Annotated in this window: 103 protein-coding genes and 2 tRNA genes (2 of these 105 cut by a window edge); 70 read left to right on the top strand and 35 right to left on the bottom strand. The window is 67.4% G+C overall.

All coding sequences use genetic code 11. The annotated features are described in order from the left end of the window. The 8 genes from tig to G335_RS0104915 form a co-directional block, all read left to right on the top strand. On the top strand, positions 1-733 hold the 3' portion of the coding sequence (tig, locus tag G335_RS0104950) for a trigger factor (protein ID WP_018168456.1). Its footprint begins 575 nt before the window's first position; only the last 733 of its 1308 coding nucleotides appear in the window; its start codon lies off the left edge, out of view; its stop codon occupies positions 731-733. Further along, a complete protein-coding gene (clpP, locus tag G335_RS0104945; RefSeq protein WP_018143951.1) occupies positions 730-1371 on the top strand; it encodes an ATP-dependent Clp endopeptidase proteolytic subunit ClpP in 642 nt (213 codons plus the stop codon). Before tig ends, clpP begins: the two co-directional genes overlap by 4 nt. A 142-nt stretch (positions 1372-1513) precedes the next feature. Next, positions 1514-2794: an ATP-dependent Clp protease ATP-binding subunit ClpX gene (clpX, locus tag G335_RS0104940; RefSeq protein ID WP_018168457.1), complete on the top strand. Its 1281-nt coding sequence runs from the start codon at positions 1514-1516 to the stop codon at positions 2792-2794. 82 nt (positions 2795-2876) lie between these two features. Then, positions 2877-5342 carry an endopeptidase La gene (lon, locus tag G335_RS0104935; protein WP_018168458.1) on the top strand — a complete coding sequence of 822 codons (2466 nt, stop codon included), beginning with the start codon at positions 2877-2879 and terminating at the stop codon, positions 5340-5342. Between the two features lie 260 nt (positions 5343-5602). Further along, positions 5603-5875, top strand: a complete 273-nt coding sequence (locus G335_RS0104930; protein WP_018143948.1) for an HU family DNA-binding protein — start codon at positions 5603-5605, stop codon at positions 5873-5875. An 11-nt stretch (positions 5876-5886) separates the two neighbouring features. Further along, positions 5887-5962 (top strand) — tRNA-Val (locus tag G335_RS0104925). 36 nt (positions 5963-5998) lie between these two features. Beyond that, positions 5999-6075, top strand: a tRNA-Asp gene (locus G335_RS0104920). A gap of 474 nt (positions 6076-6549) precedes the next feature. Further along, the gene (locus tag G335_RS0104915; protein WP_018176066.1) at positions 6550-8439 is read left to right on the top strand and encodes a SurA N-terminal domain-containing protein; all 1890 of its coding nucleotides are present in this window, start codon (positions 6550-6552) and stop codon (positions 8437-8439) included. Positions 8440-8559: 120 nt separating this feature from the next. On the opposite strand, the gene G335_RS0104910 is transcribed toward G335_RS0104915, so the two are convergent. After that, positions 8560-9360: an enoyl-ACP reductase gene (locus G335_RS0104910; protein ID WP_018143946.1), complete on the bottom strand. Its 801-nt coding sequence runs from the start codon at positions 9358-9360 to the stop codon at positions 8560-8562. Positions 9361-9613: 253 nt separating this feature from the next. Between G335_RS0104910 and G335_RS0104905 the strand changes: the two genes are divergently transcribed. Genes G335_RS0104905 through G335_RS0104890 form a run of 4 tightly spaced genes read left to right on the top strand, consistent with a single transcriptional unit; the run spans position 9614 to position 15780 of the window. Beyond that, positions 9614-11473, top strand: a complete 1860-nt coding sequence (locus G335_RS0104905; protein ID WP_018176065.1) for a peptide-binding protein — start codon at positions 9614-9616, stop codon at positions 11471-11473. Positions 11474-11520: 47 nt separating this feature from the next. Beyond that, entirely contained in the window at positions 11521-12900 is a 1380-nt protein-coding gene (locus G335_RS0104900) for an ABC transporter permease (RefSeq protein WP_018143944.1), read from the top strand. Next, the gene (locus G335_RS0104895; RefSeq protein WP_018176064.1) at positions 12893-14161 is read left to right on the top strand and encodes an ABC transporter permease; all 1269 of its coding nucleotides are present in this window, start codon (positions 12893-12895) and stop codon (positions 14159-14161) included. Before G335_RS0104900 ends, G335_RS0104895 begins: the two co-directional genes overlap by 8 nt. 2 nt (positions 14162-14163) lie before the next feature. After that, on the top strand, positions 14164-15780 hold the full coding sequence (locus G335_RS0104890) for an ABC transporter ATP-binding protein (RefSeq protein WP_018168462.1): 1617 nt from the start codon (positions 14164-14166) through the stop codon (positions 15778-15780). Positions 15781-15930: 150 nt separating this feature from the next. Here G335_RS0104890 and mutM read toward each other — a convergent pair whose 3' ends face one another. From mutM to G335_RS0104875, 3 genes are read right to left on the bottom strand one after another with little or no spacing between them, the layout of a single operon-like run. Then, entirely contained in the window at positions 15931-16746 is an 816-nt protein-coding gene (mutM, locus tag G335_RS0104885) for a bifunctional DNA-formamidopyrimidine glycosylase/DNA-(apurinic or apyrimidinic site) lyase (protein WP_018176063.1), read from the bottom strand. Further along, complete coding sequence (locus G335_RS0104880; protein ID WP_018176062.1) at positions 16739-17689, bottom strand: hypothetical protein; 951 nt, start codon at positions 17687-17689, stop codon at positions 16739-16741. Before G335_RS0104880 ends, mutM begins: the two co-directional genes overlap by 8 nt. Continuing rightward, the gene (locus tag G335_RS0104875) at positions 17690-18904 is read right to left on the bottom strand and encodes an EAL and HDOD domain-containing protein (protein ID WP_018176061.1); all 1215 of its coding nucleotides are present in this window, start codon (positions 18902-18904) and stop codon (positions 17690-17692) included. Between the two features lie 374 nt (positions 18905-19278). Between G335_RS0104875 and G335_RS0104870 the strand changes: the two genes are divergently transcribed. Further along, the gene (locus G335_RS0104870; protein ID WP_018143938.1) at positions 19279-19509 is read left to right on the top strand and encodes a DUF6967 family protein; all 231 of its coding nucleotides are present in this window, start codon (positions 19279-19281) and stop codon (positions 19507-19509) included. Between the two features lie 245 nt (positions 19510-19754). Here the strand turns inward: G335_RS0104870 and rpmG are convergent, their stop codons facing one another. The 3 genes from rpmG to G335_RS0104855 all read right to left on the bottom strand — a co-directional run bounded on the left by rpmG (position 19755) and on the right by G335_RS0104855 (position 22089). Continuing rightward, positions 19755-19925, bottom strand: coding sequence for a 50S ribosomal protein L33 (gene rpmG, locus G335_RS0104865; RefSeq protein WP_017941410.1), 171 nt, complete (start codon positions 19923-19925; stop codon positions 19755-19757). A gap of 12 nt (positions 19926-19937) precedes the next feature. Further along, a complete protein-coding gene (gene rpmB, locus G335_RS0104860) occupies positions 19938-20174 on the bottom strand; it encodes a 50S ribosomal protein L28 (protein WP_018143937.1) in 237 nt (78 codons plus the stop codon). A gap of 169 nt (positions 20175-20343) precedes the next feature. Beyond that, entirely contained in the window at positions 20344-22089 is a 1746-nt protein-coding gene (locus G335_RS0104855) for a bifunctional diguanylate cyclase/phosphodiesterase (protein WP_018176060.1), read from the bottom strand. A 187-nt stretch (positions 22090-22276) separates the two neighbouring features. On the opposite strand from G335_RS0104855, the gene G335_RS0104850 reads away from it, so the two are divergent. The 12 genes from G335_RS0104850 (at position 22277) to G335_RS0104795 (ending at position 38446) form a co-directional block, all read left to right on the top strand. Continuing rightward, complete coding sequence (locus G335_RS0104850; protein WP_018143935.1) at positions 22277-23209, top strand: LysR family transcriptional regulator; 933 nt, start codon at positions 22277-22279, stop codon at positions 23207-23209. A 6-nt stretch (positions 23210-23215) separates the two neighbouring features. Further along, positions 23216-23962, top strand: a complete 747-nt coding sequence (locus G335_RS0104845; protein WP_018143934.1) for a type 1 glutamine amidotransferase — start codon at positions 23216-23218, stop codon at positions 23960-23962. Next, entirely contained in the window at positions 23959-24447 is a 489-nt protein-coding gene (locus G335_RS0104840) for a hypothetical protein (protein ID WP_018176059.1), read from the top strand. The genes G335_RS0104845 and G335_RS0104840 overlap by 4 nt, the downstream gene beginning before the upstream one ends. Further along, positions 24444-25553, top strand: coding sequence for an AI-2E family transporter (locus G335_RS0104835; RefSeq protein ID WP_018176058.1), 1110 nt, complete (start codon positions 24444-24446; stop codon positions 25551-25553). Before G335_RS0104840 ends, G335_RS0104835 begins: the two co-directional genes overlap by 4 nt. Before the next feature lie 77 nt (positions 25554-25630). Further along, entirely contained in the window at positions 25631-27172 is a 1542-nt protein-coding gene (locus tag G335_RS0104830; RefSeq protein ID WP_018143931.1) for an Rne/Rng family ribonuclease, read from the top strand. Between the two features lie 146 nt (positions 27173-27318). After that, positions 27319-31230, top strand: coding sequence for a YhdP family protein (locus G335_RS0104825; protein ID WP_043689867.1), 3912 nt, complete (start codon positions 27319-27321; stop codon positions 31228-31230). A 64-nt stretch (positions 31231-31294) separates the two neighbouring features. Next, positions 31295-32125 carry a carbon-nitrogen hydrolase family protein gene (locus tag G335_RS0104820; protein WP_018176056.1) on the top strand — a complete coding sequence of 277 codons (831 nt, stop codon included), beginning with the start codon at positions 31295-31297 and terminating at the stop codon, positions 32123-32125. Positions 32126-32279: 154 nt separating this feature from the next. Beyond that, complete coding sequence (gene tldD, locus G335_RS0104815) at positions 32280-33722, top strand: metalloprotease TldD (RefSeq protein ID WP_026287981.1); 1443 nt, start codon at positions 32280-32282, stop codon at positions 33720-33722. A 35-nt stretch (positions 33723-33757) separates the two neighbouring features. Next, positions 33758-34021, top strand: coding sequence for a hypothetical protein (locus G335_RS0104810; RefSeq protein WP_018143927.1), 264 nt, complete (start codon positions 33758-33760; stop codon positions 34019-34021). A 78-nt stretch (positions 34022-34099) separates the two neighbouring features. Further along, entirely contained in the window at positions 34100-35488 is a 1389-nt protein-coding gene (gene pmbA / locus G335_RS0104805; protein WP_018176054.1) for a metalloprotease PmbA, read from the top strand. Between the two features lie 449 nt (positions 35489-35937). After that, positions 35938-37836 (top strand): M48 family metalloprotease, encoded by a 1899-nt coding sequence (locus G335_RS0104800; protein ID WP_018176053.1) that lies wholly within the window; start codon positions 35938-35940, stop codon positions 37834-37836. A 406-nt stretch (positions 37837-38242) separates the two neighbouring features. Next, positions 38243-38446 carry a cold-shock protein gene (locus G335_RS0104795; RefSeq protein WP_018143924.1) on the top strand — a complete coding sequence of 68 codons (204 nt, stop codon included), beginning with the start codon at positions 38243-38245 and terminating at the stop codon, positions 38444-38446. A 529-nt stretch (positions 38447-38975) separates the two neighbouring features. Here the strand turns inward: G335_RS0104795 and G335_RS0104790 are convergent. Next, positions 38976-39986, bottom strand: coding sequence for a hypothetical protein (locus tag G335_RS0104790; protein ID WP_018176052.1), 1011 nt, complete (start codon positions 39984-39986; stop codon positions 38976-38978). Between the two features lie 260 nt (positions 39987-40246). Between G335_RS0104790 and G335_RS14165 the strand changes: the two genes are divergently transcribed. Together G335_RS14165 and G335_RS0104780 are read left to right on the top strand one after the other, a co-directional pair. Beyond that, positions 40247-40393 carry a hypothetical protein gene (locus G335_RS14165; RefSeq protein ID WP_018176051.1) on the top strand — a complete coding sequence of 49 codons (147 nt, stop codon included), beginning with the start codon at positions 40247-40249 and terminating at the stop codon, positions 40391-40393. A 340-nt stretch (positions 40394-40733) separates the two neighbouring features. After that, the gene (locus G335_RS0104780; RefSeq protein WP_018176050.1) at positions 40734-41681 is read left to right on the top strand and encodes a GGDEF domain-containing protein; all 948 of its coding nucleotides are present in this window, start codon (positions 40734-40736) and stop codon (positions 41679-41681) included. Positions 41682-41711: 30 nt separating this feature from the next. Here G335_RS0104780 and G335_RS0104775 read toward each other — a convergent pair whose 3' ends face one another. From G335_RS0104775 to purM, 4 genes are read right to left on the bottom strand one after another with little or no spacing between them, the layout of a single operon-like run. Beyond that, the gene (locus tag G335_RS0104775) at positions 41712-43118 is read right to left on the bottom strand and encodes an NAD(P)/FAD-dependent oxidoreductase (RefSeq protein WP_018176049.1); all 1407 of its coding nucleotides are present in this window, start codon (positions 43116-43118) and stop codon (positions 41712-41714) included. Positions 43119-43123: 5 nt separating this feature from the next. Then, entirely contained in the window at positions 43124-43873 is a 750-nt protein-coding gene (locus G335_RS0104770; RefSeq protein ID WP_018176048.1) for a DUF3108 domain-containing protein, read from the bottom strand. Positions 43874-43880: 7 nt separating this feature from the next. Beyond that, positions 43881-44609: a phosphoribosylglycinamide formyltransferase gene (gene purN, locus G335_RS0104765; protein ID WP_018143917.1), complete on the bottom strand. Its 729-nt coding sequence runs from the start codon at positions 44607-44609 to the stop codon at positions 43881-43883. Continuing rightward, positions 44606-45664, bottom strand: a complete 1059-nt coding sequence (gene purM, locus G335_RS0104760) for a phosphoribosylformylglycinamidine cyclo-ligase (protein WP_018176047.1) — start codon at positions 45662-45664, stop codon at positions 44606-44608. Before purM ends, purN begins: the two co-directional genes overlap by 4 nt. A 185-nt stretch (positions 45665-45849) precedes the next feature. Here purM and G335_RS0104755 point away from each other — a divergent pair, with 185 nt between their 5' ends. The 4 genes from G335_RS0104755 to hda are packed head-to-tail and all read left to right on the top strand — an operon-like array spanning position 45850 to position 49348. Then, entirely contained in the window at positions 45850-46881 is a 1032-nt protein-coding gene (locus G335_RS0104755) for a DUF2066 domain-containing protein (RefSeq protein WP_026304763.1), read from the top strand. Positions 46882-46917: 36 nt separating this feature from the next. Then, the gene (locus G335_RS0104750; RefSeq protein ID WP_018143914.1) at positions 46918-47508 is read left to right on the top strand and encodes a CDP-alcohol phosphatidyltransferase family protein; all 591 of its coding nucleotides are present in this window, start codon (positions 46918-46920) and stop codon (positions 47506-47508) included. Beyond that, a complete protein-coding gene (locus tag G335_RS0104745; protein ID WP_018143913.1) occupies positions 47505-48617 on the top strand; it encodes an AI-2E family transporter in 1113 nt (370 codons plus the stop codon). Before G335_RS0104750 ends, G335_RS0104745 begins: the two co-directional genes overlap by 4 nt. Beyond that, positions 48614-49348 carry a DnaA regulatory inactivator Hda gene (gene hda, locus G335_RS0104740; RefSeq protein ID WP_018143912.1) on the top strand — a complete coding sequence of 245 codons (735 nt, stop codon included), beginning with the start codon at positions 48614-48616 and terminating at the stop codon, positions 49346-49348. The genes G335_RS0104745 and hda overlap by 4 nt, the downstream gene beginning before the upstream one ends. Before the next feature lie 356 nt (positions 49349-49704). Here hda and G335_RS0104730 read toward each other — a convergent pair whose 3' ends face one another. From G335_RS0104730 to arsC, 3 genes are read right to left on the bottom strand one after another with little or no spacing between them, the layout of a single operon-like run. After that, positions 49705-50061, bottom strand: a complete 357-nt coding sequence (locus G335_RS0104730) for a DUF2069 domain-containing protein (RefSeq protein WP_018143910.1) — start codon at positions 50059-50061, stop codon at positions 49705-49707. Beyond that, positions 50058-50669, bottom strand: a complete 612-nt coding sequence (gene wrbA / locus G335_RS0104725) for an NAD(P)H:quinone oxidoreductase (RefSeq protein ID WP_018143909.1) — start codon at positions 50667-50669, stop codon at positions 50058-50060. Before wrbA ends, G335_RS0104730 begins: the two co-directional genes overlap by 4 nt. Further along, entirely contained in the window at positions 50666-51022 is a 357-nt protein-coding gene (gene arsC, locus G335_RS0104720) for an arsenate reductase (glutaredoxin) (RefSeq protein ID WP_018143908.1), read from the bottom strand. Before arsC ends, wrbA begins: the two co-directional genes overlap by 4 nt. Before the next feature lie 23 nt (positions 51023-51045). Between arsC and G335_RS0104715 the strand changes: the two genes are divergently transcribed. Then, positions 51046-51336 carry an acylphosphatase gene (locus tag G335_RS0104715; RefSeq protein ID WP_018143907.1) on the top strand — a complete coding sequence of 97 codons (291 nt, stop codon included), beginning with the start codon at positions 51046-51048 and terminating at the stop codon, positions 51334-51336. Between the two features lie 12 nt (positions 51337-51348). Here G335_RS0104715 and G335_RS0104710 read toward each other — a convergent pair whose 3' ends face one another. The 4 genes from G335_RS0104710 to G335_RS0104695 form a co-directional block, all read right to left on the bottom strand. After that, the gene (locus tag G335_RS0104710) at positions 51349-51963 is read right to left on the bottom strand and encodes a hypothetical protein (protein WP_018176045.1); all 615 of its coding nucleotides are present in this window, start codon (positions 51961-51963) and stop codon (positions 51349-51351) included. A 68-nt stretch (positions 51964-52031) separates the two neighbouring features. Continuing rightward, on the bottom strand, positions 52032-53894 hold the full coding sequence (locus G335_RS0104705) for an SLC13 family permease (RefSeq protein WP_026181987.1): 1863 nt from the start codon (positions 53892-53894) through the stop codon (positions 52032-52034). 72 nt (positions 53895-53966) lie between these two features. After that, entirely contained in the window at positions 53967-55679 is a 1713-nt protein-coding gene (locus tag G335_RS0104700) for a proline--tRNA ligase (RefSeq protein ID WP_018176044.1), read from the bottom strand. Positions 55680-55713: 34 nt separating this feature from the next. Then, positions 55714-56055 carry a phenylpyruvate tautomerase MIF-related protein gene (locus G335_RS0104695; protein ID WP_018143903.1) on the bottom strand — a complete coding sequence of 114 codons (342 nt, stop codon included), beginning with the start codon at positions 56053-56055 and terminating at the stop codon, positions 55714-55716. A gap of 286 nt (positions 56056-56341) precedes the next feature. Between G335_RS0104695 and G335_RS0104690 the strand changes: the two genes are divergently transcribed. From G335_RS0104690 to G335_RS0104670, 5 genes are all read left to right on the top strand, one after another. Continuing rightward, on the top strand, positions 56342-57367 hold the full coding sequence (locus G335_RS0104690) for an efflux RND transporter periplasmic adaptor subunit (RefSeq protein WP_018143902.1): 1026 nt from the start codon (positions 56342-56344) through the stop codon (positions 57365-57367). Further along, entirely contained in the window at positions 57364-60669 is a 3306-nt protein-coding gene (locus tag G335_RS0104685) for an efflux RND transporter permease subunit (RefSeq protein ID WP_018176043.1), read from the top strand. The genes G335_RS0104690 and G335_RS0104685 overlap by 4 nt, the downstream gene beginning before the upstream one ends. 340 nt (positions 60670-61009) lie before the next feature. Further along, positions 61010-61228 carry a hypothetical protein gene (locus G335_RS0104680; protein WP_018143900.1) on the top strand — a complete coding sequence of 73 codons (219 nt, stop codon included), beginning with the start codon at positions 61010-61012 and terminating at the stop codon, positions 61226-61228. Positions 61229-61270: 42 nt separating this feature from the next. Then, positions 61271-61477: a hypothetical protein gene (locus G335_RS0104675; protein ID WP_018176042.1), complete on the top strand. Its 207-nt coding sequence runs from the start codon at positions 61271-61273 to the stop codon at positions 61475-61477. Between the two features lie 28 nt (positions 61478-61505). Further along, positions 61506-65297, top strand: coding sequence for a PAS domain-containing protein (locus G335_RS0104670; RefSeq protein ID WP_018176041.1), 3792 nt, complete (start codon positions 61506-61508; stop codon positions 65295-65297). Positions 65298-65343: 46 nt separating this feature from the next. Here the strand turns inward: G335_RS0104670 and G335_RS0104665 are convergent, their stop codons facing one another. From G335_RS0104665 to G335_RS0104655, 3 genes are read right to left on the bottom strand one after another with little or no spacing between them, the layout of a single operon-like run. Beyond that, a complete protein-coding gene (locus G335_RS0104665) occupies positions 65344-66720 on the bottom strand; it encodes a nucleoside recognition domain-containing protein (RefSeq protein WP_018176040.1) in 1377 nt (458 codons plus the stop codon). Positions 66721-66739: 19 nt separating this feature from the next. Continuing rightward, entirely contained in the window at positions 66740-67594 is an 855-nt protein-coding gene (locus G335_RS0104660) for an SDR family NAD(P)-dependent oxidoreductase (RefSeq protein ID WP_018168497.1), read from the bottom strand. A 10-nt stretch (positions 67595-67604) separates the two neighbouring features. Further along, entirely contained in the window at positions 67605-67982 is a 378-nt protein-coding gene (locus G335_RS0104655; RefSeq protein WP_018143893.1) for a DsrE family protein, read from the bottom strand. A gap of 493 nt (positions 67983-68475) precedes the next feature. On the opposite strand from G335_RS0104655, the gene G335_RS0104650 reads away from it, so the two are divergent. The 8 genes from G335_RS0104650 (at position 68476) to G335_RS14325 (ending at position 74826) form a co-directional block, all read left to right on the top strand. Then, positions 68476-68793, top strand: a complete 318-nt coding sequence (locus G335_RS0104650) for an FmdB family zinc ribbon protein (protein WP_018143892.1) — start codon at positions 68476-68478, stop codon at positions 68791-68793. A 3-nt stretch (positions 68794-68796) separates the two neighbouring features. Then, complete coding sequence (locus G335_RS0104645; RefSeq protein ID WP_018168499.1) at positions 68797-69447, top strand: DUF502 domain-containing protein; 651 nt, start codon at positions 68797-68799, stop codon at positions 69445-69447. A gap of 101 nt (positions 69448-69548) precedes the next feature. Beyond that, positions 69549-71333 (top strand): aspartate--tRNA ligase, encoded by a 1785-nt coding sequence (gene aspS / locus G335_RS0104640; protein ID WP_018176039.1) that lies wholly within the window; start codon positions 69549-69551, stop codon positions 71331-71333. Positions 71334-71354: 21 nt separating this feature from the next. Next, positions 71355-71984: a triacylglycerol lipase gene (locus G335_RS0104635; RefSeq protein ID WP_018176038.1), complete on the top strand. Its 630-nt coding sequence runs from the start codon at positions 71355-71357 to the stop codon at positions 71982-71984. Between the two features lie 352 nt (positions 71985-72336). Beyond that, complete coding sequence (locus tag G335_RS0104630; protein WP_018143888.1) at positions 72337-73077, top strand: YebC/PmpR family DNA-binding transcriptional regulator; 741 nt, start codon at positions 72337-72339, stop codon at positions 73075-73077. 21 nt (positions 73078-73098) lie between these two features. Further along, a complete protein-coding gene (gene ruvC / locus G335_RS0104625; RefSeq protein WP_026181986.1) occupies positions 73099-73614 on the top strand; it encodes a crossover junction endodeoxyribonuclease RuvC in 516 nt (171 codons plus the stop codon). After that, the gene (gene ruvA, locus G335_RS0104620; protein WP_018168502.1) at positions 73611-74219 is read left to right on the top strand and encodes a Holliday junction branch migration protein RuvA; all 609 of its coding nucleotides are present in this window, start codon (positions 73611-73613) and stop codon (positions 74217-74219) included. The genes ruvC and ruvA overlap by 4 nt, the downstream gene beginning before the upstream one ends. A 421-nt stretch (positions 74220-74640) precedes the next feature. Then, on the top strand, positions 74641-74826 hold the full coding sequence (locus G335_RS14325; protein ID WP_081620113.1) for a hypothetical protein: 186 nt from the start codon (positions 74641-74643) through the stop codon (positions 74824-74826). A 260-nt stretch (positions 74827-75086) separates the two neighbouring features. Here the strand turns inward: G335_RS14325 and G335_RS0104615 are convergent, their stop codons facing one another. Both G335_RS0104615 and G335_RS0104610 read right to left on the bottom strand, forming a co-directional pair. Then, on the bottom strand, positions 75087-75389 hold the full coding sequence (locus G335_RS0104615; protein WP_018143885.1) for a cell division protein ZapA: 303 nt from the start codon (positions 75387-75389) through the stop codon (positions 75087-75089). Then, positions 75386-75613, bottom strand: a complete 228-nt coding sequence (locus tag G335_RS0104610; protein ID WP_018176037.1) for a cell division protein ZapB — start codon at positions 75611-75613, stop codon at positions 75386-75388. Before G335_RS0104610 ends, G335_RS0104615 begins: the two co-directional genes overlap by 4 nt. Positions 75614-75830: 217 nt before the next feature. Between G335_RS0104610 and G335_RS0104605 the strand changes: the two genes are divergently transcribed. The 6 genes from G335_RS0104605 (at position 75831) to G335_RS0104580 (ending at position 82923) form a co-directional block, all read left to right on the top strand. Beyond that, positions 75831-76118 (top strand): hypothetical protein, encoded by a 288-nt coding sequence (locus tag G335_RS0104605; protein WP_018168504.1) that lies wholly within the window; start codon positions 75831-75833, stop codon positions 76116-76118. Then, a complete protein-coding gene (locus G335_RS0104600; protein ID WP_018176036.1) occupies positions 76118-76723 on the top strand; it encodes a UPF0149 family protein in 606 nt (201 codons plus the stop codon). The genes G335_RS0104605 and G335_RS0104600 overlap by 1 nt, the downstream gene beginning before the upstream one ends. A gap of 32 nt (positions 76724-76755) precedes the next feature. Further along, a complete protein-coding gene (gene pepP / locus G335_RS0104595; protein ID WP_026304762.1) occupies positions 76756-78084 on the top strand; it encodes a Xaa-Pro aminopeptidase in 1329 nt (442 codons plus the stop codon). Between the two features lie 244 nt (positions 78085-78328). Further along, entirely contained in the window at positions 78329-79591 is a 1263-nt protein-coding gene (locus G335_RS0104590) for an FAD-dependent monooxygenase (protein ID WP_018143880.1), read from the top strand. Beyond that, positions 79588-80775: an FAD-dependent monooxygenase gene (locus tag G335_RS0104585; RefSeq protein ID WP_018176034.1), complete on the top strand. Its 1188-nt coding sequence runs from the start codon at positions 79588-79590 to the stop codon at positions 80773-80775. Before G335_RS0104590 ends, G335_RS0104585 begins: the two co-directional genes overlap by 4 nt. A 1071-nt stretch (positions 80776-81846) precedes the next feature. Further along, on the top strand, positions 81847-82923 hold the full coding sequence (locus tag G335_RS0104580; RefSeq protein ID WP_018176033.1) for a porin: 1077 nt from the start codon (positions 81847-81849) through the stop codon (positions 82921-82923). Between the two features lie 175 nt (positions 82924-83098). Here the strand turns inward: G335_RS0104580 and G335_RS0104575 are convergent, their stop codons facing one another. The 8 genes from G335_RS0104575 to G335_RS0104540 all read right to left on the bottom strand — a co-directional run bounded on the left by G335_RS0104575 (position 83099) and on the right by G335_RS0104540 (position 90972). Next, positions 83099-83950, bottom strand: coding sequence for a hypothetical protein (locus tag G335_RS0104575; RefSeq protein ID WP_018176032.1), 852 nt, complete (start codon positions 83948-83950; stop codon positions 83099-83101). Continuing rightward, positions 83916-84398, bottom strand: coding sequence for a hypothetical protein (locus G335_RS0104570; protein WP_018176031.1), 483 nt, complete (start codon positions 84396-84398; stop codon positions 83916-83918). Before G335_RS0104570 ends, G335_RS0104575 begins: the two co-directional genes overlap by 35 nt. 383 nt (positions 84399-84781) lie before the next feature. After that, a complete protein-coding gene (locus G335_RS0104565; RefSeq protein WP_018176030.1) occupies positions 84782-85279 on the bottom strand; it encodes a GNAT family N-acetyltransferase in 498 nt (165 codons plus the stop codon). Positions 85280-85639: 360 nt separating this feature from the next. Continuing rightward, entirely contained in the window at positions 85640-86230 is a 591-nt protein-coding gene (locus tag G335_RS0104560) for a chalcone isomerase family protein (RefSeq protein WP_018176029.1), read from the bottom strand. Next, a complete protein-coding gene (locus tag G335_RS0104555) occupies positions 86227-87591 on the bottom strand; it encodes an MFS transporter (protein WP_018176028.1) in 1365 nt (454 codons plus the stop codon). Before G335_RS0104555 ends, G335_RS0104560 begins: the two co-directional genes overlap by 4 nt. Then, positions 87572-88828: a cyclopropane-fatty-acyl-phospholipid synthase family protein gene (locus G335_RS0104550; protein ID WP_018176027.1), complete on the bottom strand. Its 1257-nt coding sequence runs from the start codon at positions 88826-88828 to the stop codon at positions 87572-87574. The genes G335_RS0104555 and G335_RS0104550 overlap by 20 nt, the downstream gene beginning before the upstream one ends. After that, positions 88828-89598: a DUF1365 domain-containing protein gene (locus tag G335_RS0104545; RefSeq protein WP_018176026.1), complete on the bottom strand. Its 771-nt coding sequence runs from the start codon at positions 89596-89598 to the stop codon at positions 88828-88830. Before G335_RS0104545 ends, G335_RS0104550 begins: the two co-directional genes overlap by 1 nt. Further along, complete coding sequence (locus G335_RS0104540; RefSeq protein ID WP_018176025.1) at positions 89599-90972, bottom strand: NAD(P)/FAD-dependent oxidoreductase; 1374 nt, start codon at positions 90970-90972, stop codon at positions 89599-89601. Between the two features lie 122 nt (positions 90973-91094). Here G335_RS0104540 and G335_RS0104535 point away from each other — a divergent pair, with 122 nt between their 5' ends. From G335_RS0104535 to G335_RS0104520, 4 genes are all read left to right on the top strand, one after another. Next, entirely contained in the window at positions 91095-91901 is an 807-nt protein-coding gene (locus tag G335_RS0104535; protein ID WP_018144436.1) for a DUF3429 family protein, read from the top strand. A 24-nt stretch (positions 91902-91925) separates the two neighbouring features. Next, complete coding sequence (gene folE / locus G335_RS0104530; RefSeq protein ID WP_018144435.1) at positions 91926-92579, top strand: GTP cyclohydrolase I FolE; 654 nt, start codon at positions 91926-91928, stop codon at positions 92577-92579. A 279-nt stretch (positions 92580-92858) separates the two neighbouring features. Continuing rightward, the gene (locus G335_RS0104525) at positions 92859-93488 is read left to right on the top strand and encodes a class I SAM-dependent methyltransferase (protein ID WP_018144434.1); all 630 of its coding nucleotides are present in this window, start codon (positions 92859-92861) and stop codon (positions 93486-93488) included. 234 nt (positions 93489-93722) lie between these two features. Continuing rightward, positions 93723-93935, top strand: a complete 213-nt coding sequence (locus G335_RS0104520) for a putative motility protein (protein WP_018144433.1) — start codon at positions 93723-93725, stop codon at positions 93933-93935. 466 nt (positions 93936-94401) lie between these two features. On the opposite strand, the gene G335_RS0104515 is transcribed toward G335_RS0104520, so the two are convergent. After that, complete coding sequence (locus G335_RS0104515; RefSeq protein WP_018144432.1) at positions 94402-95040, bottom strand: YceI family protein; 639 nt, start codon at positions 95038-95040, stop codon at positions 94402-94404. Further along, on the bottom strand, positions 95033-95812 hold the full coding sequence (locus G335_RS0104510; protein WP_018144431.1) for a CDP-alcohol phosphatidyltransferase family protein: 780 nt from the start codon (positions 95810-95812) through the stop codon (positions 95033-95035). The genes G335_RS0104515 and G335_RS0104510 overlap by 8 nt, the downstream gene beginning before the upstream one ends. A 136-nt stretch (positions 95813-95948) precedes the next feature. On the opposite strand from G335_RS0104510, the gene G335_RS0104505 reads away from it, so the two are divergent. From G335_RS0104505 to G335_RS0104485, 5 genes are all read left to right on the top strand, one after another. Then, on the top strand, positions 95949-96959 hold the full coding sequence (locus G335_RS0104505) for a zinc-binding alcohol dehydrogenase (protein ID WP_018144430.1): 1011 nt from the start codon (positions 95949-95951) through the stop codon (positions 96957-96959). 38 nt (positions 96960-96997) lie between these two features. Beyond that, positions 96998-97396, top strand: coding sequence for a 6-carboxytetrahydropterin synthase (locus G335_RS0104500; RefSeq protein WP_018144429.1), 399 nt, complete (start codon positions 96998-97000; stop codon positions 97394-97396). A gap of 5 nt (positions 97397-97401) precedes the next feature. After that, positions 97402-98454: a glycosyltransferase family 4 protein gene (locus G335_RS0104495; protein WP_018144428.1), complete on the top strand. Its 1053-nt coding sequence runs from the start codon at positions 97402-97404 to the stop codon at positions 98452-98454. Continuing rightward, positions 98451-99254 carry a class I SAM-dependent methyltransferase gene (locus tag G335_RS0104490; RefSeq protein WP_018176024.1) on the top strand — a complete coding sequence of 268 codons (804 nt, stop codon included), beginning with the start codon at positions 98451-98453 and terminating at the stop codon, positions 99252-99254. The genes G335_RS0104495 and G335_RS0104490 overlap by 4 nt, the downstream gene beginning before the upstream one ends. A gap of 220 nt (positions 99255-99474) precedes the next feature. After that, positions 99475-100134: a hypothetical protein gene (locus G335_RS0104485; RefSeq protein WP_018144426.1), complete on the top strand. Its 660-nt coding sequence runs from the start codon at positions 99475-99477 to the stop codon at positions 100132-100134. A 106-nt stretch (positions 100135-100240) separates the two neighbouring features. On the opposite strand, the gene G335_RS0104480 is transcribed toward G335_RS0104485, so the two are convergent. Then, the gene (locus G335_RS0104480; RefSeq protein WP_018176023.1) at positions 100241-101641 is read right to left on the bottom strand and encodes a sigma-54-dependent Fis family transcriptional regulator; all 1401 of its coding nucleotides are present in this window, start codon (positions 101639-101641) and stop codon (positions 100241-100243) included. A 420-nt stretch (positions 101642-102061) separates the two neighbouring features. Between G335_RS0104480 and G335_RS0104475 the strand changes: the two genes are divergently transcribed. The 10 genes from G335_RS0104475 to dsrE2 form a co-directional block, all read left to right on the top strand. After that, positions 102062-103270 (top strand): efflux RND transporter periplasmic adaptor subunit, encoded by a 1209-nt coding sequence (locus G335_RS0104475; RefSeq protein WP_018176022.1) that lies wholly within the window; start codon positions 102062-102064, stop codon positions 103268-103270. A 130-nt stretch (positions 103271-103400) separates the two neighbouring features. Continuing rightward, positions 103401-107708: an efflux RND transporter permease subunit gene (locus G335_RS0104470; RefSeq protein WP_018176021.1), complete on the top strand. Its 4308-nt coding sequence runs from the start codon at positions 103401-103403 to the stop codon at positions 107706-107708. A gap of 31 nt (positions 107709-107739) precedes the next feature. Beyond that, positions 107740-108450: a sulfur globule family protein gene (locus tag G335_RS0104465; RefSeq protein ID WP_018176020.1), complete on the top strand. Its 711-nt coding sequence runs from the start codon at positions 107740-107742 to the stop codon at positions 108448-108450. A gap of 596 nt (positions 108451-109046) precedes the next feature. Then, positions 109047-109475, top strand: a complete 429-nt coding sequence (locus G335_RS0104460) for a sulfur globule family protein (protein ID WP_018176019.1) — start codon at positions 109047-109049, stop codon at positions 109473-109475. Between the two features lie 111 nt (positions 109476-109586). After that, on the top strand, positions 109587-110231 hold the full coding sequence (locus tag G335_RS0104455) for an AAA family ATPase (RefSeq protein ID WP_018176018.1): 645 nt from the start codon (positions 109587-109589) through the stop codon (positions 110229-110231). Between the two features lie 51 nt (positions 110232-110282). Continuing rightward, positions 110283-110870 carry a DUF302 domain-containing protein gene (locus tag G335_RS0104450; RefSeq protein WP_018176017.1) on the top strand — a complete coding sequence of 196 codons (588 nt, stop codon included), beginning with the start codon at positions 110283-110285 and terminating at the stop codon, positions 110868-110870. Positions 110871-110914: 44 nt separating this feature from the next. Beyond that, a complete protein-coding gene (locus G335_RS0104445; protein ID WP_018144418.1) occupies positions 110915-111436 on the top strand; it encodes a hypothetical protein in 522 nt (173 codons plus the stop codon). Between the two features lie 27 nt (positions 111437-111463). Beyond that, positions 111464-113029, top strand: coding sequence for a dynamin family protein (locus tag G335_RS0104440; RefSeq protein ID WP_018176016.1), 1566 nt, complete (start codon positions 111464-111466; stop codon positions 113027-113029). Between the two features lie 102 nt (positions 113030-113131). Further along, a complete protein-coding gene (locus G335_RS14245; protein WP_018144416.1) occupies positions 113132-113278 on the top strand; it encodes a hypothetical protein in 147 nt (48 codons plus the stop codon). Positions 113279-113383: 105 nt separating this feature from the next. After that, a protein-coding gene (dsrE2, locus tag G335_RS0104430) for a sulfur carrier protein DsrE2 (RefSeq protein ID WP_018144415.1) crosses the window boundary here: on the top strand, positions 113384-113754 show its 5' portion. The gene runs 100 nt beyond the window's last position; only the first 371 of its 471 coding nucleotides appear in the window; it begins with the start codon at positions 113384-113386; its stop codon lies off the right edge, out of view.

The raw sequence follows: 113754 nt of genomic DNA, 5'->3' as shown, positions 1-113754 counted from the left end.
GCGCCTGATCGAGGGCTTCGAGAAGCAGCTCACGGGCGTGAAGGCCGGCGAGGAGCCGACCATTGATGTGACCTTCCCCGATGACTACCCGGCGGAGAACCTGAAGGGCCAGACCGCGCAGTTCGCGCTGACCATCAAGCAGGTCGAGGGGCCGAAGCTGCCGGAGGTGGATGAGGAGTTCGCCAAGAAATTCGGGATCGAGGACGGCTCGGTCGAGAAACTTCGCGCCGATGTGCGGTCCAATATGGAGCGGGAACTGCGCCAGGCCCTGAAGGGCCGGGTCAAGCAGCAGGTACTGGAGGCCGTGGTCGACAAGCACGACTTCGATCTTCCGGATGCCCTGGTGAAGTCGGAGGTCAACCGCCTGCGCGAAGAGGCCGAGAAGCGCTTCGGCGGCGCCGAGCAGACGCAGCCGCTGCCGGACAGCCTGTTCGAGGAAGAGGCGAAGCGTCGCGTGCGTCTGGGTCTGGCGCTGCGTGCCATCATCGAACAGAAGGGGTTCGAGGTGGACGCCGAGCGGGTCGAACGCGATCTCGAGGAGATGGCGGCGACCTACGAGGATCCGGAAGAGGTGAAGCAGTATTACCGCTCCAATCCCCAGGCGAAGAGCAACCTGGAGTCACTGGTGCTGGAAGATCAGGTGGTTGACTGGGTGCTCGAGCAGGGCAAGGTCACCGAGAAGGAAACCAGCTTCCAGGACGTGATGAATCCGAACAAGGAGTCGACTGAATGAGCCACGATATGGCCGACCAGGGCGCACAACACGCCCAGGGGCTGAACCTGGTACCGATGGTGGTCGAGCAGACCGCCCGCGGCGAGCGCGCCTACGACATCTACTCCCGCCTGCTGAAGGATCGAGTGATCTTCTGCGTGGGTCCGGTCGAGGACTATATGGCCAACGTGATCGTGGCCCAGCTGCTGTTCCTCGAGTCGGAAAACCCGGACAAGGAAATCAGCCTGTACATCAACTCTCCGGGTGGCGCGGTGACCGCCGGCATGGCGATCTACGACACCATGCAGTTCATCAAGCCCGAGGTCAGCACCCTGTGTGTCGGCCAGGCGGCCAGCATGGGCGCGTTGCTGCTGGCGGGCGGTGCCGCCGGCAAGCGGCATGCCCTGCCGCATTCGCGCGTGATGATCCATCAGCCGCTGGGCGGCTTCCAGGGCCAGGCCTCGGATATCGACATCCACGCTCGCGAGATCCTGAAGATCCGCGATGAGCTGAACCGCGTGCTGGCCCATCATACCGGCCAGTCGATCGACAAGATCGCGGAGGACACCGATCGTGACCGTTTCCTGACCGCGGTCGACGCGAAGGAATATGGCCTGATCGACCACGTGCTGACCCATCGCGACTCCGCGAGCGATTGAGTCCGCGTTGTTCGCAAGCCCGCCCCCGAGCACCGTTTCGGGGCGGGGGCGTCAATACCGGACTTCCGCTTGGCTCGTTTGCAACTGCCAGGCAAACGGGGCATGTTCTGAAGAACACTGAAATCGCAACCGAGGCAAACGGATGAGCGACGAAACCACCCCCCCCGCCGACGGCAAGCTCCTGTACTGTTCTTTCTGCGGAAAGAGCCAGCACGAGGTGCGCAAGCTGATCGCCGGGCCATCCGTATTCATCTGCGACGAGTGCGTCGAGCTGTGCAACGACATCATCCGTGAGGAGATGCAGGAAGTGGGTCACGCCGAGCGTGATTCCCTGCCGACCCCGCACGAGATCCGCGCGATCCTCGACGACTACGTGATCGGCCAGAACTCCGCGAAGAAGATCCTCTCGGTCGCGGTTTACAACCATTACAAGCGCCTGCAGGCCCGGGCCGGCAAGGACGATGTCGAGCTGTCCAAGTCGAACATCATGCTCATCGGACCGACCGGCTCCGGCAAGACGCTGCTGGCCGAGACCCTGGCGCGGGTGCTGAATGTCCCGTTCACCATCGCCGATGCCACCACGCTGACCGAGGCCGGCTACGTGGGCGAGGATGTCGAGAACATCATCCAGAAGCTGTTGCAGAAGTGCGACTACGACGTCGAGAAGGCCGAGAACGGCATTGTCTACATCGACGAGATCGACAAGGTCTCGCGCAAGTCGGACAACCCGTCCATCACCCGTGACGTCTCGGGCGAGGGCGTGCAGCAGGCCCTGCTGAAGCTGATCGAGGGCACCACCGCCTCGGTGCCGCCGCAGGGCGGGCGCAAGCACCCGCAGCAGGAATTCCTGCAGGTCGATACCAGCAATATCCTGTTCATCTGTGGCGGTGCTTTCTCCGGGCTGGAGAAGGTGATCCAGCAGCGCGCCGAGAAGGGCGGGATCGGCTTTGGCGCCGAGCTGCGCACCACCGAGGCGGCCAAGTCCGGTGGCCAGTGGTTGAAGCAGCTGGAGGCCGATGACCTGGTGCGCTATGGCCTGATCCCCGAGTTCGTCGGCCGTCTGCCGGTGCAGGCGACGCTGGACGAGCTGGACGAGGACGCACTGATCACGATCCTGACCCAGCCGAAGAACGCCCTGATCAAGCAGTATGCGCGTCTGTTCGAGATGGAGGGCGTGGAGCTCGAGTTCCGCGACGATGCCCTGTCCGCGATCGCCCACAAGGCGATGGCCCGCAAGACCGGTGCGCGCGGTCTGCGCACCATCATGGAGAACATCCTGCTCGACACCATGTACGAGCTGCCTTCCATGGAGGGGGTCAGCAAGGTGGTGATCGACGAGGCGGTGATCCGTGGCGATGCCGAGCCGTACCTGGTCTACGAGAACGACTCGTTCGCCAAGAAGCAGGCTGCCGCGGATTCCTGAGCGGAAGTGTCGCGGCGCCCTTGAAACGGGCGCCGCCGCCCCCACTTCCTCCTGTACATTCGTCCAGCCCTTAGGGGGCAACATGACCGATACCCACTCCTCCCAGAACGAGGTGGACTCCCCCGTCAAGCGCGTCGCGGTGCTGCCGCTGCGCGATGTCGTGGTCTATCCCCACATGGTCATCCCGCTGTTCGTGGGTCGCGAGAAGTCGATCCGGGCGCTGGATTCGGCCATGGCCGAGAACAAGCAGGTGCTGCTGGTCGCGCAGAAGAGCGCGGAGGTCGACGAGCCAGAGGCCGGCGATCTGCATCAGATTGGCACCCTGGGCAATATCCTGCAGCTGCTGCGCCTGCCCGACGGCACCATCAAGGTGCTGGTGGAGGGCGCCCAGCGCGCCCATGTGATGGATATCTCCACTACCGGCAATGTCGAGAAGGAAGAGGACTACTTCGTCTCCGACATCCGGCTGATCGACGAGGAATACGACACCGAGGACAAGGAGCTGGAGATCCTCGGCCGCTCCGCGCTGAATCAGTTCGAGCAGTACATCAAGCTGAACAAGAAGGTCCCGCCGGAGATCCTGACCTCGCTGGCCGGGATCGACGACACCTCGCGCCTGGCCGACACCATTGCCGCGCACATGTCGCTGAAGCTGGAGGAAAAGCAGGAAGTCCTCGAGATCGCCAATGTGCGCGCGCGTCTGGAGCACCTGGTCGCCAAGATCGAGGGCGAGATGGATGTGCTGCAGATCGAGAAGAAGATCCGTGGCCGCGTGAAGCAGCAGATGGAGAAATCCCAGCGCGAGTACTACCTGAATGAGCAGATGAAGGCCATTCAGAAGGAGCTGGGGGATCTCGAGGACGCGCCGAACGAGCAGGAAGACCTGGCCGACAAGATCGAGAAGGCGGGGATGCCGGAGGAGGCCAAGAAGAAGGCCACCGCCGAGCTGAACAAGCTGAAGATGATGTCTCCGATGTCGGCCGAGGCCACCGTCGTGCGCAGTTACATCGACTGGCTGGTCAACGTCCCGTGGAAGAAAAAGACCCGCGTCAGCAAGGACCTGACGCGCGCCGAGAAGATCCTCAACGAGGACCACTACGGCCTGGAAGAGGTCAAGGAACGCATCCTCGAGTATCTCGCGGTGCAGTCCCGCGTGCGCAAGCTGAAGGGCCCGATCCTGTGCCTGGTCGGCCCGCCCGGGGTTGGCAAGACCTCGCTGGGGCAGTCCATCGCGCGTGCGACCAATCGCAAGTTCATGCGCATGGCGCTGGGCGGCGTGCGCGACGAGGCCGAGATCCGCGGCCATCGCCGGACCTACATTGGCTCGCTGCCGGGCAAGATCATCCAGAACCTGGCCAAGGTCGGTGTGCGCAACCCGCTGTTCCTGCTGGACGAAATCGACAAGATGGCGATGGACTTCCGCGGTGACCCGGCCTCGGCGATGCTCGAGGTGCTGGATCCGGAACAGAACCACACGTTTAGCGACCACTACCTGGAGGTCGATTTCGACCTGTCGGACGTGATGTTCGTGGCCACGGCCAACAGCATGCACATCCCCGGGCCGTTGCTGGACCGCATGGAGGTCATCCGCCTGTCCGGCTACACCGAGGACGAGAAGGTCCACATCGCGCACAATTACCTGCTGACCAAGCAGATCAAGGCCAACGGCCTGAAGCCGGCCGAGATCCAGATCTCCGATTCGGCGGTGCGCGACATGGTGCGTTACTACACCCGCGAGGCGGGCGTGCGCTCGCTGGAGCGCGAGATTGCCAAGGTCTGCCGCAAGGTGGCCAAGCAGCGTCTGCTGGCCAGCGACAAGGAGCGGGCACGCACCACCTCGGTCACACCCAAGACGCTGGAGAAATATCTCGGCGTGCGTCGCTTCCGCTTCGGCCTGGCCGAGGAAAACGATCAGGTCGGTCAGGTCACGGGCCTCGCCTGGACCGAGGTCGGCGGCGAGCTGCTGACCATCGAAGCCAGCGTGGTCCCGGGCAAGGGTAAGACCCAGCAGACCGGCAAGCTCGGCGATGTAATGCAGGAGTCCATCCACGCCGCCCTGACCGTGGTTCGCTCGCGCGCCGAGGCCCTGGGCCTGGAGGAGAACTTCCACGAGAAGAAGGACCTGCACATCCACGTGCCGGAGGGCGCGACGCCGAAGGATGGCCCGTCCGCGGGCATCGGCATGTGCACCGCGATCGTCTCGGCACTGACCGGTATCCCGGTGCGTGCGGATGTCGCGATGACCGGCGAGATCACGCTGCGTGGCCAGGTTCTTCCGATCGGGGGCCTGAAGGAGAAGTTGCTGGCCGCCCACCGCGGAGGGATTCGCACCGTCCTGATCCCGGAAGAGAACGAGAAGGATCTGGTCGACATCCCGAAGAACATCAAGCAGAAGCTGGATATTCGTCCGGTGCGCTGGATCGACGAGGTCCTCGAGCTCGCGCTGACCCACATGCCGGAAGGCAAGGCCGGGGAAACGCCGGAGAAGGTCGAGGAAGTCGTCAAGCCGGCCAAGGAATCCGGTCGCCGTCGGGTCCGGCATCACTAAGCATCTGTAATTGGTGCGAAACCGCGGCCGCTGGATTCATCGGCGCCCGCGGTTTTTTGTGTGTTGGTTCAAGCCGGCCCGAGGGCCCCGCCGGGCGGGCGTTTGACACTTTTTCGGGGGGCTTGCTATAACCCCATGCGCATCATCTGATTTCGTGCCGAGGGCAGTCGCGGGGCCATGGAGAAAAGGTCCCCGGCTGGTGTAAGCTAGGCCCCGTCCGGCAGAAAGCCTGAGTCACCACTGAGATAAGGAAGCGCTTCATGAATAAATCCGAATTGATCGACGCGATCGCGGCGGAAGCCGATGTTCCCAAGGCCCAGGCCGGCAACATCGTGGATGCCTTGGTGAGTGTGGTCGGCGATACCCTCGCCAAGGGTGACCAGGTCTCCCTCGTGGGCTTTGGTACCTTCCTGGTGCGCGAGCGCGAAGCCCGCACCGGCCGTAACCCGCGTACCGGTGAGAGCATTCAGATTGCCGCGTCGAAAACGCCTTCGTTCAAGGCTGGTAAAGCGCTCAAGGATCGAGTAAACTAGCGCGCTTTATGGGGTGCTTAGCTCAGTTGGTAGAGCGTCGCCTTTACACGGCGAATGTCGGCGGTTCGAACCCGTCAGCACCCACCAAGTGCAACCCTGACCCTGGTTGCGCTGCACGAATACGGAGCGGTAGTTCAGCTGGTTAGAATACCGGCCTGTCACGCCGGGGGTCGCGGGTTCGAGTCCCGTCCGCTCCGCCATCTTTGAGAAAGGCGCCCTTGTGGCGCCTTTTTCTTTGTTGGCTACCACGGAGCGCTCGAAGCCACGTCTTTGGGCCAGACCAAGGTCCACAGTAGTCGATCGGAACGTGGGAAGGGCGGAACAAAGCCCGAGAGGCATTTCCGGGAGTCCGGGGCCGGGCACTGTCATCGCGCGAGCGCATCGAATGCGAGGTCCGATCCTCCGGGCCGACGGCTCCGAGGTATGTCCCCAGCGATCGGCGCCGGCACGAGAGTGCGCAAGGCTTCATGCGAGGAGACCAGTCCAGTTTCGCCCCGCCTCCCATCGAGTCTTCTGATCTTCCGGTAGACGCTCTTGGTCGGGCCCTTCTTCTTGCCAGCGCGCGCTGCGTGGCAGACACCCGAGCCCAGGCGCAGACGCGCGCGGGCGTGCCTGCTACCATCGGCCGCTGATTCCCGTTTTCCTCCTAATTGCCGGAGTGAGCAGAGACCATCATGTTGCAAGCGATTCGTGACCGGGCGAGCGGCTGGCTCGCCTATGTGATCATTGGCCTGATCACCATCCCCTTTGCCCTGTGGGGCCTGGGCGAGTATTTCGGCGGGGCGGGCCCGCTGGTCGCCGCCGAGGTGAACGGCACGGATATCGCGGTGCGCGACGTGCACCAGGAGGCCCGCGCCCAGCGCGACGAGATGGCGCGCATGTTTGGCGGCGAGATCCCGGATGACGTCCTGGACGAGCAGGGCATCCGCCTGCAGGCGATGGAGACCCTGATCCGCCAGGAACTGCTGCGCCAGGCGGCCGATTCCGCCGGCTTCAAGGCGGCGGGCGACAGCGTGTTGCGCGAGATCCGCGGCATGCCGGTGTTTCAGGAGGAGGGCCGCTTCAGCCGCGAACGCTACAGCCAGTTGTTGAATGCCCAGCGCATCAGCCCGGCCGACTTCGAGCAGGACATCGCCCGCAGTATTGTGATGTCGCAAATTCAGCGTGGCATCCAGGCCACGGGCGTGGTGCCGGAAGCCCTGGTGGAGGATTACAGCCGCCTGCGCAACCAGACGCGGGTTGCGAGCTGGAAGGTCTTCGCCGCAGACGACTTTGATCGTCCGGATGTGGTGGATGACGACGCGATCCGCGACTACTACGACGCCAATCCGGAAGACTTCACGACCACGGAACGGGTGCGGGTGAGCTATCTGCGCCTGGACCCGGAAGGCCTGGAGGCCGGGGTCGATGTCACCGAGGATCAGGTGCGCGAACACTACCGGGTCAATCGCAGTCGCTACGAAGAGCCGGAACTGCGCGAGGTGCGCCAGATCCGCATCCAGGATACCGACGAGGATGGCGAGGCGCGTATCCGTGAACTGCGTAGTCGCCTGGATGATGGCGAGGACTTCGGCGACCTGGCGGAGGAATACTCCGAAGACAGCCTGACGGCCGACCGTGGTGGCAGCCTGGGCGAGGTCGCCCGGGGCGATCTGGATTCCACCCTGGAGACCGTCATTTTCACCCTGCCGAAGGACCTCATCAGTCAGCCGGTACGAACGGATCGTGGCTGGTTCATCCTTGAGGTGACCGCGATCCAGGAATCCCGGGCGCAGCCGTTCGAAGAGGTGCGCGAGGAGGTCGAGCAGGATCTGCGCGACCGGACGGCCGAACAGCTGCAGATCGACGCTCTGGACGACCTGATGGCACTGGCAATCGAGTTTCCGGACACTCTGGAGCCGGCCGCCGACGCAACGGGCCTGGAGGTCCAGACCAGCGACTGGTTCTCCCGCGGCTCGGGCGATGGCATCGCCCGCCATCGTTCCATCCGCGATGCGGCGTTTGACCCGCGGGTACTGGAAGACGGCAACAACAGCGAGGCGATCGACCTGCAGGACCGTTCCACCGTGATCCTGCGTGTCGATGAGCACGAGCCGGCCGAGGTGCGCCCGCTGGCGGAGGTGGAGGACGAGATCCGCGAGCGCCTGCAGCGTCAGGCCGCCGCGGATGCCGCGCGTGAGGCGGGAGAGGCCCTGATCGAGCAACTGCGCGAAGCCGATGACTGGACCGCCGAGGCCGTGGAGAACGGAGAATGGAGTCGGTCGGTCGAGATCACCCGTGAACGGACGGGCGATCTGCCAACCGGGTTGCAGGACCACCTGTTCCGGCTGCCGGCGCCAGGCGAGGGCGCGGTGGAGATTGCCGGCGCCCGGGTCGGGGATGGTGACTTCGCGGTGACCGTGCTGGAAGCCGTACGCATGGGCGAGGACGCAGTGGATGCCGCGGCGCGCCAGCAGGCGCGCGACCAGATTGGCAACGCCTACGGGAGTGCCGAATTCCGGTCCTATCTCGCATGGCTGGAAGAGCAGGCGGAGATCAAGCGCTTCCCCGACGCGCTGGACTAGTCGCCGCAGAACCGTGAGGGGGCGCTTGGTGCGCTCCCGACCACGAAAAAGCCCGGCCCGCTTGCGCGGTGCCGGGCTTTTTTCTGGTACCCGGGATCGCCCGGGTACCGCAGGGTCGCCTTATGTTTCGAGGCCGATCTCGGCGGCGCCCAGGCCGACCGTGTTGTAGCCGGAGTCGACGTACATCACTTCGCCGGTGATCCCGGAGGCAAGGTCGGAGCAGAGGAAGGCGCCGGCGTTGCCGACCTGATCCGTGGTGACGTTACGGCGCAGCGGCGCGTTGGCCTGGACGTGATCCAGGATGCGCTTGAAGTCGCCGATGCCGGAGGCCGCCAGGGTGCGGATCGGACCCGCGGAGATCGCGTTCACCCGGGTGCTTTCCGGCCCCAGGGTGTAGGCCAGGTAACGCACATTGGCCTCCAGGCTCGCCTTGGCCAGGCCCATCACGTTGTAGTTGGGCATCGAGCGCTCGGCACCCAGATAGCTGAGGGTGAGGATGGAGGCGTCGCGGTCCTTCATCATGCCGCGCCCGGCCTTGGCCAGCGCGGCCAGGCTGTACGAGCTGACATCGTGCGCGATGCGGAAGCCGTCGCGGGTCATGTTGTCGAGGAAGTCCCCCTCCAGCTGCTCCTTGGGCGCGAAAGCGACCGAGTGCACCAGGATGTCGACGCCGTCCCAGTAATTGTCCAGGTGCTCGAAGACCTGTTCGATCTCGCGATCGTCCTCGACGTTACAGGGCACGAGGATGTCGGAATCGAAATCCGCAACCAGCTTCTCGACGCGATCGCGCAGGCGTTCGTTCTGGTAGGTGAAGGCGAGTTCGGCGCCCTCGCGATGCATGGCCGCGGCAATGCCGTAGGCGATGGAACGGTTGCTGGCCACGCCGACGATCAGTGCGCGTTTGCCCTTGAGAAAACCCATGTAAAACTCCTTGATTCTGATCCGTGCCGACGCACCCGGGCGGGTCGTCTCGACGGCGCCCGACCGCGAGCGGAACCGGGGACGGACGCGACTGTCTTCGGGATCATACCGATGTGCCGCAAGTGCGGCCAGCACCCGATGAGCCGGAGGGAGCGGCTTGCTATAGTGCGAACACTTGCGGTCTTCAGGGCCGCCCACCCGGCGCCCCGGAATCGGGCCTGCCGGACTGCCACCGCAGCAACCCGGAGGCCTTGTGAGTCGTCATTTTGGTTGGATCGTGACCCTGATCGTGCTGGGTATCCTGCTGTTGCTGGTGATGGTCCAGATCGACCGCCAGTGGCAACGCATGGCCTCCATGCAGAGCACCATGACCGAGCAGGCCCGGGATCTCCGTGCATTGCGGCGCAGCCTGCAGGGCCTGGAATCCGACCTTGCCTCCGGGCGCTTCGCCGGGATGGATGGCGAGCGTGCCGCGCGGGCGGACGATGTCCCCTCGGCGTTCCGGCGAGCGGCGCGGGCGGCCGAGCAGGAGGACTACGCCGAGGGTGACTGGCTGGTGCAGGCCTTTGGCACGGGCCTGGCGACCATCACGCCGTATGTCTCCTCCGATGCCTATGCCTCCGAGGTGCAGAACTACGTGCTGGAGTCGCTGGTGGTGCGCGACCCGGAGACGCTGGAGTGGCAGGGGTTGCTGGCCGAATCCTGGGAGTTCGACGATACCGGTACCGAGCTGACCTTCCGCCTGCGCCCGGGGCTGCAGTTCTCCGATGGGGAGCCGCTGACGGCCGAGGATATCCGCTTCACCTTCGATTTCCTGATGACCGACGCCATCGCGGTGCCGAGGGCGAGGGCCTTCCTGGAGAAGATCGAGGCGGTCGAGGCCGTCGACGAGCGCACGGTGCGGTTCGTGTTCGAGGAGCCATACTTCGACGCCATGCGGGTGGCGGGTGGCCTGGATGTCCTGCCGGAACACTTCTATGGGCGCTACCTGGAGGATCCGGAGACCTTCAACGAGTCGCGCGGCATCCTGCTGGGGTCCGGACCCTACCGCATGGAGGATCCGACCGGCTGGACCCCGGATGCCGGCCGTATCGAACTGGAGCGCAACCCGCGTTACTGGGGGCCGGTGGAGCCGCCGCTGGATCGTTTGGTGTGGCGGGTCATTCAGAATGACAGTGCGCGTCTGACCACCTTCCGCAATCGGGATATCGACGTCTACGGGGCGCGCCCGCGCGAGTATGCCCGGTTGCGCGACGACGAGGCCCTGCGCGAGCGCGCGGATACCCACGAGTACATGAGCCCCACGGCCGGCTATTCGTACATTGCCTGGAACCAGCAGCGCGATGGCGAGCCGACGCGTTTCGCCGATCCGCGGGTGCGCCAGGCGATGAGCTACCTGACCGACGTTGACCGGCTGATCGAGGAGGTCATGCTGGGGTATGCGGAGCGCGCGATCTCCCCGTTTTCACCGCGCAGCGATCAGCACAATCCGGATCTCGATCCGATCCCCTATGATGTCGAGCGCGCCCTGGAGCTGCTGGCCGAGGCCGGCTTCCGCGAACGCAATCGCGATGGCGTTCTGGTCAACGAGGACGGCGAGCCGTTCTCCTTCGAGTTGTCGTATTTCCAGGACAACGAGGACACCCGCCGCATCGCGCTGTTCCTGCGCGACCTCTTTGCGCGGGCCGGGATCGAGATGCGCCCGTCGCCGACCGAGTGGTCGGTGATGCTGGAACAACTCACCCGCCAGGATTTCGATGCCATCACCCTGGGCTGGACCAGCGGTGTGGAGGTGGATATCTACCAGATGTTCCACTCCAGTCAGGTGGTTTCCGGTGGCGACAACTTCATCCACTACCAGAATCCCGAGCTGGATGCGGTGATCGAGGCGGCGCGTGGCGAGGTGGACGAGCCCGCGCGCATGGAGCTTTGGCGCGAGGCCGAGCGCATCCTGCACGAGGACCAGCCGTATACCTTCCTGATGCGGCGCCAGACCCTGGCCTTCATCGACCGACGCATCCAGAACCTGGAGCAGACCGCGCTGGGGCTCAACCTGGGGGCGGTGCCGCTGGAGATCTACGTCCCGTTCGAATCGCAACGGTACGGGCAGTAGCCGGCGATGCCCATGGAAGCTGAAGCGGCAGGGGAGCGCCGCACGCGATGCTGACCTACATCCTGCGCCGCATGCTGCTGATGGTGCCGACCCTGTTCGGGATCACCGTGGTCGTGTTTGCGGTGATGGCGGCCGCACCCGGTGGGATCAGCGCCCTGACGCTGGTCGAAGGCCAGGGCCTGGAGCCCCAGGCACAGAAGGCGATGGAGGACTACTACAACCAGCTCTACGGGCTGGATCAGCCGGCCCCGGTGCAGTTCGGGCGCTGGCTGAACAACATCTCGCCGATCGGATTTGCCCAGGACGCGGACGGCTCGCTCACCGGCTGGCCACACTTCAAGGTCCCCAATCTGGGCACCAGTTTCCGCTATGGCCGGCCGGTGATCGATCTGGTGGCCGAACGCTTGCCGATCACGTTGCTGCTGAACGTGCTCTCCATCCCGCTGATCTACATCGTCGCGGTTGCGGTGGGGGTGCGCGCGGCCACCCAGCATGGCCAGGCCTTCGATTCGCAGTCTGGCGTCGTGCTGCTGGCCCTGTGGTCGGTGCCGACCATGCTGGCCGGCGTGTTGCTGATCGGCTTCTTTGCCTCCGACCAGTTCTGGCAGTGGTTCCCCACCGGGGGGCTCAGCCAGCGCGCGGCGCTGGACATGACTTTCCTGCCCACGGTGGAGGTGGTCTGGGCGTTGCCGTTGTTGCTGATACTGCCGTTTCTGGGGGTGGCGCTGGGGATCTACCTTGCGCGCTACCTGCCCGCCCGTATCCGCGGCGGGGTCGGGGCGGCACTCGGGGCCGTCTGCGGCTGGCTGATGTTCCGCGATCTGGCACCGGCCGGGATGGTCAGTACCGCAGTGGCCGTGCTTCTCGGGGGCGGAGTGGGCTGGATGATGGCGCACAGTGACTGGGGCGTCCTGCGCGGGTTTTATCTGGGCACCCTGGGGCTGGGTGCCGGGCTGGCGCTGGCGCTGGGCCTGGCGCCGGGCCATATGGTGCCGGGCTTCCTGCTGGACCGGGCCTGGCACCTGGTGTTGCCAGTGCTGTGCCTGTCCTACGGCGGGCTGGCATTCCTGGCCAAGCTTTCGCGTTCGGCGGTGCTGGAGAACCTGACCTCGGATTACGCGCGTACGGCACGCGCCAAGGGGGTGGCCGAGCACGACGTGCTGTGGCGTCACGTGTTCCGCAATTCCCTGCTGCCCCTGATCACCGTGTCGGCCACGCTGCTGCCCTCGCTGCTGGCCGGCTCGGTGATCGTGGAGGCGATCTTCTCCATTGATGGCATGGGCAAGCTGGCGGTGGAGGCCGTGCAGACGCGCGACCGCGAGCTGGTGCTGTCGATTACCCTGATCTCGGGCGTGCTGACCCTGGTGGGCTATCTGCTGGCGGATCTGGCCTACGCCATCGTCGATCCGCGGGTGAGCTATGACTGAGACCGCGCACAACGCGCAGCAGGCGGATCGCCGCAGCCGTTCCTGGGCCCGGCGCGTGGTGGGCGAGATCCTGCTGCGCTGGGGTGCCCGCCTCGGGATTGGCTGGATCGCGCTGCTGACCCTGGTCGCGGTCCTTGCGCCAGTGCTGGCGAATTCCCACCCGCTGCTGGTGCAGACCGCCGACGGCGCGTGGGCGCTGCCTTTTCTGCGCTACCTGACGGCGGCGGACGTCACCCTGTTTGGTTTGCTGGTGCTGGCTCTGATCTTCTGGCGTCTGCCCGGGCGGCCATGGCGGCGCTTCGGTCTCTGGGCGGTGCTGGGCGCGGTGCTGGGCGTGGTGGCCTGGCAGACGGTGTCGCCGCCGTCGCTGGTGATTCACGAGCAGTACCGCGAGGCCGAGGTGATGGGCGAGTATCAGCGGGTAATCCGCGCGCCGATCCCGTACTCGCCGCGCGACTACCTGCGCGATTACGCCGATACCGGGCTGGAGGCCCCGCGCGAGTCGCCGGATCGGGTGCACTGGTTCGGTACGGACGATACCGGCGCCGACGTGCTCTCGCGCATGATCCACGCCACGCGCATCGCGCTGTCCATTGGCTTCATTGCCACCGGGATTGCGCTGGGGATCGGGGTGATCCTGGGCGGGCTGATGGGCTATTTCTCGGGGATCGTGGACATGATCGGGATGCGCCTGGTGGAGATCTTCGAGGCCATCCCGACGCTGTTCCTGCTGTTGACCTTCGTCGCCTTCTTCGGCCGCTCGCTGTACCTGATGATGCTGATCATTGGGCTGACCTCATGGTCCGGCTACGCCCGTTATGTGCGTGCCGAGTTCCTGCGCCTGCGCCAGCAGGACTTCGTGCAGGGGGCCATCGCCTCGGGGCTGTCGTTGCCGTCCATCCTGTTCCGGCACATGCTGCCGAACGGCATCGCACCGATCCTGGTCGCGGCCAGTTTCGGCGTCGCCTCCGCGATCCTCGCCGAGGCGACCCTGTCGTTCCTCGGCCTCGGACTGGTGGATGACCCCTCCTGGGGCCAGATGTTGAACCAGGCGGTACAGAGCTCCACCTTCAATTGGTGGATGGCGGCCTTCCCCGGGGGCGCGATCTTCCTGACCGTGTTCGCCTACAACCTGATCGGCGAGGCCCTGCGCGACGCGGTGGACCCGCATGCCCGCTCCGCGGCGCGCACTGCCAATCGCGATGATGGCGCGCGCCCGGCGGCCGGGGCCACCAGCGCCACCAGTGGCGGGGTGCGCTGACCATGCTGGAGGTGCGCAATCTGCAGATCCGCCACCGCGACGGCGAGGCGGCGCTGGTGGAGGATGTGAGCTTCGCCATCCGCGAGGGCGAGCTGTTTGCGCTGGTCGGGGAGTCGGGCTCCGGCAAGTCGATCACGGCGCTGGCCATCATGCGTCTGCTGGATGCGGGCTTCGAGAGGCCCTCGGGCGAGGCCTGGCTGGCCGGGCGCGAAGGCCGCCAGGAGTTGCTGGGGCTTCCCAGCGCGGTGATGCAGCACGTGCGCGGCGACCGCATCGGCATGATCTTCCAGGAGCCGATGACCTCCCTGAACCCGGTGCTGAAGGTGGGCGATCAGATCGAGGAGGTGCTGCGCCTGCATCGCCCACAGATGAGTCCGGAGCAGCGCGCGGCGCGCACCCTCGAGGTCTTGAGCGAGGTGCAGTTGCCGAACCCCGAACAGCGCCGCGACGAGTACCCGCACAAGCTCTCCGGCGGCCAGCGCCAGCGGGTGATGATTGCCATGGCCCTGGTCGCCGAACCGGATCTGCTGATCGCGGACGAGCCGACCACCGCGCTGGACGTAACCATTCAGGCCGAGATCCTGAAGCTGATCGACCACCTGCGCGAGAAGAACGGCATGGCGGTCCTGCTGATCACCCACGACTTCGGCGTGGTGGCCTCGGTGGCTGATCGCGTGGCGGTAATGCGCCAGGGGCGCCTGGTGGAGCAGGGGGAGTGCCTGCCGCTGTTGCGCGCTCCGCAGGACGCCTACACCCGCAAGCTGATCCAGGCGCTGCCGGAGAACCTGCCACCGCTGCCGCCGGTGCCGGGCGCGGGGCGCGAAGCGCTGTTGCAGGTGTCCGGCCTGCAGGTGCACTTCCCGGTGCTGAAGGGCCTGATGCGTCGCCAGGTGGATGTGGTGCGGGCGGTGGATGACGTCAGTTTCGAGCTGGAGAACGGCGAGGTGCTGGCGGTAGTGGGGGAGTCCGGCTGTGGCAAGACCACCCTGGGCCGCGCGATCCTGCGCCTGATCGAGCCGACCGGTGGCGAGATCCGCTACCGGGGCGAGTCGTTGACCCACATGGCACGCAAGCCGTTGCGCCGGCTGCGGCGGCACCTGCAGGTGGTGTTCCAGGACCCGGCCTCGTCGCTGAACCCGCGCCTGAACGTGCTGACGCTGCTGACCGAGCCGATGGCGGTGCACGGCATCGGCGCCAATCAGGATGAGCGGATTGCGCTGGCCGGGAAGGTGCTGGATCAGGTGGCGTTGCCGGAGGACACCCTGTGGCGCTATCCGCACGAGTTCTCCGGTGGTCAGCGCCAGCGTATCGCCATCGCGCGCGCCCTGGTGCTGGACCCGGACGTGATCATCTGCGACGAGGTGACCAGCGCGCTGGACGTATCCGTCCAGGCAGAGGTGCTGCAGATCCTGGGCCGGCTACGCGCGGAGCGACGTCTGGCGATGATCTTCATCACCCACGACATGGGCGTGGTCGAGTACTTCTCCGACCGCATGCTGGTGATGCACGACGGGCGCATGGAGGAGATCGGCGCCACCGCCGAGGTGCTGGCCAATCCGCAGGCCGACTACACCCGCCACCTGCTGGATGCCGTGCCGCGCGTCTCGCGTTATCTGTAAGCCCGCCCGCGCTGTGCGGTGCATGGCCGCCGTCTGGCGGTTGCGGGTCGCTTACCGTAGCGAATCCTTTCCTGGTGTTCTCTGCGTGTGTTCCGTGCCCTGTGCGGTGAACAACGGCCTTTCCTCTCTGCTGACCCGTGTGGGGTCGATCTACTTCTGGCAGGCGGGGCAGTAGCTACTGGCGCGCTGGCCGATGCGGCGCGTGCGCAATACCTCGGCGCAGACCGGGCAAGGCTCGCCGGCGCGGCCGTAGACGCGCAGCGACTGGCGGAAGTAGCCGTGGGTGCCGTCCTCGTGCAGGAAGTCGCGCAGGGTGGTCCCGCCCTGTTCAATGGCCGCCGCCAGCACCGCCTTGATGTGACTTGCCAGGTGCTCGTATTCGGCGCGCGTGACACGTCCAGCCGCGCGCCCAGGCCGAACGCCGGCGAGGAACAGGGCCTCGGTGGCGTAGATGTTGCCCACTCCCACCACGATCGCCTGGTCCATGATAAAGGCCTTGACCGGGCCCCGGCGGCCGCGGCTGCGGCGGAACAGGGAGTCGCCATCGAATTCCGGGTCCAGGGGTTCCGGGCCGAGGCCGGCTAGCAAGGCGTGGGGTCCGGCGCCCTCGGGGAGCGGCAGGCAACAGCCGAAGCGGCGCGGGTCGTGCAGGCGAACCTGGTAGCCGTTGTCCAGGTGCAGGGTCAGGTGATCGTGCCGGCGCAAAGGCGTCTCGGGCGTGCAGTGGCGCAGGCTCCCGGACATCCCGAGATGCAGCAGGAGGCCGGTACGATCGGTCTCCAGCAACAGGTATTTGGCGCGCCGGGTCAGGCTGCGGACCCGGGCGCCGGCCAGTTGCTGCACCAGCTCCGGCGGCACCGGCCAGCGCAGGCGCGGCTCGCGGACCTCGAAGGCCGTGATGCGGCGCCCGGCCAGCAGGGGGGCGAGCCCGCGCCGGGTGGTCTCGACCTCGGGCAGTTCAGGCATGCACGCCCTCGATTTCCAGCAGCAGCTCACGCCGGCAGACGTCGCCGCGGACCCACTGGACGATCGGCCCCGGATGGACGTCGTGGTAGTGCTCGGCGAGGACCGCGGCGACCTTCGGCCGATCTTCCGGATGTCGCAGGTAGACGCGCAGCCAGGCCGGGTGTGGAAGTTCGTGGCCGGCGGTGTCATGCAGGGACCGCAAGTTGGCCAGGGTCTCGCGTGTCTGGGCGACGACGTCGTCGGGGTGACGGCTCTCGTGGCCGACGATGCTGGCGGTGCCGGAGAGCAGGATGAGTGGGCCGTCCGCGGTTTCCAGGCGGGTCGCGCGGGCGAAGGTCGGGCTCTTCGGGCTGTAGCGCGCCGGGTAATGATAGGCGCTGACCTGACGCGGGTTCTCCAGGGAATCGGCCGGGGTGCGAGTGGCGATCAGGTAGATGACCAGCTGGCGCTGGTCGCTCCCGATGGCCGTGGCGGCGGGCATGCTGGCCAGCGGGATCTCCAGGGTCTCAAGCGCGGTGGCGCGGCCCATGCAGAAGGCCTGATAGCGTTCCAGCCCGTCCTCCTCGGCATGGATGTCGCCAAAGTAGTTCCATACGCGTGCCAAATGCTCGAAGCCGCGCGCTCGGCAGGCGGCCAGCAGTGCGCGGTAGGCGTGTTCGGTCTGCTCCCGGAGGCCGTTATCCGGTCCGCTCCAGGTCGCGAAGAGGACGTCCTTGTGCTCCAGCAGGCGGACGGGCCCCTCGTGGATCGGCGTTGGCGTGCCGCTGGCGGTCCAGTACTCGACATAGTGATCCGGCGCCAGGGGGCGCAGGCCCGGGCGGATCTCCAGGTGGCCGGGCCCGCTGTCGATCCCGGCGGGTTCGCGCAGCCGGATGTGCATTCCCGTTTCGGGGCCGGCGGCGGCTTCCGGCATGAGCTGGCTGCGCAGGGTAAGGGGGGGCATCTAGTTCTCCGCCAGCGAGGCGAGCAAATCTTCGGTCCAGCGTACGGCCTCCAGGTAAAGGCGGCTGGAGACCGGCGCCGGGACCGGGGCATTCGTGCTGTCCAGCGGGGGTGTCGGGCCTTCGAAGGCGGCGATGGTCGCCAGCAGCGGTGCCAGCGGTCCTGCGCCTTCCATCAGGGCCTGTTCCATTTCGGTGGACAGGTGGAGTTCGCCCAGGATGTGTCGCAGCGGTACCCCCAGCACGCGATCCATGCCGGAGAGCATGCCGAGGGTGAAGTAGCGTTCGCACTCCTCGGGGTGCAGGCCCAGGGCGCGCGCCATCAGCATGCCCATACGGGCACGGATCATGACCTGCTCGAGCCCGTGGGTGGGATTGCCGGTACCACGCAGTACCATCAGCATCGCCAGGCGTTTGATGCGCCCCTGGCCCAGGCGCAGGATCGCGTTGTAGAGCGAATCGGTCGGGCGAGAGCCGCGATAGGCCGGGCTGTTGGCGATGCGCAGCAGCTGGATCGCGAGCCCGGGCTCGGCGGCGATCAGTTCCTCCAGCTCGGCCGGCGTCGGATCCGGCGCCTGTAGCGCGCGCAGGAGGCGCAGCAGGGCCACTTCCAGGCTCTCCAGGCGCTGCCCCTCGATCACGTGGGGGAAGGACAGGTGAAAGCCCTGGAACAGGCTGAAGCCAAGGGCCTGGCAGCGAGCATAGGCCTCGGCCGTTTCGACCTTCTCGGCCAGCAGTTCCACGTCGAAGGCGCCCAGGGTGGTGACTTCCTGCTCCAGGCGCTGGCCGCCCAGGGCGAGCACATCGAGCTTGACCAGATCCGCCAGTTCGACCAGCTCGGAATGGCTCTCCTGAAACTGGTAGTCATCCAGTGCGATGCGAAAGCCCTGGGCCTTCAGTCGGCGTACCGCGGCGATGACCTCGGCGTCGATCTCGATATCTTCGAGGATCTCCAGCACGACCTGTTCCGGTGGCAGGCTGGTGATGACCTCGTGTTCGAGAAAGCCGCGGGTGAGATTGACGAAGGCCAGGTGTTCGCCGACCAGGTGTTGGAGACCGATGTCGATGAAGGCGCTGCGCAGGAGGTCGGAGGTGGCCAGGTCGCCGTCGGTGACCGAAGCGGCATCCAGGTGCCCAGCGCGAAAGAGGAGCTCGAAGCCGACCAGATTCTCCTGATCGTCAAAGATGGGTTGCCGGCCGACAAAAATTGGTTGCATGCTTGCGCTAGGGAAACACTGATTAATGTACACGCTCGCGCTCGAGTCGCTTTTGTGTGCGAACAAGACGCGGCGACTGCCGTGCGGTCACTCTGCACAAGGGAGCCGCAACGCCGTGCGCACGCCCGTTTTCGTCAACAACGGGCGTGCGAGCCTCGGCGTTCAATAACTTGCGGGGTTGGCGCCCCAGGTTCCCCGATCCTGCGTTGTGCCGCTTGCGGGTGGAGTCACTCCCCGCTGCACGACGCGCCGGGTCGCGGAAAACCTGGGGTACCAACGCGAGCGTGTACATTAATCAGTGTTTCCCTTGGTCAAAAACGGATGGGCGGCCACGACTGCGTGCGGCAGGCCGGCTCGGGAGGGACATAAGCACCATGGATTCGATTGATGCGCCATTTGGAGAAGTCGTGGAGTTGCGCCAGATCCTGCACGACTCGGGGGTCCCGCTGCTGCGGGTTATTATCCGCGATGGCGGGCGTTATACCAAGATCGAACTGGACCCGGCGACGGCTCACCGCTGGGGCCGCGTGATGACGCGCTGGGCAGAAACCGCCGCCGAGGGGGCCGCGACGCCAGGGGATGGCGGGCAGCCGGATCCGGTCTGAGCCCGCGTCAACGGGGGATATGGCTGGATGCAGACGCGCTCGAGATGATCTCGAGCGCCGACCGGGCGCGTTGAGCGAGGCGTGGCCGAGCCCCATGAGCCGAGTGGCAAGTGGGAAACGGTGCGTTAACGCGAATGCGTTTTCCGGTACGGACCGCGCGCGCCAACACAAAAAAGGCCCGGAACCGCGTTGGCGGGCCGGGCCTTTTTTCGCCTGTTGTCAGGCAATCGAGCCGATGGGCGCGATTACTTGATCTTGGCTTCTTTGTACATCACGTGCTTGCGGACGACGGGATCAAACTTCTTGATCTCCATCTTCTCGGGCATGTTCCGCTTGTTCTTGGACGTGGTGTAGAAGTGCCCGGTGCCGGCGGAGGACACCAGGCGGATCTTGTCGCGTGCGGACTTGGCAGCCATCGTGAAGCCTCCTTAGACCTTTTCACCGCGGGCACGGCAGTCCGCCAGGACCGCGTCGATGCCGCGCTTGTCGATAATTCGCATGCCCTTGCAGCTAAGGCGCAGGCGTACGAAGCGGTTCTCGCTCTCCACCCAGAAACGGTGGAAATGCAGATTGGGCAGGAAGCGCCGCCGCGTCTTGCGGTGAGCGTGAGAAACGTTGTTACCGGTCGCCGGGCGTTTGCCGGTCACCTGACATACTCGGGCCATCGGGGGACTCCGGAATTTGGGTCTACCAGAAAGACGGCGGACTATAGCGTAGCCCCGGGGCGGGTGCAAGGGAGGCGCTGATCAATTCGGGAACATTCGCGGCGGCTTTGGAGCAGGACGCCGCGTCCCGAAAGGCCAATCGGTTCGAGTGTGAACGTGAACGATCCGGTTAGCGGTTGTTTGCTCGCTTGAGGGCCGCTCGCTCATCGGTCTCCGGGCACAGGCCGGGAACGAGGCCTCGGTCGTGGGCCCAGGCGATAATCTCCTCCAGCGGCATCGGGCGGGCGATGCCGTAGCCCTGAGCCGCGTTGCATCCGTAGTCGCGCAGCCGCGCCAGGGTGGCCGCGTCCTCGGCCCCCTCGGCGACCACCTTGAGGCCCAGATCCCGGGCCAGGCTGATGCTGGCGCGGGTAATCTGCTCGTCGACCGGGTGCTCCAGCATTTGCCGTACAAAGGCCTGATCGATCTTGAGAGTCGTCACCGGCATACGTTTGAGGTATGCCAGCGACGAATAGCCGGTGCCGAAGTCGTCGATGGCGAGTTCCAGTCCGGACTCGGTCAGGCGACGCAGGGCCCGGATCACCTCGTCCGGGTCCGCCATCAGGGCGGTCTCGGTGAACTCGAGTTCCAGGGCGCAGGGTGGAAGCCCCGAGACGCGAACCTTCTCCAGCAGGCGATCGGCAAATCCGGGGTCGAGGAAGTTGCGCGCCGAGATGTTCACGCTGACCGGCATGTCCAGGCCTTCGACGCGCAGGCGGGCGATGTCGGCCAGTGCGAGATCAAGGACCCGGTCGGTGAGGCTGTGGATCAGTCCGGTGCGCTCGGCCGGCGGGATGAACTGGTCGGGAGCGATGCGGCCGCGAACCGGGTGTTTCCAGCGTAGCAGGGCCTCCAGGCCCATCACCTGATCGCTCGCGAGATTGACCTTCGGCTGGTAGTGCAGGCTTAGCTGGCCGTCGTCCAGTGCGCTTTGCAACTCGCCCAGGAGTTCCACGGTGTACAGGCTGTGCTCGTTGCTGCGGCGGTTGTAGCTGCGATAGCGGCGCCCCGAGTGACTGGCCTCGTGCATCGCCATCCAGGCCTTGGTCAGCAGTCGGGAGGGTTCATCCTGTTCGTGAAAGGGGAAGGAGGAGACGCCCGCGTGGGCCCCGAGGTAGACCGGGATCTCGAAGACCTCGAAAGGTGTTTGCAGGCATTCGATTGCGGCGCGTGTGACGGCGAGTGTCTCTTTGCGGCTGCGGTGGGGCAGGATCAGGGCGAAGTGATCGTCGTGGATGTGGAACACGGACGCCCCGGCGGGCTCGGCCACTGCCTGCAGGCGCTCGGCAATGGACCGCAGCAGGGGGCGCTCGGCGGCGAAGCCCAGGGCGCCAATGCTGTCCGGGTAGTTGTCCATCTGCAGGCTGATGACGAACACGCGGGTGGCCGCGGCGTGCGGGGCGTCGGCCTGGGTCATCAGTTGCCGGGCATACTGCTCGAGCGACTCGCGATTGGGCAGGCCGGTCACGGGGTTGTTGTAGGCCTGTTCCAGAAGCCGTTCCGAGTGGCGGCGCAGGGTGTCGAACAGCCAGCCGGAGAATCCCCCGAGGACGATGTAGATGCCGGTGCGCGTGAGCCAGTTCAATGCGGGTTGAGCCGCCCCGGTGGCGGTATCCAGGGGCATGAACGGACCCAGGAGCAACCCCGCCAGCAGCCCGAAGGCCAGCCCGCCCCACAGCCCGAACAGGGCGGCCCCCAGCAGCACCGGGATGAGGATGAAGTTGAGGTAGGCAGTGGAGGTGCCGCCGGTCTCGTATACGATCAGCGCGACCAGCGCCATCAGGAGCGGGACGGCAGCGGCCCCGGCGAGTCGCCAGCCTCCGGGGATCCCCTGTGAGCGGGCATGTGACCAGGTGGAAAACGGGGTCGGCGCCATTCCGGTTCCTTCGGTTTGTGCCATTCGGGTGCCGCCACGGTTATCGACGTAGTGGGCCGGTTTGCGTGCAGGGTCGGGAATCGCCGCGTCGCGAGAAGTGGTCGCTGTTGCCGGTCGCGGGGGCTTGGTAGCATTCCTCGACCAGGGTTTCCCTGATTGTCTGGAACCTTCTACTTGGCGGAGCGGCATGGCCGATCGGCGTTTGCAGGTCTTTCTTACGGTGGCACGGTTGCTGTCCTTCACCCGCGCCGCCGAGGTGCTGCATATGACGCAGCCCGCGGTCACCTTTCAGGTGCGCCAGTTGGAGGAACAGCTGGATACCCGACTGTTCGACCGCAACCACAATCGAGTCACCCTGACTGATGCCGGACGGCTGGTACAACGATATGCCGAACGCATCTTTGACACCTATGGCGAGATGGAGGCCGCGCTACGCGAGTTGAAGGGCGCGGACGGCGGGGCGTTGGTGATCGGCGCCAGTACCACGGTGGCGGAATACATGCTGCCGGCGCTGCTGGGTGCATTCCGCCGCGAGCATCCGGATATCGGCATTCGCCTGCGGGTGGGCAATACCGAGAATGTCGTGGTGATGGTCGAGGAGGGCAGTGTCGATCTCGGCATCGTCGAGGCCCCGGTGACCCACCGTAGCTTGCAGGTCCAGCCCTGTCTGGTGGACCAGCTGCGGCTGATCGTGCCGCCGGAACACGAGCTGGCCCGGCGCGACACGGTGACCGTCGCCGACTTCATCGAACGCCCATTCATATGCCGCGAGGAGGGTTCCGGGACCCGCGAGGTCATCATGGAGTACCTTGGGCGCGCCGGATACGACCGCAGCAGTCTGCGCGGCTGCATGGAACTGGGCAGCCCGGAGGCGATCAAGGGCGCGGTGGTGGCCGGCATGGGGGTCTCGGTGCTGTCCGAGGCGGTGGTGGCGAAGGAGCTGGCCCTTGGCGAGCTGGTGGCGTTGCCGCTGTCGCCGCCGCTGGAACGGCCGATCTCGCTGGTGCACGCGCGGCAGAAGTTCCGCGTACCCACGCTGGAGGTGCTGATGCAGTTCCTGCGCGGGTACTGCACCGGTCAGCGTCCGCTCGCCCCCGCATCAGAACTCAAACAGGATTGACGTGACATGAAGAACTACTGCGTGGTGCAGCATACCTATTCCGAGTTTCTCGGCCTGATCGAGTCGCAGCTGGAGAAGCGCGACATCGGCTTCTCCTACTACCGACCGTTCGTGGGTCAGGACCTGCCGGGCTCCGCGGCCCAATTCGACGGGCTGTGGCTGCTGGGCGGCGCCTGGCCGACGGCGGATCACGAGGAGAATCCGCAGGTCCCGGACGAGCTGTCGCTGATCGATATCTTCCGCCGCTCGAAGCGTCCGGTGGTGGGCGTCGGCATGGGCGGGCTGCTGGTGGCCGAGCAGGCCGGTGGCACCGCGCATGAGGACCCGATGTACCGCGCCCGCTTCGTGACCGCGCACAAGACCGCGGCCGGGGAGGGCGACGCACTGGCCGAGGCCCTGGATGGCCGGCGGGTGCTGCAGCTGGTCAATGGCCGCGTCGACCTGCCGGAGGACGTGCAGCCGATCCTGGTGGACGACGACGGCGACTGGCTGGCGATCCGGCCGGACGAGCTGACCTATGGCATGCTGTTCCGACCCGAGGTGAAGCCCGGGATGCTCGAGGACATCATCATGGAGGCGCGGCACAATCCGCCGCCGAACATGGGCGAGCTCCTGGGCGAGGCGCGCATGGAATGGGGCGAGATGCAGAAGGTGACCGAGGACGTGCTGGTGGCCCTGGTGAAGACGCTGGGCCTGATGCAGGAACGCCGCAAGATGCCGGTGTTCAGCCTGAAGATCGAGGACGAGGGATGATTCCACCCCTGGGCATGGGCAACGAGGGGAGCCCGTCCGGGGGCGATCTCGGGTCGGTGCTCGGCGGTGCGCGCAAGAAAGGCCGGGAAGACCCGGCCAAGGCGATCGCCGAGATCGCCGCGCGGCTGTCGACCGAGGATCAGGCCAGCCTGCTGAAATTCGCCCGCTTTCTGGAACAGGAATCGCCGGCCCCCGCGCCGGAACCGGTCCCCGAGCCGGAGCCGATCCCGCGCCCAGAGAGCGAGTCGGTGATCAAGGCGATGCGCCGGCTTTCCGCGACCTATCCCATGCTGGATCGCTCCAAACTGCTGAACGAGACCTCGGCCCTGATGGGCCAGCACGTGATGCAGGGGCGCCCGGCGGTGGAGGTGATCGACGAGCTGGAGGGGGTCTTTCGTGCCCACTACGAGAAGGCCGTCGTCCAGGATCCGGCCCGCCAGGCGAATCCCGATAACGGAGGGGAGTCGGGGGAACCCTCGCGATGATCGATATCCTGCGCCAGTGGTACCAGCGCCATTTCACCGACCCACAGGTGGTGATCCTGGCGTTTCTGCTGCTTGTGGGATTCCTGATCATCGTCTTTGCCGGGCGCATCCTGGCGCCGCTGCTGGCCTCGCTGATCATCGCCTACCTGCTGGAGGGGGCGGTGCGCAAGCTGGTCTTTTTGCACATCCCGCGCATCCTCGCGGTCACCATCGTCCTTTTGGCCTTCCTGGCGCTGACGGTGGCGGCGCTGTTCAGCGTGGTGCCGCTGATGTCGGCCCAGGTGACCCAGCTGGTACGCGAGCTGCCGGGAATGATCTCCGAGGGCCAGAACCTGCTGCTGCAGCTGCCCGAGCGCTACCCGCAACTGATCAGTGACGATCAGGTATTCGAGCTGATGGGGGCCATTCGCGCCGAGGCGACCCTGTTGGGGCAGCGCGTGGTGTCGTTCTCCCTGTCCTCGGCGCGGCATCTGGTGGATGTGGTGATCTACCTGATCGTGGTCCCGCTGATGGTGTTCTTCATGCTGAAGGACCGCGACCTGATCCTGAACTGGATCCGTGGCTTCATGCCGCAGGACACCCACTTGGCCAGCGAGGTCTGGCGCGAGGTGAACCTGAAGATCGCCAGCTACGTGCGCGGCAAATTTATCGAGATCGTGATCGTCTGGGCGGTCACCTTCCTTACCTTCAACTGGTTCGGTCTGGAATACGCCGTACTGCTGTCGTTCATGGTCGGCATCTCGGTCATCGTCCCGTACATCGGCGCGGCCGTGGTGACCATCCCGGTGGCGGCGGTCGCATACTTCCAGTTCGGCCTGAGCTCCGAGTTCGCCTGGGTACTGATTGCCTACGGGGTGATCCAGTTCATCGACGGCAACGTGCTGGTGCCGCTGCTGTTTTCGGAGGTCGTCAACCTGCACCCGGTGGCGATCATCGCCGCGGTGTTTGTGTTCGGCGGCATCTGGGGGCTTTGGGGGGTATTCTTTGCCATCCCGCTGGCGACGCTGGTGCATGCGGTGATCAAGTCCTGGCCGCGCGCCCAGCGGCCGCCGCCGGAGTCCACTGGAGAGCCGGCGGCCGCCGCGGCCGAAGCTGCCACCAAGTAGCCCGACATCCCTGATCGCCGGCCCGCCCGTGTGCGGGTTCGGCGGTCTGCCCGTGACATCAAGAACAAGAAGAACGCATGACCGGAACCGAGATCCTGATGAATGTGACGCCCCAGGAGAGCCGAGTGGCCCTGGTGGAAAATGGCGTCCTGACCGAACTGCACCTGGAGCGCGCCCGCCGCCGCGGGATCGTGGGGAACATCTACAAGGGCCGGGTGGTGCGGGTACTGCCGGGCATGGATGCGGCCTTCGTCGATATCGGGCTGGAGCGCACGGCCTTTCTGCATGCCTCCGACGTGGCCCCGGTGGAGCGCGAGGAGCTCAATGGCAACGGCCCGTCTGCCAGCGACGCCCCTGCGGCGCCCGTGGCCGGCGGCAATGGCACTGGCACGCCGGCCCCGGTGGTGCGCGAGGGTATCCGCGAGCTGCTGCGCGAGGGGCAGGAGGTCCTGGTGCAGGCAGTCAAGGACCCGCTGGGCTCCAAGGGCGCGCGGCTTACCACCTATATCACCCTGCCGTCGCGCAATCTGGTGCTGATGCCGAACCAGTCCAATGTCGGTGTGAGTACGCGCATCGAGGACGAGGGCGTGCGCGCACGGCTGCGTGCATCCATCGAGCAGTTGCGTGACGAGCTGGCGCCGCAGCACGGCTTTATCGTGCGCACGGCCGCGGAGCTGGCCGACCACGAGGCCATGTATAACGACACGGCGTTCCTGAAGAAGGTCTGGGATACCCTGCAGGAGCAGGCTGTCGGGGCCCCGCCGGGGACCGAGGTCTACGCCGATCTGCCGCTGGTGGAGCGCATCCTGCGCGACATGGTGGGGGGCGATATCGAGCGTATCCGCATCGATTCGCGCGAGACCTATCAGAAGGTCTGCGGCTTCGTCGAGCGCTACCTGCCGGAGCTGATCGGCCGGATTGAACACTATCCGGGCGAGCGCCCGATCTTCGACCTGTTCAACGTCGAGGAGGAGATCCACCGTGCCCTGGAACGCAAGGTGGAACTGAAATCCGGTGGCTACCTGATCTTCGACCAGACCGAGGCGATGACCACGGTGGACATCAACACCGGCGGTTTCGTCGGGCATCGCAAGCTCGAAGAGACCATCTTCAAGACCAATCTGGAGGCCGCGCAGGCGATTGGTCGCCAGCTGCGCCTGCGCAATCTCGGCGGGATCATCATTATCGATTTCATCGACATGCAGGACGACGAGCACAAGCGCCAGGTGATCCGCGCGCTGGAAAAGGCCCTGGAACGCGATCATGTGAAGACCCAGACCTGCGACGTGTCGCCGCTGGGCCTGGTGGAGATGACCCGCAAGCGCACCCGCGAGAGCCTGGAGCACCAGATGTGCGAGCCCTGCCAGGTGTGCAGCGGGCGCGGCTACCTGAAATCGGCGGAGACGGTTTGCTACGAGCTGTTCCGCGAGATCCTGCGCGAGGTGCGTCAGTACGATGCGCGCGAGCTGCGCGTGCTGGCCTCGCAGAACGTGATCGACCTGCTGCTGGACGAGGAATCCGCCAGCCTGGCCGAACTGCAGAGCTTTGTCGGCATCCCGATCCGCTTCCAGGTGGAGACGCTGTACACCCAGGAACAGTTCGACGTGGTCTTCGTCTGATCTACAAGTGGATTAAGTAGACAGGCACCCGGTCCCCGTCTCCGTCAGGGAGGAAGAGGCGCGAAGATGAATCGCCAGTGCGGACCCAGCACGGATACGGGTCCCGGTCGGCCGGGCGGGTCGGATTGCGCCTTCCCGGTGGAGAAATGAGACGCCTGTCACAAATCCTGAGGGTGGCGCTGGGCGCCTTCCTGGCGCTGGTCATCGTGATCGTGCTGCTGCGCCTGGTGCTTCCGCACTGGGATGGTCTGCACGCCTGGGTCGAGACCACCGCCAGCGAGCAGCTGGAGCGCGAGGTCACCGCCGCAGGGATCGAGCTCGGCTGGACCGGCTGGTCGCCGGCGCTGGTGGCGCGCGATGTCCGCGTGGCGATGCCGGATGGTGAGCCGGTTGCCATCGACCACCTCGGGGTCGCGCTGAGCGTCGGGGCCAGTCTGCGCAGTCGCCATCCATCCTTCACAGTGCATGTTCGGGGCGTCGAGCTGCGCTTGGTACGCCACGCCGACGGACGCTTTTCCCTGCACGGTCGCGAGCTTGGCATGGGCGAGGGGCGCTTGTTCACGCTCCCCGTGGAGCAGTGGCCGGATGTCGAGGCCGAGGCCATCCGGTTGGTCTGGGACGATCGCAGCGCCGGCCTGGAGTCCGATGTGCGGCTGGACCGGGCCGCCCTGCGCACGGCGCATGACGGGTCGCTGCGGATGCACCTCGAAGGGGTGCTGGATGGCGAGGCCGCGGGCGGGCACTTCGAATTGGGGCTGAAGGCCCCCGCCGCGGATTTGCGTGATGCGCGCTTCTTCCTGCGGGCCGATGCGGTCGACCTGACCGCCTGGCAGCCGTGGCTGGCCTACCTCGGCTGGCCCGCGCCCGAGGGCACGGCCGCACTGCGTCTGTGGGGCGGACTCGACGACGGGCGCATGGCCTGGCTGCGCGGGGAGCACGAAACCACCCTCAATCTGGCCGGGGAACCGGTCGGCCCGGCCATCGGACATCGTTTCGATTGGCGGGTGCAGGAGGATCGCCACCGCTCGTCCTGGAGCGGGACCCAGCCCGGTTCCGGCGATCTGCGACTCGCCTATCGCCTGGAGGGCAAGCCGGAGGGGCTGGTGGTGGACGCGGTGGAAATGGCCGCGCGCGATCTCGAAGTGGAACCCTACGCGCCGCTGCTCACGCTGCTTCAGGATGCGGCGCCCGAGTTGGCGGAGCGGATCGCGGACCTGCATCCGCGCGGCACCCTGGACTTCGCCCGGCTGGAGGCCCGCCGCGAGGATGGCCGTCTGGAGCCTGTCTGGGCGGAGGCCGACGTGCATGACCTTGGCTGGCGCGCGGGGGATCACGGGCTTGGGGTGCAGGGTGCCTCGGGCTATATGCAATGGCGCCGTGGCGGTGTGGAATTGCTGCTGGACAGCCGCGACCTGCAGATCGACCTGCCGCGTGTGCTGGCCGATCCGGTGCCGCTGGATACGGTGCGCGGACGGCTGCGTGCCGAGCGCGATGACGCCGGACACTGGCGCCTGGCGGGCGAGGGCCTGAATGCCGCCAATGCCCATGCCGCGGTTCGCGGCCGCCTGCGGGTGCTGCTGGATGGTCACGCGGCCGGACCCCGGGTGGATATTGCGATGGACATTCTGCGTGCCGACGGTGATCACACCGCGCGCTACCTGCCGCTTTACCACCTGCCGGACAACACCTACCAGTGGCTGGTGGACAGCATCGTTACGGGCACGTCCTCCGGCGGCGGCATGGCCTATCGCGGGCGCGGGAAAGACTTCCCGTTCGCCGGCGACGAGGGTGTGTTTGATCTCTGGGCGGATGTCGAGGCGGGTATCCTCGACTATCAGGAGGGCTGGCCGCGGGCCGAGGACCTCAGTGGCCGGGTCCTGTTCCACAACGCGAGCTTCCGCGCCGAGGGTGCGCGCGGGCGCATTCTGGACACCGAGGTGCGCGCCACCCGGATCGGGATCGAGGACATGGAGCATGCGGTCCTCGAACTGGAAGGCACGGCAGAGGGCGATGCGGCGGACCTTCTGGCCTACCTGCGCCAGGCCGAGCTGCTGGAAGACGCCGCCGAACTCCGTGACCAGGCGCGGCTGGACGGGCCGACCCGGCTGGGTCTGTCGCTGAACCTCCCGCTGCAGGCGGGCCGAATGGCCGAGACCCGCGTCGCCGGTGAGCTGGACCTGCGGGGGATCCGCGCCGAGGTCTCGGGCTGGCCGACCATGCTCGAGGCCGTGGAGGGACGGGTCGAGTTCGATACTGCGGATCGCGTGACGGCCGACGGGGTCACCGCGCGGGTTCACGGCGAGACGGTGACGCTGGGGGCGGACTGGCCGCTGGATGGCGAGACGGCGCGGTTGACGGCGCGCGGTCCGCAACCCCTGGCCCCGTGGCTGGAGGACTTCCCGGAGCTTGCGCCCTATCTCGACGGCTCGGCGCACTGGGATGCCCAGCTGCGCTTGGGGCCGGCGGTGGACGGGGTTCGTCTGGAGTTGCGCTCGGACCTGGTCGGGGTCGCGATCGACTGGCCGGAGCCGATCGGCAAGTCCGCGTCTGCGGCCCGCGAGCTGGAGCTGGAGCTGCCGCTCGGGCATGACGGCGCCGGCATCGGCCACCTGACGCTGGGTCAGGTGTTGCGGGCGCACTTGCGTCTGTCGCCGGCGGCTGCGCCGGAGGACCCGGCCGTACGGGGTGCCGAGCCGCGTACGGCGGCGCGCGGGATCGGTTTGCAGGCGATGGCGCTGGAGATCGGCGCGCCGTGGGCGGGTGCCCTGGCCTTGCCGGGGGAGGGGGTCTCGGTGCGGGCGCGTCTGCCGGAGTTGGCGGTCGACCCTTGGCTCAAGGCCCTGAGCGAGGCCCCCTGGGGCGGCGATGTGAATCTGGGCGCGGCCAGCCAGAATGCCGGGGAAACCGCGGGAGCGGTCGCGTTGACCCGCCTGGAACTGGATATCCGCGACCGGATCCGCTGGGGCGAGCAGGACCTTCCCGGTGTGCGCTTTCTCGGTCGACGCGGGGATGCGGGCTGGGATCTGGAGGCCACTTCCGACTGGCTGGCGGGCGAGGCCCGCTGGCGCCCGATGGGTGCGGGCGGGCACGACCGCTGGGAGGCGCACGTGCGCCACCTGGTCCTGGAGGATCTTGAGTGGGACGGCGAGCCGAACCCCGATCCCGGGGTGAAGCCCGTCGCAGTCGGGGGCTTCGAGGACCCGCGCGTGTGGCCGGCCGTGGACTTGACCCTCGACAGCCTGGCGCTGGGGGATTACCGTTTCGCGGACATCGAGCTGGGGCTGGAGCCGCAGCCGAACGGTCTGGTCGTCCGGGACCTGGAGCTGCGGACCCCGGAAGGTGACCTGCACGCAGACGCCGTCGGGGTCTGGCGGGTGACCACCGGCGGTCTGCCGGAGACGCGCCTGGACGTGAGCCTCTCCGGCGGTGACTGGGGCCGGGCGCTCGAGTCGGCGGGGTTGTCGCGTGCGATGGTCGGCGGGAGCGGTGACGGTTCGCTGTCGCTGACCTGGCCGGGGCCGCTGTATGCCCCGCGCCTCGCGCAGCTGGCGGGCTCCATGGAACTCTCCCTGGAGGACGGGCGTCTGGCGGATGTCGAGCCGGGCGCCGGCCGCCTGCTCGGCCTGGTGAGCCTGGACGTGTTGCCGCGGCGGCTGCGGCTGGATTTCCGCGACGTGTTCACCGAAGGCCTGACCTTCAGCGAACTGACCGCGGAGGCGACACTGCGCGATGGTGATCTCTACGTGCCGGCCCTGCGCATGGAAGGGCCCTCGGCGCGCGTACGCCTGAGTGGTCGCACCGGGCTGGTGGCGCGCGACTACGATCACGAGATCGTGGTGGTGCCCAGCCTGCGTACCGCGCTGCCAATCGTCGGGGCGCTGGTGGGCGGGCCGGTGACCGGGGTCGTGGTGCTGCTTGCGGAACGCGTGCTGGGGATTGGGGATCAGATAGAAGAGGCGGCCCGTGTCGAATATTCGGTGACGGGCCCCTGGGACGACCCACAGGTGCGCGTGCTGGTACAACCGGCCGCGGGAGCCGATGGGGCTGACAACGACTAACGCCGGCAGGGATCGGCGTTGCGGGTGCCATAACCGGCCCCGGTAACCAGATGATCGGAGCGACATGACTCAGGTAGCGGCCATCCAGATGGCCTCCGGACCCCAGCCCCAGGCGAACCTTCTGGAGGCAAAGCGACTGCTGCAGGAGGCCGCCGACAAGGGCGCCCGATTGGCCGTCCTGCCGGAGAACTTTGCCTTCATGGGCATGCAGGACACCGACATCCTCGGGATCGCGGAGGTGGCCGATGGTGCCGGGCCGCTGCAGGCGTTCCTTGCGGAGCAGGCCCGGCGCCTAGGGTTGTGGATTGTTGGCGGGACCATCCCGCTGCAGACCCCGGACTCCGAGCGGGTGCGTTCGGCTTGCCTGGTGTTCGACGACCGCGGGCAGCAGGTGGCGCGCTACGACAAGATCCACCTGTTCGATGTGTGCCTGCCGGACAGCACCGAGGCCTATACCGAGTCCAAGGTCTTCGAGCGGGGCGATCAGGTGGTGGTCGTCGATACGCCGGTCGGCCGCATGGGCCTGGCGATCTGCTACGACCTGCGCTTCCCCGAGCTGTTCCGGGCCCTGCTGGACCAGAATGCGGAATGGGTCGCCCTGCCGGCGGCCTTCACCGCCCAGACTGGGCAGGCGCACTGGGACGTGTTGCTGCGGGCGCGCGCAATCGAGAACCAGTACTACATGCTCTCGGCGGCCCAGGGCGGCTTCCACGTGAACGGCCGCGAAACCTACGGCCACAGTGCGCTGGTAGACCCCTGGGGTCGGGTGGTCGGTCAGTTGCAGCGCAACCCCGGGGTACTGCTGGCGAACCTGGACCCGACCCAGGCCGCGCGCATCCGGAGCAGCTTCCCGGCAGTGGACCACCGCCGCCTGCCGTGCCCTAAAACCACCTGACCCCGCACCCTGGCCTGGGTCAGGGTGGCGATATACCCGCAACGGTCGCGCGCTTGAAAGCGAACGGCGTGCCCCAAGCTCCATACTGAAGGCCGACAGCTGCTCCCCCATGATGGACACGGAACAGCGGATTTACGGAACCCGAGAGGACTTCATGATCGACCGCCTTGCGCAACAGACCCTGCTCGACCCCGCCGGCCTTGGCGAAAGCGAGCTGAGCTCCCTTCTGGGCACCACCTTCGGTCACGGTATCGATGGCGGTGACTGCTACTTCCAGTTCTCCAGCCAGGAGGGCTGGTCGCTGGAGGACGGCATCGTGAAATCCGCCAGCTTCAACATCGAACGCGGCGTTGGCATCCGTGTGGTGCGCGGCGAGCAGACCGGGTTCGCCTACTCCGACGACATCGCGATGCCGGCCATGCTGGAGGCCGCGAAGACCGCGCGCAGCATTGCCAGTGCCGGGCAGAGCGGGCGCATTGCGGTTGCCTCGCGCGCGTCCTCGCGGCCGGCGCTGTACGCCCCCGACAATCCGCTCGATTCGCTGGGCGAGCAGGCCAAGATCGACCTCCTGAAGGAGGTGGATGCCGTCGCCCGCGCCGACGATTCCCGCGTGACCCAGGTGATGTGTTCGCTGGCCGGGGTGCACGAGGTGGTGCTGGTACTGAATGCCCGCGGCGAGATGACTACTGACGTGCGCCCGCTGGTGCGCCTGAACGTCCAGGTGATCGTCGAGCAGGGCGGGCGCCGCGAATCCGGCACCTCCGGAGGCGGCGGTCGTCACGGCTACCAGTACTTCCGCGAGGATGGCCGCGCCGCCGGTTATGCCCGCGAGGCGGTGCGCCAGGCCCTGGTGAATCTCGATGCGCGCGACGCGCCGGCCGGCAGCATGAAGGTGGTGCTCGGGCCCGGTTGGCCGGGCATCCTGTTGCACGAGGCGATCGGCCATGGGTTGGAGGGCGACTTCAACCGCAAGGGGACCTCGGCCTTCTCCGGACGCATCGGCGAGCAGGTGGCGGCCAAGGGCATCACCATCGTCGACGACGGCACCCTGGAGGGCCGCCGCGGCTCGTTGAACGTGGACGACGAAGGCAATCCGACTCAGCAGACCGTGCTGATCGAGGATGGCGTGCTGCGCGGCTACATGCAGGACGAGATGAATGCCCGCCTGATGGGTACGCAGTCCACCGGCAATGGCCGCCGCGAGTCCTACGCCCGGCTGCCGATGCCGCGCATGACCAATACCTACATGCTCGGTGGCGACGCCGATCCGGAAGAGATCCTGGCCTCGGTGGACGACGGCCTGTATGCGGTCAACTTCGGTGGCGGGCAGGTGGATATCACCTCCGGCAAGTTCGTGTTCTCCGCCTCGGAGGCCTACCGGGTGGAGAAGGGCAAGGTGACGTACCCGGTCAAGGGTGCGACCCTGATCGGCAATGGCCCGGATGTCCTGACCCGGGTGTCGATGATCGGGAACGACATGAAGCTCGATTCCGGCGTCGGCACCTGCGGCAAGGAGGGCCAGGGCGTGCCGGTCGGCGTGGGACAGCCCACGCTGCGTATTGACGGCATGACCGTGGGCGGTACCCAGGCAGCCTGAGGGCTGCGGGGCCCGATGCAACCAAGGAGGCACAGATGAATCTCGATTTTCTCGAACAGGAACGTTCCCTGCCGGAAGGGCATGGCCACGACAAGATCGTCCAGTGGCATGTCTTTCGCGCGCGCGACAAGGCCGAGCAGTTCGCCCACCACGTGGAGCTGAGCGAAGGGCAGGACCTGGTGGGCGGCTGGACGCGTGACAGCGTCGGCATGCTCTACTGGGTCGGTGTGCACGTCGACGACCTGGAGCGCTGGGGTAACGCCGGCGCGGTCCACAAGCACGGCGCCCGGGTCGACTAGTCATCCCTTCCCCGGGCCATCCGGCCCGGGGTGTCCTTGTATCGCCCCCAGATCAGTCATCGAGTAGCGGAACCCTGCATGAGTACATCTCCCGAACGCGCCATCCCGGAACCCGTGTCCCAGGAAGACGGGGTCCAGGCCCTTTCTCATTCGCCGGACTCCCTGCAGACGAGAGTTCAGCGCACGCTGGAGGCCGCGCGCGCGCGCGGTGCCTCGGACGTCCAGGCCGTGGTCAGTCACAGCGTCGGGCTGGAGTTGGGGGTGCGCAAGGGCGAGATCGAAACCCTGGAGCACGAGCGTGACCAGAGTCTTTCGCTGATCGTCTATTTCGGCCAGTCCAAGGGGGCCGCCTCTACCACCGATTTCAGTGACCAGGCCCTGATCGACACCGTCGAGGCGGCCTGCCGCATCGCCCGCTACACCGAGCCGGACCCGTACGCCGGGATGCCCGATCCCGCGTTCAAGGCGAGCGAGTGGGACGACCTTGACCTGGATCACCCCTGGGGCTGCAGCGCCGCCGAGGCGACCGAGCTGGCCCGTACCATCGAGGCCGCCGGCTTCGCGGCGGATGAACGGATCGAGAACTCCGAGGGTGCCAGCGTCAGCACGCGGCGGGCCATTGCGTTTCTCGGCGACAGCCAGGGGTTCATGGGCGGCTATCGCAGCACCCGGCATTCCCTGTCCTGCGCGCTGGTCGCGCGCGACGCAGCAGGCATGCAGCGCGACTACGCCTATTCCGTCGCACGCCACGCGGGGGACCTGACCGCCGCCGAGCAGGTCGGGCGCGAGGCCGCCGAGCGCACCGTGCGCCGGCTAGGCGGGCGCAAGCTGTCGACCCGCAACTGCCCGGTGCTGTTTGCCCCGGAGATGGCGCGCACCCTGATCGGCAGTTTCACCCGTGCGATCGCCGGCCCGTCCCAGTACCGCGAGAGCTCGTTCCTGCTGAATGCCATCGGCGAGAACGTGTTCCCCGGGTGGATGCAGATCGAGGAACGCCCGCAGACCCCGCGCGCGCTGGGTAGCGCCCCGTTCGACGGGGAGGGCGTGCGCACCCGCAATCGCCCGTTGATTGCCGACGGCGTGCTGCAGAGCTATACCCTCGACAGCTACGCCGCGCGACGTCTGGGCCTCGAGGCCACTGGCAACGCCGGGGGTGCACGCAACGTGACCGTGGCCCCGGGCGACAAGGACTTCGCCGCCCTGCTGGCCGAGATGGGGACCGGTTTCCTGGTCACCGAGCTGATCGGCCAGGGGGTGAACCCGGTGACCGGCGACTATTCCCGCGGGGCCGCCGGCTTCTGGGTGGAAAACGGCGAGCTGCAGTATCCGGTGGAGGAGATCACCATCGCCGGTAACCTGAAGGACATGTTCCAGCGGATGGCGGCCGTGGGCACCGATGTCGACCGCCGCGGCAACATCCACACCGGTTCCATCCTGGTTGAATCCATGATGGTGGCCGGCGACTGAACGGCTCTTTCCGGTCTGTCTGTGCGGGCATGACCGGCCGTTTCCCCGCATCACCCACCCTGCTACTCTCGCCTAGGGAGACGCTGATTTAATCGCGCGCTCGCGTTGGTGCCCCCTGTTTTCCGAGACAAGGCGCGTCGTGCAGCGGGTAGTGGTTCTACCCGCAAGCGGCGCAACGCAGGATCGGCGAACAGGGGGCACCAACCCGACAAGTGATTGAAAGAGCGGGCTCGGCCGCTTTTGCGCGCGAACAGCGTTGCGGTTCCTTTGTGCAGAGTGACTGCACGGCAGTCACCGCGCCTTGTTCGCACGCAAAAGCGACTCGAGCGCGAGCGCGCGATTAAACGAGCGCGCGATTACATCAGCGTCTCCCTAGGGCTGCATGGCCCCGTGACGCGCGACCGTCCGCCCTCCGCAATACGGTCGTATCCCGGTGGCGAGGAGCGGCCATGAACTTCTTCGAGCAGCAAGAGCAGGCACAGCGCAGGACGCGCTGGCTACTGGCCCTGTTCGGCCTGGCCGTGCTGGTGATCGTCGGGGCCCTGGGCCTGATTGTCTGGGCCATGGGGGGCGGCACCGAGGCCATCGCCTGGACCATGGGGATCACCGCGGGCCTGATCGTCCTTGCGAGTCTGTACCGGGGCTGGCGGCTGCGCGCCGGCGGCGGTGGGCTGATCGCGCAGGAGATGGGCGGCATCCGGGTGGATGGCAATCCGGCGGATCCGCAGCGGCGGCAGCTGCGCAACGTGGTCGAGGAGATGGCAATTGCTTCCGGGGTGCCGGTGCCCGATATCTACGTGCTGGAGCAGGACCTCGGTATTAACGCCTTCGCCGCCGGCTTTGCGTCGAACGATGCGGTGATCGCCGTGACCCGCGGTGCGCTGGACAGCCTGGAGCGCGCCGAGCTGAAGGGTGTGGTCGCGCACGAGTTCGGACATATCCTCAATGGAGACATGCGCCTCAACATGCGCCTGATCGGCATCCTCTACGGGATCGAGATTCTGGCGCTGTTGGGGCAGGGCGGGCTGGCGCGACGCCGGCGTCGACACAAGGGCGATATGGCCGATACCGGGGTGGGCGTGCTCAGCGTCACCCTGATCGCGGTGGGCTATGCCGGGCTGGCCCTGGCGCGCTGGATCCGGGCCGGCATCTCGCGTCAGCGCGAATACCTCGCGGATGCCCATGCCGTGCAGTTCACCCGCGAGCCGGACGGCCTGGCCGGTGCGCTGAAGAAGGTCGCGGCCCGCTATGCCGGGCTGAATGGCAATACCGAGGAGATCACTCACATGCTGTTTGCCAGCGACGCGATCGGCCAGATCTTCGAGACCCATCCACCCCTGCTGGATCGCATCCGCACCTTGCAGCCGCATTTCGAGCCCCGGGATCTGCAGCGCCTGCGCGACCAGCTCAATGCCCGGGTGCGGCAGCGGGCGCACGAGCGCGCGGTGGACGGCATGCAGCGCGAACGCGAGGGGCGCCTGCCGGGCGCCGAGGCCGTGGGGGATGCCCTCGGCGGCCACCCGGCACTGACCCATATCCTCGGTGCCGGCAGGTTGCTTGCTGCGATTCCGGGGCCGCTGGCCTGGGCCGCGCGCTCGGATGCGCGGGCGATCGAGGTGGTCTTGTATCTCCTGTTGCATGCGGACCCGGATGTGCGCGAGCGGCAGCGGATAATGATTGCCGAGGCGTTGGGCGAGGCGCGCGGAGAGGCTGTACGACGTCTACAGGTAGCGGAACCTGCGCTGCGCGAGGACCTGCGCCTGCCGCTTCTGGAGCTGGGCTTCCCGATGCTGCGGCGGCTTTCAGCCGAGGAGCGCGCGCGCCTGCAGGGGCTGGTGGAGCGGCTGATTCATGCCGATGGCCGGGTGGCGGTATTCGAGTATGCCCTTGGGCGTATGCTGAGCTGCCAGTTGCGGGATGTGCAGGATCCTGCCGCGGCGTCCCGCCCCGGGACTGCCACGCTGGACGCCCACAAGCAGAGCGCGCATTACCTGCTGGCGGTGCTGGCCCACCATGGCCATCCGGACGACCCGGCGGCGGCGCGGGCCGCGCTGACCGCCGGGATTGGCAGCCTGGACGGGGCGCTGCCGCTGGCGGTTGAGATCCCGGAGGCCCTGACCGGGGCGGCCGGTGCGCGCGCATGGGCGAATGTGCTGGACCGCGTGATGGAACAGCTGGATGCCCTGCGCATGCGCGACAAGGACCCGCTGATTCGGGCGATGGTGACCACCGTCAGCCATGGCGGGCAGGTGGTGCCGGCCGAGGTTGAGCTGCTGCGAGTGATGGCGGCGTCGCTGCACGTCCCGTTGCCGCTGGCATCGGAGGGGGTGTTTGATGGTTTGGAGTAGCGGGCGGCGTGCGCATGAGGGTGCGGCCGATGCCCCTCAAGGCGTGTCGGTTCCGGTCGGTAACGCCTTGAAACCGCTTCCACGTGGGAAATAAGCGCCTGAATCCAAATTAAATTCCCATTCAAGCGACGGATAACAAACGATTTTCCGGGCGTACATCAAGAAAATCCGAAAAAACACTTTCAATTGAGAGCGGTTTGGGAGGACAATAGCTGCGAGGTAACGGTAACAGGCTCCATGCAGCACCAGGCGACACCCCGAAAGGGGCGTTAAGATTCGCAGTTCCGGTCCCAGTTAGTTTGGGGCCGCGTAGAATCACGATCAAGTTCCATCGTCGTTCGGTTGCCCTCCAGTCTCTCCTCCCCTCGAAAACCCAATCTATTATGAACAAGCAGAGGTAACCGAAATGGCTACAGGTACAGTGAAGTGGTTTAGCGACGAAAAAGGCTTTGGCTTTATTACCCCGTCTGATGGCTCCAAGGACGTCTTCGTCCATCACAGCGCCATCCAGGGTAGCGGCTTCAAGTCGCTGGCAGAAGGCCAGAGCGTCTCGTTTGACGTCGAGCAGGGCCAGAAGGGCCCGGCCGCCGCGAACGTCGAAGCTCAGTAAGACAACCCCGGCGCGCAAGCGCCAGGTTGAGAGAGCCCCGCCTAGTGCGGGGCTTTTTTTGTGGTGCGCCAGGCATGGCGCGTAGCGTCGTTTAGGCGCTATCCGGCTAGCCGTGGTGGCTGGCTGGATGACTCGGGGTGAGAGTCCCCTATGGACCCTGATAGTGGGAACCGCTAGCTGAACAGCTAGGGTGTCCGTCGCGAGGAACGGTATGGCGGGTCGGAAGCCCAAAGACTGTCGAAGCGCTCACAGCACACAGGCGGCGGGGGAATTCATTGGAGCGAAGCTCAACCCAATAATGGGAGGCAAGAACCGCCGTGGTACGGATCCGTTTGCCCGGTGGTGTGAGAGGACGCGGGAGGCAACTCCCCCTCCTGCTCGATTGCGATCAGGGCGCGCGGAGCGGGATGTCCCCTGCGGTTCCAAATCGCGAGTGAGCGTGCACCTAATACGCCGTTTGGCGTGACGAAGCCCCCGTGACGTGGTTCCGAGACGCCGATGAATGCAAGCGATCGTGTTGGCTCCCGGATCAGAAGATCATCTCGATCCCGAGGCCCAGGGCCCAGGCCTCGCGCCGGTCCGGATCGCGATCGCCGCGGGGCCAGAAATGCCCGAGTATGACCTCGCCGATCAGCCAGTCGCGGTAGACGGGCTGGCGATAGATCCCGCGCAGGCCATATTCACGCACCTTTACCGGTCGGGCGGTTTCGCCATTCGCCAGCACCTCCAGCGAGATCTCCCGCTCCGGTCCGAAGGTCTGGAACACCCCCATGGCGGTGGACCAGGCCGCTCCACGTGTCTCCGAGCTGACGGTCGCGGAATTGCGCCAGCGAAACGCGCGGCGCTCGGTGAGTGCATGGGCCAGGTCGAGCGAGCTGGTTGCCCCGATACCGTCGCCGGTGGACACGAACAGGGTCTCGCGAAAATCCAGCGTGGTGGCGTCGGTCGGCCAGAAGATCCGGCGATAACGGGCCTGGGCATACGGCTTGTAGCCGCCGCGGATGCCGAGACGCAGGTCGACATGTTCGCGTAGGTGATAGCCGAGCCCGCCGAAATAGGTCTGGTCCGCGTCACGGTCCTCCGGCAGCAGGAGCTGCGCGCGCGAGAAAGTCTCCGGCTGGTCCTGCACCAGTTCGTCCTCCGCGCCGCGGCCGACGAACAGATAGACCCGTTCGTTCACGTTGGGCATGGTCACGTCCAGCCGGAACCGCGTGGAGGCCTTGAACCCCTTGTCCTCGCGGTGGAGCCCGCCGATCTGGATGCGACCACCCGCCTCGCCGCCGCTGTCGTCGAACGGCTTGTCACCGAACCAGCCATCCACGTTGCGGACCAGCCAGTAGGTCAGGTCGCGCGTGCCCTCGCGTGTCTGGTGCAGCCACTGCTGACCGGATTCCCCGGCGCCGATGTCCTCGCTGGCGTGTGCCGTCACGCAGAGCAGAAGTATCAGGACTAGGACCAGGACCGGAGATCGGCGCATGCGGTAAACGTCGGCTTGAAGGGTAGGGACGAGGGCGCTCGGGTATTGGACCGCGCGCAGCATTGCCGATCATTCTACGACCAATCCGCGCCCTGGTTGGCATGCATGGACCGCGGTGGATGGGGAGAATGGCCTGGGCGTGCGCGCCGTACGATCACTCCATGGGGCGGTTGGAGTGATGTTGTGTTCCGAGGCGGCGTCGCTGCGTGGATGCAAGACCGATTCGGCTGGCCGGTCCGATGGCCACTGTGCACGCCGAAGAGGCGCCCTCGCGAGCACCTTTCCGGGCACGAGACGCCGATAACGCTGGAACGCGGGCTGGCGTGATCGACTATCGCATCTGCCCGGCCGGCGCCGCTCGTCGCGGCTACGCCCCGGAGGACTTCCACGGCTTCGCGAGCGTCGTCCCGATGGCCGATGCCGAAATCGTCCGTCTGCAACAGCAGGAGGGCTACGGGTACATGCGTTAGGGCGACGCTGGCCCTTGTCCACGCCCGCGTCGGCGCTCCATGTGTTGCGCAGGGTGGACGCGGTTCTTCCGGCCGGTTGCCACCCGTGGTGCGTAACTCCGGATCGATGAACGCGGGGCATCAACGCCGCAAGTCATTGAATGCCTGGCTTCGGCCAATGTTCCCACTGACGGCGTTGCGGTTCGCGACGAAAGCTCGGCTACACTGAGCTCACCACGCCTTGTCAGCACGAAAGATCGACTCGAGGGCGACCGCGTATGTGGGGCCGCGTGTCCCTGGCGTACCAGAAGGGTATTCGATGACGGACGATAGAACGGCGAGGGAAGGATTTCTGCACGAGTTGGCGCAGACCAGCGTGCTGGCGGAGATCTGGCAGCATTTTCCGGAGAACATGTTCCTGATTCGGGTCGAAGGCCCGGATTTCGTGGTCGAGGCATCCAACGCGAAGATGCAACAGCTGTTCGCGCAGGACTGTACCGGCCGGCGCCTGCACGACATCCTGCCGTGGCCGGTCGCAGAGCAGGTGGTCGCGCATTACCGCGACTGCCTGCGCCAGGATGCGCCCCTGCGCTACGAGGAACATGCGGCCTTTCGCGATGGCGATGGCGTCGAAAAGGAAGGGCGCTGGCTCACTCTGTTGTTGCCCGTGCATGACACGCAGGGTGCGATCACGCACTTGTTCGGAATCTCCCAGGATGTCACCGAGTTGCGCCTGGCGCGTGAGGATCTGGAGCGCTACAGCCACAACCTGGAGGCCGTGGTCGAGGAGCGCACGCAGGCCCTGAACCAGGCCAACCGCGAGCTTCAGGAGGCCAATCGGCGGCTGGAAAAGCTCGCGTCCAGCGACCCCCTCACCGGGGTTGGCAATCGCCGGCACTTTCAGGCACGGGCCGAGAGCGAGATGGAGCGCGCCCGCCGCCACGGCAGTTCCCTATCGCTGTTGATGTTCGATCTCGACGGCTTCAAGCGGATCAACGATGAAGTGGGACACGCGGCCGGCGACGCCATGCTGAAGCGGGTCACCGCCACCGCGCAGGCAACCCTGCGCGACGCGGACCTGCTCGGACGCTATGGCGGGGACGAATTCGTCGTCCTGCTCCCGGACACCCGCCTGGCAGACGCCCGGCGGATGGCCGAGCGCCTGCAGGCGCGGGTGCAGGAACAGGCAGACATCTCCATCAGTGTCGGCGCGGCCGGCTTTCTCGCCGACGACACCCATCTCGAGCACCTCGTCCAGCGTGCGGATACCGAGCTCCTGGCCGCCAAGCGTACCCGGGCTGAACGCTAGCCCAAGACTACCGGGTGGCTTCAGGCCAGGTCAGAGACCGAAGATCTCGGACTTGAGGTTCCACTTGGAGGCGAGGGTCTCGGTGGCGTTGAGGAACTCCTCGGCGCGGGTCGGGTGGTTCCATTGGCCCTTGGCGATCCAGGCCAGTGCGGTGTCGCGGTCGGGGGCCAGCGACAGGATATGAATCAGCTCGCCGGCGTCGGCGCCGATCACCTCGCCGCCCAGCAGGGCCCCGGTGTCCATGTCGCCGATCAGGCGCACGAAGCCCTCCGGCTCGTCCTGGCCCAGGGCGCGCGGGGAGGTCTCGAAGGCGGCAAAGCCGACCGCCGGTTCCAGTTCCTCGTCCTCGGCGTCGTCCTCGTCCATGCCCAGACGCGCCATCTCGACGGCGGAGTAGATCGCGATCGGGACGAAGCGTTCGTCCTGTTCGCGGGTGTTGCCGTTCTGGATGTTCTCGACCGCGATGGTCGCGTCGGCCAGGGCGTGGTTGGCGGTCTGCCACTCGCTGGCGACATCGCCGATGACGTAGATGTTGTCGACGTCGGTCTGCAGGGTGGGGCGGCGCTTCACGAAGCCGCGGCGGTCGGTCTTCACCCCGATCGCATCCAGGTTCAGGCCCTCGGTGTGCGGGGTGCGGCCAGTGCCGAGCAGGACCCAGTCGACCTCGAAGGTGTTGCCTTCGTTGTCGGTGATGGTGACGCCGTCGTCGGACATCTCGACCTTCTCGTAGCCCTTGACCCGGGTGGGCTCGACGCCGTCCTCGGCCAGGCGTTCCTTCAGCGTGCCCAGCGCCTGGGGGCTGAATTTCTGGCCGGACAGCGGCTTGGAGCGGCTCAGCCAGGTCACGTCCTTGCCGAGGTGGTGAAAGATCCAGGCGAACTCGGTGGCGACCACGCCGGAGCCGATGATGGCGACGCGCTGGCCGGCCGGCGGCTTGTCGTCGAACAGCATGTCGGTGGTGAGGACGCGGCCGGGCGCCGCCTCGAAGGGCGCGGGCACGCTGGCCGTGGCACCGGTGGCGATGATGGTGTGCCGGGCCTGCACGGTCTCGGTGCCATCGTCGGTCACGACCTCCAGGGTCTCGGCGTCGCGGAAGCTCGCGGCTCCGTGGCGGTACTGGATCTTCAGGTGCTTCATGTAGCCGAGGTAGGAGTTGCGCACCTCGGTGACCACGTCCTTCTGGTGGTCCCAGGCCTTGCCCATGTCGGCGCTGAGACTGCCGCTGATGCCGCGGCCGGCGAAGTGGCGCTGGGCGGCAACCGTGCGTGCGGTGTGGTACCAGTCCTTCTTGGGCACGCAGCCGCGGTTGAGGCAGCAGCCGCCCCAGTCGGCCTTCTCGATGATGACGACCTTCAGTCCGCGCAGGGCGCCCAGGACGGCGGCACGATAGCCCCCGGGGCCACTGCCGATGATGGCCAGGTCAAAGGTTTCGCTCATGGTGGTTACTCGTCGGTCAGATCAATGATCGGGTCGTGCCATTCCAGCTGCGTGAGGTTCAGCTCGAACACGCGGCCGTCGGCCTCGTAGTCGAAGCGCACCGGGACATGGCGCAGCTCGCGGGCGAACCAGGCGGACAGGGCGACATCGCTGTCGTCCGTGCGGCGATCGATGCGGATGGTCTCGACCCGGCCGATCGGGGAGTCCATGGTCTCGCGCCCGGCGTACTCGAAGCGGTATTCGCGCAGGCGGTCGCGTTCCAGGGCCTGGATGGTTTCGCGGTCGCCTTCGCTGGACAGGGCCCCACTCTCCAGGCGTTGCATCATCAGATACAGCGAGCCGAGGAAGTCCAGGGTCTGCGGCGGCACCTCGAGATCGAAGCGTTCGCCGTTGATGGTGCCGATCGCGCGGTTGGTCTCCCAGTCGAAGCGGGTCTCGACCTTGCGTTCGCGGCGCGGGGTGATCTGCTGGCTGCGCGATTGCACCAGCTGCAAATCGCCGCTTCGGCTGTTCATCAGGGCCTCGCGGCTCAGCTCGAAACGCCCGAGGATGCGCAGGAAACCGGAGACATGGGCGTCCATCGCCATGCGGGTCTGCACGTCTTCGTGATTGAGCGTGATGCGCGCCTTGAGCGTGTTGCCCATGGCGTTGGCCTCGTAACTGGCGGTGTAGGGCGGGATCGGGCTCAGATCGCGCTCCGCAGCCGCGGGGGCGGCCAGCAGGGCCAGCAGCAGAGCGATTGCGAGTCGGAACATGGGGGTTCTAGCCGACCGGGTGCGGTGGGCGGCTCCGGGCGTCAGGGCCTGAAACATCGTGGGTGTCCTCGTCGAGTTGCAGCGGCGCCTCAAGCGGCGAGCCGTCGGCCTGCAGGATCCGCCCGGACCACTGAATTTCACCTGAACACACCCGGCGCACGGCCTCGGGGTACAGCCGGTGCTCGGCCCGTTGCACGCGGGCGGCCAGGGTGTCGGGCGTGTCGTTGGGGTCGACCGGCACGCGGGCCTGCATGATGACCGGGCCGCCGTCCAGTTCCGGGGTAACAAAGTGCACGCTGGCGCCGTGTTCGGGATCGCCATCGGCCAGGGCGCGGGCATGGGTATCCAGGCCACGGTACTTCGGCAGCAGCGACGGGTGAATGTTCAGCATCCGGCCGGTGAAGCGGTCCACAAAACCGGGGGTCAGGATGCGCATGAAGCCGGCCAGGATGACCAGGTCGGGGGCATAGTCCTCGATGGCGGTGGCCAGGTCGGCGTCAAAGGCCTCGCGCGAGGGGTAGTCGCGGTGGTTCAGTACCCGGTGCGGGATGTGATGCTGTTCGGCAAAGCCCAGCCCGGCGGCATCGGGGCGGTTGCTGATGACGCCGACGACCTGCGCCGGGATGCGGTCCTGCTCGCAGGCCTCGATCAGTGCGCCGAGGTTGCTGCCACGCCCGGAGATCAGCACCACCAGGCGCTTCGGGGTCGCGGCCGATTGCCCGGCGGGGACGCTCATGCGGCGGCGTAGGAGACGCTTGGCTGGTAGTCGTCGCGTTCCTGGATCACGCCGATCGGCCAGCTGCGGATGCCGGCGCGGGCCAGCTGCGAGCTGGCGGCCTCGACCCGGTCCTCGGGGAGGATCACGGTCATGCCGATGCCACAGTTGAAGGTGCGCAGCATCTCCTCGTCGGCGATGTCGCCGGCCTGCTGCAGCCACTGGAACACCGGCGGGCGGGCCCAGCTGTCCGGGTCGATGCGCGCCCCCAGGGTATCCGGCAGGACGCGCGGAATATTCTCGGTCAGACCACCGCCGGTGATATGCGCCATTGCGTGCACCGGGAACTGCTGCAGCAGCTCCAGCAGCGGGCGTACGTAGATCCGGGTGGGGGCCATCAGCGCCTCGCCGAGGGAGACCCCGTCGGCGCCCGGCAACGGGGCGTCCAGGCCGGCGCCGGAGTGTTCCAGGACGCGGCGGATCAGGGAATAGCCGTTGGAGTGGGGCCCGCTGGCCTCCAGGCCCAGGACCACATCGCCCGCGGTGACCCGGCTGCCGTCGATCAGGGCGGCCTTCTCGGCGATCCCGACCGCGAAGCCGGCCACGTCGTAGTCTTCGCCCTGGTACATCCCGGGCATCTCGGCCGTCTCGCCGCCGATCAGCGCACAACCGGCCTGTTCGCAGCCCTCGGCGATGCCGGTGACCACGTCGGCGGCGATGTCCACGTCCAGGTGGCCGGTGGCGTAGTAGTCGAGGAAGAACAGCGGCTCGGCGCCCTGGACCACGATGTCGTTCACGCACATCGCGACCAGATCGATGCCGATGCTGTCGTGACGACCGGTCTCCTGGGCCAGGCGCAGCTTGGTGCCGACGCCGTCGGTGCCGGAGACCAGAACCGGCTGCTTGTAGCGATCCATCGGCAACTCGAACAGGGCGCCGAAGCCCCCCAGTCCGGCCATGACGCCGGGACGCCGGGTGCGCGCCGCATGCGGCTTGATGCGTTCGACCAGCTCGGCGCCGGCCTCGATGTCGACACCGGCCTCGCGGTAGGTCAGGCCTGAACGGGATTCGGACATGGGTTCCCCGATGTTTGACGACCGCGCGCCGTGGCGGTCTCGCAGAACCCGGCATGGTAGCGAGCCGGGTGCGGGCGTGCAAAGAAGACGGTGCGGCCCGGGCCGCATTTGGCCGCTTTCCTCAGGGACTTCGGCGCGGTGGCCTGTGGTATTTTGTGGCGCTTGTCGAACAATTGAACGCAACCATGTCACTGCACCCCCGAACGCATTCGCGCCTGGCTATGCTGCTGGGTCTTTTCCTCCTCGTGCTGGCCCCGGCGGCCGCGGCCGATGGCCCGGTGGTGGTGACGGTCGCGGCCGAGGACGAGTCCACGGCCCTGGAGCAGGGCCTGGAACAGGCGCTGGTGCGTCTGGCGGGGCTGCGCTCGGAGCCGGTACTGGAACTGGTCGAGGCGTTGCTGGACGCCCGTGACGACGCGGGCTGGATCGCGGCCCTGGAGCGCCGGCAGCAGGTTGAGGACGATTCCTACCGCCTGGAGTTCGACCGCTTCCGTCTGCGCACCGCGCTGCGCGATGCCGGGGTGCCATCCGTGCTCGGGGAGCGTCCGGGGCTGCTGGTCTGGGCCGTCCACGAGCGGGGCGGGCAGCGCGACCTGCTCGGGGATGCCGTGGACGGTCCGGGCATTCTCTCCGCGCTGGGGGATCTGGCCGCGGCGCGTGACATGCCGCTGTTGTTCCCCCTGGGCGACCTTCAGGACCGCCGCGCGGCCCAGCCGTCCGACATCGTCGGCGGCGTGACCGAGCCGCTGGTGGAGGCGGCGCGTCGCTACGACGCCGATGGCGTCGTGCTGCTGCATGTGCGCGAGACCACGAGCGGGGCGGAGGCGCGGGCGATTGCCGTGCACGATGGCCGCGAATATCGCAGCGCGGCGAGCGGGGAGGATCCCGGTAGTGCGGCGCACGACGCGGTGGCGCGAGGGCTGGATCAGGTGGCCGAACGCCTGGCGCGGGTGGCGGCCGAGCCGGAATGGCTGCGTCTGGGCTTTGCCGGGGTTCAGGGCTATGGGGCCTTCGAGCGCCTGCGCGCCGAGCTGACGCGGTTGCAGGCGGTGGAGACCGCGCGTCTGGATTCCCTGGCCGGCGATAGCGTGGTGCTGCAGGTCCGTACTGGACTCGAGCAGGACGATCTGATCGATCTGCTGCGTGGCTCCGGCTTCGCGCGGGCCGAGACGCCCGAGGACGCCGCCGGTGCCGATGCCTGGCTGGACCGGCGCTAATCCGCGCCGGCCTCGGTTCGCGCCCACTTTCATCGAATGTTCCCTCGCCACCAGATCCCCAACGCCGTCACCATTGGCCGGATCGCGCTGATTCCGCCGATCGTGTGGTTGCTGGCGCTGGAGCACTACGTGGTGGCGGTGGTGCTGCTGGCGATCGCCGGGCTGACTGACGCCCTGGATGGCTGGCTGGTGCGGCGCTACGGCTGGCACACACGGCTCGGGGCCTGGCTGGACCCGGCCGCGGACAAGCTGCTGATGCTGGGGGTCTACGTCGCGGTGACGCTGTCCGGGCTACTGCCGTTGTGGCTGCTGGTGCTGGTGGTCGGGCGGGATGTCTGGCTGACCGTGGGCTCCGCGCTGTACCGGGTGTTCGTCGGCCCGCTGGCCATCCGGCCGCTGCTGATCAGCAAGGTGAACACCTTTTTGCAGATCACGCTGGTACTGGTCGCCATCGTGAAGGTCGGTCTGCTGGCGCTGGATCCGATCTGGGTGCAACTGCTGGTGATCGTCGTGGCCTTCACCACCGTGGCCAGCGGGCTGGCCTATACCGTGCAATGGGGATTTTATGCCTGGCGTCACCTGCACGGACACACGAATCCGGCAGGGACCTCGGGGAGGACGCCATGAATCCGGATACCCGCGACCATGTCTGGCCGCTTTCAGCCGCCCCGCTGGCTGCCCTGGTTGGGCTGCTGGTCCTTGGTGGAGCGCTGTACCTGCTGGCGCCCATCCTCACGCCCTTCGTCGCAGCCCTGCTGATCGGCTACCTGTTCAACCCGCTGGTGACCCGGCTGGTTGCGCGCACGGGGCGCTCGCGCACCCTGGCGACCGTGGTGATCTTCCTGCTGGTGATGCTGGGGTTGGCGGCGCTGATCCTGATCCTGATCCCGCTGGCGATCGCCCAGGTCGAGCGGCTTACGCTGGCGATGCCGCAAATCCTCGGCTGGTTCGACGATCAGGTGCGCCCGCGGCTGGAGGATCTGGCCGGGGATTCCCTGCCGCCGCTGGATGCCAGCGCGCTGCAGGGGCTGGTGGCGGACCACTGGCGCGAGGCCGGCGGGCTGGCCGGGGGCGTGCTGCAATGGATCGGCAGTTCGACTGGCGCGCTGGTGCTGGGGGTGCTTAACGTGGTGCTGATCCCGGTGGTGAGCTTCTATCTGCTGCGCGACTGGCCGCGGCTGCTGGACGGCCTGCGGGATCTACTGCCGCAGGCCTGGCGCCCGGCGGTGCTGACCTTCGCCGCGGAGTCGGACGAGACCCTGGGGGCCTTCCTGCGCGGGCAGTTGCTGGTGATGCTGGCGCTCGGCCTGTTCTACGCCGTCACCCTGACCGTGGCGGGAATCGAGATGGGGCTGGCGATCGGCCTGATCGCGGGGCTGGTGAGCTTCATTCCCTACGTGGGCGTGATCGTTGGCGTGCTGCTGGCCACCGCCGCGGCGCTGGTGCAGGGCGACGGCTGGAGCCTGCTGCTGATCGTGCTGGTGATCTTCGCCATTGCCCAGGTGCTGGAGTCCATGGTCCTGACCCCCTGGCTGGTGGGGGACCGTACCGGGCTGCACCCGGTCGCGGTGATCTTTGCCGTGCTGGCGGGCGGCCAGCTGTTCGGGTTCTTCGGCGTGCTGCTGGCGTTGCCGGTGGCGGCGGTCCTGGCCGTGGGGGTGCGCCATACCCTGGCGCACTACCGGCGGCTGAATGCCGAGGATGCGCCCGTGGATACAGGGGGCGGAGGCTCATGACGACGGGGCAGGGAGGCAATGCTGCGCCGCAGCACCAGCTCCCGCTGGATTTGCGCCTGCGCGACGCCTCGCGCTTTGCCAGTTTCTATCCCGGCGGCAACCGCCTCGCGCGGGACGCGGTGGAGGCCCTCTCGATCGGGACCGGGATGACCGAGCCACAGATTCTGTTGCACGGCCCGGTGGGCCTGGGCAAGACCCATCTGCTGCAGGCCGCCTGCCACCAGGGTCACGAACGCGGCGAGCCCGTGGCCTATCTGCCGCTGGCCGAACTGGTGACCGCGCCGCCGCTGGCGGTGCTGGATGGGCTTGAGCGCGCCCGCCTGGTTGCGCTGGACGGTCTCGACGCGGTGGTCGGGCAGGGCGACTGGGACGAGGCCCTGTTCGGGCTGCTGAATCGACTTCGCGATGGCGGCTGCCGGGTGCTGCTGGCAGCCGCGTACGCGCCGGACGGGCTGGGCAGTGGCCTGCCGGATCTGACCTCGCGCCTCGCCTGGGGGCCGGTGTTCCGCATGCAGGCGCCGGAGGAGGACGACCTCAAGCGCATCCTCGCCCAGCGCGCGGTGTTGCGCGGGCTGGAGCTGCCGGAGGCGGTGGCCGAATATCTGTTGCGCCACTACCGCCGCGACCTGGTGGCGCTACTGGAGCTGCTGGACCGCCTGGACCTGGCCGCCCTGGCCGAGCAGCGGCGCCTGACCATCCCCTTCGTCCGCGACCAGCTCGCGCGTTTGTGATTTTTACCGCGAAGCGCACGAAGGCACGAAGAAGGGCAACGTCAAGGGCGTTTTTTGCTGAAAGGCAGGCATGACGGAAGAAAGGACTTATTGGTTGGAGTCGATCGCCCGGAACGCCATCGCGGTGTGCAGTGCCCCGCCGATGTCCGTCATCCCGGACACCGCGCAGCGGTGATCCGGGATCTGGTTGTCCTGCGCCGGAGATCCCGGCTCTGCGCTGCGCTCCGGCCGGGATGACGGGCAACGGAGGCGGCAGCCCTGAAGGTCCTTGCGCCCGCGGCGCCCCATCCAGAACCGCCTTATTTCCTGTGAGACGCCCTTGCCCTTCTGCGTGCGCTTCGTGGTGGATGGAAAAGTCAGGAAGCCATCTGGCGGGCGCGGCGGGCGTCCAGCTTGACGTAGAGCAGGCAGCCGGCGAACCAGGCGAGGCTGGCGGTGGTCATCAGCACACCGTAGAGCCGGGCGTCCGCCGCGGCGGCCAGCGTGATACCGAGGGTGATGTAGGCCAGCGCCAGCAGGCTGGACCAGGCGTGGGTGTAGCGGCGTCCGTGCAGCATGCCGCGCAGCGGGAACATCAGCGGCAGGACCAGCACGACCAGCGCCACGGCGATCGGAACGATCTCCGGCGGGTCGATCCAGGTTGTCCAGATCAGGATCACGCCGAGCAGGCCGAAGTAGGCGATTAGCGCCAGCGCGCGGGCCGCGAGGATCATGCGTCGTCTCCGGCCTGGAGCCGCAGGGCAATGCGGCCGACGCGTTCGCCCAGCGCGCCGGCAATGCGCTGCTCGTCGCGCGTGACCGGGTGTTCGCCCTGGCCCCCCGCGACGTGGCTGGCGCCATAGGGCGAGCCGCCGCTCGTGGTGGTGCTCAGTTCCGGCACGGTGTAGGGCACGCCCACCCACAGCATCCCCTGGTGGATCAGCGGCATGGCCATGGTCAGCAGGGTGGTTTCCTGCCCGCCATGCTGGGTAGCCGTGCTGGTGAACAGCCCGAACGGCCGATCCACCAGCCCGCCGCTGGCCCAGAGACCGCTGGTGCCATCAAGGAAGTGTTTCAGCGGCGCGGCCATGTTGCCGAAGCGGGTGGGCGACCCCATCACCAGCCCGGCGCATTCTTCGAGGTCGCGGGTCTCCGCGTAGGGCGGGCCGTCGGCGGGGACCGCCGGGGCGTCGCCGGCGATGTTGGTGCTCACCGGCGGGACGGTGCGCACGCGGGCGACCGCACCGGCGCGCTCCACGCCACTGGCCACGTGGCGGGCCAGTTCTGCCGTCGCCCCATAACGGCTGTAGTACAGCACGAGGATCTCGGGGGCGGCGCTCACGACAGGATCTCCAGGACCTGTTCCGGCGGGCGCCCGATACGGGCGTCGTCGCCGTGGACGAGGATGGGGCGCTCGATCAGTTTCGGGTGCTGGACCATGGTCTGGATCAGCGCTTCGTCGTCCATCTCGGCATCCTTCAGGCCCAGCTCGCGGTATTCCGCCTCGCCGGTGCGCAGAAGGTCGCGTGGCGCAATGCCGAGCTTGTCCACGATCGCGCGCAGGGTGGCCGCGTCCGGCGGGGTCTTCAGGTATTCGACGATCTGCGGTTCCACGCCCTGTTCGCGCAGCAGCGCCAGGGTCGCACGCGACTTGCTGCAGCGCGGGTTGTGGTACAGCGTAGGGGCATCGGACATGAATCCACTCCGGAGGACAACAAATGACGGAGACCAATGATAACCATGCCCGCCGCTGGCGTGTGAGCGGCCAGGTACAGGGCGTGTTCTTCCGCGCGTCCACCCGCGACGAGGCGAAACGCCTGCACCTGACCGGTTATGCCCGCAACGAACCGGACGGCAGCGTGGAGGTGCTGGCCGTGGGTCCGCGCAAGGCACTGGACGCGCTGGAGGAGTGGCTGGCGGACGGCCCGCGTATGGCGCGGGTGGACGCGGTGGAGGCCGAGGAGTTGCCGCCGCCCGACCCGGCGCCGGGCGACTTCTCCACCGGTTGACCCGATGGCGCGTCAGTAGCGCCGCAGCGGGCGGCCCGGTGGCGGAATGACCTGGACGAAGGCACGCACGTCGCGCAGCCGGTGTGGCCCGTCCGAACGAATGCGGGACTCGGCCCCCTGCATCCAGTCGCCGTCCCAGGCGACGCGTGCGGCCCCGGTGCGGGAATGGCGCGGCAGGTCGATCAGCAAGAGGCCGTCTTCATAGGCGACCTCGAGCTCGCTGCGATAGCGCTCGGCGTGGACCTCGATGCTGCGGGTCTCGCCACTGGCAAGGGAAAAGCTGGTCGGCTCCAGCGCCCGTTCGCGACCGCCGATGCGCAGGGCCCCGCCGCGCAGGCTGACACGGATCAGGTCCCCCGGCAGTCCCGCATCGCCGCTGCGGAGCGCGGCGACCTGCGCTGCGCGTTCGGCCGCCAGCGCCGCCTCCTGCTCGGCCTCGGCCTGCAGGCGAGCCTCGCGCGCCTTCTGCACCGACTCCCAGGCGCGGATGGCCTCGACACGCTCGGCCTCGCCCATCGTGTCCCACTGTTCCTCGCTTACCCCGTAGATCCGCGGGCTGCAGGCGGCCAGAAGCAGCGCCATGAATGCGGCTGCCAAGGGGAACATTCGATGAAGGGTTTCGGCCATATCGGGTTCCGGTGCAGGGGCGCTGCCGCCAGTCTCTCCGTTCAGGCTGTATCGGGGCTGAACCGGGCTCAGAAGATCAGGTTGATCACGAGCAGCGAGACGACCATGAAGAGCACGGTCATCAGGGAGCCGGCGCGCAGGTAGTCGGCCACGCGGTAGCCGCCGGGGTCCAGGATCAGGGCGTTGACCTGGTGGGTGGGCAGGATGAACGAGTTGGAGGCGGCGATCGCGACGATCAGTGCAAAGACCCGCGGATCGGCATCGATGCCCATGCCCTGGGCGACGCTCGCGAAGCTGACCGCCAGCGGCACCAGCAGCACGGTGGCACCCACATTCGACATCACCAGCGTGAAGAAGGTGGTCAACAGGAAGACCGCGACCTGCAATACCCAGACCGGCATCCCCTCCAGCTGCTGCATGCCGTTGGTCGCGATCCACTCCCCGGCGCCGGAGTTCTCCACCGCAAGCCCCAGCGGGATCAGCGAGGCCAGCAGAAACACCGTCTTCCAGCTGATGCCGCGATAGGCCTCGTCCATGCTGATGACGCCGCTGAAAATCATCCCCAGTGCGCCGCCCAGCAGGGCCAGCGCCAGCGGCAGGTCGGTGAACAGCACGAGCCCCAGCCCCAGCGCGAGCGACCCGAGCGCAGCCAGCGGCCGGTGGGTCTTCGAGGCCTCCTGCTTGCGCCGCGGATAGCGGCTGGTCACCACCACGAAGTCACGGTTGTCCTCCAGCGCCTGCAGGTGCTCCCATGGGGTATGCACCACCAGCGTGTCACCGGCCTTCAGCGGGGTGTCCGGGACCTCTTCGATGATCAGGTCGTCGCCGCGCTGGATGCGCAGGACCGAGATGCCGTAGGTGCGGCGCATGCCCTTGTCGCGCACGGTCTGTCCGATCAGCTCCGAGCCGGGCGGCACGATAACCTCGGCGATCCCGCCATGGCGGGCCGACAGCACGCGCGCAAACACATCCAGCTCGTCCTTGAGGACGGTCCCGGTACTGTCGCAGGTCTTCTCGATGGTGGTGACCGGTCCGAGGATGGCCAGGTGCGCCCCGCGCTTCAGTTCCACGTCGCGGTTGGGTTCGATGCGGGTCTCGTCATCGCTGGTCACGCCGACGACATGTACGCCAAAGGCCGCCTCGAAGTCGCCCACCGTGCGTCCGGCCAGCGAGCTGTCCTCGCCCAGGCGCGCCTCGCGCACGCCGAAGTCCATGCCATAGACCTCGCGGAACCAGGCGGAAGTGGTCTGCACCCGGCTCTCGTCCGGGTCTTCCGTCTGCGGGTCGCGGGCGGGCAGAACCCATTTCCCGAGCACCGCGAAGTACAGGATCAGGGTGGCCAGCAGGGCCAGCCCGATGGGCGTCACGTCGAAGAGGCCAAAACCCTCGACATCCCCGGGTAGCAGGTCGTTGAGCAGGATCAACGGGCTGGAGGCGACCAGCGTGAGTGTGCCCCCGACGATCGCGGCAAAACCCATCGGCATCAGCAGGCGCGAGCGCGGGATGCGGGCGGCGGCACCAATGCGGTTGATCACTGGCATGAACAGCGCGGCCGCGCCGATGTTCTGCATGAAGCTGGTCACGATGCCCACGGCGCCCGAGGTGGTCGCCATCACCCGGCGTTCCGTCTTCCCACCAAACCGCAGGATCAGGTCCGCCAGGCGGTTCATCACTCCGGAGCGGTCCAGCCCCGTGCCGATGATCATGACCGCGATGATCGCGATGACCGCGTTCGAGGCAAAGCCGGAGAAGAGTGCCTCGCCCTCGACGATCGGCGCGACCCCCGGCACCAGCGCGACCATCCCCAGCAGGAACAGCACACTCAGCGCCGCGAGGTCGATCCGGATCACCTCGGTCACGAACAGCAGGATCGTCAGCCCCAGCAGGCCGAACACGATCCCCATCTCCAGCGTGAACGCTATGTGTTCCATTGCACCCGGCGCTTGCCGCGCGTGGCGGCGTTTCGGATCAGCACATCATGAACCGCAGACAAAGCGCGTGCCTCATCCCCGCAGCCGTTCGCGCAGGGTGTCGATCAGGTTGTCGAGCGGCAGGTGTTCGGCCTCGGGGGCGCGGCGGTCCTGGTATTCGAGTTCGCCGGCGTCCAGGCCGCGTTCGCCGATGACGATTCGGTGCGGGATGCCGATCAGCTCCATGTCGGCGAACATCACGCCGGGGCGCTGTCCGCGGTCGTCCAGCAGGACCTCGAAGCCGGCCGCCTGCAGATCGTCGTGGAGCTTTTCCGCCGCCTCGCGTACGCGCTGGGATTTCTTCGCGCCGATCGGGCACAGGGCGATGTCGAAGGGCGCGATGGCGGTGGGCCAGCAGATGCCGCGCTCGTCGGAGTTCTGCTCGATGGCCGCCGCCACGACGCGCGAGACACCGATGCCATAGCAGCCCATGGTCACGACCTGCTCGCGGCCGTCCTCGTCCAGCACTCGGGCGCCCAGGGCCTGGCTGTACTTGTCGCCCAGCTGGAAGATGTGGCCGACCTCGATGCCGCGACGGATCTCGATCGGACCGGAGCCATCGGGGGCTGGTTCGCCCTCGGTGATGTTGCGCAGGTCGGCGGTCTCCGGCTGCGGGAGGTCACGGCCCCAGTTCACGCCGGTCAGGTGATGGCCGTCTTCGTTGGCGCCGACCACGAAGTCGGCCATGCCCAGCATCGCCTGGTCGGCCAGCACCGGGATCGGGCTGTCCACCGGGCCCAGCGAGCCGGGGTCGGCGCCGAAGGCGGTACGGATCTCGGCCGCCTCGGCCATGCGCAGCGGCTCGGCGATCCAGGGGTGCTTCTCGGCCTTGACCGCGTTCAGTTCGTGGTCGCCACGTAGCACGATGGCGACCAGGTCGGTGTCGATCTCGTCGGAGGCCGCGACCACCAGGGTCTTCACCGTCTGCTCGGTCGGGATGTTCAGGAACTTTGCCAGCTCGTCGATGGTGTGTACGTCGGGCGTGGCGATCTTCGCCATCTCCGCGCCGGGTGCCGGGGCCGGGTCCGGCTTCGGGCAGGGGGCCAGTTCGACGTTGGCGGCGAAGCCGGCCGGGGAGAAGGCGATGGCGTCCTCGCCGGAGCTGGCGAGGACGTGGAATTCGTGCGACGCATTGCCGCCGATGGCGCCGGTGTCGGCCTCCACCGCGCGGAAGTCCAGCCCGCAGCGTTCGAAGATGCGGGTGTAGGCGGCGTGCATCTGGCGGTAGGTCTCGGCCAGCGAGTCGCCGTCGATGTGGAACGAGTAGGCGTCCTTCATCAGGAATTCCCGCGCGCGCATGATCCCGAAGCGCGGGCGGCGCTCGTCGCGGAACTTGGTCTGGATCTGGTAGTAGTTGATCGGCAGCTGGCGGTAGCTGCGGACCTCGCGGCGTACCAGGTCCGTGATGACCTCCTCGTGGGTCGGGCCGAAGCAGAAGTCCCGGTCGTGGCGGTCCTTCAGGCGCAGCAGCTCGGCGCCGTAGAAGTCCCAGCGGCCGGATTCCTGCCACAACTCGGCGGGCTGCACCGCCGGCATCAGCACCTCCAGCGCGCCGGCGCGGTTCATCTCCTCGCGCACGATGCCCTCGACCCGGCGCAGCACGCGCAGCCCCAGTGGCAGCCAGGTGTACAGCCCGGAGGCCAGCCGGCGGATGTAGCCGGCGCGCAGCATCAGCTGGTGGGAGACGATCTCGGCGTCGGCCGGGGTTTCCTTCAGGGTGTTCAGCGGGAATTGCGAGACGCGCATCGGGGGCAGTCCGTGGTTGATGGCTGGAAAGGGTTCAGAACGTGGTGCCGTTGGTGCCCCAGAAGTGGCGCGGGGCGTCGGCGAATTCGATGTACACGCGGGCGGGTTCGATACCCAGCTCTGCCTGCAGGGCGTCGCACAGCTTGCGCGACAGCTCGCGGGTCAGGCCCTCGGGCAGGCCGATGCTCTTGAGCTCGCAGTAGGCGAGCGCATCGGTACTGCCGCCAAAGCACATGGCCGGATTATGCGTGCAGGCCACCATCACGTAGCCCTCGGGCTTGCCCAGCCAGTCGGCGACCTCCGCGGACAGGCGCTGGCTGAGGCCGGTAGCATCGTCCGGCAGGGCGGTATTGGTCTCGACTCGCAGCAGCGGCATGGCGTCCTCCAGATCTTGTGTGGTTCCCGGATCGGTCGCCATGATACGGGGAGCGCGGGTGCGCTGCAGCGTCCCGGCGAGTCGCCGGGGTGGGTGAAACCCTTGTCAGGGTGGCTATACTCGCAGCGAGGGAGCGGACCGGTCGCGGGCGGATGCGCCCGGATTGCGTTCGGCATCAGGAAATAATAAATTAGAAAAAGCTAATATATGGGGCCGGGACGAGTGCGAGACGGCCCATCCCCGGCGACCTCACCAAGCAAGGAAAGACCCCATGACACGAACCCGGATGCGCCACACCCTGTGGGCCCTGCTGCTGTTGCCGTTTGCGGCCCAGGCGGAGCTACCGTTCGACACGGCCACCGCGGAACGCCAGACGATTGCCCAGGAACGTATCCTGGATGGCCGCGTCGAGGCGGTGCAGCGGTCCACGATCTCCGCCCAGACCTCCGGGCGCGTCCGCGAGCTCTACGTGGACGTGGATGACTTCGTCGAGGTCGACGAGCTCCTGGTGCGGGTCAGCGATACCGAGCAGCAGGCCCGTGTAAGCCAGGCGGAGGGGGATCTGGCCGACGCCCGCGCCCGCTTCAACGAGGCGCGTTCGGAGTTCGCCCGGATTGAGGATGTGTTCGAGCGGGGGGTGGTCTCGCGCTCCGAGTTCGACCGCGCCGAGGCCGCGCTGGGGTCGGCGCGTGCCCGCCTGCGCTCGGCCGAAGGCCGGGTCGAGGAGGCCCGCGAGCAGCTCGGCTACACCGAGGTGTATGCGCCGTATTCCGGGATCGTCACCGAGCGTCATGTCGAGGTCGGCGAGTCGGTCAGCCCGGGCTCACCGCTGTTGTCCGGGATCAGCCTGGATCAGTTGCGCGTTGCCGTGGATGTGCCGCAGCGCTTGATCCACAACGTGCGCGAGCGGCGCAGTGCCGAGGTCCTGCTGAACGGGGACCGGGTGGCGGCCGAGAGTCTGACTATCTTCCCCTATGCCGATCCGGCCAGCTCCACCTTCCGGATTCGCGTGAACCTGCCGGAGCAGCAGGATCTCGGCCTGTTCCCCGGCATGTTCGTGAAGACCGCTTTCGTGGTGGAGGACGTTGAACGCCTGCTGGTGCCGGTGGAGGCCGTGGTCTATCGCAGCGAGGTTATCGCCGTGTACGTCGTCGATGAGGACGATCGGGTCGCGTTCCGCCAGGTGCGGGTCGGGCGCCAGCATGACGGCATGATCGAGATCCTCGGCGGTCTGGACGACGATGAACGCGTGGCGCTGGATCCGGTGCATGCGCAGATCTATCTGAAGGAACATCAGCAGGTGAACCGATGAGCGATGCCGGCACGGAGGGGGCGTCCGAGCGCATGGGGATCTCCGGGCGCATTGCCAAGGCCTTCCTGACTACCCAGATCACCCCGCTGCTGGCCCTGATCGGTCTGCTGCTGGGGTTGTTCGCGATCCTGGTCACGCCGCGCGAGGAAGAGCCGCAGATCAACGTGACCATGGCCGATGTGTTCATCCCGTTCCCGGGGGCGAGCGCGCAGGAGGTGGCCCAGCTGGTGGCCACGCCGGCCGAACAGGTGCTCTCGGAGATCGAGGGCATCGACGACATCTATTCCGTCTCGCGCCCGAACATGGCGCAGATCACCATCCAGTTCGAGGTCGGCGAGGATCGCACCGCGGCCCTGGTGCGCCTGTACAACCAGGTGTTCTCCAACCAGGACTGGCTGCCGCCGGGTCTGGGGGTCGGCGAGCCGATCATCAAGCCGATGGGGATCGACGATGTGCCGATCGTCAACGTGACCCTGTGGACCGAGGACCCCGAGCGCGGCGGGCACGACCTGCTGCGCGTGGCGCACGGCATCGAGGCCGAGCTCAAGCGCGTACCGGGCACCCGCGACATCTACACCGTCGGTGGGCCCGATCACGTGGTGCATGTGCGCTTCAAGCCGGAGACCCTGGCGGCCCACAACCTGTCGGTGGACGACCTGCGCGACAGCCTGCAGGCCTCGAACTTCTCGCGTGACGCCGGGCAGCTGTACCACGACGACGAGGAAATCCTGGTCCAGGCCGGCGACTTTATTACCGAACCCGAGGCCTTCGCCAGCCTGGTGGTCGGGATGCACGAGGATCGCCCGGTCTACCTCTCGGATGTTGCCGAGGTGGTACAGGGTCCGGCCTATGCCACCGAACACGTGCGCTTTGCCCATGGCGCGGCCGCGGGGGATCGCGCGCGCCTGGGCGAGAGCCATCCGGCGGTCACGGTGGCCATTGCCAAACAGCCGGGGACCAACGCCCCGGATATCGCCGATGCCCTGGTCGAGCGGCTGGAGCAGTTGCGCGGGACCTACATCCCGGACGGCATCGAGACGACCATTACCCGCAATTACGGACAGACCGCGGACGACAAGGCCAACACGCTGATCCAGAAGCTGATTCTGGCAACCGCCTCGGTCGTCATCCTGGTGTGGATCGCGCTTGGCTGGCGCGAGGCGTTTATCGTTGGCGTGGCGGTGGTGATCACCCTGGCGATCACGCTGTTCGCCTCCTGGGCCTACGGCTTCACGCTCAACCGCGTGTCGCTGTTCGCGCTGATCTTCTCCATCGGGATACTGGTGGATGACGCCATCGTCGTGGTCGAGAACATCCACCGGCACATGGCCAAGGGCGGCAAGAAGTTCATCGAGGCGATTCCGCTTGCGGTGGACGAGGTGGGCGGACCGACGATTCTCGCGACCTTTGCGGTGATCGCCGCGCTGCTGCCGATGGCCTTCGTGACCGGGCTGATGGGCCCGTACATGAGTCCGATTCCGATCAACGCCTCGATGGGGATGATCATCTCGCTGGCGGTGGCCTACGTGGTCACGCCCTGGCTGACCTACAAGGTCCTGCGCCGCCAGGCCGAGAAGCATGAACATGCCGCGCCGGCCAGTGGTGGTCATGGCGCGGAGGGCGAGAGCGCCTCGGCCGGGCTGATGAAGATCTTCAACACCCTGCTGCTGCCCTTCCTTGGTACTGGCGGACGCAAGAAGACCGCTCGCCTCGCGCTGTGGTTGGGCACCCTGGTGCTGATCCTGGCCTCGGTGTCGCTGGCGTACTTCCAGCTGGTGGTCATGAAGATGCTGCCGTTCGACGACAAGTCGGAGTTCCAGGTGGTACTGGACATGCCGGAAGGCACCAGCCTGGAGCGCACCTCCCGCGTGCTGGCGGAGATGGGCGACTACCTGAAGACGGTCCCCGAGGTGCACAACGTGCAGACCTACGCGGGCACCGCGGCGCCGATCAACTTCAACGGCCTGGTGCGTCAGTACTACCTGCGCGAGGGTTCGCACGTCGGCGACATTCAGGTGAACCTGGTCGGCTCGTACGAGCGCGATCGCAAGAGCCACGCGGTGGCCCTGGGCGTGCGCGAGGCGATCAACGCGATCGCCGATCGGCATGGCGCGGCGGTCAAGGTGGTCGAGGTTCCACCGGGTCCGCCGGTGATGTCGCCGATCGTCGCCGAGATCTACGGCCCGGACTATGACGGCCAGATCGAGATCGCCCGGCAGGTGCGCGAGCGCTTCGAGAACACCGGCGACATCACCGACATCGATGATTCGGTCGAGTATCCGGGGCAGAAGAAGATTCTGCAGGTCGACCGCGAACGGGCCGCGCGCCTGGGGGTGTCACAGCAGGCGGTGGTGCAGGCGATCTCGACCTCGCTGTCGGGCGAGGACGTGACGTATCTCTACGGCTCCAACGTGAAATATGCGGTCCCCGTGCGGCTGGAGTTCGATCAGGCCGAGAAGGGCAGCCTGGACCCGGTGCTCGGGCTCAAGGTGCGCTCGCGCGACGGCACGCTGGTGCCGCTGTCCGAGGTCGTCAACGTGGTCGACTCGAGTCTCGAGCACTCCATCCACCACAAGAACCTGCTGCCGGTGGTCTACGTGATGGGTGATCTGGCCGGTGGGCTGGATAGCCCGCTGTACGGCATGTTCGACATGTTCTTCGGCCTGCGCGACCAGCCCATGGCCTACGACGAGCCGCTGGAGCAGCTGTTCATCAGTCAGCCGGACAACCCCTACAACTTCTCGCTGAAGTGGGACGGCGAGTGGCAGGTGACCTACGAGACCTTCCGCGACATGGGGATCGCCTACTCGGTGGGGCTGCTCCTGATCTATCTGCTGGTGGTGGCGCAGTTCCGCTCGTACATGGTGCCGCTGATCATCATGGCGCCGATCCCGCTGACCGTAATCGGGGTGATGCCGGGGCATGCCTTCATGGATGCCTTCTTCATGGACGCCAAGTTCACCGCAACCTCGATGATCGGGATGATCGCGCTGGCCGGGATCATCGTGCGCAACTCCATCCTGCTGGTGGACTTCATCAACGAGGAGATTCGCCGCGGCGTGGATGTGATCGAGGCGGTGGTGCACGCCGGCGCGGTGCGCGCCAAGCCAATCGTGCTGACCGGCCTGGCGGCGATGGTCGGGGCCGGGTTTATTCTCGACGACCCGATCTTCTCCGGCCTGGCGATCTCGCTGATCTTCGGCGTGTTCGTCTCCACGCTGCTGACGCTGGTGATCATCCCGGTGCTGTACTACCTGTACGTGCGCACCCGGGTCGACCTGATCCGCGCCCAGACGGCGTAAGCCAAACCGGCCATCGCGAGGAGCGCAGCGACGTGGCGATCTCCGTGGGCGACCCGGACGCCGGCCCGGTCGGACGTCTGGGGTTTCGTAGGGAGATTGCCACGGCCCCTTCGGGGCCTCGCAACGACGGGGGTAGCGGGTACCGTCATCGCGAGGAGCGTAGCGACGTGGCGATCTCTGTGGGCGACCCGGACGCCGGCGGGGGCGAACGTGGGGGTTCGTCCGGAGGTTGCCACGGCCCCTGCGGGGCCTCGCAATGACGTGGACGGAGTCCGGCGTTTTCGCCATCGGTGCGCGACCGGCTACAATCGGCGCCATCTAACCGAATGGGAGTCGCTCGATGGATGTCGAGATGGGAGAGAACGGCCTGAATGTCCTCGGGATCAGCCGTGAGCAGTGCGCCACCCTGGTCGAGGTGCTGAAAGCCAGCGAGGACCAGCGCTTCATGGAGGACCCCGAACTGCGCAAGCTGTTCAAGCTGCTGGCCGTACTGCAGAGCGATCTGTGGGACGACATGACCGCCGGGGAATTCGACTTTACCCCCTACAAGAAACAGTAGCGTTCACTGGCGTCGCTCCAGGCGCCTGCACCGGAGCCGTCCATGCCCGACAATGAATCCCGCCGGCCGTCCAATTTCGTGATCGGCAATATCTTCCTTGGTGCTGCCGCCATCATGCTGTTTTTCTTCGTGACGCTCTGGGAGGTCCTCGGGGTGTTCGCGCTGCTCATGTGGATGGGTCTGGCCGCCATCGGGGTCTACTTCATCGTGAAAGACAAGGACATCAACCCGGGCGGCCCGCCGAACTGACCCGTTGCATTCGTTACAGCCAACGGCCGTGAACCCGGCCCCGGCATCGCCGGGGCTGGCGCGTTTGCGGGGCGAGTTTCTCGAGTCCCTGGCCCAGCGGGTTGCGGAACTGGAGCGGCTGTCCCGGGCCCTCGACGGTTCGGCCCAGGATGGCGACCGGCTGACCACGCTGTACCGCGAGGCCCAGACCCTGGCGCAGGCCGCCCAGATCTTCGATGTCGGGTTGATCCGCAGTGTGGCCGACGCGTTGCGATCGGCCGTGGCCGGTGTCCGCCGTGCCCCCGCCGGTCCGGACCGCGACCTCATTCACGCCGGGGTCCGGCGCCTGGCCACCAGTGTCGAGGCCTATCGGCAACGCGCGCGCCCCGTGGCGCAGGCCCGCGTGCAGCCGCTGGGCGGGTGCGCGGCCGCATCGCGGGTGCGGGTGATCGACGACGGTGGCGAGGTCGGTCACGAAGTCGCCCGCATGCTGGACGAACAGGGCTTTCGCGTGACCCGCGGCGCGGCCGATGTCTCCGGTTCCGATGTCGCCTCCGACGATGATCCCTTTTCCGCGGTCGTTCTGTGCGCCGATGCCGTGGCCGCGGATGGCGGTGGGCTGCCCGGTTTGGGGACCGCGCTGGGCAGCGGCCTTCCCGTGCTGGCCGTTGCGCACAGCTGGAGCCCCGGCGCGCGTCTGGAATGTGTGCGCCAAGGGGTGGCGCGCTGCCTCGACCACCCGCTAGCCACCGACACCCTGATCGAGCAGCTGATGCAGATCGGTGGCCTGATCGTGGACTCCGACTATCGCGTCCTGCTGGTCACGAATGACGCGACAGACGGTGGCCTCGAGCCGTATCTGACGGGCGTTGGTCTGGGCGTGGCCACCGCGTCGGACCCGGAGGCGCTCCGGCGGCAGCTGGAGGAAACCCGAGTGGACGTGGTCGTCTTCGATCTGCAGAGGCTGGCAGAACCGGTGGAATCCTTTGTCGCGCTTCTGCGAACCCGGGATACCGGGGGCGTGGTTCCGTTGCTGCTGTTGACCGAGGATCCGGGCCGGGTGAACCACCTGATGACCCTGCACCCGGGGGTCGCTGGTGTGTTCCTGAAGCCGGTGGAACCGGCCCGTGTTGCGGCGGCGATCACCGCTCGGGCGCGCCAGTTGCGCCAGATCGACGGGGTCAGCCAGTCCTATCGCGATGCGCTGTACGAGCGCGAGCGCGAGCACGTCGCGCTCAACGAACACGCCCTGGTCAGTATTGCCGATGTCGCCGGCAACATCATCTACGCCAACGATCGGTTCTCGCGGGTCAGTGGTTACGCCGTGTCCGAGCTGATGGGGCGCAACCACCGCATTCTCAAGTCCGGGCAGCATCCACCGGAGTTCTACGCCGAACTGTGGTCTACCGTTGCGTCCGGCCGCGTCTGGCAGGGCGAGGTGTGCAATCGCGCGCGCGACGGCTCGCTGTACTGGGTAGAGACCACGATAGTCCCGTATCTTGGAAGCAACGGCCGGCCGTATCAGTACGTATCCATCCGCACCGAAATCACCCATGTGAAGCATCAGGAGCATCGCCTGCGCTCCAGCCAGATCTTCGCCAACATGGGAACCTGGGAATGGACGCCGGACCAGGAGGCGCTGGGCTGGTCGGAACGCATTCCGCCGCTTCTGGGCTACCCCGAAGGCGGGATGGAACCAACCGTCTCCAATTTCATGAAGGCGGTGCACCCCGATGACCGCGCGCGGGTGCGCAACGCCATCGCCAGCAGCTTGCGCCGCGGGTCCTACCTCGAGCTGGAGCACCGGGTCATCTGGCCGGATGGTTCCGAACACTGGTTGCTGGAACGCGGCGATGTCGTTCGGGGCCCGAATGGCGAGGTCCTGTACATGCTGGGTGTGATGCAGGACATCACCAAGCGCAAGAGTTCCGAGTTGGCGCTGTCCCAGCTGTCCACCCGGTTGCTGGAGTCCCAACGTCTGGCGCGCATCGGCAACTGGGAGCTGGATGCGACCAGCGGACTGATCACCTGGTCCCGGGTAATCCACGAGATCTTCGGGATGGATGCCGGAGACGCGCCTCTCGAGCGTGACGAGTACCTGGCCCTGGTGCACCCGGAGGACCGCGATCAGATCGCGACGTTCCTGGATGGCCTGAGCGAGCCTGGCCACCACGAGGTCGGTCATCGGGTGCGCTTGCCCGGCGGTCGCATCCGCCATGTGCACATGATCGCGAGCGGCAGCTTCGATGCCAGGGGTCAGCTGACACACGTCGGTGGGAGCTTGCAGGACATCACCGAGCTGCACGAGGCCCAGGAGCACCTGGCGCTGTTCCAGCGCATCTTCGAATCCTCCGAACAGGGCATATCGGTGGTCGATCGCGAGGGCCGCTATGTTTACTCCAATGCAGCCGCGCTGGAGATGCTGGGCTACCGTGCCGAGGAGCTTCTGGGTCGGGATTTCCACGAGCTGGGAATCATCCCGGAGGAGAACTCGAAAGAGGCGCGGGAGATCGACCGCGTCCTGACCGAGGGCGGTTCCTGGACGGGCAAACTGCCCCAGCGCTGTGCCAGCGGGGCCGTGTTCATTACGGCCAGCAACATCGGCGTGGTGCGCGATGACCGCGGCGAGCCGCAGTACGGTTTCAATATCTTCAGCGATTTCACCGATGAGTTGCGTCGCCGCTCGGAGCTCCATCGCGCCCGCGAGGCGGCCGAGGCAGCCAACCGCGCCAAGTCGGATTTCCTCTCCAACATGAGCCACGAGCTGCGTACGCCCATGAACGCGGTGCTCGGCTTTGCCCAGCTGCTGGAGAGCGATCCCGCGCTGGAGGACCAGCAGCGTGGCTACCTGGACGAGATCACGCGCGCCGGCCGGCACCTGCTGGACCTGATCAACGAGATCCTGGACCTGGCCCGGATCGAGGCCGGTCGCATGCAGGTCGATCCGGAGCCGGTGGCGCCGGGTCCCGTGCTGGAGGACTGCCTGTCGTTGCTTGCGCCGGTGGCACGCGAGTATCGGGTGGAGCTGGAGCCGGATCAGTTGCCCGAAGTCATGCTGGAGGCCGATCCGCGGCGTCTGAAGCAGGTGCTCCTGAACTTGCTCTCCAACGCGATCAAGTACAACCGGCCCGGCGGAAGCGTACGCGTGAGCTGCGAGCCGTCAGAGGCCGAGGTTCGGATCGCGATCCACGACAGCGGGCCGGGGCTGAACGCGGAGCAGTGCCGGCGGCTGTTCCAGCCGTTCGAGCGACTGGCGGCCGACCAACAGGGGATCGAGGGCAGCGGTGTCGGGCTCGCCATTACCCGCAATCTGGTGGACCTGATGGGGGGCGAGATCGGGGTCGACAGCGTGCCGGGAGAGGGCAGTACCTTCTGGTTCCGTCTGCCCCGGGCCCGTGACCGGATGCCGTCCGGCACCGGGGACGACGCGGCACTGCCCGGCGGCTCCGGCGCGCCGGGCGACTGCCGCGTGCTCTGCATTGAGGACCACGATGCCAACCAGCGTCTGATGCGCGAGATGCTGAAACAGCAGGGCGCGGCCGACTGCCGCATGGCGGAATCCGCCGCCGAGGGACTCGACATGGCCCTGCGGGATCCGCCCAAGCTGATCCTGCTGGACCTGAACCTGCCGGTGATGGATGGCTTTCAGGTGCTGCGCGCGCTGCGGGCCGAGCCGGAGCTGGCCGCGATCCCGGTGATTGCGGTGACCGCCGATGCCACGGATGCCACGCGCCAGCGGGCCGAACAGGCCGGCTTCAACGACCTGTTGACCAAGCCGATCGGTGCGAGTGACCTCCTGCGGGCGCTGGATCACTGCCGCGCGAGTCGCCCGGACGGCTGACCCCGCGAGGGAGTGCGTCGCGCACGCCGTCGTCGCGCACGTCGTCCTACAGGAAGAGAAAGCCGACGATTGCCACCGCCGCGATCACCGCGACGGCATCCGCGGTCAGCGCGGCGGCCAGGGTGTGGCGCACGCGCTTGATGCCGATGGCGCCGAAGTACACGGCGAGCACGTAGAAGGTGGTCTCGGTCGAGCCCTGCAGGGTCGAGACCAGGATGCCGACATGCGTGTCCGGCCCGGTGGTCGGATCTTGCATGATGCCGGCCATGATGCCGTAGGCGCCGGAGCCGGACAGCGGGCGCAACAGGGCCATCGGCAGCGCCTCGGCCGGCAGGCCGAACGGCGTGGTCAGCGGTCCGACCAGCCCGACAAACATCCCCAGTGCACCGCTTTCGCGCAGCATGCCCACCGCGACCAGGATCGCGACCAGGTAGGGGATGATGCGCAGCGCGACATTGAAGCCCTCCTTCGCCCCCTCCACGAACACCTCGTAGACCGGCACGCCGCGAATGACGCCGTAGGACAGGAAGCCGACCACCAGTCCCGGGATGATCCACGGGGCGATGGCCTGGCCGTAGAGGATGGTCAGCGGGATGATTGCGAGCACTCCGGCCAGCACGGTCAGCGAGACCCACGCGGGATAGCCCTCGGTGGGGACCTCGATGTTCATCGGTTGCTGGTTGGTCGTGTCCGCTGTCGGGTCGACGTCCTGGGTGGGTTCGGCGGTCGCCTCCCGGTCGGCCTCGCGCATTGTGTCGTCCAGCTCGCTCGCGCCATCCGCGGACGTCTGGTCCGGATCAATGCTGCGAGTCGCCGGAGGTGGCAGGAAGTAGCGCTGCAGGATCAGCGCGCTGGCGATGCCGGCGATGGTCGCGAACAGGGTCGCGAACAGCGTGGTCGGCAGGATCGCGGCCGGGGCCTCGGAACCCAGCGAGGCGCGCAGGGCGATCACGCCGGTGGGCAGCAGCGTGATGCTGGAGGTGTTGATCGCCAGGAACAGCGCCATCGCGTTGGTCGCGGTGCCCGGGTGCGGGTTGAGCTTCTCCAGCTCCTGCATCGCGCGGATGCCGAACGGCGTGGCGGCGTTGCCAAGACCCAGGATGTTCGCGGAGAAATTCAGGATCATTGCGCCCATCGCCGGGTGTTCGGGCGGCACCGACGGGAACAGGCGCACCATCAGTGGCCGCAGCAGCCGCGCCAGTACGGTCAGCAGGCCACCGGCCTCGGCGATCTTCATCAGGCCCAGGAACAGGGCCATCACGCCGACCAGACCCAGTGCCAGCTCCACGGCCGAGCCGGCGGCCTCGATCGCGCCCTCGGACAGGGCCTGCATCGGTTGTTCGTCGGGATCGGTGGAGCGGATCTCGCGGATCGCGGCCGTGGCCACGGCGATCACGATCAGCGCGAGAAAGATCAGGTTCATGCGGTGCAGTGTGCCACGGTCAGCGGTTCTCCCCGCGTGATACACCGCGCAGCACGGCATCCATCGCGCGGGCCGGTAGCAGCCACTTGAGGAAGGCGAACAGCCGCGTGGGGAAGGTCACGTGATAGCGCACCCGCGGGCGGCGGGCCTCCAGGGCGTGCACGACACAGCGCGCGACGGCCTCGGGCCCCAGCGTGAACGGTGCATCGGCCTCGGCGTCCGCCATGCGGGCCTCGGCGGCGCGGTAGGTCTCCTGCCAGGGGCCGTGTTCGCGCTGGACGTGGTAGCGAAAGGCCTTCAGCGCGTTGGCGCGGAACGCGCTGCGGATCGGCCCCGGCTCGATCAGGGCGACATGGATGCCGGTGCCGTGGAGTTCCTGGCGCAGGGTGTCGCTCATGCCCTCGATCGCGAATTTGGAGGTCACGTAGGCCCCGCGCAGGCGCAGGGCGACCAGGCCCAGGACCGAGCTGTTCTGGATGATGCGGCCTTCGCCGGCGCGGCGCATGGCGGGCAGGACGGCGTTGGTCAGTTCCAGCCAGCCGAGGACGTTGGTCTCCAGCTGCGCGCGCAGCGTGGCGCGGTTCAGATCCTCCACGGCGCCGGGCTGGCCGTAGGCACCGTTGTTGAACAGGGCATACAGGTGGCCGTCGGTCCGGTGAAGGATCTCGGTGACCGCGCTGTGGATGCTGGCGGAGTCGTCCAGATCCAGCTGCAAGGCCTCGAAGCCGTCCTTCTTCAGCCGGGCGACATCCTCGCCGCGCCGGGCGGTGGCGAACACGCGGTAGCCGCGATCACGCAGCACGCGCGCGGTACAGGCCCCGATGCCGCTGGAGCAGCCGGTGATCAGGACGGCGCGGGAAGCAGTGTCACTCACGGCGGCGCGCTCAGTAGGTCAGGGTGGCGACGCCGTCCTCGACGACCTCGCCGATGAAGGCACCGCCGCCGCGCATCCCGTCCAGTTCCGGCACTGCGTTGTCCAGCGTCAGGCCGTTCTCGCTCATCGCTCCTGCGCAGGCGTAGAAGGCGCAGCCGGCCTCGTGGGCGTCCTGCATGAAGCTGTAGACGGACTTCTCCCTGGCCTCGCCGGGGTAGATGGTCTCCGCCACGCCCTGACGCAGCAGGCGTGTGGTGCCGGCGGCGAAGTAGATCTCCACCTCGAGATCCATCGCGGCGGCGACGGTGGCCTGGAAGAAGGGCGCCCCCAGCGTGCCAGGGCGGTCCAGGTCCAGGTTCAGCAGCATGATCACGATCTTTTCGGCCATGACAGGTCCTTGCGCGGTCGTATCGTCGAGTTGGGGGTGAATGATCCGCGCTGCGGCCGCCCGGCGCAAACCCCAGCGCGGATTGGCCGGGCAGCATCAAGAGACGCCCCCGGTGGCGGCGGATATCGGCTGCATGGCCCTGAACGGCTCCCGCCTTGTCGTCATCCCGGACGCGTTCGAGCCGTACCCACCGCCGTCATTCCGGACACATTCGCGTCGTCCCCACTGCCGTCATCCCGGACACCGCGTAGCGGTGATCCGGGATCTCCCCGGTCGGGAAGGGGCTGACGCTGGAGATCCCGGCTCTAAGCTGCGCGTCCGCCGGGATGACGTTGAGGGGGGCAGGAGAGCGGGCTGCCCATGCTTGCCGGAGAAATACCGTTCTGGATTATGAAAACGGATTGTCGGAAGCGAAGGCCTTTCATTCCCCGAAAACGGCCGCATAATACGCCTCAACCCGTGTTTTCGCGGATGCATTCCGAGGATTCCAGTCATGCCCATTTACGAATACCAGTGCAAGGATTGCGGCGAGGTCTCCGAGATCCTGCAGAAGATCTCCGATCCGCCGGCCACCATTTGCCCGGAGTGTGGTGCCGAGGCCCTGACCAAGCAGGTGTCCGCGGCCGGCTTCCGTCTGGCCGGCGGCGGCTGGTACGAGACCGACTTCAAGAAGGACGGCAAGCGCAACCTGAAAGAGGGCAGCAGCTCGGCCACCAGTTCCAGCGGCAGTAGCTCAACGAAGTCGGATGCCTCCGGAAAGTCCGCATCTTCCGGTAGCGCCAAGACCGGTACCGCCGCGACCGGCACCTGATCAATGCTGGTCTCCCTGCGCCGCTATCTGATTGCAGGGCTGCTGGTCTGGCTGCCGCTGATCGTCACCGGCTTCATTATCAAGCTGCTGGTCGACCTGCTGGATTTCACCATCCTCCTTCTGCCGCCGCCCTGGCGGCCGGAGGCGATTCTCGGCTTCTCCATCCCGGGTGCCGGCATCGTGCTGGCGGTGGTGGTGGTGTTCGTGACCGGGGTGGTGGTGGCCAATATCGTTGGGCGCAAGCTGGTGTCGGTGGGCGAATCGATCGTCCGCCGCATCCCGCTGGTCAGTTCGATCTACGGCGCCGTCAAACAGGTCACCGAGACCGTGCTGTCCGACGGCGGGCAGGCGTTTCGCAAGGTGATGTTGATCGAGTATCCGCGCCGCGGCCTGTGGTCCGTGGGGTTCATGACCGGTGTCGCCGTCGGCGAGGTGCAGGACCGCACCGAGCGTGACGTCATCACCGTTTTCGTCCCGACCACGCCCAATCCCACCTCCGGCTTCGTGATCATGGTCCCGCGCGAGGAAGCCATCGAACTGGACATGACGGTGGAGGATGGTCTCAAGTTCGTGATGTCCATGGGGGTCGTGACACCGATGAGAAGCCCTGAAGAAGCGCCGGCGCCGGTTGCGCAGGGGCAGGGCAAATCGTAAGATTTCCGGCCTTTTCGCGGGTGCGAACGCCATGTTCGTCCCGTTTTCCCGACTCACCGTGCAGGCCCCTGGCGGGCGTGCCCTTCGGCTGGAACAGCGCAATGCGAACTCATCTGTGTGGACGTGTCACCGAGAACGAACTCGACTCGGAGGTGACCCTTTGCGGCTGGGTGAACCGCCGACGGGACCACGGGGGGGTGATCTTCGTGGACCTGCGCGACCATGCGGGCCTGGTCCAGGTGGTGTTCGATCCCGACCGCGAGGAGGTCTTCGCGCGCGCCGAGCAGCTGCGTACCGAGTACGTGATCCGCATGACCGGCCGCGTGCGCCGGCGCCCCGAGGGCACCGAGAATCCCGACCTGCCCACCGGCGCCGTGGAGATCCTCGGGCTCGAGCTGGAGGTCCTGAACGCCGCCAAGACCCCGCCATTCCCGCTGGACGACGAAGACGTCGGCGAAGACACCCGCCTGCGCTATCGCTACATGGATCTGCGCCGCCCGTTGATGCAGCAGCGTCTGCGCCTGCGCGCGCAGGTCTCCGCGGCCATGCGCCGCTTCCTCGAGGACCGCGAGTTCCTCGACCTCGAGACCCCGATGCTGACCAAGGCCACACCGGAAGGCGCGCGTGACTACCTGGTGCCCAGCCGCACGCATCCGGGCAGCTTCTTTGCCCTGCCGCAGTCGCCGCAGCTGTTCAAGCAGTTGCTGATGATGTCTGGCATGGACCGCTACTACCAGATCACCCGCTGCTTCCGTGACGAGGACCTGCGCGCCGATCGCCAGCCGGAGTTCACCCAGCTGGACATGGAGATGGCGTTCGTCGACGAGGCGGACGTGATGGAGGTGACCGAGGGCCTGATTCGCCACCTGTTCCGCGAGGTCCAGGGCGTGGAGCTGCCGGATCCGTTCCCGCGCATGGCCTATGCCGAGGCGATGGCCCGCTTCGGTTCGGACAAGCCGGATCTGCGCATCCCGCTGGAGTTCACCGAGCTGACCGAGGTGATGCAGGCGGTGGAGTTCAAGGTCTTCAACGGCCCGGCGAACGACCCCGAGGGTCGCGTGGCCGCGCTGCGCGTGCCGGGTGGTGCCAAGCTCACGCGCAAGGAGATCGACGTCTACACCGAGTACGTCGGCCGCTACGGCGCGAAGGGCCTGGCCTACATCAAGGTCAACGACCCGGCCGATCTCGCGGGCGGGTTGCAGTCGCCCATCCTCAAGTTCCTGCCGGAGGACGTGACCCGGCAGATCCTGGAGAAGACCGCGGCCGCCGCCGGCGACCTGATCTTCTTTGGCGCGGACAAGGCCTCGGTGGTCAACGAGGCGATCGGCGCCCTGCGCGTGAAGATCGGCCACGACCTGGAGCTGGTCGAGGCAGGCTGGCAGCCGCTGTGGGTGGTCGACTTCCCGATGTTCGAGTACGACGACCAGGACAAGCGTCTGTACGCCCTGCATCACCCGTTCACCGCCCCGGCGGTGGATAGCCCCGATGCGCTGCGCGCCAACCCGCGCGAGGCGCTGTCCCGCGCCTACGACATGGTGCTCAACGGCACCGAGGTCGGTGGCGGCTCGATCCGTATCCATAACCCCGAGATGCAGCAGGCCGCGTTCGAGGCCCTGGGCATCGGTGAGGAAGAGGCGCGCGAGAAGTTCGGCTTCCTGCTGGATGCCCTGAACTTCGGCGCCCCGCCGCACGGCGGCCTGGCCTTTGGCCTCGACCGCCTGGTGATGCTGATGAGCGGTGCCCACTCGATCCGCGACGTGATGGCCTTCCCCAAGACCCAGACCGCCGCCTGCCTGCTGACCGACGCTCCGGCCCCGGTCGGCGAGAAGCAGCTGCGCGAGCTGGGTATCCGTCTGCGTCCCAGCGCCACGCAACAGGCCGAGTAACCGCTTGTCCGGCCGAGCGCCATGACCGGCATGCGCAGTAGTGTGGTCATGGTCCATGGCTGGCACATGCCGGGCCTGGAGATGGCCCTGCTGGGCCGCCGTCTGCGCGCGGCCGGCCACGAGGTTCACGGGTTCCGCTATGCCTCGCGCCGGCAAACGCCGGAGCAGGCCGCGCGAGACTTGGCTGCGTTTCTCGAGGATGTCCCCGGCGACCTCGTGCACCTGGTTGCCCATAGCCTGGGCGGCGTGATCGTGCGCCACCTGTTCGAGGTCGCGCCGGTGCAGCGCCCCGGTCGCATCGTGATGCTGGGCTCGCCGCTACAGGGCAGCCGTGTGGCGGCGCGTCTGGCGCAGAACCGCCTTGGTCGTTGGTGGCTAGGCGCGGCGCTGGATCGCGGCCTGCTCGGCGGCAGCCCCGTCCTGCGCGGTCGCGACGTCGGCATGATCGCCGGCAGCAAGCCGTTCGGGCCGGGGCCCTGGGTCGCGCCGCTACCGGATCCGCACGATGGCACGGTCGCGGTGGACGAGACTCGCGGCCCGGAGGTCTCGCGCCACCTCACCATGTCGGTCTCCCACTTCGGCATGCTGGTCAACCGTCTCCTGGTCCAGGAGACCCTCCATTTCCTGGAAACGGGCGAGTTCCTCCCTTAACCCCAGCCGGCCCGCCCCCACCGCCGCCCCCGTCATTGCGAGGAGCGCAGCGACGAAGCAATCTTTGAAAGCTGGCAATGCGTCCTCTACCCGACGGCGGTGGTTCCGGGTGGAGATTACTCGCTTCGCTCGCCCTTCGGGCCGGCCTGCGGCCGTTCAACGCAGCTTCGCTGCTTTTGTGCTTCGTCGCTCTGCTCCTCGCAATGACGGGGGAGGGAAGAGGCGGTGTGGGTGAGTACTGCGCAGGCATCCGTGATTACCGCCGCGCCAGCGATTAGACTGTGCGGGTCCTGCGGCTCGGTGGAATCCCGGGGCCGCTGCAACCGAACCCAATCGAAGGAGTCGTGACCGAATGGCAGGCCACAGCAAGTGGGCGAACATCCAGCATCGCAAGAATGCCCAGGACGCCAAGCGCGGCAAACTCTTCACCAAGCTGATCCGCGAGATCACCGTGGCTGCGCGCCAGGGCGGCTCGGACCCGGAGACCAACCCGCGCCTGCGCTTGGCGATCGACAAGGCGCTGGGCGCCAACATGACCCGCGACACCATCGAGCGCGCGGCCAAGCGCGGGGCGGGCGAGAGCGACGGCGACAACGTCGAGGAGATCCGCTACGAGGGCTACGGTCCGGGCGGCGCGGCCATCCTGGTCGACTGCATGACCGACAATCGTAACCGCACGGTCGCCGAGGTGCGCCACGCCTTCTCCAAGATGGGCGGCAACCTGGGGACCGACGGCTCGGTCGCCTATCTGTTCCAGAACAAGGGCGTGATCCGCTTCGCCCCCGGGCTGGACGACGAGGTGGTGATGGAGGCCGCGCTGGAGGGCGGGGCCGAAGACGTCCAGGTCGAGGATGACGGTTCCATCGAGGTCATCACCGAACCCGATACCTATCAGGACGTCCGCGCCGCGCTGGCGGAACGCGAACTCCAGCCGGAAGATGCCGAGGTCACCTGGCGCCCGGAGACGCTCGCGCCACTGGACGCGGAGACCGCCGAGTCGATCCTCAAGCTGCTTGACATGCTCGACGACCTGGATGACGTGCAGAACGTCTTCACCAATGCCGACTTTCCCGACGAGGTCAGCGGTGACTGATCCGGCCGCCGCGTGACCGGCGTGCGCATCCTCGGGATCGACCCCGGTTCCCGGATCACCGGCTTCGCGGTCGTCGAGTATGATCGCAGCCGCGGCCGCTCCTGCGGGCACGGTGTGATCCGGCCCAAGGCCAAGGGTTTCCCCGAGCGCCTGGGCGAGATCTTCGCCGGCGTGGTCGAGGTGATCGATGAACTGAAGCCCGACGTGCTGGCCATCGAATCGGTGTTCGTCGCGCGCAATGCCCAGTCCGCGATCAAGCTGGGACATGCCCGGGGCGCGGCCATCTGCGCCGCCACCCAGGCCGGCCTTGCGGTACACGAATACGCCCCGCGTGCGATCAAGCTGGCCGTGGTCGGTATCGGCGGGGCGGACAAGGAACAGGTCCAGCACATGATGCAGCAACTGTTACGCCTGGCCGAACCGGCCAGCAGCGACGCGGCCGATGCCCTGGCCGTCGCGCTTTGCCACGCCCACACCCAGCAGCACGAGGCGCGCCTGGCGGCCGCCACCTCCGGCTCGATCGGGGGCCGTCCATGATCGCGCGGCTGGAAGGCCGGCTGATTAGCCGGGAGGTCAATGGCGTCGTGATCGACGCCGGCGGGGTTGGCTACGAGGTTGACGTCCCTTTGTCCACGCTGGCGGCCCTGCCGGAGCCGGGCGAGACCGTCGTGCTGGCCACCCATCTGGTCGTGCGCGAGGATGCCCACCAGCTGTTCGGCTTCCTGAACAAGCGCGATCGCGACCTGTTCCGGCGTCTGATCCGTGTGAACGGCATCGGCGCGAAGCTGGCGCTTGCCATGCTTTCTACCTACGCCGGCGACGAGCTGGCGGGTCTGATCAGCGGCGGCGATGTCACCGGCCTGGCCAAGGTGCCGGGTATCGGCAAGCGTACCGCCGAGCGCATCGTGCTGGAACTGGGCGAACGCCTTGCCGAGATGGGCTTTGTCGGCGCGCCCGCCGGGGGAGCGGGCGGCAGCGAACCGACGCCCGCCGCCGCGATGGAAGCCGAGGCCCTGGCCGCGCTGGAGTCGTTGGGCTATCAACGCGCCAGCGCCGAGAAGATGGTCGCCGCCGTACGCGACCAGGCGGACTCGGTGGAGACCCTGGTACGCCTGGCCCTCCGCGCCACCGTCAAGCGCTAACGTACACCAAGCCGCGCGGCTCCCTGGCTGCCGTTTGAGGTGTCGTCCGCCCTGGGGCATGTCTCGCTCAGTAGAGGCTGGCCTTGGTTCGTCCTTCGGTGTTTACGGTGGCCTCGGTCCGCTTACTGCCAAGCGCTCTCTCGCGAGCGCACCGCGAGGTACTTCTTTGCTCGTGCAAAGAAGTACCCAAGAAACACGCCCGACTGCCGCGACCCCGGCCCGCTGCGCGGGCCGGGGTTTCCCTCGCTCCGAGGCTTTTCGCGGGCGGCGCTGAACTCGCTACGCTGCGCTCCGCTCAGACATCCAGCGCCTTTTCTCCCGCGAAAAGCCTCTCCACTCGGCGCGACGACAACGGGGAGGTAGGTCAAGACAATTGCGATCCGAAGGCCTGCGCCATTAGTCGAAGGCAGGCTATTCCGACATCTTCGGCACGCTCGGCCTTCGGCCATGGCGTGCCGCGCCCGCAGAGCGGGCGCCGGGGGCTTTCGGGCGGCGATGCCTATGGTTAGGCGGAGGCGTGGGGATACGGTCGGTTTTGACCTTCCCCTCCCGTATGGAGCCCCTTGCGGAAGGGTTCTCGGGCCGGGAGAAGGCGCTGGATGTCTGAGCGAAGCGCAGCGTAGCGAGTTCAGCGCCGCCGGCCCGAGAACCCTGGAGCAAGGTTCCCGGGCGGAATCCGGGTGCCCTTCTTTGGGTACTTTCTTGGGCAAGCAAGAAAGTACCTCGGGGCGCGCTGGCGAGTCAGCGCGTGGCAGGCGGCGTACCGAGGGCACGTAAACACCGGAGGACGAACCAAGGCCAGCCATCAGGCTGTACCGGGGTCTTGGCAATGCAGGGAAGAAAGACGGCGGGACGCCGCCAAACGCGCTAGCGCGACGAGCCGAGGCTTTTCTCGATGCGGTCGGCGAGGGCGACCAGGCGTTCCGAGCTTCCGGAGGTGTCCGCGCCGGCCTTCTGCTGCCGGCACTCCAGCATCTCGTGCGCCAGGTTGAGCGCCACCATCACCGCGATGCGCTCGGCGCCCACAATGCGCCCGCCATCGCGCAACTCGCGCATGCGCTCGTCGATCAGCGACGCCGAGGCAAACAGGTCGGCGCGTTCCTCCGGTGGGCAGGCGATCTGGTACTCCTTGCCCATGATGGAGACGCGGACGGGTTCGGACTGGCTCATTCGCTGTGCTCCATCGAGCGCAGGCGCGCGATCATGTTCTCGACCCGGTGGCGGGCCTGTTCGTTGCGTTCCTTGAAGGTCGCGCGTTCGCCCTTGAGCTGGCGGATCTGCTCCTGCAACAGGTGGTTCTCCTCGCGCAGGGCCGCATGTTCTTCCAGAAGGCGTGCGATCGCGGCCTCCAGGCGTTCGGTCGGGTCGATCGCTGAATCGTCGTTCGGCTGCATGGCCTCGGGCCCCGCGTGGCAGGTGCGGCTTTCGCCGCGAGTCGGTTAATCTCTGGAGTCTAGGAGGCGTTCGAGCGAAGCGTCAACTTGCGTGACTCACAGGGAGACGCCGGTCAATGTACGCGTTCGTGCACCAGGCATTCCGGGGTTTGTTGCGGGCTGGCACCCGCGCTGGCCACAATACGTGGAATCCCTTAGCCATCAAGTGTTGTCGCCCATGACCCAGCCACCCGAACCCGGCCCCGACGCTACCGTGATCGAGGGTACGGCCCATAACGGAAAGCCGTGCCGGATTGTCGACAATACGGGCACTGTGCCGCGTCCGGAGCTGGAGCAGCTGTTGAACGCCTTGATCGAGGACAAGCGCTTCGGTCTCAACATGCTGTCCTCCACCGGCTCCAGCGCGATCAAGCTGGGCGAGCCGCAGTTCACCCATCTGCAGGTGGGGGACGATCTCTACCGCTTCCTGCTGTTCCCCTACGAAGCGCGGCTGGAGTCCTTCTGATGACGCATTCACCGGGCACCGGAAACGCCAAGTCCCTGGACGGCCTGGAGCGCGACCCCGAGGCCCTGCGCGAGCAGCTCGAACACGGGCTGCGCAGCATGGGCTATGCGCAGACGCCGGCCTCGGCCCACGGGCTGTTCACCGGATGCCTGGTAGCCGATCCGGGTTCCGACGTCGATGCCCTGGAAGGCAGCCTCGGCGAGGCATTGCCACTGACCGAAGGCGCAGGAGAGCGCTTCGACAAGACCGTGGAGGCGATCCGCCGCGCGCTGCTGGCGCAGCTCTACGACGTGGAGCTGGGCTTTGGCCCGCTGTTGCCGGAGGACGACGCCATCGAGGCGCAGGCTCAGGCCCTGTCGGAGTGGGTGGACGGCTTCATCGCCGGGCTGGGGCAGACGCCGCGGCTGGCCAAGCTCAAGCCCTCGGCCGAGGCCAGCGAGATCCTGCGCGACTTCGCCGAGATTGCTCGCATCGAACTGGAACCGGACGACGACGAGGACAACGCGGCGGCCTTCGAGGAACTCAACGAATACGTGCGCGTGGGCGTGCTGCTGATCGCCGACGAGCTGGCCCCGGACGACCCGAAACGGATCCCGATGCAATGACGCGAACGCGACAAGCCCCCCGGCCGGGCCGGATACCGGAGATCCCGCAGGGCGAGTTTGCCCGGCGCCGCCAGCGGTTGATGCGGGCGATCGGGCCGGACTCGATCATCGTCGTCCCGGCCGCCCACGAGCGTACGCGCAACCGGGACGTCGAATATCCCTTCCGCCAGGACAGCGACTTCCTCTATCTCACCGGCTTCCCCGAGCCGGATGCGGTGGCGGTGCTGGTGCCGGGCCGCCCGGCCGGCGAGTACATCCTGTTCTGCCGCGACCGCGACCCCACCCAGGAAACCTGGCAAGGGCGGCGCGCGGGGCCGGACGGCGCGATGGAGACGTACGGGGCCGAGTGCGCCTTCCCGATCGAGGACATCGACGAGATCCTGCCGGGGCTGATGGAGAACCGCGCGGTGCTGGCCGCGCCGTTCGGACGCGACGAGCCCCTGGACCAGCGCCTGTTCGGCTGGGTCAACCAGGTCCGGGCCAAGGCCCGCAACGGCGTGCGCGCGCCGCACGAGTTTGTTGCGGTGGAGCACCACCTGCACGAGCAGCGGCTGTTCAAGAAGGCGCCGGAGCTGAAGCTGATGCGCCATGCCGCGGCCATCTCTACCCAGGCGCATGTGCGGGCGATGCAGGCCTGCCGCCCGGGCCTGACCGAGTTCTCGGTGGAGGCGGAGCTGCTGCACGAGTTCCACCGCTACGGGACCGAGACCGCGTACCCCTCCATCGTCGGCGGTGGCGAGAACGGCTGCATCCTGCATTACATCGAGAACCGCGCGGAGCTGAACGACGGCGACCTGCTCCTGATCGACGCCGGCTGCGAGGTGCAGGGCTACGCCTCGGATATCACCCGTACCTTCCCGGTCTCCGGGCGCTTCGGCGAGCGCCAGCGCGAGGTCTACGAGTGCGTGCTGGCCGCGCAGCTCGCCGCGATCGAGCAGGTCCGCCCCGGCAACGACTGGGACACCCCGCATGTAACCGCCGTACGTGAGTTGACCCGCGGGCTCAAGGATCTGGGGGTGCTCAAGGGCCGCCTGGACAAGCTGATCCGCGACCAGGCCTACCGCCCGTTCTACATGCACCGCACCGGTCACTGGCTGGGACTGGACGTGCACGACGTCGGCGACTATCGCGTCGGCGACGCCTGGCGCCAGCTCGAGCCGGGCATGGTGATGACCGTGGAGCCCGGGCTCTACTTCGGGCCCTACAGCGAGGCACCGAAAGAGCTGCGCGGTATCGGCGTGCGCATCGAGGACGACGTGGTCGTCACCCGCGACGGCCACGAGGTCCTGACCGCGCACTGCCCCAAGACCGTCGCCGACATCGAGGCCTGCATGGCCGGCGACCTCCCGGGCTGGAACTGACCATGCCCGCCCGCCATCACCCAGTGCCGGACCAGCCCCCAGTGGGAGCGGGCCTGCCCAGAACCGTAGGGTGCGTTGAGCTTTGTGAAACGCACCGCTCACCCCGGGGCCGCGCGCCCGATGATGCGATTCGCTGCGCTCATTGGCATCCTGCGTATCGGCATCCTGCGATGGGTGGTGCAGGTCTTGTGGGAGCGGGCTTGCCCGCGAAAGCGGCGTCGGGGCTACCCGCCCGGGGTGTGGTATGACGACGAACACCTGCGATATCGCCATCGTTGGCGGCGGGCCGGTGGGTGGCCTCGCCGCCTGCACCCTGGCGCGGGCGGGCTACGCGGTCACGCTGTTCGAGCGGGGCGCGCCGCCAGCACCGGACGCGCACGCACACGACACCCGCGGCTATGCGCTGGCGGCCGGCTCCGTGCAGTTCCTGGACGATCTGGGCTACTGGGCGCCGCTGGCCGAACGGGCGACCGCGATCCGCTCCATTGTCGTCAGCCGCCGCGGCGGGCTGGGCCGCGTCCACCTGAACGCAGCCGATCAGGGCCGCCACGCCCTCGGCCAGGTGGTGCCGGCCGTCGCGCTGGAGCCGATGCTGGATGCGGCCTGTCGCGCCGCCGACGTGGACGTGCGCCACCAGTCGACGCTGGCGGGCGTGGGCAAGGTGACGGACGGCCAACGCGAACTGCGCATCGACGGCGCCGAAGGCGAGAGCACTTGGGCGGCGCGCTTGATCCTGGCCGCCGACGGCATCCAGTCGCCCACCCGCAAGGCCCTGGGTCTTGCGGTAAACCGCCTGCGTTATGCGGCGGATGCCCTGGTCTTCGATGTCCTGCCTGCGCGGCCGCACAACGGCCAGGCCTTCGAACGCTTTACCGACGAAGGCCCGCTGGCGCTGCTGCCGCAGGCGGATGGGCGGATGAACGTGGTCTGGGTGGCCCCGCCGGAGGTCTGCGAGCGCCGCCTGGAGTTGGACGAGGCCGAACGCCTGCGCGAGCTGCAGGCCCGCTTCGGCTGGACCCTGGGGCGGCTGCGCCCGGCGGGCCGCGTGGTGCGCTTCCCGCTGGAGCGGGTGCATGCCCCGGAGCCGGTCGCGGACCGCGCGCTGCTGCTGGGCAATGCCGCGCACGCGGTGCACCCGGTGGCGGGGCAGGGGTTGAATCTTGCCCTGCGCGATGTGGCGACCCTGCTGGGGGCGCTGCGCGAGGGGCGCGGGCAGGGCGGGGCGCCCGGCTTTGTCGCCGACCCCGGCGCACCCGCAACCCTTGCCGCCTATGCTCGGGCCCGGCGCGGTGACGTGAACGGCGTGGTGGCCGCGACCGACTTCCTTGCCCGCGGCATGCTGCACGCGGCGGGCCTGCGCGGGCATGCGCTGGGCGGCGGGATGATGGCGGTCGACCGCCTGCGCCCAGCGCGCGATCGCCTGGCACAGGCGGCCATGGGCCTTGGCCCGCTGCCGCGCCATACCGCGCGCCATCTCGCGCGGCCGGACGCAGGGGGCGGGGCATGAGCGCGTCCGGTTCCCGCGACGTGCTGGACCTGCTGGTGGTGGGCGCCGGCGCGGTTGGTGGCGCCATCGCGCTGGGCGCGGCCCGCCAGGGCCTGCGCGTCGGGCTGCTGGAGCGCGCTGCCGCGCCCACCTTCAGCGACGCGACCCCGGTGACGCGCGTCGCCACGCTCAACATCGCCTCCATGGAGTTCCTGGCCCGCCTGGGGGTGCAGGACGCCCTCGAGGCGCGCCGCGCCCATGCCTTCTCGGGCATGGCCGTATGGGATGGCCACGGCCCCGGGCATATCCGCTTCGACGCCGACGAGCTGGGGGTGCCGGCGCTCGGCTGGACCGTGGAACACGCCGCCCTGGAGGCCGTGCTGTGGACCGAGCTGGCGGCCGCCGGCGTGGCCCTGTGGCCGGAAACCGAATGGAAGAGCCTTGACACCCGCCCGGATCGGGTGGATCTCTACGGCCCGCAACATGTGCCGCTGGCCTCCGCCCGTCTGGTGGTCGCGGCCGATGGCGCGCAATCGCCCCTGCGTACCCGCATGGGCATCCCGGTGCGGGAGCAGGACTATCACGCCCGCGGCGTGGTCGCGACCGTGACCACCGAGCGCCCGCACGAGGACACCGCCTGGCAGCGCTTCGTCGACGACCAGATCATCGCCTTCCTGCCGCTGGCGGACGGTCGCAGCTCCATCGTCTGGTCCCAGCCCGAACACCAGGCGGACGACATGCTGGCGCTGGACGGCGCCGGCTTCTGCCGGGCCCTGGAGGCCGTGATCGACCACCGCCTGGGGGCGATCACCGCCACATCGAAGCGCGCCAGCTTCCCGTTGGTAGCCCGCCACGCCCGCGACTACCACGCCGGCCGCGTGGCCCTGGCCGGGGATGCCGCCCACACCATCCACCCGCTGGCCGGGCAGGGCCTGAACCTCGGGCTGGCCGACGCCCGCGCCCTGGTCGAGCGCCTGCACGGCCCCGCCCGCCGCGACCCGGGTGCCGAGACCGTCCTGCGCGCCTACACCCGCGACCGCCGCAGCGAGAACGCCTTCATGCAGCGCGCCATGGACGGCTTCCGCCTCGTCTTCGGCACCCACGCCGCGGGCCTCCCCGAACTGCGCGGCCTCGGCATCCGCCTGGTCGATCAGGCCATCCCCCTCAAGCGCCGCCTCGCGCTCCGAGCCTTCGGGCTCGATTAAGGCGACCCAGGCTGTTCGGCCCGGGGTGATGCGATTCGCTACGCTCAGCACATCCTACGAGTGCTTTAAACCGCAGTCCGAGCCGGGCTCGGGTGCGGCAGCGCTCGCTGGACCCTGTGCATGGCGGGGCCGTGGTATCCCGTAGGATGCGCTGAGCGAAGCGAACCGCATCATGGCCTCGGGAACCCCTCCTCATCGATCCCTGGCACGCTGCCATGTCCCCGCGACGCCGCCCATCCGCCACGCCCGCTCACCCCGACCGTTCGTCGAACCCCCGGCATACCGCCCACACGTCCACCCCACCCGTCATCGGCCGGAGCGAAGCGCAGGGCCGGGACCTCAAGGGATTGGGGCTCCCCGAACGTGCGAGATCCCGGATAACCGCTGCGCGGTTTCCGGGATGACGGCGGCGGGTGGCCGAGGTCTTGTTCGAAGAGAGCCCGAGACGAGTCCTGCACACCGTCATCCCGGCCGCAGCGAAGCGAAGAGCCGGGATCTCCGGATTACACCCCGACAGACCCTTTCTAGGCCTGCCGGGTTTAAACATACAAGCGGCCTCGGCCGCGAAGCCCCTGCCAAAGCATGATCAGCGCAAACGTGTCGACTCCCGGCCACACTTCCACAGCCCAAGGACATGTCGCGTTTCCACAACACACCCTCCTCGCCATCAACAGAAAACGACCTCGTTGCAAAAAAACAACGGGCGTTGCATCGCATTGACCTGCCTTGCGAGCGTTGCAAAACCCCGCACGAAGCAAATCCAGAAAAAATAAGAAAAACCTGATCCAGCTACCCGTTCGCCCGCCCCCACGAAAGTAAGCCGATCCTAATGCGCCCTCCGATTCAGCAAGTTGCCAGATATCTCGCACCTTTCTGTAGCCTGTTTCCGCAAGTGTTTGATCTTCCAAAATCCACCGTGCGTCACGTTCAGCGCCCAACTGTGGCAATTTTTTCTCGCCCAGGGGTTGAAACGAGACACCGTGGTGTATATAAAACACCTGTCATTCGCGGCATCGACCGTGGATGCGGCGTAAGAAACGAACAACACACCTCTCCTGGGAGATACGCACCATGAAAAAACAGATTCTTGCCGTCGCCGTTGCCGGCGCCTTCGCAGTCCCGGCCTTCGCCGCCGCCGACACCGACGTCACCCTGTTCGGCCAGCTGCAGACGCAGATCGTTCACCACTCCGGTGGCAGCAGCGATTTCGACAACGGCTTGCGCATGCACGACGCTGGCGGCGCTGGTTGGATGGCCGATGGTAATGGTCCGAACCGTCTGGGCGTGATGGTCAACCACGATCTGGGTAACGGCATGACCGCCCTGGCCAAAATCGAGGAAGACATTCAGACCAACGGCGGCGACGAAGGTGGTTTCCGTTCTGGCTCCCGTGACCTGTACGTTGGCCTGGATGGCAACTTCGGTCGCGTGACCATCGGCCGCCAGAACCTGCCGTACTCCACGGCTGGCAAGGACCCGTTGAATGGTACCTTCATGCAGGCCCGTGGCAATGGCGCTCGTCTCGGTACCGGTGGCGGCATCGGCGGTCTGGGTAATGGCTCGTACCAAGAACGCGTCATCAAGTACGCCAACAGCTTCGGCATGGTGGGCCTGCAGGTTGCGGTGGCGGCCGACAACGGCAGCTCCACGGACCGTGGTTCCCAGGCCTGGTCTGGTCGTCTGAACTTCGACCTGAACCCGGTCGAGCTGTACGTTGCGCACACCAATGCCGATGACTTCATCGGTGCGGATCAGGATTTCAGCGCCACCAAGATTGGTGTGGACTGGAAGTCCGGTCCGTTCCGTCTCGTGGCGGAAGTGGAAGATTACACGTGGGAAACCGCTACGGGCTTTACGAATCGTGATGCAACCGGTGGTTTCGTCTCCGGCGTGTACACCATGGGCCGTAACGACTTCGTCCTGAGCCTTGGTACCACGCGCAGTGATGCTGATGCGGGCGATGGGAACACCGACTTCGCCGCGCTTGCTGTCAAGCACAACTTCAGCAACCGTGTGATGGCTTTTGCCGGTGTCTCCTACACCAGCCTGGACGACAATGTCCCGTTCGCGCGTCCGCTGAGCGGTGATCCGGCTGGTGCCGGTAACTCCTACACCGGTGTTGGCGGCGGTATGCGGGTGTCCTTCTAAGAACGGACGCTGCTACCAAGCGGTATAAAAAGTAGTTTGTAGCTTGTTTTGCGGGGCCCTCAGGGGCCCCGTTTTTTATGCGTGACCGGGCCCCGTTGGGGCCTTTTTGCGTTGTGGGGGTGTGGTGTTCGGCGCCGGATACGGTCGAAGTGCTGGGGTGCCCAACCCGGGCGGTTCAGCGGACGGGATCGACGCGGATTTCGAGGGTGAGGGTGTCGCGGTCGCGGGTGGTTCGGCGGGAGGCGAGGCCGCGCTGCTCGGCGGCGCTCTTGCTGTGGGCACCGCCGAGGGTATGCCAGGCGCCCGGCTCCAGGGTGAGTTGGGTATCCACGGCGTCGCGGTCCACGGCGCCGCGCGCGAGCGGGCGTTCGTGGAGGTGGGCAATGGCGACGCGCACGCGGCCGTCGGGTTGCACCTGGGGGCGCACGCGGAAGCCGCGGGCGGTGTCCTGTAGCAGGGGTTCGACGCCGACGCCGGCGCGGCCGTGGATGATGCGGAAGCCGGCGGTGCGGGTCTCGCCCACCAGGATGATCGCATCGGTGCCTTCGCGCAGGCGCAGGTGCTGGGTCTGGTCGTTGCGGCGCGTGGTGCGCAGGCGCTGGGTGGTGATGCGCCCTTCGGTGCCTTCCGGGCCGCTCTCGAGATCGATACCGGTTCCGCGTTCGGTGCGCGGGGCGTCGCTGTGGCGGCGCACGGAGAGGATGAGGTCCTGGGTCGGGGCGTCGAGTTCGGTGACGACCTCGCGGATCTGCTGGAGGGTGCGGGCGTCGGCGCGCACCAGCAGGCGGAAGCCGTCGCCGCGCAGGGTGGCGGTGTCGCCGAACAGGGCCTTGAGCTCGGGCAGCAGGCTGTGGGCCGGGCGGTTTTGCAGCGGCAGGACGGCGACTTCGGCGTGGGGTTCACGCGCGAGCGCGGCTACAGGCAGGAGCGTGCCGGCGGCTAATGCGAGGGCGACCCGTAGCCAGCGGCGCCGATCCACCATGCGGGGCATGTCAGACGAGGAGGCGGCGGAGCTCGACGGCTTCATCGCTGAGACTCCAGTTGGCCTCGAAGTCCTGGGCTGCGCGCTGGGTGCCGGGCCGGTCCTCGACGTCGCCGCGCAGGATGCGGCGGCCGCCGGCCTGGGTGAGCTGCATCCAGCCGCTGTGATCGGCGATGGCGGTGACGGTGAGCGGGCTTTCCTCCGCGGCCACCAGCCGGCGCACCGAGACGGCGCTGGGCAGACGCTTGATGCTCTCGACCAGGCTCGGGAGTTGTTCCTTCAGGGCGAGATCGTCGTCCACCAGCAGGCGGATATCGGTGTGGCGATGGCGGCGCGCGATGCCGGCCAGCTCGGCGCCGAGGTCGGCACCCGCGATCTCGGCCAGGAGCCCGACGCGGGCATGCAGCCAGAGGCGCCGGCGGGTGGCGGCCAGGAGTTCGGCCAGCAGGGCCTCGGCGTCGATCAGGGTCGGGTCGCGTTCGGGGGTGGTCATCGGCGTTTCGCTCGCGGGCTGGGTGCTTCTCTCAGCATAGGCGAGTGCGGGTGTGTTCGCATCTCTGGGTTCGGTGGTGGTTTCGTGCGGCTCCGGGAATCACGGAATTCGTTGGTTTCGGGGCGGGGATTCGCGTGCAGGCACGCTCCCACAGAATGCCTCGTAGGATGCCGATGAGCGCAGCGAATCGCATCGTGGGGGGTGGATGCCCCCGCCCCGTGAGTGGTGCGATTCGCAGGGCTCAATGCACCCTACGTTTGTGGGCGTTGCGGGGTGAGGGGTGCTGCCGATTCGCGGGCGAGTCGGCCCCCATAATGACCCTCGTAGGATGCCGATGAGCGTAGCGAATCGCATCACGAGGAGCCCGGCCCCGGGGGGGTAGGCTATAGCGGATGCGCGGCCAGGCCGTGGTTCGGGTGGCTCCAGGGTTGGCTGGGTCGTGGGATCGGGGAGTGGATGCGGTGGAGCATGCGGCGGTGGGGGATGCCGGCGTCTTCGAAGGTGTCGCTGATGACGAAGAAGTCGTGGCGGGCGTAGAAGCCGATGCGGGTGCTCTGGGCGTTCAGCCAGACCTCGCGCCAGCCGTGGCGGGCGGCGGCGTGGACGGCGCAGTCCAGCAGGCGCGAGCCGATGCCGTGTCCGCGCCAGGATTCGCGCACGGCCATGCGGCCGATCTGGCCGGAAGGCAGCATGCGCAGGGTGCCGACCGGTTCGTCCCCTGGCCCGGTGGCCAGCCAGTGCAGGGCGGCGGCGTCCAGGCCGTCGAACTCCAGTGGTTCGGGCACGCCCTGTTCCTCGACGAAGACCTCGCAGCGAACTTGGGACAGTGCCTCGGCGTCGGCAGGCCAGGTGGCCTCCCGGAAGGCGATGCGGTGTTGCATGGCAATCCTCCGTCGGAACGCTGTGAGGGAGAGCCCCGATCCGTACGCGAGCGGACGGGTGGATGAATGGCTCCCCGGCCTTCCTGGCCCTGGGTCCCGAACGGAAAAGTTTAGTCTACGTTGGGGCAATCTTCCTGTGAGTCAGTTAGCGGATCGTGAGCCGCGCGAACCAATCGAAACGGAGGTGCCTTTTGTCGTTGTGCGCGCCGCGCGGCCATCCATGGACGCGTGCGGGTAGCAGGGCGGTGCGATCGCCACGGCGCTTCGCGCCTCGCGATGACCGGTGAACGTTTGGCGCCTGGTTTGAGCCTGCGATGCACTTGCGCGAATGCAACTGCGGGCAACCGGGATGCGACGGATTCAGCGTTGGCCGATCAGGGTGTCGCGGAAGCGACCGGACAGGGGCTCTTCCGGGTGCAGCCAGATACCGAAGTAGGCCGTGGCGAAGTCGTGGCCGGGGACCTCGACCAGCGGTGTGCCGTTTTGCAGCAGGCGGGTGCCGTGGCCCGGGCGGTATTCCAGGGCGTAGCGGTCGCCGGCCTCCATGTCGCGGTAGGCGGCGTTGAAGGTCTCGAGTCGGTCGGACAGGGCTGCAAGGGTTTCCGGGGTCTGCTGGTCTTCCAGCAGGCGGTTGCCGCTCTTGCGGAAGTCGTCGGCGCTGATGGCGCGCAGGTACTCCAGTTCCAGGCGCTTGGGCACGTCGGCCGTCAGCACATCGTCCGGAGCGACGTCCTCCGGGACGTAGAGCGCGCCGACGTAGACCCGAAAGATGGTGTAGCGATAGAGCCGCCCGGCGCGCAGCGGGACGGTCGTGTCGTCGATCGTGACCGCGTCGGCAAAGCGGACGCCGTCGATCTCGGTCGTGGCTCTGGCGGGTGCGACGGTCAGGAACAGTGCAAGCAGCAGCATGGATGCGAGCAGGGTCCCGCGGCGGGTGGCGTGGCTATTCATGGGGTGGTTCCTCTGGGCTGGGCTGAAGGCGCGGCGCGTTCGCGCGCGTGGATGCGTTCGCGCAGGGCATGCTGGGCGTCGGCGTCGATGGGGAAGCGCCAGATCAGGGCCATCGCCGCGAGCTTGAACAGCACCGGGAGGCCGGCGTAGGCCAGCGCCAGCACGAGCAGGGCGGTGGAGCCGTTGTCACCGTCGGCCGAGAAGCCGGCCAGGCCCAGCAGCGGGAAGCTGAGACCCACCGCAAGGGCCAGGGCCAGCTTGGTGGCCATGCCCCACAGCCCGAAGAACAGTCCGGCGCGCTCGCCGCCGCCGTCGGCGGTGTCCTGGTCGATCACGTCGGCCTGCATCGCGGCCGGCAGCGCCAGGTCCACACCGAGGCTGAGCCCGGTCAATACGGTGATGGCGTAGAACGCGAGTACATCGCCGGAACCGAGGAACGGGACCCAGATAAAGAAGGCCGAGGCGAGCAGCATCGAGAGCGTCCACACCCGGTGCTTGGGCATCCGGCGGGCGAGGCGCAGCCACAGGGGCAGCGCAAGGATGCCGGTGGCGAAGTAGACCAGCAGCAGTGGCCCGGCGTGTCCGGGGGCCTCCAGTACGTGGGTGATGAACAGCAGGAACAGGGTGGCCGGGATGGCGTTGGCGGTGCCGTTTAGGACCCAGGCGAGGACCAGGCGGCGGAACGGCTGGTTGGACCGTAGCAGGGTCCAGCCGGCGCGCCAGGGCACCGGTGCCAGGCGCCCCGGGCGCTCCGGCACTCGCCAGAGCAGGACGACGAAGGCGATCGGCAGCAGCACCCACAGCAGGACTGCAAGCGTGGCCAGCGCCGCGCCGGCATCGTCCTGCAGGCCCAGGACCGCGGGGAGCGCGGCGGCCGTTACCGTGCCCAGGACGACGAAGCCCTCGCGCGTGGCGGTGATGCGCGAGCGCTCGTGGTAGTCACCGGAGAGCTCGGCGCCCCAGGCGGCGTAGGGCAGGGCGACCAGCGTCCAGCCGAGGTAGACCAGGGTGCTGAAGATCAGCAGATACCAGGCGCCGGCATCCGCCGGTGGGCGGAACAGGAAGGGCGCGGCGATCAGCAGCAGCGGGACGCCCGCCAGCATGACCGCGCGCCGCCGCCAGGCGCCGGGGATGCGGTCGGACAGATGGCCGATCAGCGGGTCGGTGACGACATCGAGCAGCCGTGCCAAGAGCAGGAAGACGCCCACCAGGGTGACGCCCAGGCCGGTGTGCTCGGCGTAGTGCGCGGGCAGGAAGACATACAGCGGCAGGCCGAGGACGGCCAGGGGCATGCCCAGGCCGCCGTAGGCGAACAGCCGCGGCCAGCGAAGGGTGCTCACCTCATCGGTTCGCGGGGTCATGGCCCGGCGCGGCGGGCTGGACGGGGCTTTGCAGAACCGCCTGCATCAGGTTCACGCGGGCGGTGTCGAAGCCGACCTCGCAATAGGCGAGGTAGTAGCGCCACATGCGCAGGAACGACTGCGAGTAGCCCAGCGCCTCGATGACCGGCTCCGCCTGGCGGACCTCCCGGTGCCAGTGGCGCAGCGTGCGCGCGTAGTCCTCGCCGAACAGGGCCTGGTCCTCGACCGCGAGCCCGGCGCGCTCGGCCTCTGCGTTGAAGCGCGGGACCGAGGGCAGCATGCCACCGGGGAAGATGTAGAGCTGGATGAAGTCCGCGTTGCGGCGGTAGTACTCGAAGGCCTCTTCCGCGATGGTGATGACCTGCAGCGCCGCGCGGCCGCCCGGGCGCAGGCAGCTGCGGACCTTGGCGAAGAAGGTCGGCCACCAGTGTTCGCCCACGGCCTCGAACATCTCGATCGAGACCACGTGATCAAAGGTGCCCTGCAGGTCGCGATAGTCCTGCAGACGCAGTTCCACGCGGTCGCTCAGGCCGGCGCGTTCGATGCGGGCGCGGGCATAGTCGAGTTGCTCCTGCGAGAGTGTCACGCCGGTGACGCGGTAGCCACGTTGCGCGGCCATCTCGGCAAAGCCGCCCCAGCCGCAGCCGATCTCGAGGATGTGTGCGCCGGGCTCGGCGTTCAGCTGATCCAGCAGGCGGGTGTACTTCTGCGCCTGGGCCTGTTCCAGGGCCTCGTCGCCGCGGGTGAACAGTGCCGACGAATAGCTCATCGTGCGGTCCAGCCACAGGTTGTAGAAGTCGTTGCCGAGATCGTAGTGGAAGCGAATATTGGCGCGGCTTCCGCGGCGACTGTTGCGGTGCATCCAGTGGCGCATGCGGTCGATGGCACGCTGCCATGTCGGGCGCTCGGCCATCGGCGCCAGGGCCTGTTCGTTGTCGGTGGCGAAGCGCAGCAGCGTCTGCAGGTCGGGGGTGATCCAGTCGCCACTGATGAAGCCTTCGGCGAAGCCGATATCGCCGTGGCGCAGCAGGCGCAGGATGGCCCGCCACGGGCGGCGGAAGTGCCATACCGCCTCGACGCCGGCCTTGCGCCCGCGCACGGTGATGCGGTCGCCCGACGGACCGATCAGGGTGATCTGCCCGGTGTCGATGTCCTTCAGGGCGCGGGCAACCAGGCGCAGGGCCCAGTCGGGCCGGGTTGTGCCTTCCTGCGGGGTGTCGATGTGGTCGAGGGCCATTAGTCGATCTCCTGTGCGGGGGGTGCGGGCCGTGGGTGATAGCGCCCGCCGCGCCACCAGATTCTGAGAGCCTGCCAGTGGATCAGCGGCAGGATCTTGAGGGTCATCCAGGGTTTCTTCAGGAAGGCGGCCAGCAGTGCGCGGTCGCTGAACGGGCGCAGGCGCCCGTGTTGCGAGGCCACCAGCATCAGGTCCTGGTCCTGGTATTCGTTGATCGCGATGCGCAGCGATGCGCCAGACTGCAGGCGCGGCGGCGTCAGGGTGAAGGCGTAGCGCGCGTGCATGTCGATGAACGGTGAGACGTGGAAGGCCTTGTTCTTTTCCTGGCGCACGGGGAGGGCCATGGGGGCGCCGTTCTCGTGCAGCAGGTAGTGGTGGTGCTCGCCGAAGGTATTGCGCACCTCCAGCAGGATGGCGCGCAGTTCGCCGTCGGCATGCCGGGCGTACCAGACACTGAGCGGGTTAAAGGCGTGCCCGAGGACGCGCGGCATGGTCAGCAGGTGAATCGGGCCACCGGCCAGGTCGATGGCGTGTTCGGCCAGGTGGGCCTCGATCCACGGGCGCCAGGGGCGTCCATCGCGCGGGCCGTGGTCGCGGGTGCGCAGGCTGAAGAGGTTGAAGCGATTCAGCGAGAACAGACGGCAGTGCCGGGTGGTCTCCGCCAGGCGATCGATATCGAACAGCGCGCTGGTTACCGGGTAGCGAAAGCGATATTGCTGCGGAAAGAACCGCTGGTGCAGCACCGTGCCATGGACCAGGGCGGCGTCCATTCACGCGCTCCGGGATTGCGCAGGCGGCGCGTGCGCCGGTGCCGCTACGCCGCCGTGAATGGCGGAGCCCGGTTGGCGGGCGGTCTGCATGGGGGGGTCCGCAGGGCAGGACCAGGGCGGTTCGATGCCCAGCGATCGCCCGATGGAAACGGCCGAGCGCAGTCCATCCTCGTGGAAGCCGTAGCCCATCCACGCACCGGCGAAGTACAGGTTGTTCTCGCCCTGGGTGGCCGCGAGGCGCTGACGCGCCTTCTCCGCCGCGGTGTCCATGACCGGGTGTTCCCAGTGCTGTTCGCCGAGCACGGTGTTCGGGTGCGGCTCGCGCCAGGGGTTCAGGCTGATGATGTAGTCCTGGCGCCGTTCCAGGCGATGCAGGCGGTTCATCCAGTAGGAGACCGAGACGCTGTCGCGCGCCTGGGTGGAGCGCCCGGAGAGATAGTTCCAGGAGGACCACACGCGGCGCGAGCGGGGCATCAGCGCCGGGTCGGTGTGCAGTACCGCGCGGTTGGGCTGGAAGCGGCAGGCGGCGAGCAGACGCTCGCGCGCCGGGTCGGCCTTGTTCAGCAGCCAGCGCGCGGTGTTGGCGTGGCAGGCGAACACGACCGCGTCGAACCCCGCTGCCTGATCGTGGGTCAGGACCCGCCACCGGTCGGCCTCGGGGATCACTGCGCGCACCGGTTGGTGAATCACGCTGCCGGGTTCCAGGCGCTCCGCGAGCCGCTGGACGTACTCGCGGCTGCCGCCGACCACCGTGCGCCACTGCGGGCGATCACGCAGATCCAGCAGGCCGTGGTTGTGGAAGAACTGCAGGAAACTGGCGGCCGGGAACTCGCGGATCTCCTCGGGCGGGCAGGACCAGATCGCGGCCGCCATCGGCAGCAGGTAGTCCTCGGCGAAGCCGCGGCCCAGTCGGTGTCGGGCGAGGAACGCGCCGAGCGTGCCCTCCGGGCTTTCGCCACGCTCGAACAGGCCCTTGCCCAGGCGGTTGAAGCGCAGGATATCGCGCGCCATACGCAGGAAGGTCGGGCGCACCAGGTTGCGGCGCTGCGCGAACAGGGTGTTCAGATCGGAGCCGGCATACTCGACGCCCGCGGGCTGGCGCGAGTAGCCGAAGGACATGTCCGTATCCTGGGTGGGGACGTCGAGTTCCGTGAACAGGCGGGTGAGCAGGGGGTAGTTGCGCTCGTTGTAGACCACGAAGCCGGTATCAATGGCCGTGTGGCCCTGCGGATCGGGTACCTCCACCGTATGGGCATGGCCGCCGAGCTCCGGTTCCGATTCGAACAGTTGGACCTGGTGCCGGGTCTGCAGAATCCAGGCGGCGGACAGGCCGGCGATGCCTCCGCCGATGACGGCGATGCGCGAGCGTTGCATGGTGGTGGATCTCCGGGCCGCAGGGCGATGTACATCTTATACAATAACTGTACAATATTTGTAAATGGTGGCGGTAAAAAGTTCCCCGGCTTCCAATAGGAGGGCGGTTTACCGCGAAACAGGTGCAGCGGGAGACGCGGATCGTGAACACAGACAAGCAGGCGCAAGCGGGCGCACCGGAGTGGCCGGCAGAGGTGCGCGATGCACTGACGACCCACGAGATCGTGGGCATCACCTCCGGGCTGTCGGATTTCCGGGATGCCGAGGCGCTTCTGAAGGCGACGGCCCCGGGGCGCTGGCAGCGGCTGGAGTGGGGCATGGGCTCGGCCCATAACCGCGAGCAGTTCCATGCGTTGCAACAGGCCACCGGCGCCGCGGTGCTGCCGCTGTTTGTGACGCGCGAAGGGGTGATCGGCGGCCTCCCTGAACTGCGCGAGTACCTGGGCCACCGGGCCCTGCAGGCGCGCGGCGAGGGCGCGCGACCGGATACCCCGGCACCTGCGTTGCAGGTGCTCGGGTACGCCGGGCTGCTACCCTTCGCGTTCTTCGGCATCGGGGCCTGGATGGCCCAGCCCGAATGGCAGGTTTTCGCACTGGAGGCCCTGGCGCTCTATGGTGCGGTGATCCTGTCGTTCCTGGGGGCGGTCCACTGGGGAATCTATCTGGCGGATCGGCAGCACCGGGTGGGTCCGCTCTCGGCGCCGGTGTGGGCGGTGGTGCCGTCCGTCCTGGCCTGGCTGGCGGTGCTGCAGCCGCTGCCGCAGGCCTTGATGACGCTGGCCGTGCTGTTTCTTGGGGTGTGGTGGGTGGATCGGCTGAGCCTGCAACGGCGGGCGTTGCCCCGTGGCTATCTCGGTCTGCGCCTGGTGCTGACCGTGGGCGCGATGCTGGCCCTGGCCTCCGGCCTCGCGGTCACCATCGCGGCCTGAGCAGGAAAGAGGAAGAACGCGAGAATGAACGAGAACAAGGAACCATCGATGAACGCAGATGACCGCATGGCCGACGAGCCGACGGCCACCCCTGCCTCGGGCCAGCCGCTGGCCGCCCCGGAACAACTCGCCGAGCACTACCGCGAGATTCTCGCCGGGCTCGGCGAGAATCCGCAACGCGAGGGCCTGCGGGACACGCCGATGCGCGCAGCCAAGGCCATGCAATATCTGACGCGTGGCTACCAGCAGGACCTGGACACCATCGTGAATGATGCGCTGTTCTCGTCCGATAACGACGAGATGGTCCTGCTGCGCGATATCGAGTTGTACTCCCTGTGCGAGCATCACCTGCTGCCGATCATCGGCAAGGTGCATGTCGCCTACCTGCCCGATGGCAAGGTGATCGGCCTGTCGAAGATTGCCCGCATCGTGGACATGTTCGCTGCACGGCTGCAGATCCAGGAGAGCCTGACCCGCGAGATTGCCGAGGCGCTGATGCAGGTGACGGGGGCCAAGGGGGTTGGCGTGGTGGTGGATGCCAAGCACATGTGCATGACCATGCGCGGGGTGGAGAAGCAGCACTCCTCCATGGCGACCTCGGTGATGCTGGGCGCCTTCCGCGAGGACGGCCGCACCCGGCGCGAGTTCCTCAACCTGATCGGGCGTACCGGCAACTGAGGGGGACGCTGTGCTGGCGCGAACGCGTCAGCCTGTACCGGTCGGAGCGGCCACACAAAAAAATGGCCCGGCGAAGACGCCGGGCCAAAGATCATTCGGACACCCGTGTGATGGAGGGTTTGCGTCCGAACGGCGGATCACCGGCTGCCGTTGCCACGAGCCGATGATTTCCGCAACTTGTATAAGTGGACAGGGACTGTGGAAACAGGTTCCTGCCACCCGCCGAAAGAATGTGGCATGCGTCACATTTCTCCCCCCCCTGGCACCCACGGAGTCGCGATGCGCGGTCTTGAACAGATCCCCTGGCTGTATGACGGCCTGATGGCCGGTGCCGATCTTCTGGGGCTGCGTCGCTGGCGACGGCGCCTGGTTGAGGGCGCCGAAGGCCGGGTGCTGGAGGTCGGCTGCGGGACCGGGCGCGATCTGCCGCTGTACGCGGATCCGACGCAAGTGATCGGCATGGATCCGGACCTGGCCGCGCTGCGGTGGGCGCGACGCCGTGCGCCGACGGTCCCGCTGGTGGTGGCGAAGGCCGAGGCGCTGCCATTTGCGGATGGGGTGTTCGATAGCGTGGTCTCCGGCCTGGTTTTCTGCAGCGTCCAGGACCCGCCGCGGGCTCTGGGCGAGGTGCGCCGGGTGCTGGCGGACGGCGGCGCGCTGCGCATGCTGGAGCATGTGCGCCACACCCGCCCGCTGCTGGGACGGGCGCAGGACCGGGTGCAGCCGGCCTGGACCTGCGTCACCGGCGGTTGCCATCCGAATCGCGATACCGAGGCCGCGGTGGAGCAGGCCGGGTTCTGTATCGAACCCGAGGATCGCGTGGCCCGTGGCGTGATGCGGCGCTTTGCCGCGCGGGTCTGCCGAGCGCCCGAAGGTCCTGCCGGACACAACGCCGGGAAGACTGATTGAAGGTCGAGGACCTTGTTCACCACGAAGGGCACGCAGGCGGGAAGAAGGGGAAGGATCGGCGACGAGAGTTCCGGTGCTGATGGTCGTTCGTGCGGTTGTGCGTTGAAAATTCTCCCGCGTGCGAAAAAATCGTGCATGGAGGCTCAAGTCTTGCGGGATACGGCCGTCACCGGGGGCAGGTCCGTCGTCCTGAGCGCTGGCGGGCCTGTACATTCAGATTTCGGGAGTACCAGGATGGACGCAAGCGCGATTGCCGCAACGGCCACCCAGCAAAGCCAGCAGCAGCTGGCCATGCAGAAAGATGTGGCCCTGCAGAAGAAGGCGATGGAGTCGCAGGAGATGGCCGCTCAGTCGATGCTGGAGGCACTGCCCGACATTGGCGAGATGCAGGCCGCCACGCAGGGTCTGCCGGCAAACGTGGGCACCAACATCAACACGACCGCCTGACGCCCCCCCCCAGTCCTTTCGCCCTGCAAGGCCCCGGCGCGTTACTACCCGGGGCCTTTTCGTTTCCTGATTAGCAACGAGCGTCAGCCAGGCTCAAGGCCCGTGCGGGCCCGTGTCTCCAGGCGCCTCCTACATCGTCATCCCGGAAACCACGAAGCGGTGATCCGGGATCTCGCGGGGGTGCGCGGCGGCGTGGGGGTCATGGGCTGGAGATCCCGGCTCTGCGCTGCGCTACGGCCGGGATGACGCGGGAGTGTTTTGGTCCCGGGTGTCGGAGCCGCTGCGTCCGGATGCCCCCGGACCCCGCGATCACGCGGTCTTCCGTCCAGAGCCGTCGCGCCCGCCCTGCGCGGCAGGCCGGGAGCCTTCCATGCTCCGTGCCTTGGGTGCCCTCTGTGGTTACACGCCCCGGTGTTTCCTTCGTCTCTTTGAGTGTTCGTGGTGAACCCATTCAGGCGGCCGTCCGTTACTGCCGCTGCGCCTCGAACTCGATCATCAGTTCGACCTCGTCGCCAACGATGTCGCGGGTCAGGCCGTAGGTCATGCCGAAATCGGAACGATCGAAGCTGCCACGCATCGACGCCCCCAGCACGTACGGGCGGCCGAACAGGCCACCCAGCGGGAACGGGTAGCGCCCGACCTTGTTGATGGTCACGTCGAGATGGATGGTGCGGGTCTCGCCCAGCAGCTCCAGGCCGCCACTCAGGCGCCCGGTGTTCTCGCCGGTGGGCTGGTAGCGCGTGGCGGTGAAGCGCATCTCCGGGTACGCCTCGACGTGCAGGAAGTCCTCGTTGCGCAGGTGGTCGTCGCGCTCGGCGTGGTTGGTGAACACGCTGTCGGTCTTGATGACGAAGAAGCCGCCCTCCAGTTCGCCCGAGTCCGGGTCGAAGGTGAACTCGCCCTCGGCCTCCAGGAACATGCCCATGACCTTGGCGTAGCCGGCGTGATCGACCAGGAAACCGACTGCGAAGTGGTCGGGGTCGATGACCCAGCGGTCGGCATCGGCCAGGGCGGCAGCGGGCAGGGCGAAGGTCGCGGTCATCAGGCAGGTCAGGAGCGCGGAGCGCAGGCGGCTGGAAAAGCGGTGGTTGCGGGCGTCAGTCATGACACACCTCCGGTCGGTGGCGGTAGAGCCAGTGGATATCCACGGCAAAGGACAGGCCGAGGGCCAGCAGGCCGGCCAGGGCGATGGTGATGGCGGCGCTGGCGGGCAGGCCGGGGATCAGCACCAGAAGCAGCACTACGGTCTGCAGCACGCAGACGGTCTGGCGGCGGCGGCTGGGTGGCAGCGCCCCGGCCAGCCAGGGCCAGGGGCGGGCGGCCAGCACGAAGGCATAGCGCATCAGCCCGATCAGGATCACCCAGGGGCCGACCGCGGTCATCTGCCAGGCGAGCACGGACAAAGCCAGGATCATCGCTGCGTCCAATTCCATGTCGAAGCGGGCGCCGAATGCGGTGGCGCTGTCGGTGCGCCGCGCGACGGCCCCGTCGAGCCCGTCCAGCAGCAGGGCCAGACCCGCCAGCGCAATCACCCAGAGGGCCAGCAATGGGTCACCCGTGGCAGGGGGGGCGAATACCAGGGCCCCCAGGGGTGCGGTCAGGGCGGCGCGCAGCAGCGTGACCCGGTTGGCCGGGCCGGGGCCACGCCCGTCCCGGGCCAGTCCGTCCGGGGGGGTGGTGGTGGCGAGCAGGGCGCCGAGCATGAACCAGAGCACGACAAAGCCGATGATTGCGTGCGGTCCCAGTTCGGCGTGCAGCATCAGCGTTGCCGTGACGACCAGGCCCAGCAGGCCGGCGACGAGCCCGTCGGCCGCCCAGACGCGGAGACCGGTCCGTATCCGCGCCGCGGAGCGACGTTTGGCGGTGGATGATTCCATGGGGGGATTGTAGCCCTCCGTGGGAGGTCTCCGGGGCCTTGCCTTGCGACCACGCCGCGCGCCGGGAGTTGCCGCTTGGAATACGCTTCGCCCACACTGCGCGGATGATGACGCCGCCTTGCACCCTGACCTTGCAGTGCTTCCGGTGAACACGCCGGCTCCCGAACAGGCCTTCTGGGTGGTCGGTCCCGGCACGGGCGAACTGCGCCCGGAGGCACTGGCGGAGCCGGTGTCGGGGGAGGTGCGGGTGCGCACGCAGTTTTCCGCGATCAGTCGCGGGACCGAGTCGCTGGTCTTTCATGGCCGGGTCCCCGCGAGCCAGCATCAGGCAATGCGCGCGCCGTTCCAGGCGGGCGAGTTCCCCGGGCCGGTCAAGTACGGATACATCAGCGTCGGAACGGTCGAGGCGGGGGACGAAGGGGATGCGCCGCTCGGGCAGCGGGTGTTCTGTCTGTATCCGCACCAGAGCGCCTACGTCGTTCCCGCGGCCGCGGTGGTCCCGATCCCGGATGCGGTGCCCGCGGAGCGCGCGGTGCTGGCGGCCAACATGGAGACGGCGATCAACGCAGTCTGGGATGCGCACTCCGGTCCGGGGGATCGCATCGCCGTGATCGGGGCGGGGGTGGTCGGGCTGCTGGTGGCCTGGCTGCTGCGCGCGATCCCCGGCACCGAGGTGACGTTGATCGACCCCAACCCCCAGCGCGAGGCCGTGGCGGCCCGGCTGGGGTTGAGCCTTTGCACCCCGGACGCGGCGCAAGCGAATCCGGACCTGCAGGGCCTGGACGGGGTCGTGCATGCCAGCGGCAACCCGGCCGGGCTGGAGCAGGCGCTGGCGCTCGCCGGGGTCGAGGCCCGGGTGGTGGAGATGAGCTGGTACGGCGATCAGCCGGTGCCGGCGCCGTTGGGCGAGGCCTTTCACTCGCGGCGGCTGACGTTGCGCAGCTCGCAGGTCGGACGCATCCCGCCGGAGCGCGCGGCGCGCTGGGACTATCGCCGCCGCCTGGCGCTGGCGCTGTCGCTGCTGACCGATCCGGCGCTGGATGCGCTGATCAGTGGCGAGGATGCGTTCGCCGACCTGCCGACGGCGATGCAGCGTGTCTCCGGGCCTGAGGCCGAACGCACGCTGTGCCACCGTATCCGTTATTGACCCTTTTCCGATTAACGCGACCTGCGGGGAACTGCCCGATGTACAGCCTGAACGTCCGTGATCATTTTATGATCGCCCACAGCTTTGCCGGCGAGACCTTCGGCCCGGCCCAGAAGCTCCACGGCGCGACCTACGTGGTCGACGTGACCTTCCGCCGCCAGGCCCTGGATGCCGACGGGCTGGTGGTGGATATCGGCTGCGCCAGCGAGGTGGTCAAGGCCCTCCTGGGCGACCTGAACTACCAGAATCTGGACGAGCGCGAGGATTTTCGCGGCCAGAACACCACCACCGAATTCCTCGCCCATGAACTGCACCAGCGCGTGGCGCGCGCCATCCATGCCGGCGAGCTGGGCGAATCGGCCCGCGAGCTGGACGCGGTGTGCGTAACCCTGAACGAGTCGCACGTGGCCTGGGCCAGCTACGAGGCGGCACCCTGAGCCGAATGCGTGAGCTCGGCCTGGTGGTGCCGGGGTCGCTGGAGCAGCGCACCGGCGGGTATCGCTACGATGCGCGCATGGTCGCGGGCTTGAGGGCGCGCGGCTGGACGGTCACGGTGCGCGAGCTGGAGGGGGCATTCCCCGGGCCGAACCCGGCGGCCGAGTCGGCCCTGGACGCCGCGCTTGCGGGCTTTCCCGATAGGCGGGCCGTGCTGCTGGATGGCCTGGCGGCGGGTGCCTTTCCCGGGGTGCTGGCCCGCCACGCCGAGCGCCTGCATCTGATCTATCTGCTGCATCACCCGCTAGGCCTGGAGACCGGGCTGGAACCGGCGCGGGCCGATGACCTGCTGGCGCGTGAACGCGCTGCTGTGGGTCAGGTCGAGGGCGTGCTGGCCACGAGTGCCTTCACCGCCGGGCAGGTGGCCACCTGGGGGGTGTCTTCCGGGCGGCTCCAGGCGATACCGCCGGGGATCGAACCGCGCCCGCAGGCGTTGGGGCCCGGTCCCGGCGAGCGCCCGCTGCTGCTCTGTGTGGGCTCGGTCGTGCCGCGCAAGGGCCAGCTGGAACTGGTGCAGGCCCTGGCGTGCATACGGACCACGGACTGGCGGGCGGTCTTGGTGGGTTCGCGGGTGCGGGACGCGGCCTATGTGCAGCGGGTGGAGGCGGCGATCACCGAGGCCGGGCTTGGAGACCGGATCGAGTGGGCCGGCGAATGCGACGATGCGGCGCTGGAGGGCTGGTACGGGCGGGCCTCGCTGTTTGTCCTGCCCAGCGCTTACGAGGGCTTCGGCATGGCCTATACCGAGGCGATGGCGCGCGGCCTGCCGGTGATCGGTACCACCGGTGGGGCGATCCCTGCGACCGTGCCGGAGGCGGCCGGCCGGCTGGTTCCGCCGGGAGATATCGGGGCGCTTGCCGCGGCCATCGACGCCTTGTTGACCGATGCTGGAGCGCGCCACCGGATGGGGCGGATGGCACGCGACGCGATGGCGGAACGTTCGGACTGGGATGGTGCGGTGGCCGCACTGGAACAGACGCTGGAGGAGTGGCTGCAATGACGGAATCCTTCGACGCCGACTGGCTGGCCCTGCGCGAGGCAGCCGATCATGCCGCCCGGCCGGAGGCCCTGGTCGAATCCCTGCGTGCGCATCTGGCTGGGCGTCGTGTCGCCGGCCCCCTTCAGGTGACGGATCTGGGCAGTGGCACCGGCTCCAACCTGCGCTACCTCGCGCCGCGACTGCCGCCCCCGCAACACTGGCGGCTGGTGGATCACGATGCCGGGCTGCTGGCCCGCGCCGGCGCTCCCGGCGCCGGGATCGAGCTCGAGCGGTGCGTGAGCGACCTGGCCGACGATCCGGGTGCGGCCCTCGCGGGCGGATCGTCGCTGGTGACCGGTTCGGCGCTGCTGGATCTGGTTTCGGAGGCCTGGCTGGACCGGTTGCTTGCGGCCTGCGCCGAACAGGGTGCCGCGGTGTTGTTCGCACTGAGTTATGACGGGCGGATTCGCTGGTCGCAGCCGCATGCCCTGGATGCCGAGTTGGAGGACGCGGTCAATCGGCACCAGCGCTCGGACAAAGGGTTCGGGCCGGCCCTGGGGCCGACCGCCGCGCCGGCCTGTGCGGCGCGGCTCGAGGGGCTGGGGTACGGGGTGCAAACCTGCGCCAGTGACTGGCGGATTGACGCGCATCGGGCGGCGCTGGGTGTGGCCCTGATCGACGGCTGGGTGGCCGCGGCCAGCGCGATTGACCCGGGCCGGGCGGCGGATCTGCGAGCCTGGGGCAAGGCGCGCGCCGTGGCGCTCGCGCGCGGCGAGGTCGAGCTGACCGTCGGGCATCAGGATGTGCTCGGTTTGCGCTGACCCACGCCGCCCGGGTGTTTTAATCAGCATCCCCTTACAAGGGAGAATTGGCGCCGATGTGCTGTCCATTATCCTGTTCGCTCTGGAAGGCGTTTCGGTGCAGGATAGAAATAGGTAATGGAATGAACGCTTGACGGAGAGCCCGGAGAAGCGCTGATGAATGCATTCATCCGTGTTGCCCGAGTCGCTCCGCCAATGGAAAAACCGGAAAAGGTGAGGCATGGAACAGGCAGATAACAAGCAGAGAAGTTTCGTTAATCGCTACTGGATCGTGATCGTGATCGTGCTGTGGCTGATCGCCTGGTCGGCGCGCGATGTGCTGGCCCCCAGCGCCGATGCGGTGCCGGAGGACACGGATGTCGAGGCCGTTGCAGTGGCCGAGGATGCCCCGGCCCCAGCGGACGAAACGGCGCCGCGTGAGGGGCGTTTGTCGGAGGGCGACATGGACCCGATGACGGGCGAGGCCTACGAGCGTGAGGACGAGGGCAGCGCACAGCGCCCGATTCCGGACCCGCAGGAACAGGCGCAGCTCCGGGCCACCGGCGAGCCGATGAGCGAAGAAGAGGTCGCGCGGCAGGTGCAGGAGGCGCTGGAGGCCGGGCGTGTCGCCTACTGGCGGGGCGGACCCGAGGAGGCGGTCGAGGTGCTGCGCACGGCACTGGAAGACATTCCGGCCACCTCGGCGCAGCGTGCCGACCTCTACGGCGAGCTGGGCAACGCCCTGTATGCCGCTGACGATGCCGCGGGCGCGATGCGGGCCTGGGACAGCGCCCTGGGGCTGTTGCCGACGAGGGAGCGGCGTTCGATGATCGAGCGCCTGGCGCCGGTTTATGACCGCCACCACCGCGATGGCGCCCGCCACCTGCGACAGTACCGCTAGGTCTTTCGCGCCGCCGGAAGGTGCGGGCAGGGCAACCGAAAAGGCCCCGGGGGTGCACACCTCCGGGGCCTTTTCTTGTGGGGGCGGTCGTCTGCCTGCCGCAGGTTCAGACTAGCTGGTAGCGGTGCAGCTTGCGCCACAGGGTGCTGCGATCGATGCCCAGGGCGCGGGCGGTCTGCGAGCGGTTTCCGGCATGGGCGACCAGTGCCTCGCGCAGGCGCCGGGCTTCCGGATGCTCGCTGGGCTGGCCGTCGCGGGTCGGGTGGCCCGCCCGGTCGTGCGGTTGGCCATCGGGAGCGTGGGCCGGGTCATGGCGGTTGGTGCGCGGCGCATGGATCGTGTCCGCCGCATCGGCATCCATCCGGATCGGCTGGGGCAGGGGAAAGTCGTCCACCTGACCGTTGCGGGCGTGCAGGGTCAGACACTCGAAGACGTTCTCCAGCTCGCGGAAGTTGCCCGGCCAGGGGTGCTCCTGCAGCCGTTCCTTCAGATGCGGCGCGATGCGGATGCCGTGGTGCACCTCGTAGGCCTGCAGGGTGGCTTCCAGATCCCGGGGACGCTCGCGCAGCGGCGGGATTTCCACCGTGGCGACCGCGAGGCGGTAGAACAGGTCAGTGCGGAACGCGCCGGCCTCGACGCGGCTGCGCAGGTTCTGATTGGACGCGGAAAGGATGCGCACATCCACTTGCCGGGTGGTGTTCTCGCCGACGCGTTCAAAGGCGCCATCCTGGACCGCGCGCAGCAGCTTGGCCTGCAGGCGCGGGCTCATCTCGCCGATCTCGTCGAGGAACAAGGTGCCGCCGTCGGCCGCCTCGAAGCGCCCGACCCGGTCGTTGACCGCCCCGGAGAAGGCCCCGCGGGCGTGGCCGAACAGTTCGGATTCCAGCAGCTCCTCGGGGATCGCCGCGCAGTTGATCTCGACGAACGGGGCACGGATGCGGCGGCTGGACTGGTGGATGGCCCGGGCCAGGCGCGTCTTGCCGGTGCCGGATTCGCCCATGAGCATCACGCGCACGTCGCTGGCGGCCACGCGCCGTGCGAACTGCAGCGTGGGCCGGCAGCTGGCGTCGTGGGAATGGAAGTGGCTGTCCTCGAGCCCGTCCTGTCCGTCCTCGCTGACGGTTTCCACCGCGGTTGTTCGCCGGCGCTGCGGTTGCAGGGTGATCAGACGCAGCGCGCGCTGGTCATCGTTCAGGCGCAGTGGCTGGCTGATCACCTCCAGCGGGAGGGTCTCGTCGTCCAGTTCCGCCATTAGCGAGAAGTGCAGGGCGTGCGGCGTGCTGTTGGCGTCGGCATCGTGCTCGCCGGCGGCAATGGCGGCCTCTTGCAGGTGTTGTTCGAGATTCAGTGGTCCGAGGTTCGCCAGGGTGAGGCGGGCATCGGAGGGGATTTGCAGCGTCTGGTGAAAGGCCGGGTTGGCGAACAGGACACGGCCCCGGGTATCGCTGATGAGGTGTGGGTCCCGACTGTGTCGGATGCAGATCTCGGCCAGTTCGGTTGTGGTCATCCCGCCTCCTTTTCTTGTTGGAGGGGTCGGCGGAAGCGGTGCGGTGTTGCAACATCCGGGGGCACCTGCAACACCCCCGGTATGGCCCGTTTCGCCAATCCCTGTCTCGGTTATAGCGCGAAACGGGGGTGTTGCAACAGTCATTGTTTGAATATCAGTAAATCCTAATTAAATGATTGTTTTATAAGAAAGTCGCTATATTGGCATGTACGTTGCTTGTAGTTCGGCATGAGTTCTTCTACAACTATGGGCAATGGATATCCGCCTCGGTCGTCAGTCGGCAGAACGCCCCCGCCAAGCGGGCTTCGTTGCCGCGCGCCCCAGTGCGGCCATCCCCCGATCCGAGGCCCGGTGCCCGTGTGGGCAGCACGGCTCGACACCTTCTCCCATCGCGGCGTTCGACGCGAGGTACTGACGATCATGTTTGCGCGAGTTTCCCGACGCCTCCTGGCCCGCACCCTCCTGGGTACCGCACTGGCCCTGCCGCTGTTCGGCATCTCGGCGGCCCACGCCGCTGGTCCGATCCTCACGGTGGAGCCGGATCAGGCGGCCACCCAGACCGTTAGTGGCACCGTGGTCCCCTATCGTGAAGTCACCCTGACCGCGCAATCCGCGGGGCGCGTGGTGGATGTGGCGGGCGCCGAGGGCGACCGCTTCGAACAGGGGGCGGTGCTGGTGGCGATCAGCGACGACCGGCTGCGCGCCCAGCGCCAGGCGGCCGAGGCCGAGATGCGCACCGCCGAGGCCGCGATCCGCGAGGCCCAGATGCAGTACGGCCGCGAGATGGTCTCGCCGCAGTCGCGCAGCATTGGCCAGATGCCGGGCATGGGCGTGCCGTCGATGTTCGACCAGATGTTCACCCAGCCGATGGGCCAGGTCATGGGCATGGGCGATCCCGCGCTGGATCGCCGTACGGATCTCTATTCCCGCTACATCGGCGTGGATCAGGCGCAGGCGCGCTGGGAGCAGGCCCGGGCCCGGGTCACCGAACTGGACGCGGCCATCCGCGACACCCGGTCCGAGGCGCCCTTCGATGGCCTGGTGATGCACAAGCACGTGGAAGAGGGCGATACCGTCCAGCCCGGCCAGCCGCTGGTGAGCTTCGGCCATGTCGAATTCCTGCGCGTCGAGGCGCAGGTGCCGGTGCGGCTGGTGAGCGGCCTGCAGGAAGACGACTACGTGCAGGTGCGGCTGGATACCGGTGACGAAGTGGAGGCCCGGGTCGCCCGGATCTTCCCCCTGGCTGACCCGCAGCGCCACACCGTCACGGTCAAGTTCGACCTGCCGCAGGGCGTGCGCGGTGGGCCGGGCATGCATGCGGCGGTGCATCTGCCGCAGGGCGAGCTTTCCAGTAACCGGGTCGTGATCCCGCGTTCGGCATTGATCCCGGGCGGTGCCTTGCCGCGCGTGGCCGTGCTGGATGGCGAGGGCCACGTCCGCGTGCGCATGGTGCGCCTGGGTGGCGGACGCGGCGACCAGGTGGTGGTGACCTCCGGGCTGGAGCCGGGCATGCAGATCCTGGCCCGACCGGGCGCGGGTGTGCGTTCCGGCCAGCCCGTGGGGCGCGGTTCCCCGGATTCGGGCGTCGGACGCCGCGACGGTGTCACGGACCCCTGGAGCCGTATGTAGGGCTCCATACCCGGCTGCAGGCCGGGACTATCAGCGCCGGTTGCTGCCCCCTGGCAGGAGCACCGGTGGCGACGCGCCGGCCGAACCGGTGCTCGGGACGCCAGACTGACAACAGGACTGTTCAAGCTCGATGGCCGAAGACGACAAACAATCCGAGACCGGTTTCCGGCAGAAACACGGTGACCCCGGCATTGCCGGGCGCATGGCGGCGGCCTTTATTCATTCGCCGCTGTCGTCGCTGCTGCTGATCGCCAGTATCGCGATCGGCATTCTCGGCCTGATGGTGACGCCGCGCCAGGAGGACCCGCAGATCTCCGTGCCGATGGTGGACATCATGGTGTCCTACCCCGGCGTGCCCTCCGAGCAGGTGGCGAGCCTCGCGGCGCGGCCGCTGGAGCGGCTGATGAGCGAGTTGTCCGGGGTGGACAACGTCTACTCCGTGTCGCATCGCGGCGAGGCGATGGTGACCGTGCAGTTCGACGTTGGCGAGGAGATGGAGTCGTCCATCGTCAAGGTGCACGACAAGCTGATCGCCAATCGGGACCTGATGCCGCCCGGCGTCAGCGAGCCCATGGTCAAGGCCAAGGGTGCGGACGACGTGCCGGTGGTCAACCTGACCTTCTGGTCGCATGAGGTGGACGATGCCCTGTTGCGTCAGATTGCGCTGGATGCGCAGCAGCAGCTGAACGAGGTCCCCGACACCAACCAGAGCTTCGTGGTCAGTGGGCGCGAGGAGCGTCTGCGCATCGAGGTGTTGCCGGAACGCCTCGCGGGCTATGACATCAGCCTGGACGAGATCGCCCAGGCCGTGCAGTCGGCGAATGTCGAAGGCGCGGCTGGACGCATCGAGAGCGGGGGGCTGAGTACTGCGGTGTACACCGGGCGTTTCTTCACCGGTGCGGCCGATCTCGAGCAACTCCTGGTTGCGGTCAGTGACGGCCAGCCGGTCTATCTGCGCGATGTGGCCGAGGTAACGTACGGCCCGGGCGAGCTGGAGCGGTTCGTGCGCCACTACTCCGGTCCGGCAGCACCCCAACCGGATGCGGCACCGGAAGGCGCGGCGGCGGTCACGCTGGCCATTGCCAAGAAGCCCGGCAGCAACGGGGTGACCGTTGCCAACGACGTGCTCGAGCGCCTGGAGCGTCTGAAGGGCAGCGTGATCCCGGACAACGTCGAGGTGGCGGTTTCGCGCAACTACGGCAAGTCTGCCAACGAGAAGGTCAACGAGCTGCTCTTCAAGCTGTTCATCGCCACCTTCGCAGTGACCATCCTGGTGGGCCTGTTCCTGGGGGTTCGTGCCGCGGTCGTGGTGCTGATCGTGATCCCGGTGGTGATCCTGTTCACTGTGTTCAGCGCGTGGCTGCTGGGCTACACCATCGATCGCGTCAGCCTGTTCGCGCTGATCTTCTCCATCGGCATCCTGGTCGATGACGCCATCGTGGTGGTGGAAAACATCTACCGACGCTGGCTGATGAAGCGCGGCATCGATACCGAGACCACGGTGGATGCGGTGCGCGAGGTCGGCAACCCGACCATCCTGGCCACCTTCACGGTCATCGCGGCCCTGCTGCCGATGGGTTTCGTCTCCGGGATGATGGGCCCGTACATGCAGCCGATCCCGGTGCTGGGGTCCGTGGCCATGCTGTTCTCGTTGGTGGCGGCGTTTGTATTCACCCCGTGGCTCACCCAGCGCCTGCGTCCGAGCATGGCGTATCTGGAAAAGGCCACCGACAAGGAACATCGCCAGGCGGAAAAGCTGGGGCGGTTCTACCGCACGGTAATCCCGGGGCTGGCCGACAACCGGGTGCGCGGCTACGCCTTTTTGATCGCCGTCATCGTGATCTTCTTCCTGATGGTCAGCCTGTTCATGACCACGGACGTCCGCGTGAAGATGCTGCCCCTGGATAACAAGCCCGAGTTCCAGGTGATGGTGAACTTCCCCGAGGGCACGGCCCTGACCGAGACCGCGACGCTGAGCCACGACATGGCCAGCGCCCTGCGCGAGATGGACGAGGTGGTGGCTCTGCAGTCCTACGTCGGGACCGCGTCGCCGTTCAATTTCAACGGCCTGGTGCGGCACTACTACCTGCGCAACGAACCCTGGCAGGGGGACATCCAGGTGCAGCTGGTGGACAAGGGCGACCGCAGCCGGACCTCGCACGATATTGCCACCGAGGCGCGCGAACGCCTGACCCCGCTGGCCGAGGCGGCCGGCGCGCGCATCCAGGTGGTCGAGATGCCGCCGGGTCCGCCGGTGCTGCAGTCGATTGTCGCCGAGATCTACGGCCCTGATGCTGCCACCCGCCGCGCTGTAGCCCGCGATCTCGAGGGCATGTTCGCCGGTGCCGAGCACGTGGCCGATGTGGACAGCTTCCTGCAGGCGCCACACAACGTCTGGCACTTCGATGTGGATCGCGACAAGGCGCTGCGCCGCGGTGTGACCGTGGACACCATCAATCGAACCCTGGAGACCGCGATCGGCGGGCAGATCCTGGGCGATGTAAAGGCGCAGTCGCTGGTCGAGCCGCATTTGATCGAGATGCGTCTGCCGATGGCAACGCGCAATGACATCCGGCAGCTGGAGATGCTGCCGATCTCCACCCGGCAGGGCGGGTCGATCCCGCTGGCCGAGCTGGGCGAATTCGTCCAGCGCCCGCAGGACGAGCCGATCTACCACAAGAACCTGCGTCCGGTGGAGTACGTGACCGGCGAGGTGGTCGGGCGTCTGGCCGCGCCGGTGTACGGCATGCTGGAGGTCCAGGAACAGCTGGAGGACTACCGTCTTCCGGATGGCAGTCAGGTGCAGCCGCACTGGCTGGGGCCGCCGCCCAATGATGGCTCGACCGCCTTCGAATGGGCCGGCGAGTGGACGGTGACGTACGTGACCTTCCGCGACATGGGGATCGCCTTCGCGATCGCGCTGATCCTGATCTACATGCTGGTGGTCTGGGAGTTCGGCAACTTCGTGTTGCCGGGCATCATCATGGCCCCGATCCCGCTGACCCTGATCGGCATTATTCCCGGCCACTGGCTGATGAACGCCGAATTCACCGCGACCTCAATGATCGGCTTTATCGCGCTCGCGGGGATTATTGTCCGCAACTCGATCCTGCTGGTGGACTTCGGTCGCCAGGCGGTGGACGAGGGCCACGACGTGCGCGACGCGATGATCCTGGCCTGCCAGGCGCGTACCCGTCCGATCATCATCACCGCGCTGGCCCTGCTGGCCGGCTCCAGCGTGATCCTGTTCGATCCGATCTTCCAGGGCATGGCGATCTCGCTGATGTTCGGCACGGTGGTGGCCACCCTGCTGACCCTGGTGGTGATCCCGCTGGGCTGTATCTCCGGCCGCCGTGCCTTCTGCCCGACCAGCCTGGACGAGGACGGTGCGGCCACGGCGGGCTGTGGCAATGGCAATGGCCATGCTGTGCATGCCGGTGTGACGGCCAGCCCGACCCAGGGTGCGTCTCCGGGGGCATCCGGCGAGGGGAATGACCTGTTCGGCCCGCGCGAGGGCGGGCCGGTCACCCAGGTCGTGCAATACGCGGGGCTTTATCTCAAATGCCTGGTCGTGGCTTTCATCGAGGGCCTGCGCGACCTGGCGCTCGCCCTGGGGCGCCTGATTCGGTCTTTCATTGAACGCCGCCGCAATGGCGATGGCGGCCCCCCGCCGCCCAGCGGCGGATCGGGCGGTCCCTCCGCCGGGCCTGGCGGGCCGACGGGCGGTGCCCCGGGGAGCGGTGGCGCGTTGGGCACGGGTTCCGGCGGGGCTGCGGCGACTCCGCAGTCCCGTTCGGAAAACCCGTCGGCGGACTCGAAGCCGTCAGGCCCTGTTGCGCAGGCACCTGAGGCGACCGGCACCCCAGAGCGAGCGGCTTCCACCCCCGCCACCGGGAATGCCGGAGCCCAGGACGCCGGTGCCGTGCCGTCCAGCCGCGCTCAGGCTGAGAAGCCCGACGCGGGGACTGCGAAACAGGCGGCCACCTCCAGGACCACGTCCCGCGCCGGGGCAGGCAAGACGACCGCATCGACTACCCCGGTCGGGTCGCGTGCCGGGAAAGCCGGCTCCACGCGGGGTGCTGGCGATACCGCGGGGACCAAGGCTACGAAGAAGTCGCCAGCGGGCACCTCGGTAAGCGCGAAGGGCAAGTCCACCGCAGCCGCGAGAAAGACCCCCGGCGACACGTCCGTGTCCGGTGACGCCACGCAAGGACGCGCAAGCAGCACCAGCAAGGGCACCGGAACCCGGAAAACGGGCAGCGCGAGCGCGAACAAGCGCGCGTCGACGGCATCCAACAAGAAGGCCGGCGGGACAAGCAAGACCGGCACCACGAGCAGCAAGACCGGCCGCAAGGACAGCGGCAGCACCCCCAAGGGGAGCGGCAAGTCGGGTACACCCGGCAAGGGCCGCACCCGACGTGGGATTCGACTCAAGTGAACATGCAAGCAAGACCTCGAGGAGGTTCGCAATGAAGAAGCGTTTCAATTCCCGAATGATTGGTACCACGCTGGCCAGTGCCGCCGTGGCATCCGTGCTGGCCCTGGGCGTCGCCCAGGCCCAGGAACAGGGCCAGGGTCAGGGCTACGGCCAGGGTCCGGCGATGGGCCAGCAGGGCCCGGTGCCCGGCCCCTACGGGCATGCCCCGTACGGCTCCGGCATGGGCGCACACCCCGGTGGCGGGATGATGCAGCAGCGTGAAGGCTCCGGTGACTTCAGCTTCGGCATGTCCGGGCGCAGTCAGGGTCATGGCTACGGGCGCGGTCACGGTGATGGGTACGGCCAGGGCTATGGTCGCGGCCATCAGGGCTATGGTCCGGGATACGGCCCGGGGTATGGCCCCGGTTACGGCCCCGGTCCGCAGCAGGGCGGCTTCGGCCATCCGGGCATGATGCAGCCGGGCTATGGCATGCAGCAGCGTCAGGGCTACGGCCAGATGCAGCAGTTCGATCCGGACAACCTGCCGGAAGACATGCCAGAAGAGATGCGTGAGCGCATCCAGGCCCAGCACGCCGAGCGCCAGGAGCGCATGGAAGAGATGGAAGCCATGCGCGAAGCGCGTCAAAAGGCGATGGAAGCCGGACGTGCGGCGTACGAGGAAGAGATGGAGCGCCAGCGTGAGCGCCGCATGGAGATGATGCAGGAGCGTCGTGAATCCATGCAGGAAGAAGGCGAGTACTGATCTTCGGATCGGGGATCGCATGCCGACGGGCGCTGGTGCCCGTCGGAGTGGAAGCCAGACGGAGGCAGTTCGCCATGCAGGGCAGGCAGTCCGGTCAACCGAAACGCAGGCGGGTCAGAAACGCCCCGATACTCGGGGTATTGCTGGCCACGGGGTTTCTGTTGCCGGCCGCCGACCTGGCGGCGAGTGATCGCCACAACCCCTGGGCCTCCGGTACGCCGGAGGTGCAGCGGTCGGCCCCGGAACGCCCGCGCGGGCGTTTTCCGGACCGCGATTACGACCCGTCACGGCGGGGCGAATCGCGGGATGCGCCAGGCCCGCCGCAGCACGCTCCGGCGTACCGCGGCTACGGGCCGCAACACCCGTACGGCACACCGGGTGCTCCGTCGTTCCACACCCCTGGCGGGATGCCGGGGGGCTATCCATACGGGTATCCGGGGCAGTCCGGTTACCCGGGCATGGGCGGGCCGTCTTCGGTCTTCCCCTGGGGGATGGGCGGTTTCCCGTTCCCCTGACCAGTAAGGCGTGCATTCGGGAAGCCCTCCCCGCGTACACGCATTCAAATTGAGGGCATGACTCCTTCAGGAGGTAGCACCATGAACAAGTTGGTCAAAGCAGCAGTTCTCGCCGTTTCCCTGGGTGGCCTGGCCGCCCCGATGATGGCCTCCGCCCAGTGGGGCGGCCCCGGCTACGGGTATGGCCCCGGCGCCTATGGCCCGGGCTACGGCTATGGCCCGAGCATGCCGTTCTTCGGTGGCCCCGGTTACGGCTCCGGTCGTAATTACGGCATGGGCGACATGATGGGTGACATGATGGGTGACGGTAACTTTGACTTCTCCGCCAGCGGTCGTGGCCGCGGCCACGGCTACGGTCATGGCTATGGGGATGGCTACGGCCGGGGTTATGGTCAGGGTTACGGCCATCCGGGTTATGGCTACGGCCCGGGCTACGGCTACGGTCCGGGCTACGGTCCTCAGGGCTATGGCCCGCAGGGTCAGATGCCGCAGCAGGGCCAGGGCAACTAAGCCCGTCGCTGTTCGGGCCTGCCCGGTGTCGGGCAGGCCCCTTTTTTTCGGAGCCGTGCGGATTGGTGGGTTGCGCGTAGCCGCCAATCCGCAATGCTCGAAGGAGACGCCATGCAGACCGTCGTCGCCAATCTGAAAGGTGGTACCGGCAAGAGTACCGTGGCCTTTAACCTGGCCCTGTGGTTGCTGGAGGGGCGTCGTCGCGCCCTGACCGTGGATCTGGATCCGCAGCGAACCCTCAGCGATGTGCTGGAGGTGCGCCACGAGGAAGGCTACGAACCCGCGCTGGACGGGGTCAGTGATCTCGATGCCGTCCGCGCCCGCGCGGGCGATTACGACGAGGTGCTGATCGATGTCGGTGCGTCGGACATGGCCTCCCTGATGACTGCGGTGGAGGGTGCCGACCGTGTGCTGATCCCGGTGCCGCCCAGCCAGGCGGACGTCTGGTCGACTTATCGCTTCGTTCAGCGCATTCAGGAGCAACGGGGGTCGCGTGATCGTCCCGAGATTCTGGCATTCATCAATCGTGCCGATACGCACCAGGCCGTGCGCGAGACCGACGAGACGCACGAGGCGCTGCAGCAGATCGAGGGGGTCCGCTTGCTGAAGCCGCGGCTGAAGCAGCGCATGGCCTTTCGCCGTTCCTTCAGCGAAGGGCTCTCGGTGCGCGAACTGGAGCCCCGCGGCAAGGCCGCCGCCGAGCTGGATGCCCTGGCTGTAGCCCTGTTCGGGCGCAACCGCCGCAAGAAACAATAATGTGTCGCGTCCGGTGATCACCGGACGGCGGGCACCGAGCAGGAGAGCTTCATGCGCTTCATACGCAATGCGTTGGTCGTGATCGGATTGCTGGCACTGATTGGGGTGGGGTATGCCATTTTTGCTTTCGAGCCCTACCTCGGTCAGGTCCGCTCGCTGGATTCTCAAGCGCCCAAGGTCTATTCGCAGATGGCCCGCACGGTGCTGGAGACCGGCGACGCCGCGGAGGCCATGGTCTACAAGCGCAAGGTGGACGCGGGCCTGGCGGTCGACGAGGTCGAGGATATTCTGCGGCTGGTGGCCAACGAGCTGAATCTCCGCAACGTCGGCGAATTGCCGATGGGGGAGGAGGTACGCAGCGTTACCGGGGAGGACTTTCCGTTCCTGAAGATCTATATGTTCTGTGATGTGGCGATTGCCGCGCAGATGGTTCGCCACAGCCCGGCGATGGCTGCGTATCTGCCGTGCCGGATCGTGCTGCAGGAAGATGCCGAGGGCAATCTGTGGCTGATGACGCTGGATCTGGAGCCGATGATCCACGGAGGGCGGCCGCTGCCCGAGGATCTGCGCGAGCAGGCCATTTTTGTGAAGGAATCACTGGAGGAAATCATTGACCGCGCCGCCGTCGGCGCCTTCTGACGGGGGTAGCGAACCCGTTTCCATGCATCGACCAAGGGCGTTCAATGAGCGACGAGAGCAACAGTGATTTCAACAGGGTCCGCGACGAGGCGGACAAGGCGGATGCCCGCTCCCGGCGTGTGGAGCTGATTGTGTACGCCGCCTTGCTGGCCTTCGTGGTCCTGGCCATCTACGGGTTCTGGCTGATCACCAGCCTGACGCGGGATGTCAGCCAGCTGACCCAGGAGATCGCCCAGATGACCCAGGTGGTCGATCGCGACATGTCCACCATCGCCGGGCACATGGCCTCGATGGACCACCAGATGACGGACATCAACAACACCATGCGGGTAATGAACGAGGAAGTGGCGGTGATCGCGGGCAATACGCGCTCGATGGATGCCAATATCGGCTCGATGACGCGCGATACCAGCGTGATGGCGGGCGCGATCACGGGCATGCAACAGGACATGTGGAGTCTGAATCGCAATGTGGGGGCGCCCATGGGTATGATGAACATGTTCAACCCATTCACCGATCAGAGCGGTCCGGTCCGGGGTTCGCCGGGGCCGTATTACCCGCGCTGATCACGCGTTTCGACTGACGGAGTCCGCATGTTCAATCGTCCTGGCCCTCGGGTACGCAAGCAGCTCAAGCTGCTCAGCGACCGCCTTGCCGAAGAGAATCCGGTCCTGAAGGGGGTGGTCGACCCCTTCCGTGATCTGGACCGGGTCGGCTATGCGGCCGGTCTGCTGGATCCCACCGAAGACTCCTACGCCTTCACCATCTCCTGGTGGCCGATGATCGCCATGCTGGGGACGTTCTCGGCCGGCAAGTCCACCTTCATCAACGAATACGTGGGCACCATCGTGCAGCGCAGCGGTTCGCAGGCGGTAGACGACAAGTTCACCGTGATCAGCTACGGCGGAAGCGAGCACGTGCAGGAGTTGCCGGGGCTCGCGCTGGACGGCGATCCGCGTTTCCCGTTCTATCGCGTATCCGACGAGATCGAGCGCATCACCGACGGTGGCGGGCGTACGGTGGATCATTTCCTCGCGATGAAGACCGCGCGCGCGGAGCATCTGCGCGGGCGCATCATCATCGACTCTCCCGGGTTCGATGCCGACGAGCAGCGCGCGACAATCCTGCAGCTGACCGACCACATCATCGATCTGTCCGACCTGGTACTGGTGTTCTTCGATGCCCGCCACCCGGAACCGGGCGCGATGCGCGACACCCTGGAGCACCTGGTCAATCGCGTCGCCGAACGCAATGATTTCACCAAACTGGTGTTTATCCTTAACCAGATCGACACCACCTGGCGCGAGGACAACCTGGAAGAGGTTGTTTCCGCCTGGCAGCGCGCCGTGGTGCGTCAGGGCAATGCCACCGGGCGCTTCTATTGCCTGTACAACGAGAGTGCGGCGGTCGAGATCGGCGATCCTCAGGTGCGCGAGCGCTACGAGGAAAAATCCCGGCGCGACCGTCAGGAGATCCACGCCAAGATCCAGGAGATCAGTTCCTCGCGTTCCTACCGGATCCTTGGCTCGCTGCAGGCGATCGCCGAATCCATCGAGATGGACGTCATGCCGGCGCTGCAACGTGCGCTCGCACGCTGGCGCCGCCGTGTCATGCAGTTCGACGCCGGGATGTTCGCGGTGGTCGCGGTGATCTTGGGCCTGATTGGCTACCAGTGGACTGGTGGTGTGGCCCCGTGGACCGATGGCAGCGTCTGGCAGTCCATGGGCGAGCGCCCGTTGCTGACGGTCTTTGGCATCGTGGTGCTGGCCATCGTGCTCGGCGGGATTCACTTCTTCAATCGCCGCTGGCTGGCGCGCCGCATCGCGCGGACGCTGCCGACCGAGACCCCAGCCGGTAACTGGCGCGCGGCCTTCGAGAAGAACACGCGTCCCTGGCGCCCGATGATGGGACGAGCACCGCTGGGTCTGGGACGGCGGATGATCGGCCGCCTGCATCAGCTGCGCGACCGCGCCGAGGCCTACATCCAGCGCCTGAACAACCAGTTTGTGGATGCCAGCCCGGTCTCGCGCCAGGGCGGGCGGGCCTCGGCCAGCGATGTCTACAACCCGAAGGAGCCGGAAGCCCCGGTCCCTGACCCGACGCCGGGCACGGATGCGCCCCGCGATTACGCCGAGCCGGAGGCGCCGGAGAGGCGCTAGGGGTAGGTGCAGGCATGATGCCTCCTCCTGCGCCGGCTCGCAGCAAGCAGCACGACCAGCGGGTGCGATTACCGGCCGCTAATGTTGTGCAGGAGGAGAACGATGACCATACTGGCGTGGCTTATGTTCGCGCTGGCCATGATCCTGGTGCCCATCTCGGTATGGGCCAGCATGGCAGCGCTGGGGGTTTGTGCCGGGTGTGCACTGATCCGAGACTGGCGCAGGGGGCGTCAGGCGTCGGAGCAGTAGGCTCTCCCGCCCCGACACCCACGGGCTTTAACCAACTGGGGACGGATCGTGCGCAGGGGGCTGTGGCGGATCCGATTCCTGTTACCACTGGAGGAGAAAGTAGAAATGAGTGATCAAAAGAAGATGGCCATCATTGCCACGAAGGGTAGCCTGGACTGGGGTTATCCGCCCTTCATCCTCGCCTCCACGGCGGCCGCTCTGGGCTACGACTGCGAGGTGTTCTTTACCTTCTATGGCCTGCAACTGCTGCGCAAGAAACTGGATCTGCAGGTGACCTCGCTGGGCAATCCGGGCATGCCGATGCCGATGCCGATGCCGGTGCTTCTGCAGGCCCTGCCGGGCATGCAGAAGATGATGACCGTGATGATGAAGAAAAAGATGGCGGCGAAGGGCGTCTCCGATCTGGGCGACCTGCGCGAGCTGTGCCTGGAGGCCGAGGTACGCATGATTGCCTGCCAGATGACGGTGGACCTGTT

The sequence above is a fragment of the Thioalkalivibrio sp. AKL8 genome (assembly GCF_000380525.1).
Lineage (GTDB): Bacteria > Pseudomonadota > Gammaproteobacteria > Ectothiorhodospirales > Ectothiorhodospiraceae > Thioalkalivibrio > Thioalkalivibrio versutus.
This window is presented reverse-complemented; position numbering and strand designations above follow the sequence as displayed.

Bases quoted from the DNA above. Each gene is read 5' to 3' on its own strand.
- G335_RS0104480 (WP_018176023.1), bottom strand. From the start codon at position 101,641: ATGACCACAACCGAACTGGCCGAGATCTGCATCCGACACAGTCGGGAC.
- G335_RS0104650 (WP_018143892.1), top strand. From the start codon at position 68,476: ATGCCCATTTACGAATACCAGTGCAAGGATTGCGGCGAGGTCTCCGAG.
- G335_RS0104880 (WP_018176062.1), bottom strand. From the start codon at position 17,689: ATGCCCCCCCTTACCCTGCGCAGCCAGCTCATGCCGGAAGCCGCCGCC.
- G335_RS0104615 (WP_018143885.1), bottom strand. From the start codon at position 75,389: ATGAGCCAGTCCGAACCCGTCCGCGTCTCCATCATGGGCAAGGAGTAC.
- G335_RS0104525 (WP_018144434.1), top strand. From the start codon at position 92,859: ATGCGCGGTCTTGAACAGATCCCCTGGCTGTATGACGGCCTGATGGCC.
- clpP (WP_018143951.1), top strand. From the start codon at position 730: ATGAGCCACGATATGGCCGACCAGGGCGCACAACACGCCCAGGGGCTG.
- G335_RS0104455 (WP_018176018.1), top strand. From the start codon at position 109,587: ATGCAGACCGTCGTCGCCAATCTGAAAGGTGGTACCGGCAAGAGTACC.
- G335_RS0104700 (WP_018176044.1), bottom strand. From the start codon at position 55,679: ATGCGCGTCTCGCAATTCCCGCTGAACACCCTGAAGGAAACCCCGGCC.
- G335_RS0104575 (WP_018176032.1), bottom strand. From the start codon at position 83,950: ATGAAGCCGTCGAGCTCCGCCGCCTCCTCGTCTGACATGCCCCGCATG.
- G335_RS0104570 (WP_018176031.1), bottom strand. From the start codon at position 84,398: ATGACCACCCCCGAACGCGACCCGACCCTGATCGACGCCGAGGCCCTG.
- G335_RS0104755 (WP_026304763.1), top strand. From the start codon at position 45,850: ATGTCACTGCACCCCCGAACGCATTCGCGCCTGGCTATGCTGCTGGGT.
- G335_RS0104665 (WP_018176040.1), bottom strand. From the start codon at position 66,720: ATGAACCTGATCTTTCTCGCGCTGATCGTGATCGCCGTGGCCACGGCC.
- G335_RS0104560 (WP_018176029.1), bottom strand. From the start codon at position 86,230: ATGAATAGCCACGCCACCCGCCGCGGGACCCTGCTCGCATCCATGCTG.
- tldD (WP_026287981.1), top strand. From the start codon at position 32,280: ATGATCGACCGCCTTGCGCAACAGACCCTGCTCGACCCCGCCGGCCTT.
- folE (WP_018144435.1), top strand. From the start codon at position 91,926: ATGAACGAGAACAAGGAACCATCGATGAACGCAGATGACCGCATGGCC.
- G335_RS0104470 (WP_018176021.1), top strand. From the start codon at position 103,401: ATGGCCGAAGACGACAAACAATCCGAGACCGGTTTCCGGCAGAAACAC.
- G335_RS0104850 (WP_018143935.1), top strand. From the start codon at position 22,277: ATGGCCGATCGGCGTTTGCAGGTCTTTCTTACGGTGGCACGGTTGCTG.
- G335_RS0104510 (WP_018144431.1), bottom strand. From the start codon at position 95,812: ATGGAATCATCCACCGCCAAACGTCGCTCCGCGGCGCGGATACGGACC.
- G335_RS0104830 (WP_018143931.1), top strand. From the start codon at position 25,631: ATGACCGGAACCGAGATCCTGATGAATGTGACGCCCCAGGAGAGCCGA.
- purM (WP_018176047.1), bottom strand. From the start codon at position 45,664: ATGTCCGAATCCCGTTCAGGCCTGACCTACCGCGAGGCCGGTGTCGAC.
- G335_RS0104810 (WP_018143927.1), top strand. From the start codon at position 33,758: ATGAATCTCGATTTTCTCGAACAGGAACGTTCCCTGCCGGAAGGGCAT.
- G335_RS0104795 (WP_018143924.1), top strand. From the start codon at position 38,243: ATGGCTACAGGTACAGTGAAGTGGTTTAGCGACGAAAAAGGCTTTGGC.
- G335_RS0104600 (WP_018176036.1), top strand. From the start codon at position 76,118: ATGACGCATTCACCGGGCACCGGAAACGCCAAGTCCCTGGACGGCCTG.
- G335_RS0104685 (WP_018176043.1), top strand. From the start codon at position 57,364: ATGAGCGATGCCGGCACGGAGGGGGCGTCCGAGCGCATGGGGATCTCC.
- G335_RS0104555 (WP_018176028.1), bottom strand. From the start codon at position 87,591: ATGACCCCGCGAACCGATGAGGTGAGCACCCTTCGCTGGCCGCGGCTG.
- G335_RS0104440 (WP_018176016.1), top strand. From the start codon at position 111,464: ATGTTCAATCGTCCTGGCCCTCGGGTACGCAAGCAGCTCAAGCTGCTC.
- G335_RS0104445 (WP_018144418.1), top strand. From the start codon at position 110,915: ATGAGCGACGAGAGCAACAGTGATTTCAACAGGGTCCGCGACGAGGCG.
- G335_RS0104800 (WP_018176053.1), top strand. From the start codon at position 35,938: ATGAACTTCTTCGAGCAGCAAGAGCAGGCACAGCGCAGGACGCGCTGG.
- arsC (WP_018143908.1), bottom strand. From the start codon at position 51,022: ATGTCCGATGCCCCTACGCTGTACCACAACCCGCGCTGCAGCAAGTCG.
- G335_RS0104820 (WP_018176056.1), top strand. From the start codon at position 31,295: ATGACTCAGGTAGCGGCCATCCAGATGGCCTCCGGACCCCAGCCCCAG.
- G335_RS0104835 (WP_018176058.1), top strand. From the start codon at position 24,444: ATGATCGATATCCTGCGCCAGTGGTACCAGCGCCATTTCACCGACCCA.
- G335_RS0104745 (WP_018143913.1), top strand. From the start codon at position 47,505: ATGAATCCGGATACCCGCGACCATGTCTGGCCGCTTTCAGCCGCCCCG.
- pmbA (WP_018176054.1), top strand. From the start codon at position 34,100: ATGAGTACATCTCCCGAACGCGCCATCCCGGAACCCGTGTCCCAGGAA.
- G335_RS0104750 (WP_018143914.1), top strand. From the start codon at position 46,918: ATGTTCCCTCGCCACCAGATCCCCAACGCCGTCACCATTGGCCGGATC.
- purN (WP_018143917.1), bottom strand. From the start codon at position 44,609: ATGAGCGTCCCCGCCGGGCAATCGGCCGCGACCCCGAAGCGCCTGGTG.
- G335_RS0104930 (WP_018143948.1), top strand. From the start codon at position 5,603: ATGAATAAATCCGAATTGATCGACGCGATCGCGGCGGAAGCCGATGTT.
- G335_RS0104550 (WP_018176027.1), bottom strand. From the start codon at position 88,828: ATGGCCCTCGACCACATCGACACCCCGCAGGAAGGCACAACCCGGCCC.
- aspS (WP_018176039.1), top strand. From the start codon at position 69,549: ATGCGAACTCATCTGTGTGGACGTGTCACCGAGAACGAACTCGACTCG.
- G335_RS0104545 (WP_018176026.1), bottom strand. From the start codon at position 89,598: ATGGACGCCGCCCTGGTCCATGGCACGGTGCTGCACCAGCGGTTCTTT.
- G335_RS0104645 (WP_018168499.1), top strand. From the start codon at position 68,797: ATGCTGGTCTCCCTGCGCCGCTATCTGATTGCAGGGCTGCTGGTCTGG.
- G335_RS0104590 (WP_018143880.1), top strand. From the start codon at position 78,329: ATGACGACGAACACCTGCGATATCGCCATCGTTGGCGGCGGGCCGGTG.
- G335_RS0104610 (WP_018176037.1), bottom strand. From the start codon at position 75,613: ATGCAGCCGAACGACGATTCAGCGATCGACCCGACCGAACGCCTGGAG.
- G335_RS0104630 (WP_018143888.1), top strand. From the start codon at position 72,337: ATGGCAGGCCACAGCAAGTGGGCGAACATCCAGCATCGCAAGAATGCC.
- G335_RS0104680 (WP_018143900.1), top strand. From the start codon at position 61,010: ATGGATGTCGAGATGGGAGAGAACGGCCTGAATGTCCTCGGGATCAGC.
- G335_RS0104770 (WP_018176048.1), bottom strand. From the start codon at position 43,873: ATGTTCCGACTCGCAATCGCTCTGCTGCTGGCCCTGCTGGCCGCCCCC.
- G335_RS0104540 (WP_018176025.1), bottom strand. From the start codon at position 90,972: ATGCAACGCTCGCGCATCGCCGTCATCGGCGGAGGCATCGCCGGCCTG.
- G335_RS0104520 (WP_018144433.1), top strand. From the start codon at position 93,723: ATGGACGCAAGCGCGATTGCCGCAACGGCCACCCAGCAAAGCCAGCAG.
- G335_RS0104605 (WP_018168504.1), top strand. From the start codon at position 75,831: ATGACCCAGCCACCCGAACCCGGCCCCGACGCTACCGTGATCGAGGGT.
- G335_RS0104845 (WP_018143934.1), top strand. From the start codon at position 23,216: ATGAAGAACTACTGCGTGGTGCAGCATACCTATTCCGAGTTTCTCGGC.
- G335_RS0104475 (WP_018176022.1), top strand. From the start codon at position 102,062: ATGTTTGCGCGAGTTTCCCGACGCCTCCTGGCCCGCACCCTCCTGGGT.
- G335_RS0104490 (WP_018176024.1), top strand. From the start codon at position 98,451: ATGACGGAATCCTTCGACGCCGACTGGCTGGCCCTGCGCGAGGCAGCC.
- mutM (WP_018176063.1), bottom strand. From the start codon at position 16,746: ATGCCTGAACTGCCCGAGGTCGAGACCACCCGGCGCGGGCTCGCCCCC.
- G335_RS0104890 (WP_018168462.1), top strand. From the start codon at position 14,164: ATGCTGGAGGTGCGCAATCTGCAGATCCGCCACCGCGACGGCGAGGCG.
- G335_RS0104915 (WP_018176066.1), top strand. From the start codon at position 6,550: ATGTTGCAAGCGATTCGTGACCGGGCGAGCGGCTGGCTCGCCTATGTG.
- G335_RS0104580 (WP_018176033.1), top strand. From the start codon at position 81,847: ATGAAAAAACAGATTCTTGCCGTCGCCGTTGCCGGCGCCTTCGCAGTC.
- G335_RS0104790 (WP_018176052.1), bottom strand. From the start codon at position 39,986: ATGCTGCGCGCGGTCCAATACCCGAGCGCCCTCGTCCCTACCCTTCAA.
- G335_RS0104870 (WP_018143938.1), top strand. From the start codon at position 19,279: ATGGATTCGATTGATGCGCCATTTGGAGAAGTCGTGGAGTTGCGCCAG.
- G335_RS0104710 (WP_018176045.1), bottom strand. From the start codon at position 51,963: ATGGCCGAAACCCTTCATCGAATGTTCCCCTTGGCAGCCGCATTCATG.
- G335_RS0104825 (WP_043689867.1), top strand. From the start codon at position 27,319: ATGAGACGCCTGTCACAAATCCTGAGGGTGGCGCTGGGCGCCTTCCTG.
- lon (WP_018168458.1), top strand. From the start codon at position 2,877: ATGACCGATACCCACTCCTCCCAGAACGAGGTGGACTCCCCCGTCAAG.
- G335_RS0104565 (WP_018176030.1), bottom strand. From the start codon at position 85,279: ATGCAACACCGCATCGCCTTCCGGGAGGCCACCTGGCCTGCCGACGCC.
- G335_RS14245 (WP_018144416.1), top strand. From the start codon at position 113,132: ATGACCATACTGGCGTGGCTTATGTTCGCGCTGGCCATGATCCTGGTG.
- G335_RS0104515 (WP_018144432.1), bottom strand. From the start codon at position 95,040: ATGACTGACGCCCGCAACCACCGCTTTTCCAGCCGCCTGCGCTCCGCG.
- G335_RS0104690 (WP_018143902.1), top strand. From the start codon at position 56,342: ATGCGCCACACCCTGTGGGCCCTGCTGCTGTTGCCGTTTGCGGCCCAG.
- G335_RS0104485 (WP_018144426.1), top strand. From the start codon at position 99,475: ATGGAACAGGCAGATAACAAGCAGAGAAGTTTCGTTAATCGCTACTGG.
- rpmG (WP_017941410.1), bottom strand. From the start codon at position 19,925: ATGGCTGCCAAGTCCGCACGCGACAAGATCCGCCTGGTGTCCTCCGCC.
- G335_RS0104495 (WP_018144428.1), top strand. From the start codon at position 97,402: ATGCGTGAGCTCGGCCTGGTGGTGCCGGGGTCGCTGGAGCAGCGCACC.
- G335_RS0104910 (WP_018143946.1), bottom strand. From the start codon at position 9,360: ATGGGTTTTCTCAAGGGCAAACGCGCACTGATCGTCGGCGTGGCCAGC.
- G335_RS0104855 (WP_018176060.1), bottom strand. From the start codon at position 22,089: ATGGCGCCGACCCCGTTTTCCACCTGGTCACATGCCCGCTCACAGGGG.
- G335_RS0104500 (WP_018144429.1), top strand. From the start codon at position 96,998: ATGTACAGCCTGAACGTCCGTGATCATTTTATGATCGCCCACAGCTTT.
- rpmB (WP_018143937.1), bottom strand. From the start codon at position 20,174: ATGGCCCGAGTATGTCAGGTGACCGGCAAACGCCCGGCGACCGGTAAC.
- G335_RS0104465 (WP_018176020.1), top strand. From the start codon at position 107,740: ATGAAGAAGCGTTTCAATTCCCGAATGATTGGTACCACGCTGGCCAGT.
- G335_RS0104775 (WP_018176049.1), bottom strand. From the start codon at position 43,118: ATGAGCGAAACCTTTGACCTGGCCATCATCGGCAGTGGCCCCGGGGGC.
- G335_RS0104715 (WP_018143907.1), top strand. From the start codon at position 51,046: ATGACGGAGACCAATGATAACCATGCCCGCCGCTGGCGTGTGAGCGGC.
- G335_RS0104460 (WP_018176019.1), top strand. From the start codon at position 109,047: ATGAACAAGTTGGTCAAAGCAGCAGTTCTCGCCGTTTCCCTGGGTGGC.
- G335_RS0104635 (WP_018176038.1), top strand. From the start codon at position 71,355: ATGACCGGCATGCGCAGTAGTGTGGTCATGGTCCATGGCTGGCACATG.
- G335_RS0104675 (WP_018176042.1), top strand. From the start codon at position 61,271: ATGCCCGACAATGAATCCCGCCGGCCGTCCAATTTCGTGATCGGCAAT.
- hda (WP_018143912.1), top strand. From the start codon at position 48,614: ATGACGACGGGGCAGGGAGGCAATGCTGCGCCGCAGCACCAGCTCCCG.
- G335_RS0104585 (WP_018176034.1), top strand. From the start codon at position 79,588: ATGAGCGCGTCCGGTTCCCGCGACGTGCTGGACCTGCTGGTGGTGGGC.
- clpX (WP_018168457.1), top strand. From the start codon at position 1,514: ATGAGCGACGAAACCACCCCCCCCGCCGACGGCAAGCTCCTGTACTGT.
- ruvA (WP_018168502.1), top strand. From the start codon at position 73,611: ATGATCGCGCGGCTGGAAGGCCGGCTGATTAGCCGGGAGGTCAATGGC.
- G335_RS0104695 (WP_018143903.1), bottom strand. From the start codon at position 56,055: ATGCCGCTGCTGCGAGTCGAGACCAATACCGCCCTGCCGGACGATGCT.
- G335_RS0104730 (WP_018143910.1), bottom strand. From the start codon at position 50,061: ATGATCCTCGCGGCCCGCGCGCTGGCGCTAATCGCCTACTTCGGCCTG.
- G335_RS0104450 (WP_018176017.1), top strand. From the start codon at position 110,283: ATGCGCTTCATACGCAATGCGTTGGTCGTGATCGGATTGCTGGCACTG.
- G335_RS0104900 (WP_018143944.1), top strand. From the start codon at position 11,521: ATGCTGACCTACATCCTGCGCCGCATGCTGCTGATGGTGCCGACCCTG.
- G335_RS0104655 (WP_018143893.1), bottom strand. From the start codon at position 67,982: ATGGCCGAAAAGATCGTGATCATGCTGCTGAACCTGGACCTGGACCGC.
- G335_RS0104895 (WP_018176064.1), top strand. From the start codon at position 12,893: ATGACTGAGACCGCGCACAACGCGCAGCAGGCGGATCGCCGCAGCCGT.
- G335_RS0104875 (WP_018176061.1), bottom strand. From the start codon at position 18,904: ATGCAACCAATTTTTGTCGGCCGGCAACCCATCTTTGACGATCAGGAG.
- G335_RS0104840 (WP_018176059.1), top strand. From the start codon at position 23,959: ATGATTCCACCCCTGGGCATGGGCAACGAGGGGAGCCCGTCCGGGGGC.
- G335_RS0104705 (WP_026181987.1), bottom strand. From the start codon at position 53,894: ATGGAACACATAGCGTTCACGCTGGAGATGGGGATCGTGTTCGGCCTG.